A 115,343-nucleotide genomic window follows, 5' to 3' on the forward strand; every position below is an offset into this window, starting at 1 on the left:
TAATGGCATCCAGCCCTAGCGCCACCGTTATATAGACGTTTTCTGGCGCGTAAATTCTGCTAAGTTATGTAAAAAAAGACAAACCTGATTGCCGACGGGCGGCGTGATTCGCAGCTCTAATAGAACGAAAACGGGGGCCGAAGCCCCCGTTAATTCAGTACTGCAGCACACTAATTATTAGTAGCTGAGTACTTTTTCACCGCGCGAAATACCCGAAACACCGGTGCGCACCACTTCCAAAACGGCGCCCTCACCGAGGGACTCTACAAAGGCGTTGAGTTTATCGCTGGTGCCCGCCACCTGAATCACGTACACGGTGGGGGTTACATCGACGATTTGACCGCGAAAAATATCCGCACAACGTTTAATTTCGTCGCGCTGCGAACCGGTCGCTTTTACTTTAATCAGCATCAGCTCGCGCTCAATGTGGGCACCTTCACTGAGATCCACCAGTTTAACCACATCAATCAGCTTATTGAGGTTTTTGGTGATTTGCTCCAACTTGTGCTCGTCACCGTCGGTGGTGAGCGTCAGCCGGGATAACGTTGGGTCTTCCGTGGGCGCAACGGTGAGGGTTTCAATGTTATAGCCACGCTGCGAGAACAAACCCACCACCCGAGACAACGCACCCGGGGCGTTTTCCATTAAGATCGAAATAATTCTACGCATGATTAGGTTCGCTCCGTTTTACTCAACAGCATGTCTCGCATGGAGCCATTGGGGGCTACCAGCATGGGATAGACGTGCTCGGTTGGGTCGACGTAGATGTCCATAAACACAACGCGATCTTTCATGGCAAAACACTCTTCCATTTTGGCCTCAAGCTCGTCACGTTGAGTGACGCGCATGCCGACATGGCCGTAGGACTCCATCAATTTAACGAAATCTGGCAGTGACTCTTCGTACAGGCTCTCGGAGTGGCGACCACCGTATTGCATATCCTGCCACTGCTTAACCATGCCCAGTGCTTGGTTGTTTAGGCAGATAACTTTCACTGGCAAATGGTATTGAGTGAGCGTAGACAGCTCTTGAATACACATTTGGATACTGCCCTCGCCGGTGATACACACAACGCAAGCGTCACGATCGGCCATTTGCACACCCATGGCGGACGGCAAACCAAAGCCCATGGTGCCCAGGCCACCGGAGTTGATCCAGCGGCGTGGCTTATCGAACAGATAATACTGCGCGGCAAACATTTGGTGCTGGCCAACATCAGAGCAGACATAGGCATCACCCTTGGTGACCTTGTGTAGCATCTGCACCACTTCTTGTGGCTTGAGCATATCGCCCGAGGTGTCAAAGCGGTTGGCGGTGTACAAACCGTGGCGCTCACGCCAGACATCGATTTGCGCCCACCAGTCAGCGATGGCGGCGGCATTGGCGCTGGTGTCGGCACCCGAAAGCAGGGTTAACATCTCAGCCAAAACGCTGTCTACCGCACCCACGATGGGGACATCCACGGCGATGGTTTTGGAGATCGACGCCGGGTCGATATCCACATGAATGATCTTGGCGTGCGGGCAGAATTTGCTCGGCGTGTTTGTCACACGGTCATCAAAGCGCGCACCAATGGCCAAAATCACATCGGCGTGGTGCATGGCGGTGTTGGCCTCGAAGGTGCCGTGCATGCCCAACATGCCCAAAAACTGACGATCTGTGCCCGGGTAGGCTCCCAATCCCATTAGCGTGTTAGTCACCGGATAATTCAGTTTTTGCGCCAGGGTGGTCAGCAGTTCGCTGGCATTGCCCTGCACCACGCCACCGCCGGAGTAGATTACCGGGCGCTTGGCTGCCAACAGCAGTTGCACTGCCTTTTTAATTTGGCCGGTGTGACCGCGCTCAGCGGGGTTGTATGAGCGAATCTTCACCGACTCTGGGAAGATGTACTCAAACTTTCCTGCTGGGTCGGTCATATCTTTGGGAATATCCACCACCACCGGGCCGGGTCGGCCGGTAGCCGCCAGATAATAGGCCTTGCGAATAATCGTTGGGATCTCGGCCGGGTCGCTGACCACAAAACTGTGCTTTACGATGGGCCGGGAAACACCAATCATATCGGTTTCCTGGAAGGCATCTTCACCGATTTTACTAGAGATAACCTGAGCTGAAAGCACCACCATCGGGATGGAATCCATCTGGGCGGTGGCGATACCGGTAATAGTATTGGTCGCACCGGGGCCGGAGGTGACCAGCACGGTGCCGACCTTACCGGTGGCCCGGGTGTAGCCATCAGCAGCGTGGGCGGCAGCCTGCTCATGGCGCACGAGAATGTGTTTTACGTCTTGTTGGCGAAAGATCGCATCGTATATATGTAAGGCTGCGCCACCAGGATAGCCAAAGATGTGTTCGACGCCTTGGTCACGCAGTGCACGTACCAGTAGATCTCCACCGGATAGCTTTTCCACTGTTTAATACCCCTTCATCATTCGGGCTGTTGCATTAGTTTTCGCTTGGCACGCGCCATTCGGCCAGGGCCCCTTAGGGTTCAGCCAGTTAACGGAACGCCAAGCTATGAAGAACTCCCCGCGATCACTGGTTTTTGTCCAAACGGTCGCGGAAGGACGAGCTTACTGTCGCAAACTCCGTCGGAGGATGGTAAGGCAGGGTTTTGACCCACCTGGGGTAGATTCAACCGTGGGTGGCTGGACCGAATCTACTCGCCATCTTGGGAACCGGCAATTGTCGTTTATTGACCAACAAAGTCAAGGCCGAAGCCAGAAAAGTCAAACACCGCACAATTCCGAGCACCGATTAATGCGCCACGGCTGGAATGCACTAATATGTATGAGTGGCCACTATTTATTCTTACCTACCTCGTCAGATACTCGGGCAGGGCCGGGCGATGCCACTGATTTTTCATTCCATGTGGAGACAAGGGCTCGTTACATGCTCAGCCAACGCACATTATCCGTCGCTGCCGGGTTAATACTCGTCAGCACCACGCTGGCCAGCCAATCCGCCACCTTGTATAAGTGGGTCGATGCCGACGGCACCACGCACTACTCCCAGCGCCCTCCGGCGGAAACGGCCGAGTTTGAAAAGGTGAATAGCTACCACGCGCCGGGCAACTCAGGTGAAGCCAATGAGGCCCAAGCGGACGCCAGCACCAAAGACGGCATCACGCAACCTAGCCAACAGCCCGAGCCAACCAGCACCGAAGCAACGGCCAGCGCTCCCAAACCGGCATCCGAAGAGCGCTGTGACAAAGCACGCAACAACCTTAAGGCCCTAAATAGCTTTGCCCGCATACGCATCAAAGAAGATGGCGAGCTACGGTTTTTAACCGAAGATGAAATCATCACCCGTCGGCTGGAGGCCCAAGCCCTGCTAGACGACCAGTGCAACTAGCCACTCCAGGCAGGTGTGTGCAGCTTATTGGCGTTCGCGACCACCAACCTACTGTCCAGCTGCTGGCATTTATTGCAAAGCCGGCAGCCAACCACAAAGCACCACTCCCAGGCTAACGAAATTCTGTAGGGGCTCTCAGCGCTTTCACCTAAAGCGCCTTCAATGATGTTCGCCGCTAGGGCGGCTTAAATCCATTGCCTGCAGGGGCTCCCAGCCAACTACCTGGCAGGTACAGCTCGCTCCAAATTCTTCACGCGCCCATTTTTCACACGGCTAGCTCGCCATTCCGCTGCTCTTCATCTGACCCCACGCCACTGATAACTTTTAACTATCACAAAAAATGGAAAAAGTAATAATGATATTAATTATCATTAGTAACACCACTATTATTTATAACGAGTCTGGGAATACATGAAAAAGACGATATCACACGCTTGGGTCGCCCCAACCGCCGCTGCGCTGCTGTGCAGCCAGGCCACATTCGCCAACGACGACACCGAAAGCAGAATCACGGATGAAATCACGGTGACCGCCTCTGGCTTCGAACAGAAAATCCCCGATGCGCCCGCCAGCGTTTCGGTTATTTCCCGCGATGAATTGCTATCTCGCCCCCACGTTAACCTGCTGGATATGCTGAAGTACCAAGAAGGTATCGACGTGGGTACCAGCCGCGATAAAACCGGTCAGGGTTCCGTTAGCATGCGCGGCCTCACCGGTGAATACACCTTGTACTTAATTGATGGTAAGCGGCAGAACAACCACGGCGATATTTACCCCAACAACTTCGGCGGCAATGCCTTTGGCCACATGCCTCCGGCCGAAGCCATTGAGCGCGTAGAAGTAATCCGCGGCCCGGCCTCTACCCTGTACGGCTCCGATGCCCTGGGCGGTGTTATCAACATCATTACCAAAAAAATCACTGACCAGTGGTACGGAAACGCCACCGTCAGCGGTACTGTGCAAGAAAACACACAGTTTGGTGACGACCGACAAGGCGAATTCACCCTTGCCGGGCCACTGATCGCCAACACCCTGGCCATTGGCCTGCGCGGCAGCTACTACGAAAGCGACCCCTCCACACCAGAATTAGCTCCAGCGACAGATCCAAATGGCGTAGTACACTACCTAGATGCTGTTGGATTTGGTAGCGGCGGTCGCACCGTAGACACTGAGTCCACAGCTTACGGCCTGAGCCTCACCTACACCCCCAACGAAAATCATACCCTGCGGTTTGATTTTGATGACTCCCAGCAAGTTTACGACAACACCCCCATCGTCAATGCCGAGACCGGGGAACTAAGCTACCCACTGGGCACCAAGGACAATATCGAGTCCATCTGGCGCGCCAGCGGCGGCGCTGTTAGCCCGCGCGCCGGTTACGCCGCCGACCAGGAGTTTACCCGCCAATCTTGGTCGTTAACGCACAGCGCCGACTGGGGCCCAGCCAATAGCCAAATTTCTTTGGCCTACGTAGATACCAGCAACGAAGGCCGCACCCAGCCACTTACCGTAACTGAGCGCCAACTTTTGCAAGAAATGTACAGTGGCACGGGCATTTACGCTGGCATGTCGGAAGAAGAGCGCAAGGCCTTGGCCGAAAGCACCTTCCTACCGCGCCCGGACCGCCCCCTGGAAAGCAGCCAATACACCCTGGATGCCCAGGTAGATATCCCCTTCAACGCCGCTGGCCGCCACATGCTAGTGGTAGGCGGACAAATGATTGATGGCGAACTGGAAGACGGCGTATTTGGCATGGAGAGCAACAACCCCGGTGCCGTACAAGACCAGGAAATGTACTCCTTATTTGTGGAAGACAGCTGGACCATCACCGATCCACTCACCGTTACCATGGGCGTGCGCTACGACGAACACAAAGTGTTTGGCAGCCAAGTATCGCCTAGGCTTTACGGTGTGTACCGCCTAAGCGACGCCTGGACCGTAAAAGGTGGTGTTAGCACCGGCTACAAAACACCGCAAACCACAGACCTTTACGATGGCATCACCGGCTTTGGTGGCCAAGGTACTTCGCCTTTTGCCGGCAACCCGGATCTACAACCAGAAACCAGTGTTAACAGTGAAATCGCGCTGTATTGGAATAGCCCAGAGGGCCATAACTTTAACATCACCTACTTTGATACCACCTTTGAAGACAAAATCGCGCGTGGAGATACCATCTCTAGCTGTACTGCAACCGGCGGCGTGCGCCCTTGTGTCAACCTAGGTGTGTACAATGAGCTTGGATATTCCACTTACTCGCAGAAAATCAATATCGATGAAGTGGATATAAACGGTGTGGAAGTTGCCGGCCGCTATATGTTGGGCAGCCAGTTTACGTTAAATGCTAACTTCACCTGGACCGACAGCGAACAGAAAAGCGGCGCAGAGGAAGGCCAGCCGCTAACCAATACCGCTAAAAATATGTTCAATGCCAGCCTCGATTGGCACGCCCTGAATAATTTAACCTTCACACTGGAAAGTGAAGTACGCTCGGACCGCTACCGCGGCTGGGATTCAGTGCTCGATAAAGCCCAATACTACGAGAGCTATAGCTTGTGGAATTTAGGTGCACGTTTTGCATTGAACGACAACATCACCCTGCTGGGCCGAGTGAACAATCTGCTGGATGAAGATTTCACTACGTACAAAACAGAGTATGTTGATCTCGACGGCGACGGTAGCTATGCCTACTGTAGTGACCGAGGCTGCGACAATGAAGTCATCACTACAGACGATTACAACATCATGGCAGCCAGCCGTAACTTTTGGCTGAGCATGCAAATCAGCTTCTAAGCCACTGCCAAAACGCAGCCTGCTCCGCTTTGGAGCGGGCTGCCCTTTTACTCCATTTACCGCATTTCACTTTCTCTCTTTTCTATCTCCAGCAATAAACCGGTAACCTCTCGATACAATTGAGGAAAAGTTCGGAAGCCGTCTTCTGCCAAAAAATGGCCCGCTTTGGGCACCTCTACCAGCTCTGCATTTAATCCAATCGCCAATCGCTGGCTGTGCGCAAAGGGCACTATGGTATCGGCCGGAGAGGCATACACGCTTCGGTGAGCGATGCGCCGTGCGAGACCGGCTGTATCAATCGGGGGGGCGGTAAATGCATCCAACTGCGGTAGCTTGGCCAGCGGTTGATCAAACCCGGCTACTAACACCAAGCCCGCCAACGCCCAATCATCGGGTAACGATTGCAGAAACCGCAATGTGGCGATACTGCCAAGGCTATGTGCAACAATTACCGTATGAGAGTTAACCTCACCGATACTGTGCTGCAGTTGCTGTTGCCATGCTTGGGCCGAAGGCGCTTGCGGATTCGGCAAAGTTACCACAGTTACCTCAGCCTTAGATTCAAGCTCAGACTGCAACCAGCGGAACCAGTGATCCTCCGGCGTGGCCATATATCCAGGCACGATGTAAACCTGGGGTTTTTCCGGCGCCACTAAAGGTGAGCCTAGCGCAACCGCAGATACAAACGGCAACACCCAAGCCAAGCCTCGTAGGAAACCAACCGCATTGAAAGTACTCATATTTTATCCCCATGTGAAACACCCATTCAGCGCACAGGCTAAACCCTAACAGCGCTGTTAGGGTCAACACCCTAGGCGACGAAATTATGCGAATCAGTGAAATAGCAAACCGCACCGGTATCAGCCAACGCATGTTGCGCTATTACGAAGACGAAGGTCTGTTAACACCGGCCCGTGATAACGGCGGCTATCGAAATTACACCGCCAACCAGCTCAACCAAGCAAAACATATCCGCACGCTAAGCCAAGCCGGAATAAAAATCAGCAGTATCAAAGTACTCCTACCTTGCCTACGCACTGACGGCGAACAGGAACACTTTGTCGGCTGCCCAGAGGTAAAAAAAACGCTGCACGCAGAGCTGGAAAAATTAAATCAAAAACTGGACGAAATAACCCAATGCAGAAATGCTGTGGACGGTTATTTAAATCACTTAACGGATGACCAGGGGGACTCTTAGCAACCTGTTGCAATGTTAGTGGTGGGTATTAATACTCTCGCTGCTAGTGCAGAAGCGTTCTTGAAACGTGACACAAGTAACGATCATTCATATTTAAAAGTGACATACTCAACGCTATTCATAAGGTCATATTTCAAGGGATTGATGACGAGTACTGCCGCGGACATCACAAGAGAGAATAAGAACCTAATCCAAAATACCAGCGGAATTATTGCATCCGTTGGGTTAAACCAAGTGGGAAAGCGAGTTGCAGGCAATATCGTCACGCCCGCCACCTGGGCGCTGAATTACGCCGCAGATGGATCTACACCAGGCAAAGAAGACCTAATGTTATTTTCTGCGGGCTTTGCCGCACTGTCTGCATCGGTGGTGGTAGGCACCCTCAAAGCTGTAGTCGACGACCGAACTAAAAGACAATTACAGGCTGTTAAACAGAAAGAAAACCCCATTCACAGAAAACACATAAAAGCTTGTGTGTATCTCGATTGGTCTCCAAGCCCGATAACAGCCAGCAAAATTGCCAGCGCCGGTGGCACAGCTTGGCTAGCTACTAATGGCCTTTGGTGTTTTATAACCGATGCCAAAGGGCACCACATCTGCGATTACACACCCAATTCATTTCTTAAACTATACCAACCTTCAATGCCGCTATCTGAAGGAGCCAATGGAGGTTTCCTATGGGAAGTTCGCAAAAACTAAACGTGGCCAGGAGCTTTACTCAAATTGTTATGCTAATACAGCTATCAGCTTGCTCTCCCCAGTCGACTAGCTTTAAAACTGTGTGTAGTAATTTTGATGAGTTGTTGGGTTTAAATAACTATAGCCAGATGACGAGTATCGAGCGAAATACTTGGCTGCTAAACAAGTCCCTAGAAACTTTACCCACTAACGATATGGCCCTACAGGCGTGGAACGCAATTGCCAATGCCACAGCATCAGAGCGCTATGAATTGTATAGGGATGCCGCACTTTCTACTGGTCTTAAAAGTTGGAATTGTGAATCAATGGAACTCGCTGCATATGAAGTTGGCGCGAACTAAGCCGCCTAAATCCAAGCAACGGGTATCGTACAAGCGGCGACTTCATGATTGCTTGCCTCTGCTCTAAGGCTCAGAAAGATGCTATCAACTTCGCGCTCCAGTAAGAGGTCGTTGTTTTTAAATAGTACTGTTAGCTGAGCCCCTCTGTCGCGCCACAACTTCATTAGAACCCATCGTTTCGGTGAATTATCGGCCTTGATCAAACAGGAGGTTTCTGCATTTAGACGATAGCATCGGTGACCTACTTGCGAGTCCCGTTGAGCACCAAGCTGACTTACAGTTGCGCTTACTAAGTCAGTGATGGGCTTTATGTTAGGGTCTATGCAAGTGATTCTAATCTCGGCGGATAATTCCTTAGCTTGGTCGCGCTGCAAAAAGTTGTGACCACTGGGCAAAGCACTCAGCTGCCATCCTGGCGGCAGTTGCAAGGAAAATCGACCCCGACCAACCTCAACTCTATCGCCGACTAGATACAGTGATTCAGCCGGTGGGGGCGAATCGGAATAATAGCCCGCCCATTGGGACAGGTAATTCTTAATAGAGGTATCGAAGATCATGCACCCTGCACTTGCAAGAATAGAAAACGTGATCAGAAACCCTTCCAAAAGAAAGGCATCGCTGTGCCTCAACAATGGAATCGACAAGGAGCTCACAAGCACAACAATAAAAGCATGGATCATGAAGCGCCCCAATGGCGTCATACTTAGCAGATCTAGCACGTAACCAACGTTAGGCAAAACACAAAAAACGTACACCCCTAGAAGAGCCATTAGTATTCTTCGACTGCCTTTTTTACCGCCATCTGCAGTGGAATCGTAATCCTCAAACATAAACAAAGCTCAATCTAGGGGCACTGCTCTTCTAATTTTAGTCAAATTGCCAATATTGGCCTGTAAGCAGATAACATAAAAACACATTAAGTTGCTTGCCCTTTCCGCAACACTCGAAGCACTCGAATAAAAATAAAAACTCCAGGCATGAACCTGGGGTTTTTGTAATACAAGAGCGGATTGTTAACTGCGCTCAAACACCACTTTTTGTTGCCTATCCAACCCTGCGTGTATGGTGTCGCCGGCTTGGAATTGGCCAGCCAATACGGCTTCGGCCAGTGGGTTTTCCAGCATTTGTTGTATGGCCCGTTTTAATGGGCGGGCGCCGTAGACTGGGTCGAAACCGGCTTCACCCAGTTTATCCAACAAGGGCTCAGTTAATTCCATTTTTAACTCGCGCTCCGCTAAGCGATCTCGCAGGCGTTGCAACTGTATGCTGGCAATGCCACGGATTTGATCTTTGCTCAGTGGGTCGAATACCACCACCTCATCAATACGGTTGATAAATTCCGGGCGGAAGTGGGCGTTCACATCTTCCATTACCGCTTCGCGCATAATTTCTGGGTCTGGATCGGTTACCGAACGGGCCGAAACGTTCCTACAATTCGAAGCTATCGCAATCTAGCTTAAACTGGCGAAAAAAATGACTTGTTAGAAATATGTACTACTGCGAAACACAGCATGTACAAAATAAACTTAACACTTCCAACAGATGATTCTGAAAGAACTGATCAACAGAACGTAATTAGCTCAATTCACTAAGAAATATCCTTAATATTACGTCGAGTACTTCTAAATTACACTACAGCGTTTTTGGCAGAGACTACTGTTACCAGCGTTACTCCCGACAAGACCTAGTTCACATCTATAGCGCTTCCATACGTGATAGCATTAATCAGCACTAAATTATCGTAGGGAGACGAAAAATGAGTAGCATCTTCATGTTTCATAGTGGCGTAGAGGGAGAAACTGCCGATTCAGGACACCCTGGTTGGATGGATATCAATTATCTGAAGTGGGGCACAAAACGTCAAATCACGTCACACTCTTCAACCAAGGGTGATCGAGAAAGTTCGAATACCATTATCACCGATTTGATCTTGTTCAAGCGCATGGACAAGGCGACTCCAAAATTGTTCCTACTTGCATGCTGTGGCACGGGAGCTGAAATAAAAATCCACTTTACAAAAACGGGTGCTGGCGATAGCTCTCATATTTTTATGGAGTACGTTCTTAAGAATGCGATGATCAAAGATTACTCCGTAACCTCGAAATCTCAAAGTACTATTCGGCCCCTTGAGAAGATCACCATCAGTTTTACAGCAATGGAGAAAAAGTACACGCCTTACGACGAGAATGGAGTCCAGGCCGCCCCCATGACTGTAGGGTTTGATACCGCGAACAATACAAAAACATAGACAGGAGGTTTACCATGGACAGAAGGATCCCCGAACTCGCCGACTTAGCTTACCACCCGAACAAATTACCCAAAGACATTGCAGGGCAAGTAGAACTGCTTTCGGAAATTATGGGTTTCGACATAGACCTCGCGACTAAAAGAGACGCTTACGTTTTGAACGCCCTGATAGGTGTTATTCTCTACAGGCATCTTGATAGGGTCCAGCAAATGGGCGTTATGGAAATGCTAATTGAGCCTACAGCTCTTGAACACTTTACTAGAGGGGATATTTCTCAGTTAGTTGGTTTCGTTACTGATGTTATTATTCAACCTCGCTGGTGGTTATGGTCGCTTTCAACCTCTGAACTAGAGATTCTGTTTAAAGAACGTGAAGACCTTCAAAAACTAATGTCTCAATATGGAATTGGATTCACTATTACCGGCGGATTATCAGCCTATCGAGCTGGGATGAGCATAAAAAATGGCATACCTGGTTTTGTCTTAGGCTGCACGTTGATGTACATACAGAATCAAAATACTCAGGCGGCCAAAAATGAGTTAGACTTGCGTACATCTAACCCCAAGTCATCTCCCTTCTTTAACCGATGAACTCTTTAAAAGACTGGCTACAGTTTATTAGAAGCTCATACACCAGATGCTTTACAATAATTCTATCCATCCTTTCAACCTGGTATATAGCGCACTTCAACGAAGATGCTAACGCAATATTCATTACCGCCATGTGCATTTTAGGAGTTATTTCCATAAAATTCGTACACGATAAGGAAGTCACAATTTCTAAGTTACAGAAACGACTGGCGGATAATAATATTGAGTACAGAGACATTTTAGATGATAAAGAAAACTAGGTCGCTTACGCAGGCCGTTGTCGTAACAGCCTGTATGACCTCCATGTCAGGCCTCGCTGCAGAGGCTTACGATTTAACTTGCCATCATCAACCCTGCGACCAATATGCAGAAAGAGTAGAACTCTTTCCGCTGGCCGAAGACAAGATTGTTTATCACTACTTGATAGATCTAGCTCTAATGCTACCCCTGCCATCAGGGAGCCTAACTGCTGTCGGCTCTCCTGTTACGTCTTCAAAAAATTCTTTCTCTATGACTTATTATTATCAGGCAGACTATTCTATTAGCTTACATTTTCAGGATCTTGATTTACAATCGAACTTCGAACTCTCAGATGACGGCAAAGAGATCTTTTCTTTCGAGAGAAATGGTATTCGCGGCTATTTTTATGATTCTTCTAGTCGTGAAGACGAAACACCGGAATTTACAGCGGTAATCCTGGTGAAGTATGGTTATTCGGAACGTTTTATCATATACACAACCAGAGGTTTATCTGAACTTAATTTCAGAGGCCTTTTAGGCTCTCTGAAGGAGATCGAGTAGACATCGCGCATGCATTTCTGGATAAAATACAGCTACAACCAGGCCTATTCATCAGCTTAGATAATGAATAGCTATTGCGTGAACACAGCAATTCAACTTGCGGAAAGGTCTTTAGGCAGGCCGCAGTTCCAGCTATAAGTCTAACCCCTTAAAGCTGTCCCTTCTTTCTCAGCCCAAAAGCCGCAGTCCAGCAGAGTTTTAGATTACAGGTCAATCCAATTAATTCGCGATCACGGGCGGGCTCAGGGAACGTTCAACCATAAAGCGACACATGAATCAATCGCTCACAACTTCTTTAAAACAGTGACTATCCAATTACCCGGCAAGCAGAAAATGATGGTGAATACTATGTGGAACTGGGGCTACGGTGGAAAAACTCGGCTTCCAGAACGAAACCTGGAGACCGAGTTAATTGTTTTACAGCTTCAAATGATCAACTTCGATCAAACACCACCTTCTGCTGGCGATCCAATCCCGCGTGTATGGTGTCGCCGGCTTGGAATTTACCAGCCAGTACGGCTTCGGCCAGTGGGTTTTCCAGCATTTGTTGTATGGCCCGTTTTAATGGGCGGGCGCCGTAGACTGGGTCGAAACCGGCTTCGCCCAGTTTATCCAACAAGGGCTCAGTTAATTCCAGTTTTAGCTCACGGTCCAATAAACGTTCACGCAGGCGTTGCAACTGTATGCTGGCTATGCCACGGATTTGATCTTTGCTCAGTGGGTCGAATACCACCACTTCATCAATACGGTTGATAAATTCCGGGCGGAAGTGGGCGTTCACATCTTCCATTACGGCTTCGCGCATAATTTCTGGGTCTGGATCGGTTACCGACCGCGCCAGCTCCTGGATATGTGCAGAGCCTAGGTTGGATGTCATAATCACCACAGTGTTGCGGAAATCCACGGTACGGCCCTGGCCATCGGTAAGGCGGCCATCTTCCAACACTTGCAGCAAAATATTGAATACATCCGGGTGCGCTTTTTCAACTTCATCTAGCAATAATACCGAATAAGGTTTGCGGCGCACAGCCTCGGTTAAGTAACCGCCCTCTTCGTAACCCACGTAGCCAGGAGGCGCACCGATTAAACGGGCCACCGAATGCTTCTCCATAAATTCCGACATATCGATGCGCACCATGGCGTCTTCGGTGTCGAATAAAAATTGCGCCAGGGCCTTACACAATTCGGTTTTACCCACACCGGTTGGGCCAAGGAATAAAAACGAACCGTTAGGGCGGTTAGGATCGGCCAACCCAGCACGGCTGCGGCGCACGGCGTTGGATACCGCCACCACAGCGGCACGCTGGCCAATCACTCGGCTTTGCAGGTTATCTTCCATGCGCAATAATTTATCGCGCTCGCCTTCCAACATTTTAGCCACGGGAATGCCGGTCCACTTGGAAACCACCTCAGCGATTTCTTCGTCGGTGACTTTGTTGCGCAGCAAGGTCATCTCTTGCATTTCGACTTGAGATGCCATGTCGAGCTGTTTGGCTAACTCGGGAATAATACCGTACTGTAGTTCCGACATGCGGCCGAGGTCGCCGGCGCGGTGGGCGGCCTCTAAATCCAAGCGGGCTTGCTCCAGGGTTGACTTGATTTCCTGAGAGCCATGTAGAGCGGCTTTTTCCGCCCGCCACACTTCTTCTAAATCCGCGTACTCGCGTTCTACCTGGTCAATGTCGCTGTCAATTTTAGACAAGCGTTTTTTAGACGCATCGTCTTCGTCTTTGCGCACGGCTTCACGCTCAATTTTTAATTGCACTAAGCGCCGCTCTAACCGATCCATCGATTCTGGCTTGGAATCGATTTCCATGCGAATACGGCTGGCGGCTTCATCGATTAAATCGATGGCTTTATCGGGCAGCTGGCGATCGGTGATGTATCGCTGGGACAGTTTCACCGCCGCTACAATGGCCGGGTCGGTAATGTCCACTCCGTGGTGCACTTCGTAGCGTTCTTTTAAGCCGCGTAAAATCGCAACGGTGTCTTCCTCTGAAGGCTCGTCCACCATCACTTTTTGGAAGCGGCGCTCTAGGGCTGCGTCTTTTTCGATGTATTTGCGGTATTCATCCAACGTTGTGGCACCCACGCAATGGAGTTCGCCTCGAGCTAACGCGGGCTTCAGCATATTACCGGCATCCATGGCGCCGTCGGCTTTACCGGCCCCCACCATGGTGTGAATTTCATCGATAAATAAAATCACCCGGCCTTCTTCCCGGGCCAATTCTTTAAGCACGGCTTTTAACCGTTCTTCGAATTCACCGCGAAACTTGGCGCCGGCCAACAGCGCACCCAAATCCAGTGACAAAAGGCGTTTGTTTTTTAAACCCTCGGGCACTTCGCCGTTGATAATACGCTGCGCCAAACCTTCCACAATGGCGGTTTTACCCACACCGGGTTCACCCATTAACACTGGATTATTTTTGGTGCGGCGCTGTAATACCTGCACGGTGCGACGAATTTCGTCGTCGCGGCCAATCACTGGGTCTAATTTACCGGCCTCGGCACGGGCGGTTAAATCGATGGTGTATTTTTCCAACGCTTGGCGATTACCCTCGGCGTCTGGGTCGTCCACTGTCTCGCCGCCACGGACTTTTTTCACCGCATCTTGCAAGCGTTTAGCGTCACCAGCACTCTTTAACAGCTTGGCCAGGGCGCTATTGCCCTCTTCAATGGTGGCCAATAGTAAGGCTTCACTGGAGATGAATTTATCGCCGACTTTTTGCGATTGCTTGTCAGCTAAATTAAGCAGGCGCACCAGCTCCTGGGACAGCTGAACGTCGCCGGAAGGGTTTTGCACCCGCGCCAGGCCCTCTAGGTTTTTGGCCAAGCCGTTGCGCAAACCGGAAACATCATAGCCGGCTTGGGCTAAAAGCGGGCGCACCGCGCCGCCCTGCTGATCCAGCATGGCCAGCATTACATGGGCGGGTTCAATTTGATTGTGGTCACGGCCGATGGCGAGTGACTGGGCATCCGCCAGGGCGTTTTGTAATTGGTTGGTTAAACGATCTATTCGCATCTCTGACCTCTCTTCCCGCAGCCGGTGGCTACCGGGTTCAATTTCTACTGGCTACTAAGGTTGGGCTAGTGCCCCCAAAAAACAAGCCAAAGGCAGAACGAATACTTGACCTAAAACAAAATCGAAGTGAGCTATCGCGTCACAAAAACGGGCTTATCAGCGCGAGTTTTTACGTTGTTGGCTGTGGCTTTACGCTTGCAGCCAAATTAAGCTGGCCTGACGACCGGTCACCTTTTGCCGCCGATAGGAGAAGAAGCGGGCGTCACCGTAGGTGCAGTGCTCACCCCCATAAACGCTGGTAATGCCTAGGCCGGCTAACTGCACCCGCGCCACGGCGTATAAATCCAGGTAGAAATGCAGGGCTCTGGCTCCGGGCGTTACCGCCTTGGCGACAGCCTGCACCTCTGCATTAGTGGTGGCCAGGGCGAAAACCGCTTCTACTACTTCTATACCCACTTCAAAATGGGCTTGGCTAATGGCAGGGCCTAAAAAAGCGGTTATTTGCGTCGCAGGCACAGCCATGGAGGCCACAGTGTTGGCGATGACACCATCCACCAAGCCTCGCCAACCGGCGTGGGCCGCTGCCACCACGGTACCGCCTTGGTCGCACAGCAGCACCGGCAAGCAGTCCGCAGTCATAACGGCACAGGCCAGGTTAGTATCCCTGGTTACTGCGGCATCGGCTGTACGCACTGCACCATCGGCCGCAGCCGTGGCCACCTTGGTGCCATGCACCTGCTCCAACCACTGCACCTTAACCGTGCCCAGCCGAGTTTGTAAGCGCTCACGATTAGCCGCTACCGTTTGTGCATCATCGCCCACATGCAGTGCTAAATTCAGTCCAACATAGGGGGCAGCGCTGCCGCCGCCACTGCGATCCGTTAACAAGACACCCACATTAGCGGGCACGGGCCAATCTGGCTGCCAAAAGCCGTCACCAACTCTTTCACTGGGCATCAAAAAGGCTCCTCGGGGCTTGGCTCCTGCCTTAGCACCTGCAACAACCCGTCAAAATCCGCCGGTATGGGTGCCTGCCATTGCATGTCTTCGCCGCGAGCGGGGTGCACCAACCCTAACTGCTGCGCGTGAAGGGCTTGGCGTGGGAAAGCCCGTAGGTGTTCGATCAGCGTGTCGCTGCATTGGGGAGGGATTTTAAAGCGACCGGCGTAGGTGGTATCGCCCACCAGTGGGTAGCGGATGTGCGCCATGTGTACGCGAATTTGATGGGTGCGGCCGGTGGCTAACTTCACCCGCACATGGGTATGCTGGCCAAATCGCTCCACCACTCGATAGTGCGTTAACGCCGGCTTACCGGTGTGGACCACGGCCATTTTGGTCCGTTGGGTGGGATGACGGCCAATGGGCTCGTCCACACTGCCACCGCCGGTGGGCGTTCCAATCACAACCGCCTCGTATTCTCGGCTTACGCTGCGCGACTGCAACTGGGCTACTAGGTCATTCACCGCCGGCAGGGTTTTGGCCACCACCATTAGGCCCGTGGTGTCTTTATCCAAGCGGTGCACAATGCCTGCCCGGGGTAGGTTAGCCAGGCTTTTGTCGTGGGCTAGCAAAGCATTCAGTAAGGTGCCGGTGTAGTTGCCAGCCGCCGGGTGTACCACCAAGCCGGATGGCTTATTAACCACCAGTATATGTTCATCTTCATAAACGATATCCAGGGGCATGGCCTCGGCCTGCCAATCGCCCTGGGGGGTAACTTCGGCCAATAAGGCCAGCCGTTCGCCACCAATCAGTTTGTCTTTGGTTTTTACGGATTGCTGGTTTACGGTGAGCTGGCCGCCTTTGATCCACTGTTGAAGCTGAGAGCGCGAGTAATCGGGAAACAATTGCGCGGCTATCTGGTCTACACGCTGGCCTCGCAGCTGCGTAGGCACTATGGCGTCGGCGGTTATTTGATTAGACATGAGTATACGGCTGGCATTAGGTGAACAGTCGGCAACGGCGCCAATTGAGCCGCGGCCACAGCAGCCGCTATTCAATTACAGGATGGGCCGCACATCAAGCCGTTTGGCCCAGTTGCCCGCTGTGATTCACCCGCGAGCTGTGATTAAATAGGCGGCCGCCAAAATGGGCGGTTTTTTAGCCTTCGGCGATAAGCACCGGCGAGTGGTCGCGAACCTCAACTAGTAGTAAGTAGTAGGCGCGGCGCACGCCCCAATACGATAGAGCAATGATTCAGAACACAGTAAAACTAACCCCGGCCGGCCTAGCCCGCGCCCTGCCCAAGTACCTAACGGTTATTGCGGTGTGTATTAGCCTCAGTGGCTGCGCCTTGTTTGGCGACAAAGACAAAGAAGAAGGCTCCGGTAAAGGCCCCGGTGGCATGGGCGCAGACGCCAATGAAAAAATGCTGTACGACGGCGCCCAACGCCAGCTGCGCGGCAGCCAATGGGACGCCGCAGTACAAACCCTGCAGGCATTGGAAGAGCATTTCCCCTTCGGGAACTACGCCGAGCAAGCGCAGCTGGAGCTAATCTACGCCTACTACAAGAATTACGAAACCGAGGCTGCCATCGCCGCTGCGGACCGGTTTATTCGCTTGCACCCCCAGCATCGCCAAGTGGATTACGCCTATTATATGCGCGGCCTGGCGACCTTTACTGAGGGCCGCGGCGCTCTAGAAGCCTTTTTGCCCACAGATATGACCCAGCGCGACCCAGGTATGGCGCGGGAGTCTTTCTCGCACTTTGCCCAACTGCTGGCTCGCTACCCCAACAGCATCTACGCTCCAGACGCCCGCAAGCGCATGATCTACCTGCGCAATGTATTGGCGCGCTACGAAATCCACGTCGCCAACTATTACTTTAAGCGCGGCGCTTACGTGGCCGCCGCCGCCCGTGGCCGTTACGTGGTGGAAAACTTCCAAAAAACCCCCGCCGTGCCGGATGGCCTGGCGGTAATGGTGCAAGCCTACAAGCTACTGGGCAAAGAAGAACTGGCCGAAGATAGCCTGCAAGTACTGCGCGAAAACTTCCCCAACCACCCCGCCCTGCGCCAGGACGGCAGCTTCCGCTATGCCGATGGCTCTCAGAAGGGACAGCGCTCTTGGGTTTCTAAACTGACCTTTGGTTTGTTTGATAAGCCGGTGTCGCCAAGCTTTGATTCCCGCGAGTTGTACAACTCGGTATATAAAGAGGATGGCGCGGCGCCGCAGCCAAATTGATTTTGGGGGGCCGCGCATTAGCGCGGCCTTGTTTCTCAATCAAGGCTGACAAAGAGCAACACTTGCTACCTTTTCTTTTTCCCTAGCCCACTCTACCAAGGGCTGGCCGGCTCAAGCTGTCTTATTTTTGTTTCGCGCAAAAACCGGTCAAACGTCTGCAACCGCGGGCGTCGCAACAAAAACACCAGTAGCACAACTGCCAATTTAATCCCCAATCTTCCAACCATTGGTAATGGGATAGCGCCGGTCGCGGCCAAAACCACGCTCGGTAATGCGCACCCCCACCGGGGCTTGGCGACGTTTATATTCGTTGACGTCTACCAAACGCAATACCCGGCGCACTACGGCGGAATCGAAACCGGCGGCTTCGATTTCTGTGGCGCTTTGGTCGCGCTCTATATAGCGCTCCAATATCTCATCCAACACCGGGTACGGCGGTAGGCTGTCTTCGTCTTTTTGATCCGGAGCCAGCTCGGCCGAAGGTGGCCGCTCGATAACGCTAACCGGGATCACTTCGCCCAGGGTGTTGCGGTAACGCGACAGCTCAAACACGGTGACTTTGGGCACATCTTTAAGCACGTCAAAGCCGCCGGCCATATCACCGTAGAGGGTGGAATAGCCCACGGCCATTTCGCTCTTATTGCCGGTGGTGAGCACCAGGTAGCCTTTCTTGTTGGAGATGGCCATCAACAGCACACCCCGGCAACGGGCTTGTAGGTTTTCTTCGGTGGTATCGCGCTGGGTGCCGGCGAATTCTTCGGCGAGGCCTGCCATAAACGCGTCGTACATCGGCTCAATGCTGATGGATTGGTAGCGCACGCCCAGGCGCTCGGCTTCGTCAGCGGCGTCATTTTTGGACAAATCACTGGTGTAGCGAAACGGCATCATCACCGCTTCCACGCGGTCTTTGCCCAGGGCATCCACCGCCACGGCCAACGTGAGGGCGGAATCGATACCGCCAGAAAGCCCCAGCACCACACCTTTAAAGCCATTTTTGTTCACGTAATCGCGCACACCGATGACCAGGGCTTGGTAGATGGCGGCAAGCTCCGAAGGCAGTTCGGTTTTGGATTGCGTGGGCACGGTTACACTGCCGCTGTCAGCGACATCAATGGTTACCGCATACAAGCCTTCTTCAAAGAAGGGGGCTTGGTATTGAATCTGGCCTTGGTTATCCACCACAAAGGAGCCGCCATCAAACACCAGCTCATCCTGGCCGCCCACCAAATTGGTGTAGACGATGGCCAGGTCGCCCTCTTGGGCGCGGTTGGCCAGCAGGCGGTGGCGCTCGGCCCGTTTGCTGCGCGAAAACGGCGAGGCGTTAAGGTTGAGCATCAGCTTGGCACCGTGGGCTTTAGCCTGGGCGGTGGGCTCTGCCAACCACACATCCTCGCAGATGGTGATGGCGGTGGTTACGCCGTGGATATCCACCACACAGGGCTGACTGCCGGCTTGGAAGTAGCGTTTTTCATCAAACACTTGATAGTTGGGCAAACACTGCTTCGTATATTCCGCCACCAACTGGCCGTTTTGGATCACGCCGGCCATGTTCAGCACGGCACCACCCACGCAACGCGGGTAGCCCATCACCAGGGTGGTGTTGATTTGCGCGTCCATCAGGGTTTGCAGGGCCTGCTCTATGCGCGCCTCTAGGCTTGGCCGCAGCAGCAGATCCTCCGGTGGGTAGCCGGTGAGGGTGAGCTCGGGATAGAGCACCACATCGGCCTGATGCTCTGCCAGGGCCTGTTCGGCACTGGTAATGACTTGTTGGGTGTTGCCGGGGATATCACCCACCAGCAAATTAATCTGGGCCATAACGACAGTAATGCTTGCCACTGCTGACCTCTCCTCTTTTGCGTCTGTCGATTTTGCGGTGTATTGTCCGGCAAAGGTGGCCAATAGGCAAAATTAAACACCACATTGGCCGCTTTTTAGCCTAACTTTCCATCGCGTTAACAAGAACCCAGCCCATTATGACCAACTCCGGCGTCGCACCACGGTACTCCAATAACGATAATTACCGCCTGCTGCGCATCTATACCTACTATCGCACCGCCCTGGGCGGCCTGCTTATGCTGTTGTTTACCGCTGATGTGCTGAGCAAAGTACTGGGCAGCTATGCGCCAAACTGGTTTTTTGCCACCGCAGCTGGGTACACCTTGCTTAACACCACCACCCTGGTGGGGCTGTGGCGCAACCGCAGCGAGCCCAGCTCCGAACAACTGCTGCTGTATTTAATGATCGACATCGCCGCGCTCACCCTGCTGTCAGGCACCAGCGGTGGCATTGCCAGTGGCTTGTCTTATCTGCTGGTGATTACTGTGGCCGCCAGCGCCATCTTTTTAACCCGGCAAATGTCGATTTTCATCGCCGCCCTGGCCTCCATGGCCACCCTCACCGAATCACTGATTACCAATTGGTTATTTGGCATCGACAGCAGCCGATTTTTCACCGCCGGCGCGCTGGGCATTTTGATGTTCGCCACGGCGTTGTTGTTCCAGTACCTAACACAGCGCATCCGTGAAAGCTCCGCCGAGGCCCAGCAAAAAGCCAAGGAAGCGGCCAAGGCCAAAGATATATCGCAAAAAATTATTGAGCGGATGCGCACTGGGGTTTTAGTCACTGACAGCGACGCCCAGGTACAGCTTATTAATAACGCCGCCGCCAAACTATTGGGTTTACATCAGCCCTCACCCAACACCGGCCTAAACCTAGCCAGCCTGCCGGTCATCGAATCGGCTTTTAGTCAATGGCAGGTTAACCCCTCGGCCAAAAAAGCCCCCATCAAAATTCCGCAAACCAACGGTGAAGTCAGGGTGAGCTTTGCCACCCTGGGCGACAATGACAGCCCAGAAACACTGGTGTTTGTGGAGGACCACCGACTGCTGGCCCAGGAAGCGCAAAAATTAAAATTGGGCTCGCTGGGCAAGCTCACCGCCAGTATCGCCCACGAGGTGCGCAACCCGTTGGGCGCTATCTCCCACGCCGCGCAACTGCTCACCGAATCGCCGGAGTTAAGCGCAGACTCCACCAAACTGCTCAATATCATCCTCAACCATTCCCAGCGAGTGAACCAAATCATAGAGAATACGCTGCAGTTATCCCGGCGCAGCGAGAGCCAAGCCCAGGTCATCGACCTGGCACGGTGGCTGGATAAATTTATAGAAGACTACACCCTGGCGTTTTCCGACCCCTACGCCGTGCATATTCATCTGGAAATTGCCCCCCAGACCCAAGCGGAAATTCTCGCCAAAATTGATGTCCATCATCTACAACAAATACTGACCAACCTACTCGATAACGGTTTGCGTTATAGTCACGCTGCCATCGGCGAATACCGCCTATTGCTGCGGTTGGGGTTTAGAGAGCACACTGAGCTGGCACGATTACAAGTGATCGATTACGGCCCGGGGCTGGCTGAGGATATGGAAGAGGCCGTGTTTGAGCCCTTTTTTACCACCGAGAATTCCGGCACGGGGCTGGGCTTGTATATTTGCCGTGAGTTGTGCCAATCCAACCAAGCGTCACTGTCGTTTATCCGTTGGCAAGGCCACAGTTGTTTTCAAATTAATTTTGCCCACGCGCAACAAGTGTTTTAATAACGTTTATTCGCACATTAACCAAATAAGACCATGACCAACCAGGCACTCATCATCGACGACGAGCCAGATATCCTAGAACTCTTGGATATCACCCTCACCCGAATGGGCATCAGCGCAGACCGGGCAGAAAACCTCAGCGTGGCCCGCAAGTTACTGGCTACCAATCGCTATCAATTGTGCCTCACCGATATGCGCCTACCCGATGGCAACGGTATTGAGTTGGTCAAAGAGATTCAGCACCAGCATCCGCAAACGCCGGTGGTGGTGTTTACGGCCCACGGCAATATGGATACCGCCATAGAGGCCATGAAGGCCGGTGCCTACGATTTTATTACCAAACCGGTAGACCTAGAACAACTGCGCCAACTGGTGACCTCAGCTGTGGCGGTTACCACCACCCCCACAGCCGTCAACGTCCAAGAATCGTTAATCAAAGGCCAATCCCCGGCCATCGTTAACTTACGCGAAAAAATCATCAAGCTGGCGCGCTCCCAAGCACCGGTGTTTATTAGCGGCGAGTCCGGCAGCGGCAAGGAGCTGGTGGCGCGCTCCATTCACCTGCAAGGCCCCAGGGCCCAGGCGCCTTTCGTGGCCGTCAACTGCGGGGCTATTCCTGCCGAGTTGGTGGAGAGCGAGTTTTTCGGCCATCGCAAGGGCAGCTTTACCGGTGCCCAAAAGGACAAGCCCGGCCTGTTCCAAGCCGCCCATGGAGGCACGTTGTTTTTGGATGAAGTGGCCGACCTGCCCCTGGACATGCAGGTGAAGCTTTTGCGAGCCATTCAAGAAAAGGCCATTAGGGCCATTGGCGATGCCGAAGAAACCAAAATCGATGTGCGCATTCTCAGCGCCAGTCACAAAGACTTAACCGAAGCCATTGCCAACGGCGAATTCCGCGCTGACCTGTACTACCGGATTAATGTGATCGACGCCCCGGTGCCTCCCCTACGCCAACGCGGCGAAGACATTGTGTTGCTGGCCGAGTATTTCTTAGAACAATTCGCCCAGGATTACAACGACGAAAAAGCCCCACTGACCGAGAACGCTAAAAGCGCGTTGCTTAATTACGATTTCCCCGGCAACGTGCGTGAGCTGCATAATATATTAGAGCGCGCGTATACGCTGTGCGATGGGCACGTTATCGATGCCTTAGATTTACAACTGAATGTTTTACCTAACTCTGCACATTTGGGCGCAGCGCCTGGGCCCGGAGCGCAACCGGAGCCGCGCAGCAACACCGCCACCGGTTACGACGAGTCCATCCCCTTGGATGATTACCTGAGCGATATCGAGCGCGACATATTACTCAACACCCTGGATAAATACCGTTGGAACCGCACGCTGGCGGCCAAGGCCTTGGGCATTACCTTTCGCTCGCTGCGCTATCGTTTAAAAAAACTGGGCCTGGATAACGACGAACAATAAATGTATTAATACTCGTGTTAGATATTGTCTAATTCTACGCATTAAAATAGATATTTAATGAATTAATACTCTGATTTATTTTATTAACCAGGCCACATTTTAAAAACGCCAGCCTAGATTAACCGCCCACCTTCGGCATGCTATTCCCACCTAACGGAGAATAACCATGCCACGGATAAACGGATTTACCCTGGTGCAGTTGCTGATAACCCTGGCTATTGCCAGTGTTTTATCCGGCATAGCACTGCCCAACTTTTCACAACTCTACGCTCAACACCAAGCTACCACTGCGGCCAACGAACTGCTCAGCCAATTGAGGTTCGCCCGCACCCACGCCCTGAGCCAAGGGCGCTATGTCAGCGTTTGTGCCATCGGCGAGCAAGATAAGTGCGGTACCAACTGGGCCCGTGGTTTATACGCGTTCTACGATGACGACAGCGATGGCGAAATCGCCACCGCCGACGACATCATCCGAATATTCCCCCGCAACCAACCCAACGCTGCGCTTAGCCTAAAGAGCTTTCCGGCCAACGCCAACTTTATTAACTACACCCCACTGGGCACCAGCATGCGGAAATACAGTTCAGGTAATTTGGTGTATTGCCCCCGTGCTGGCCAACACACTTTGGGACGGGTGGTGATTTATTCTGCTTCTGGCAGGGCTTATCTGGGTAGGGATAAGAACCATAACGGTATTCCAGAGAACGGCAGCGATAAAGACATAGTGTGTTAGCTGCGAAACCAGCTCAACAATCGTCTTAGTAATAATAGCGACGTCAACGCGTGCGACCGAAGGACGAATTCTCACCTTATACGATCTCAAGATTTCTGACTAAGTAACACCCCAACTATCGTGATGCAGCTGCAATAAAAGTTTAACAATGACACCCAACGCGTCTACTATTAACCCGGTGAGTGTATATATCTGATATAATGCTCGGATGAACAGTAAACCAGACACTCGCACTCTATCATTCGACGCAATAGAAGAAAAACGACGTACGGCGCAAAAGTTGCGCAAGACAGGAATGACTCGAGCAGAAATTTCTGAAATCGTTGGAGCTCACCCCGATACCGTTGGGAGGTGGCTGAAAATTCCTCCCAACAAATTAAAAATCAATAAGCGCGGACCTAAAAAAGGCGAAGGAACACTTCTGTCCAAGGAGCAGAGCGACAGAATTAAAAGCCTGATAACAAATAGGACGCCAGATCAACTGCGGTTGGACTATGCATTGTGGACTCGCCAATCAGTACAGCAGCTAATTCTTCAAGAGTATGGAGTTGAGCTAGCGGTAAGAACGGTTGGCGATTACTTGAAACGCTGGGGAATGACGCCACAAAAGCCTCAGAAGCGCGCTTATGAGCAACGAGCACCAGAAGTAAAGAAGTGGCTTAAAGAAGAATATCCAGACATCAAAGCGCGCGCGAAGTCTGAAAATGCCGAGATATATTGGGGTGACGAAACAGGCTTGCGTAACAATTGCCAGCACGAACGAGGTTACGCCCCGAAGGGAAAGACGCCGGTAATCAAGCTAAACGCAAATTCTGAGTCGATCAACATGATATCTGCAGTCACGAATCAGGGCAAAGTTCGGTTTCGGTTTTTCGAAGGAACCATGAACGGCGACATACTTATCGATTTTATGATGCGCTTAGTTAATTCAGCTGACCGCAAGGTATTTTTAATTTTGGATAACTTACGAGTGCATCATTGCAAGCCGGTCAAAGAATGGCTAGAGGATCACAAAGAGATGATTGAGGTGTTTTATCTACCTGCGTATTCTCCAGAGCTTAATCCTGACGAGTATTTAAACTGTGATCTAAAGAAAGGTGTTCACAGTGGTAAGCCGGCTAGAAATAAAAAGCAATTAAAGTCTAAGGCACAATCTCACATGGCGATGCTGCAAAGAAAGCCAAGTCGGGTCAGGAAATATTTTAACAATGAATATATCAGCTATGCCGCCTAGCAGACGTATATTTCCACCGGGTTAATAGGATGCATAGTAGTTACTACCCTTTATTTCGAAAAAGCATTTGAATTCCACCGACTATCCACCGCCAACCCACCGTTTAATTACTATGAAACTGATTCAATTATTCAAACGCTCCCTCGCCAGACAATTAGTATTGGTGCTAACCATAGGAACCCTACTCACCTTAGCCATCACCCTTGTTTTAGCCTACGCCCAGTTTCAACAAACGCGCAAAGTACAAACCTTGTTGGAGGTCGACACACAAGCCGGCATCGACATCTTGGTCTTGAACACAAATTTTAAGATTCAGGTGCAGGAGTGGAAAAATACACTGTTGCGAGGCAACAACCCAACCGAACGTACGTTCTACTGGCAACGTTTTTTGGATCAGGAGCAGGTCATCAAGAAAACAATTGCGCATTTCCAATGGGTACTAAAAGGCAACACACAGCACGCGGCAACACAACAGTATTTACAACAATTCGTCGATAATTACCCAGCCATGATGACGTCCTACAAAGCGGCGTATCAGGTATTTATAGATAGCGGCAGCGCCAGTGAGGCAGATCAGCGCATCAAAGGTATCGATCGTCAGTCAACCGAGCTGCTGAGCGCTGCGGCAGCACACTACATAGAAGACCTGCGCCGGGATTCTCGCCAGGACGTTGATGCCAATCAAACGATCTTTCAATTGGCCATTCCGTTACTGGTTGCCGGCCAGGTACTGATCCTTATTTTGGTTACCATTGCAATAAAGCACCTTTTTGTACAACCGGTTCAGAACCTGCTTGAGCAACTGCGTCGATTACGCGACAAGGACTATTCAGAACCCGCGGTTTCCGAGCAACACAATGAGCTCGGCGAACTCTCCCGCGCCGCTGATCGAGTCAGACTGACCCTCGTAGAAATGCTGATTGAGCTAGACCAGTCCACTGTAATGATTTCTGACATGGCCAATAACGTCAGCGCCACTTCCGGAGGCATCGCCAGCAGTTGCGCCAATGTTCACGCAAGCATGGACTCAGCTCTGGCTGCGTCTCATCAAATCCATAACAGTATCACCACCATTGCAGACAACTCTCAAAACGCAGTTGGCCTGGCCCAGTCAGTTTTAAGCCAAACCGAGGCAGCCAAAGATACAATCTACCAAACCAGTAAGGCCATGACAGCGCTGGCCCAGGAGATTAAAACATCTTCCCAGGCTGTAATGGAGCTAGAACAAAACGTCGCTGCAGTGGAAAGTGTGCTGGATGTGATCGTTTCCATAACCGAGCAAACCAACTTGTTGGCGCTCAATGCGGCCATCGAAGCCGCCAGAGCCGGTGACCACGGCAGAGGATTTGCGGTTGTGGCAGGAGAGGTTCGAGCACTGGCGCAAAAAACCCAGAGCTCCACCAGCCAGATCCAAGCCATCATCCAGGCGTCACAAGCCAGCACGCACAAAGTCGTACTCTCAATGCAAGGCAGTATGGATAAAGCGGAAAAAGCGGTGCGGCTTAGCAGCCTAGGCACCGTAACCATAGACCAGGCGCAAAACGCGGTGCAAGACATGCACTCACTCAATCGCGCCATAGCGCAGCACACAGACGAGCTGAATCAAGCCTCAGCGGAAATTAACGACAGCCTAGGCAAGGTTAACCAAAGTGTTGATGTCAATGCAGAAGAAGCTACGCTATTGGCGTCAGCCACCGTGGAACTGCACAATACCGTTTCGCTGTTCGATGGCATTGTCCAGCAATACACCTACTCTAGAACCAGTGCCAACCATCGTGAAACAGCTGGCGAGGTAGATTTATTTTAACGCAGCCTCCCCTCCGCCCCGCCTAACCCCTGTTGATTCTGCGCAAGGTTATTCAGAGAGTCTTAACGTTACTCGCCGAACAGCTCCTGCCAAGCCATGCGGCCAGTGCCTGTGGAAGACTCCGGGCATACCCATCGGTAATGAATGGCGCCGTCGATGGTGCTATAAGCTTGGTAAAAACCACTGCCACTGGAGCAAGGCACATTTTGCGCCTCACCAGAGCCAATAAATTTAGAGCCCGCCGGCAAGCCTTTACGACCTGGCGTCTTTTGGCTAACAAAATCGCTATCGTCTGCGTCAATCACGCCATCGTTATTAAAGTCGTAAATGGGCGTGCGCGTGGCGGTGCCCTGGGCACTGATAAAATTCAAATAACCGTAGCCACCGGCGCTGCAGGTGGATTCCTGCGGTACCGAGCTGAAGAAGAAAATCGTGCCCAGCAACAGCGAGGGCTGAATGGTTACTCGCTCGCCGGTATCCGGTAGCGGCATGTACCAACCGTATTGATCTTGATTGGCATCATCGAACCAGGCTATTGGGTCGGAATACGGTGACTGGTCATCAATTTTGCGGCCAATAACCACGCCGTTGGCGTTACTGGCATTCACCAGTTTACGCTGCAACAAAGCGCTGCGGTCTAGGCCACCAACACCACGATCCCAAATACCGTAGAAGGTCTGCTCCTCAGCGCTGCCAATATCGGCCTCTTCAATTAACTGGCCGGTACCGAATAGCACCAACACGTTAGGTTCGTTACCGGCGTAAGCGGTTTGTTCGTTCTTCACTACTAACGGCGCTGAAGTAATGGCTTGAGCCACGCCACTGCTGTTGGTGGCGGTAAATAACGGTGTACTGCCGTGGGCGGCTTTCCATTCGCTTGAATCGGTACTGCTGACATCGAAGCCCCACAACTGGCCGTTTAAATCCCCGGCATAAATGCGATCGACTACTCGGTCGCCATCGAAATCTACCAACGCTGGGGCCGACAAACCATTATTACCGGTAGAGCCCGTGTCTATTTTGATCCAGTCGTCCACGTCCCAAGAGCCATCGGCGCCGGCCTCAATAAAGATGATAAACAGTACAGCACTGCCATTGGTGGAGTTGGCGCCATTACCCACCACCACGGCAAAACGGCCATCGTTCATCATGGTGATTTTAGGCTCACTGAAAATATGGCCCATGTCCGGGTCACCAGTGGCGGGGCTGCTGTCGCGACCGTCGAATTCCCACAACACAATATCTTCGGCGCTGCTTTCACTGAACGAGCTTGGGTCGGTAACATCCAGCGCGTAAAGGCCTTTACCGCCAAGGCCCAGGGCACCCATTAGCACCGTGCGCCAACTTTTGTTGGTACCGCCGGCGGGGTCGATAAACACATCGGAAACACCGATGGCGCCATCAACGTAAAAGCGGTGTTGATAATTTTGGTCCGTTAAATAAAACAAGCCTTCTATTTCCGAGCTACTATCAGCCAACATGCTCGGGACGTAGGCAAACAGTTCTTTGCCGCCGGTACTAACATCGCCATCAAAGGCGTGCAACATGCCGTCGTTAGCACCAACGTAAACTACCGAGGCTCTGTTCTCATTACTTTTGTAAAACGCCGAATAGCTGCTATTGGCATCGCCAAAAGGCAAAGCTGCTTTTGCGCTGTAATCGGGGTAATCGCTTTCCGGTGCGCCGATTTCCGCCGGCGAGGAATTGATGATATCGCCGAGGATTCCTAAACCACCATCCACTCGGTTGCGGTACTCACCAGGAAATTCAGCACCGCGCACATAGTTAACCACTTTACCAAGGGTATCGCTATTGGAGCCGTCGCCGTCTAAATCGCCCTGCAGCTCAGCACTGAAACTGCTGGCATTGTCGGCGGTAAAGGCTATCCCCTTACGCACGCTCGTGCCGTTGCTATCACTAAAACCAGACAGCGTAATAATGTCGCGGTCATCCGCGCCCGGCAAAACGTCTTTTACCCGGGCGGTGAGTTTATCGTTGGCACTCCAGGCGGCGGTGGTGCTGAACAAACTACCAGTGCCGCTTTTGTTGTAGGCAAATGCCTCTACATCCCCCACCCATTGGGTGCCCGCGAAATCGTAGGTAGCCTGGTACAGTGCCGTACTGGAATCGATGGAGCCTGCGTTAAACGAAACCGTAGATCGAGAACCGCTATCGCTATCCACTAAGGCAAAGATTGTACGGAAGGCCTCTTCTAACTCCTCTTGGTTAAGCGCCGGGTAAACAATGCCCTCAGGTGCGCCACCAACCCCGTTACTGGCCGCCCGCGCCAACACTTTGCTATCTTGCAAGGAGGTATCGAATCCACCGACGAAAAACGTGGAGATATTAATAGGTTCGTTACCGCTGAGGTCTGGCCGCAGGTCGATGTCGTACATCGCCATGGTGACATCATCCAGTGAGCCCACGTCCCGGCGAATTAAATTATTCCTGGCAGTGTAACCGTACTCTGCGTAGTTGGAGTCTTTTTTATCGTAGCCAGTAAACGGACCATTGCCACTCCCATTACGCCCGGTAAGGTAGCTACTCACCAAACCGGTTTCGTTGGGCTCGCCATCGGTTAATGCGATTACGTAGTTCTTTTGGCAGGATTCGGTAATGATTGAGTCGTCGTCGGAACCGGGTTTTGCAACACCCGTGGCGTAGGCCGGCTTGGTATCGAAGACCTGCTTAGTAAGGGCCGTGTTTGTGCGACTCGCATCGTTGTTGTATAGCGTGACCCTTTCGTTATCGTGGCCGGTTACGTAGTAACGGGTAATATCCGATAGCGACTCGCCAATGGGTGTAAAACCTTCGGCCATCATGGAATAAATTTGGTCGATAATGGCTTCGCGTTGGGTGTATCCGGTTTTGACTTCGGTGTCGATATCATCGATACCGACCAGTATTTTTGCTCCGCCATTTTCGGGAGTTTCCTGGCCCACGGGCACCTGTTCAAAAGCCGCCAATCCAATACGCTTGTTGGTAAGGCTGTTTATCAGGGTCTCGCCGGCCATTTTAGTAATGTCCATGCGCGTGCCTGAGCCCGCCTTGCGATCGCCGGCCCAATAATCTGGCCCGGTTTGGGTAGCATTGGAAAAGTAATAATTAAGCTGATTACCATCAAAGGTTTGGTAATTGGTCACCCCCACTACAGGGCTTAAATCGTAGCTGGCGCCACTGGCAAAACACGCCACCGGATAGCGCTCACCACCAGTGGTACTGGTGCCCCACTGGAAATCGTAGGTTTCGGTTCCGCCGTTTCTACCTCCGATGCTCTTGGTGTAGGTAAAATACGCTAAGCCGTCGCTATCGACCCTGGCAACAATATCTTGGTAAACGCCGTTATCCGGGTCGCGGCCTGGCGTGAACCGGGACGTTTCTAGGGCTAAGCTAGCCGGGCAATCGGCATAGGAGTAACTGGCGTCGTAATAGCCCAATTCAAAGGTTGCCATGGAACCGGAGTTATCCATAAACAACATAATATTGGGCTCGGTGCCGGCGCTGGATAGAATTGGCTGATCTGGCAATTCCAAGGCATTGCTTCCACCTGCTGCGGTAAGCACACTAAACCCAAGCGCCGCAAATTTAAAATTTGCGCGCTGTTGCGGCTGATTTTTGTAGGAGGTGTTAATGCGAGCCATGTCGTCGTGTTTAATCTTTCTATTTGTTAAGTCGCGCCGCGCTGGTAACAGCACTCGCGAGCAATAAATTCATTAAAAGCTGTAATAACCAGACAACATACGCACCGGCGTACCTTGGCTGCCCTGGGCCCGCACCACAACACGAAATACGTTGGCCATGGGGATTTCATCGGCTTGTTTGTAATTGTTGTTCAGGTCTACACCGATGTTTTGGCCCGGCATGGCCATCTCGCCTAGGTGCTCAATAAAATAGCTGGCACTGTAGCCCGCGGTACTGAGCTGCGCCGCAGCTTTGGTATTGTTTTTGGCCCAAGTGGTTTTGGCCAAATAATCCGAGGGGCCTTTGCCCTCGGCGTACAAACCGTTGGTACCGTTATCGTTAAACGCGGCAACGCCGGCCGCCGCCATTACGCTATTGATATGCGCTTCGGCTTCCAACAACGCTGACTCAGCCACTTGAAACACCACGTTAGATTCTCGTACCGCGTTGGTGGCACGCTCCTGTATCACCACACCCCGGTTGGCAGACAACACCACCATGGTAAGCACGAGCAATAAAATTAAACTCACAATCAGCACTGCACCGCGCTGGCTATCCATGACGGTGGAAGATTGCTTTCTTGCCGATAACTCAAACACGAAATTAGCCCCCCGGTGCCGTGCGATTACGAATATTGGTGGTTGCGGTGTAAGTGCGATTGAGCTGATTACCCTGCACTAACTCCTCACTGGCAACGGTAATGGTGGTTCGAACGGCAATAATTTGCTGCGGGTCCGCCACCGCTGCAGGGGCAACAAATTGCTCTACCGCGAGGTCGTCGTCGTTATCAATGCCGAATTCCACTTGGAAATCTTCAACGTTGGCAATCAACTCAAAACTTTGATCGTTCTCTCGACGAAACAGTGCATTGTTTTGGTTTTGCCCCTGGGCAACAAAATAGGTGAACACCACGGGTTTCATCACTGTGGCGTCTAAGCCATACAATGCTTGGAACTGATCCGAACTATTGCTAATGCTATTGCTGTTTTTGTCGGTAAATGCGGTGCTGTTATCACGCTCAATAGTTTGGTTAGCGCCGCCGGTTTTAATAAAGATTTCGCCCTGGCTGCAGTTGCTTACTAGCAGCACGGCGCCATCATCGATACCGCCCGGGCAGCTACCATTGAGGGTGATGTCGCCGGCCAAGCTGGTTAAGCTGGCGGCCAAATTAAATACCCCTGGGCACACCGGCGCTGCACTAACAATTTGCAACGTGTCCGTATTCGGAATCACATTCTTACTGCCAACCTTAGTGGTGGCGTCTGCGGTGTTGCCGCCGACGGTATCCAAACTGTAGTAGTCGTAAAACGACGGGCTGGGTGCCCCCTGAAGGCCGTTGGTTAACGTGGTGCGATCTCGCAAGCAACCGCTAAAATCCGCGTTGCGAATATCTCGGCTAAGCACTTCCACCGCAACGCGTCCGCCATCCTGCACGCTGGCCATGGCGTTTTGTAATCGCGCACTGTCTCTGCTGCTGCTAAAAATTTGGGTTACGCCAAACAAAAGCGTTACGCCCAAGGCCATAGCCACCAGCAGTTCTACCAGGGTAAAACCCCGTGTCGAAACTATTTTTAAGTGTCCCATGGCTACAGCTGCACTTCCAATTCAAACTGTTGTAACTCGCCGTTAGCATCGGGAAAATCGTCATCGATACGAATGGCCTCACGCCAATTTACATTGATGGTATGAGTGTCGGTGGCGACGTTGTACACGATAGCGCCACCGCCTTGGGGTAGCCCCCCATCGGTTAGCCCACCTTTAATCGCCTGGCTCCACTCAAATGCGTCACGCTGTGCAATTTGCGCCGGCGTACAATTATTGCCGCAGCGCTGCTGGGCCAATTGAGTAAAATCCAAATTATTGTATGCACCGTTGTCCACACCCTCAGCGTTGGAACGCATACGCTCCGCCATATCGTAGGCGTAAATAGTTGCCATGGTGCGAAAGCTACTGCCGGCAATATTTTTGGCACCCATGAGTTGAATGCTGGCCATGCCAAGAAAGCCGATGGACAAAATAATAATGGCCACCAGTATTTCTACCATGGTAACGCCGTGTTGAGCCTGGCCCTTAGCTGGCGCAGAAAACTGATTGTGTTGTTTAATAGGGGCCATCTACTCCCACCCTTGCGTGTCTTTTTGGTACTTTTTTGCAGCGCTGTTGTCGTCTTTCATGCCTCACCTTAGCCAACAGATGCCTCCGCTTTGCCGTCTCAAAGAGCGGCGATTGTGAATCAGTTTAGAGTTATCAACTTCCCTTGGCGGGCAAAGATTGACACTTTAGGTCTCAACTGGTCACTTTACGTCCAAAAAGACAGATTTTTGACTTCGCACAAACATACAACATCCATGGTTTTGCACCTAGAAACTTAACATTAAATGGCGGCTGGATAAGACAAGTGGCGAGTAGGTTGGGATAAACGGCGACAACGATTACAGCGGTTTTTTACGACACCCATAAACGTAAAAACCCCAGCGCGATCGGCTCGCACTGGGGTTGGTAAAGGCAGAGAATTAGCGGTTAATTTAGCGCCTTAAAAGGTCTTGCCAGGACATTCTACCGAGGGTTTTGTTGTGCAACGCGCAGCGTGTTTGATAAGTGATCTCACCGGTTGTATTAGACACCGCTACTTTAACAGGTGTATAACCTTCGGCGCAGCTATTGGTACTTGTCGGGTCGGCAATGGTTGCTGTACCCGCCGGCATACCTCCAATCTCGGTGCCAACATACCCCAGATCGTCCTCATCCACTTGCCCATCGCCATTAATGTCTTCCGTGGGTAAATTGGAAGCCATGCCATCCCAAGCAACACTGATAATCCAGCCCGAACCACCGTTGCCACAAAGCGAAGAGGTGGGCAGAGACGTGGTAAATAACACCGAGCCGCGGCTCACGTTGGGGTTTACGGTGATGCGCTCACCGGCTTCTGGCATGGCCATGCCCCAGCCATGCTTGCCATCGGTGTTGGCATCACTGTACCAAGTAATATCTTCACCGGTGACTTTACGCGTTGGCAGCGTTTGGCCGTTGTCCATGGTTACATTGGCGTCCACCAGCGTTCGGGTTTGCAAATCACTGCTGCTTAAGTTGGCATCTCCACGATCCCACACCGCGTAGAAACCGGTAGCATCGGTGTTATCGTAGTCGTCTTCTTCTAGTATTTTGCCGGTACCAAAATACACCAAAGAATTGTAGCCATTACCCGCCGAGGCGGTGTCTGGGTTCAGAGCCACGGAAGGCTGGGTAGTAATTGGCTGGCTACCGGTATTAAACAAAGGATTGGCGCCATAGGCAGAGCCCCATTCGGATTCGTCGTCACTGGAGACATCGTAGACCCAAAGGTTACCTTGCAGATCACCCACATAAATACGATCGGCAATGCGGTCCGAATTAAAATCCGCCAGCACCGGCGTGCTCATACCGTTTTCGCCCAACAGCGATGTGACCGAAAGTGACCCGGCATCCAGTTTCATCCAATCACCGGTGGTCCAGTTACCATCAGCGCCTTGCTCTATAAACACAATAAACAGTTTTGCTTGGCCGTCATCGCTGTTGTAACCATTGCCGAACACGGCGGCCCATTTGCCGTTGTTCATCATGCTCATTTGTACTTTGCCGTAGATATAACCGACGTCTGAATCTTGCTCTGGGCCGAATTCCCACAGCACCAAATTTTCTATGTTGCTTTCGTCTTTACTGAACGTTGTTGGGTCGGTGACGTCCAGCGCATAAATACCACGGCCTCCGGCACGCAGGCCGCCGGCAATAATGGTGCGCCACGAGGGCGAGTCAGCCCCGGCTGGATCAATAAATACATCTGAAGCGGTTATCCCACCGTCGACAAAAAACCGGTGCTCATAACGCTCATCGGTGAGGTAGTACAAGCCCTCTTCCGTGCTATCTTCGTTATAGAGCAGGCCAGGAATGTAGCCGAATAGTTCCTTGCCGCCGTTATCAGGATCACCATCAAATGCGTGCAACATGCCATCGTTGGCACCCACATAAACCACCGACTGGCGGTATTCTTTCTTTTTGGCAAACTGAGAATATTTCTGCGTAGCAGATCCAAATTGAGTGATTAGCTTGCCATCGGCCGATTTGGAGCCGTAGTCCGGGTAATTGAGTTCCGGCTCACCCACCTCAATTGGTGATGAGTTAACAATATCACCCAGTAACCCCAAACTTTCTATAGAGCCATCGCTATTGTAGGAAGCGCGATCTCGAAAACCATCGTAATGCTTGCCGCGAATATAATTAATTACGGTTTTTGCGTGACTGGAATCGCCATCGCCCTCTAAATCCCCTTTAGCCTCGGCGCTGAAGCCGTTTAAATTTGCTTCGGTAAATTCGATACCATCGCCGTCTGCAGATAGGGTGAATATCAATCGGTCTTCGTGGCCATCGTCGCCAAGATTCAACACTCTATCATTCAACTTTTCCGCCGCGGACCATTTTGCTTTTGTGGCGAATTCTTTAGTACTTTCATTGTATGGGTAGCTGTGTAGGTCACCTGTCCAACGAAAATCTTCTCGATGATAGGTCGCCTGATAGAGCGCAGTGCCCGCCTCAATGGAGCCAGAGTTAAATGCCACCGCGGTTTGCGAGCCAGATTTAGAAATAATCTCTTCGAAAATCTCTTGGAAGCTTTTCACCAACTGATCGCCATCGTCGGCTTGGTACAATTTACCAGTGGTAGCGTTATTCCCGGTTTCGTCCAAGTCGACGCCAACACCCACCCCGTTATCCACCGCGTTGGTGATAACAGTGGATGGGCTAACACCAAAGCCGGCTATTAGATAAGTCGTAATATTATTGCGTACCGCCTCGCCTTCTGCCGTACCATCGGGCTTTCTTAGATCTGGGCGCAGATCCATATCGTAAAGCGCCAGAGCAACATCATCCAGAACGTCGTCAGAACCGTTGGTTGAAGTTTGGTTATGGCTAGAGGCATAACTCGATACGTCCGAGCTGACTTCCGAGTCCCGAGATGGCTGACCATCGGTCATCATCACAACGTAGTTTTTTTGGCACCAGGCTTCAATAACCGGTTCTGTTGGTGCTTTTCCGCCGGTAGCGCCTTCATATTTCGGGTTGGTATTAAAAACAGAAGTGCCTTTCGCAACTTTGCTGGTACCGGTAGATTTTGTGAATTCATCGGCGGGCTCTGGGTGCAGCACCAGGTTTTGATCTTGGGTACCCTCAATAAAATAGCGCCCCATGTCGTACAGGGTTTCACCCAGCGGAGTCGCCCAATAAGCTACGATATTATTGATTTCTTCAATCATTACATCGGCATGGGTTTTATCTGAACTACCATCAACGAACTCATCAACCGAATCTATATGAACCATAACTCGGCCACCGGATTCATGATCGAAACCGCCCAAGCCGATTCGAATATCATCCAAACCACGCACGAGTAGTTTGGCGGCATCCTGAACAATCTCTATTCGTTCGCCCACGCCGAACTTTTGGTCTTCCTCACCCCAGTTATCTGCACCTGTTTGACTATCATTAGAAAAATAGTAATTCCAGAAATTGCCCTTACCCGCCTCTCCGTGATCGAAAAAGTCTCGGTTGTCGTCAATCTGAGAGCCCGGGTTCGAATAGTTATTAAAGTCCGCGGAATACTTAACAAAATACTTATCTTCCTTGTCAAAACACGCTTTGGGCTTACCAGTAACCAAGTCCGTACCCGGTGTATTCCCCCACGCATAAGTTATTCCGTTATGAAAAATAAGTGCATTGCCACTTGCATCGGTTCGAGCCTCAACTTCATGGTAATACGTCCGGGTTCCACCTCTGCGACCACCTGAGTAAGTAGTGTAGGTATTTGGCAACACCATCGTTGAGCTACAATTACTGTAATTTTTAGTAGCGTCGTAATTCCCATAATAGAAATCATCGACCATCGACCCAGAATCATCCAGCACCAACATAACATTGTGTTCAATGTTTGAGGTTAACAATAGCGGCACATCCGGCAATTCCAGAGAATACACAGTATGGCTTACGGATAACGCCAAGCCGCCCGCCAATGCCGGCGCGGCGCTGCGATTAAGATGTTTAAATAATTTATTCACTGGTACCGTCCTTTTCGGCCAACCAAACCCGGGCCGAAATTTTTTGTTACACCATGTTGTAGTAAGCGCTTCAACCTACAGCGCATTAACGCTGTAATATCCCGCTATAATCTGTTCCGTAACGCCGTTAGGCCCCACAGCGCGAACCACCACACGGAAAACATCTGCCATTGGGCTATCGTGTGGGAATGAATAGTCGTTTTGCATGGAGACGTCCTGCATACCGCCGATCATGCTCACCTGGCCCATGCTTTCAATAAAATACCAAGCCTGGTAGTTGTCTACGATGCTTTCCGCTGCGCGCAACTTGTTGCCGGCAGTATCCCAGGTACTGTCGGCCAAGTAGTCGCCTGGACCATCCCCTTCAGAATACAGGCCACCTGTACCCATCGAGTTAAAGTTGGCAAAGCCCGCAGCATCCAATGTGTCGATAAAGTTTTCCGCTTCCACTAAGGCGGATTCTGCCACCTGAAAAACTAGGTTAGTTTCCCGAATGGCAGAGGTCATCCGCTCCTGCATAATCACGTTGCTATTAGCACTCATCACCACCACGGTTAGCACTAATAGAATCACCAAACTTACTGCCAGCACAGCGCCAGATTGACTACTAGGACTGGCAGTATTTAATGTTCTTCTTTTCATACTATTTCTAAACCTTGCAAGCGATTTAATTGCTAGCTTCGGATAACACCAGGCGATTTCGAATGCTTGAGGTGCCCGAATAAGTGCGCGTTAATGGCTGCCCGTTTAATTCGCTGTTGCTGCGAACAGTTAAACTCACGCGAGCGGATACCACCTGAGACATATCGGTTGGGCTAGCGGAGAATACATCCGCTGCTCCGTCGGCTGGGTCACTGGTATCACTGCCGTACATAATTTCAAAACTTTCCACATTAGGTACTAACTCTTGCACATCGCCGTTATCGCGCCGGTAAAGCGATGTTCCGTTACGCGTGTTTGTTGCTAAGAAATATTCACGCACAAAAGGTCGTAGCACCTGCGCTTCTTCGCGATAGGTGGTTTGGAAAATCGCTGAGGAATTGCTAAGCGAACCTACCGGCGAGGTAGTATGCTCGATGGTGGTAGCGGTATCGGCGTTGGTTTTGACAAAAATATCACCAAACTGGCAATTGCTTACTAAAAGGATAGTGCCTTGCGGAATGGCGCAACTGGTACGGAAGGTCAATGGGTCGTCTTCGTCACCGGCGGAGCTGTCTAGGCTGCTGATGCCGTCGCAAGCCGGCTGCGCTCCAACAATTCGAACGGTGCTGGTGCCATCAAGTACTTTTCGGCCACCAATCGTGGCATCCTTGGCGTTAGTAGTACCGGTGATACCGCCGCCATTAAAAAAGCCGGTAAAGTCACCGCCACCGGTTACCAAGTTCTGCACACGAGATTTATCATTCACACAACCGGCAAAATCAGCATTGCGAAAATCACGACTAATAAAATCCATGGCGATACGGCCGGTGTCTTGCACCGATGCCATAGCCTCCTGTACTCGAGTGCCCTCGCGAGAGCTATCAAACACCGTCAAAACCCCAAGCATTAATAAAACGCCCAAGCCCATAGCAACGAGCAGCTCGATCATCGAGAATCCTCGTTGGCCTTTGACTTGGAATTTTGTGGGCGCGAATATCATGCCTTGCTCCGAATTCACTTCGTTTTTATAGCCGTACGGTGAGGACAAGTTCTTGTTCGGTGTCGCTATCGTCTTGTTCGTAACGGCCGGTTTGGACATTTTCATTCCAAGTAATGGTTATTTCGTAGGTTTCTTCATCGGAATCAAATTCAATTTCGCCGGCGCCACCGGGCAAACCACCATCGGTAGGCTTAGCCTCAATCATTTGCTTCCATTGATACACGTCTAGGTCTGCTTGGTCGGCAAAACTGCAGGTTGTACAGTTGGGATCCGTTGCGCTGGATGTTTTGGAGTTGTTGTAGCTGTTGGCGTTGATACCCGCAATATTGGCGCGCATGCGCTCCACCATGTCGTAGGCGTATAGAGTAGCAACGGTGCGGTACTGGCTATTGGTGACATTTTTGGTGCCCATCAGCTGAACGCTGGCCAGGCCCAAAAACCCAATGGAAAGGATAATAACGGTAACTAAAATCTCAATGAGCGTTATACCGCGTTGATGTTGTACCGAGTGCATCATAAAAACCTACTTCTACTCAGCCAGGGTCATCAACGCGGTAATTATTCAGCACTGCTGTGCTGACATGGTTCAGTATTGGTTATGGGCCATTGCAGTCATCTGCATCGCCAATCCAAGCCGAACCGCTAATTAACAAGTTGATGTATCGCCCGGTTTCGTCGTCGCGATTGTCACACAATTTAAATGCCTCTTCGGTGTCCGAAGGCGGCGTTCCAGTACCGTTAGCAGCGGCAAAGCCACGGCTATCAAACTCTATGGCGGTTGCGCCTGCTACGGCAGAAAGAGCGGAGCCACTGGCCAATGCCTGCCACACTCTTATTTCTTCACCGGTGTCCAACATATCGTCGTCATCGGCGTCGAGGTAAACGACTAACCCATTGGGCCAGTTGGTGCCATCGACTGGCGCTAAAAATACCCGCCCACCCTGCCGCAGTGCTTCTGCTCGCGCATACTGTATGGCGGACAAAATCTCATTAGCGTTGGCAACCATGCGGTTACGCTGCATGGTTTCGTTAAAGTTAGGGACGGCCACCACTGCCAAAATTGCGACAATTGCAATCACGATCAGCAATTCAACAAGTGTAAAGCCCTTTTGGTTCACCACTGTGTAACCCCTAAATAGATGAATAAAAGCTTAGTGGACGGCATTTTACATTGCAGCCCGGTGCGGATTAACGGCAATCAACCGCTCACTAGTGGGAACGGCAATTGACGAGGTGCTCTAATTCACGAATGAGCGGAATAGGATGATAACGCTAAGTAAAAACCCGGCGCGAGGGGAGAATAAAAAGAATGTCACACAGCGAAACCAACGGTCTCAACCACAAGTGAAAATACGGGTAAAACGAGGCTGGAGCGGTAACAATCAGCTGTTATTGTCGCTCAGCTGTTTTAACGCTTAGCAGCATAACGCGGTTTACTAATTAGCGTAGACGATAATTTAACCAACGCAAATATTCGAACTCACGAGGTAATGACAAACCCTATGGCAATTGTCTTACGGGCAGGTTTTTTCCCAGCAGGTTTCTTTACTACCAAAGGCGTTATCGTCACCGTTGCGATCCCAACCCCTCTGGCCAGTAGAACGCAGTGCAATGACGCCATCTCCGGCCATGCGGCCGTCGCTTTTCGGCGTGGCAGTAATGGTGTAAGAGGTCGCCGTGGACACGGCGATTTTAAGATCGTACAGCTTTTTGCTGCCGTCCAAGGGGGCTTCAGTGGCAAAGATGGTTGGCGCCGCCGGTGAAGTCACCGCGGCTGTTTTGCCATCCGCCCCAATGTAGCTGCCGTTAGTCGTGTAGAAACGCTCCATGGTTTGAGCGAACACCACCAACGCACCCATGGCGTCTTGCCGATAGCCTTTTTCCACGTGGGAGAAATAACTTGGCATGGCCACGGCGGAGAGTATGGCCACGATGGCCACCACAATAACCAGCTCTATCAGAGTGAACCCGTGCTGTTTGCGCATAGTGAATCCTTGTGAGTATCGTTGCCTTGCCGGCACCACTTTGGCGGCAAAGCGTTGTTCATTCCCTAAACATAGGCCACAAAACTCGATTGCTCAACGCGCATATAAGCTCTGTGTGAGCCGAGCTTCACAAATTAAGCTTGGCGTTCTGGCCGCAACTCTACCGGTAGAGAAAAACGCACGTTTTCTGGCTCGCCGTCGATCTCCATTGGGTTATCGGCACCCAGCTGTCGCAACCGATCGACCACGCCTTGCACCAGCACCTCGGGCGCCGAAGCACCGGCGGTAACACCGATGGTACGTTTGCCATCAAACCAGGATTTTTCTAACGCCTGGGCGTCGTCTACCAAGTAGGCCTGGGCGCCGCAGCGTTCCGCCAACTCGCGCAGGCGATTGGAGTTGGAAGAATTAACCGAACCCACCACCAGCACCACATCGCACTCCAGAGCTAACTGCCGCACGGCATCCTGGCGGTTTTGGGTGGCATAGCAGATATCGTCTTTACGCGGGCCTTTGATGTTGGGGAATACCTTGCGTAAAGCATCAATGACAACCGATGTGTCATCCACCGACAAGGTGGTCTGGGTGACGTAGGCCAAGTTGTCCGGGTCTCGCACATTAGCGGCCAGCACATGCACGTCGTTTTCGTTTTCGACCAAATACATGTCGCCGCCGCGGCTGTGGTCGTACTGACCCATGGTGCCCTCTACCTCGGGGTGGCCGTGGTGGCCGATGAGTACACACTCCTGCCCCTGACGACTAAAACGCAAAACTTCCATATGCACCTTGGTTACCAGCGGGCAGGTAGCGTCAAATACTTTGAGGCTACGCTCTTTGGCTTCTTCTTGTACTGCCTTAGAAACACCGTGGGCGCTGAAGATAACCAGTGCGTCGTCGGGCACTTGATCTAATTCATCGACAAAAATAGCCCCGCGATCACGCAGCGTGTCCACCACAAATTTATTGTGCACCACCTCGTGCCGCACATAAATGGGGGCGCCGAACACGTCCAGCGCTCGGTTTACAATGTCGATAGCGCGATCTACGCCGGCACAAAAGCCCCGTGGGTTGGCTAATTTAATTTGCATCTTGCATCAGTGCGTGGTGACCGGCACCACGTCCAAAATTTCTACCTGAAAATGAATATCACGGCCAGACAGAGGGTGGTTGAAGTCCACAGCCACGGTTTGCTCATCAAAATGAGCGACCACACCGGGCATTTCTGAGTTTTGTGCATCGGCAAATGCCAGCATCAGGCCCTCGGCCATTTCAATGCTGGGGTCGAACTCGGAGCGTGGTATCTCTTGTATGTTCTCTGGGTTGCGCTGGCCAAAACCGTCTTCGGGTTTGATCAGCACAGTCGCTTTGGAGCCACTGCCCATACCAAAAATGGCGCGCTCAAAACCGTCCAATAAATTGCCGTCACCCACTTCAAAGGTGGCGGGCTTACCTTCAAAGGTAGAATCCACCACATCGCCGTTATCTAATTTAAGGGCGAAGTGCAAAGTGACTCGGGTGCCTGGCCCTATGGTTATTTCGCTCATAGTCGTCATCACTATCAATCTAAAGTGTTTACTTATCTAGAGTTTCTACCGCTTCTGCATTAGGCTGCGGCTTGCCGCGCAAGGCATCAGTCAGCAACATAATGGCGCCACCGCTGATCGCCATATCGGCGATATTAAATGCGGGCCAATAATAGGTTTGGTAGTGCACCACAATAAAATCCACCACATAGCCCAAAGTGGCTCGGTCGTATAGGTTGCCAACCGCGCCGCCCAGTACCAAAGCCAAAGCCAGTGGCTCCCAGGTTTTTTGCTTAGGGATACGCGCTAGCCAAATAATCAGACCAACACTCACCACCACTGCCAGCAGGCCTAGAAAGTATCGCTGCCAACCGCCGGCATCGCCTAAAAAGCTAAACGCTGCGCCGTAGTTATGCATTAGCGTAAAGTTAAAAAACGAGGTAAACACCACCGGAGTATGCATCTCCAAACTGCCACTCACCGCCATTTTACTGGCTTGATCTAACATGAAAACCACGATGGCCAGGGCATACCATAGCCATGTTTTACTGTGCAACTTAAGCATGGGCGCGGCTCTCACCTTCACCGGCGACATTGATTTGGCACCGGCCGCAGATCTCTGGGTGCTCGGTGGAGGTGCCCACGTCTTCTAGGACATGGTAGCAGCGCACGCACTTGTTGCCGGCGGCTTTAACAACCGCCACTTTGAGGTTGCTAATATCCGTGCCTACCGCGCTAGCACCAGCTTCGGCCAATGGCGCCACCGCAGCACCGGAGGTAATCAATACAAAGCGCAGCTCATCATCCAGCTGCTGCAGTTTGGCCAGCAAATCGCCGTCGGCATACAGTGTAACCGCTGCCGTCAATCCGCCACCCACAACGCCTTGGTTACGCTGATCTTCCAACACTTTATTAACGGCACTCTTAACGCCGGCCAGTGCTTGCCAGTATTCCATGTCGGCGCTCACAGAAGGCACGTCATAGTAATGGCTTAAAAACACCGATGACTCACGCGGTGCAGCAGGCAATGCCTGCCATATTTCATCGGCGGTAAACGACAGCACCGGGGCGATCCAACGCACCAGCGATTCCACAATAATGTGCATAGCGGTTTGCGCCGAGCGCCGAACCAGGCTGTCCGCCTGTGTTGTGTAGAGGCGATCTTTGATGATATCCAAATAGAAACCACCCAGCTCAACACTGCAAAAATTGTGCAGCTTTTGGTAGAACAGATGGAACTGATAATTATCGCAATCCGAACGCAGTTGTTCTTGTAACTGAGCGGTGCGGGCTACGGCCCAGGCATCCAAGCCCAGCAACTGACCCGCCGCAACACTGTGCTGCACTGGGTCGAAGTCAAATAAATTACCCAGTAAAAAGCGCGCCGTGTTGCGAATACGGCGATAGGAATCGGCACTGCGCTTAAGAATATCTTTGGACGCACTCATCTCACCGCTGAAGTCGGTACCGCAGGCCCACAGACGCAAAATATCGGCGCCCAGCTCGTTGAGGACCTCTTGTGGCGGCACGGCGTTATCACCGGACTTGGACAATTTTTTGCCCTGCTCATCCACCAAGAAGCCGTGGGTTAATACGGTTTTATAGGGCGGCGCGTTACGGATGGCCAAGCTGGTTTTTAAGGAGGACTGGAACCAGCCGCGATGCTGATCAGAGCCCTCTAAATACAAATCCGCGGGCACACTGAGGTTATCGCGCGCTTCTAACACCGCAAAATGCGACACGCCGGAGTCAAACCAAACGTCCAGAGTATCTGTTACTTTCACGTACTGATCTGCATCTTCTGCCAGCAGTGTGGCCGGGACTAAATCGAACCAGGCATCCATACCCTCGGCTTCTACTAGCTGGGCCACCTGCTCGATCAATGCCGGCGTGTTGGGATGCAGATCCTGCGACTCTTTGTGCACGAACAACGCGATGGGGGCACCCCAGGTGCGCTGCCGAGAGATACACCAATCGGGGCTGTTACCGAGCATGGATTCAATGCGAGCTTTACCCCAGCCCGGCACCCACTGCACTTGGTCAACGGACGCCATTACCTTATCTTGCAAACCGCTCTTGGTCAGGCTGATAAACCACTGCGGCGTGGCCCGAAAAATCAACGGTGTTTTTGTGCGCCAGCAATGGGGGTAGCTGTGGGTGATTTTTTCTTCCGCCAACAGCGCATTACGCTCGCGCAATACGGCCAGTATTTTTTCGTCAACTTTGTAAACGTGTTCGCCAGCAAAGAGCGGCACCTGCGCCCGGTATACGCCGGAGTCGTCTAAATAATTCAGCGTCTCTATGCCGTATTTGTTGGACACATTAAAGTCATCCACGCCGTGGTCCGGCGCGGTGTGCACACAACCGGTACCGGCATCGGTGGTAACGTGGTCGCCCAGGATTACCGGCACCTGGCGATCGTAGAACGGATGCTTTAATAGAGTATTTTCCAACTGCGCACCGGCAACGGTGGCCACAACTGCGACGTTTTCATAGCCACCGCGGGCAGCAACCGATGAAGCCAGGGCCTGAGCCACTATCAGATAATCGTCATCGGCCTTAACGAGCGCGTAATCCACGTTGGCATTGAGGCTCACTGCCTGGTTGGCGGGCAGCGTCCAAGGTGTTGTGGTCCAAATAACCACGCTGATGGATTCGGCGGGCTCGTCCGAGCCAAATAATGTTAAGCAGGCGGCGACGTCTACTACCGGAAATTTAACGTCTATGGCAAAGGAAGTTTTATCCTGGTATTCCACTTCGGCCTCGGCCAACGCAGAGCCCCCCACCACCGACCAGTACACGGGCTTGTAACCCTTTTGCAAATGGCCGTTTTCGATGATTTTACCCAGCGCGCGGATGATATCGGCTTCGTACTTTTTATCCATGGTGAGGTAGGGGTTGTCCCACTCACCGAGCACTCCCAAACGAATAAAATCTTTTTTCTGCCCTTCTACCTGCTTGGCGGCGTAGTCACGGCACTTTTGGCGGAAGGTTTTAAAATCCACCTTAACCCCGGCCTTGCCAACCTTCTTTTCCACCCGGTGCTCAATGGGCAAACCGTGGCAATCCCAACCGGGCACGTAGGGTGCATCAAAACCGCTGAGGGTTTTTGATTTAACGATAATGTCTTTTAAGATTTTATTTACCGCATGGCCCAGGTGAATATCGCCGTTGGCGTAGGGCGGGCCATCGTGCAGGATGAAAGTTTTTTGACCGGCACGGGCTTGGCGTATTTGTTGGTACAAATTTTCACTCTGCCATTTTTTCACAAAACCTGGCTCACGCTGGGCTAGGTTTGCCTTCATGGCAAAGCTGGTGGACGGTAAATTAAGAGTCGATTTGTAATCTGTCATAACGTCTGATGGTATCTGTCGGCCGCGACCGAACAATTAAAAAATAAAATGGATTCTTGGGCTGCTCTGGCAAGTTAAACGCTGGCCTTAGACAATGCCCTGGAAGTAATCTCGAGTGCTCTGCACATCCATTTGAATTTGTTGTTTTAGCTCGTCGAGCGAGGCAAATTTTTTCTCGGAGCGCAGTTTGTGGCAAAACTCTACGGTGAGTAACTGGCCATAAATGGTGTCGTTGAAATCCAGCAAGTGAACCTCTAAAACGACCTTATCATTACCATTTACCGTGGGCCGTAAGCCAATGTTGGCCGCACCAACTAGGTTGGGGTAATTGGGCAAACTGGCCCGTACGGCATACACCCCTTGCAAGGGCGAACGGAATCGATGTAGCTTGACGTTGGCCGTAGGCAAGCCCAATTGCCGACCCAGTTGCTTGCCGTATTCAACGTGGCCGGTAATGGTATAGGGCTTACCCAGTAGCTGGCTGGCCAGCGTAAAGTCGCCATCGGCCAAACACTGCCGAATTCGCGTACTGCTGACTCGCTCACCGTTAATTGTAAAGGTATCGGTGCTGCACACCTCAAAGCCACTGGCCCCGCCGTGAGCCAACAACAATTCAAAGTCGCCCTGGCGGTCGCTGCCAAAGCGAAAATCATCACCCACCACTAGGTGCCGCACGCCGAGCTTGTGCACCAACACCTGCTCCACAAACTCATCTGCTGTAAGGCTGGCAAGTGTATGGTTAAAGCGCAGGCAGCATACCCGGTCTATGCCTGCAGCAAACAGAGCCTGTATCTTCTCCCTAAACCGCATCAGCCGAGCCGGGGCTTTGTCTGGTACCAGAAACTCCAGAGGTTGTGGCTCAAAGATCATGGCAACCGACGGTAAATTCAGTGCCGCAGCCTGAGCCTGCACCTGCTGCAATACCTGCTGATGGCCCAAATGCACTCCATCAAAAGAGCCCACAGTGAGCACGCAGCCGTGGTGACGAGCCTTAATATTATGCAGCCCGTAAATTAACTCTTGCTGATTAGGTGAAACCACAGAAATGCCCGGCAAACTCAACTGATGATTAAAAGCGGGCGATTATACCCCAAAGCCCGCCATACTGTGCGCTTTTTGCCAACCAATCCAACAGTGCAAGCCGTTGCATCAGCGCGTATGACAAATAACGCTTTTAATTTTGATAACGCCATAGGCGGCCATTAACTGCTCGGGCGCAGATGACGAGCCCGGAACCCGGTAAGCACCAGGCCTACTAGGTAGCCAGTAAAGCCCAGCCCACACACAGCTACCAACTGCCAAACTCGCTGCCAGGTGCTCTTGATAGACCAATCTCCCCAAAACACCAACATGGCCAGCAGTATCGCGCACATCAGCGCGTTGCTCACCACCTGCTGCACGGCAACCCGCCACCAACCCGACTGGGGAGTATAGATGCCTGCGGAGCGCAACCCTCGCAATAGCAGCCATGCGTTTAAAAACGCCGAGGCGGCCGTAGCCAGGGCCAGCCCCATATGCCCCAGGTTGAACCAAAAATACAGTGGTGCCACAAAAATCACGTTAAGCACCATATTGGCCACCATAGCCACAACACCGATCTTTACCGGTGTTTTGGTGTCCTGGCGGGCGTAGAAACCCGGCGCCAGCACCTTAATCAGCATAAACGCCACTAAGCCTAGAGCGTAAGCACGCAGGCTAAAGCTGGCCATGGCGATATCGTGGGCGGAGGTTTTGCCGTACTGGAACAAGGTCGTCAAAATAGGCTCGGCCACCACTACTAGGGCCAACGCCGCCGGCACCGCGATTAATATGATGGTGCGCAGGGCCCAATCCAAGGTTTGGCTGAACTTCTCTGGCGCTTGCTGGGCATGCAAACGCGAAAGCTTAGGCAGAATCACCGTGCCGATAGCCACCGCAAACACGCCTAAAGGCAGTTCTGACAAGCGATCCGAGTAGTACAACCAGGATACACTGCCGGTGGGCAATAGAGAGGCCAAAACCGTATCCAACAACAGGTTAATTTGGCTAACCGAGACGCCAAAAATGGCCGGCAACATCAATTTGAAAATCTTGCGTACCCCGGGGTGCCGATGATCCAAGCTGGGCTTTGGCAGGAGGCTTAAACGCGCCAGAAACGGCAGCTGAAACACCATTTGCACCACTCCCGCCAAAAATACCCCCCAAGCCAGGGCATACGCCGGCTGGGCCATGGAAGGTGCCACGGCCACAGCCGCGGTAATCAATACCACATTAAGCCAAACAGGCGTTAAGGCCGGCACGGCGAATCGGTCGTAGCTGTTTAGGATGCCACCGGCAAACCCCGTTAAAGATATAAGCAGCAAATACGGAAAGGTGATGCGCAGCAAATCCGCCACCAAGCCAAACTTCACCGGATCGGCCGTATAGCCCGGCGCAAAGACGAAGGCCACCACGGGAGAAAACGCCACCGCTAGCAGCGTAAACGCCAACAAACTCAGGCCCAATACACCAGCCACGTTGTTGATCAACAACTGCACTGCGGCGTGGCTTCCCTGGGACCGATACTCACTTAACACTGGCACAAAGGCCTGGGAGAAGGCGCCCTCGGCAAACAGCCGGCGAAAGAAATTGGGAATCTTAAAAGCGATATAAAAGGCATCCGCCGACGCCTCGGCTCCTAAATAGCGGGCAAAACACACATCCCGCACTAAGCCCAATATGCGAGACATAAACGTCATCACGCCAACCAGCGAACTGGCGCGCAGCAAGCCTCTTTCGCGTTTGGGCCGCTCCTGCTGGCTGTATTTATCCTGTTCCTTCATGCTGCTCTCTCTAGGCCTTTAGTGGAGCTCCATTTGTGCGCGCAAGGTAGCGCTTTCGCAAGCAAACCACAACTGGCACACTCAGCTTTCAGCCAATGCCGCTGCCATCGCCCTTGACCTCCTCAGCAAAACCCAATACTGTACACACATACAGTTTATGAGGAATGACTTATGGCAGTTGTAGCGGTTTGGAAATGCGATAGAGATGGCACTATGTTTGACAACAAAAAAGACGCCGAAGAACACGACAATATGCTTGAGCTCGCGGCTAATATTACCAGCCTGCTGGAACAAGCCGTACCAGAACTCAGCGAAGATCTCGGCGAGGCCGTGGGCTTAGTGTTGGCACAAAAGCGTGATGTATTGGCCAAAGCCTGTAAAGGTAAACCCAGCCTTCTACTAGAAGAAATGGTAGCCCCCAGCGATAGCAACGTTAGCGATATCCAAAAAGCCGGCAACGCTTGACTGAGGCCTACCGACTTTCTCCCCAGGCCAAAAGGGGCAGCCAGCTGCCCCTTACCCTCCACCAACCGTCAAGCCAATAAACTTTATAATCGCTAAAGCCTCATCGACGCCCCCTTTAACCAAGCCAGGCCCTGGCCCGCTACCACCTATTCGCTGCCGCTTCTTGCTACCTCACTTCCAGAGATGGCCACTCCAGGGCCACATGCAAATCCGCGTTGGGCATAAGCGGGGTTAACCTAAAGTTGAATGCCCAATTAACGCCTCATTCAGCTGTAAACCGTTAAAACGTACAACGCTGATAAAGATATACGCGCCGCCGCCGATGCACCGAGTAAGGCCTGAGGCGCCAATCCATGAGCACAAATGAGTGTTCAAAGTTATGTAAATTCCCTAATCGGCGTTCCAAATAGCAACTTTCTCGCTTGAGCTATTCTTTTTCGCTGGTAGAATCTATGAACTGCGTCACGGATGAAATCATACGCACTTCACAATTCTCCCTACATGGAAGAGGAATTACCATGCAAGCGAATTACCAACTCATGTCGAGTTTCCAACAGCAGCAAGGACTCATGGCTAGCTATCGCATTGTATTCAAAGGAGAAATACTCCCCGGCAAGCGTAAAGACATCGTTATGCTGGACTTTGCCGAGCGCTTTAAAGTCCCTACAGGTGATCAGCTTAAGGCGCTGTTTTCTGGCGAGCTCAAAGTGCTAAAGAAAGGCATTGATGAGAACACCGCCATCCGATTCGTCAAAGCGCTGGAGTCCATCGGCGTCAAGGCCAAGCGAGAGATCGAGGTGCCTGAAGTAAGTTCACACCTGGAGCTCACCGATAACTTCTTTGATACCACGCCGGTAGCGGCACCACAGCCGCACACTCTGCCCGAGCACTACCCTCAGCGCCTTAGCGAGAAGCTGGAGCTAGCCCGGGGCAAATCAAAGAAAACCGTATCGCCGGTTAACACCCGTCGCGGCCGGCCTACACCGCCGTTTTCCAAGTAGCCGTTTTCCAAAGCGTTGGTTTCCGAGCACCCAGTTGCAAGGGGTGCAGGCTACTAGTTCAGGCTACTAGTTAAAGCCACGCCAAAGTAAGCCCTGACAAAGTAAAGCGAAGTCAGGGCCAACAGCGATCAGAGTCAACATCGAGAAGAGACAAACACATTAATAGAGCCACGGCTCACTCGTTGTGTTTTTTTCATTCGATTGTTGACATGGCGATAAAAACACGCATAATGCTGCGTCCTTAAACTTGAGCCCATATAAAGGAGCAACACGGTGGCAAACTCACCCCAAGCGAGAAAGCGCGCCCGTCAAAACGACAAAGCTCGCCATCACAACGCCAGCCTGCGCTCAATGGTCCGTACTTACATCAAAAAAGTGAATGCAGCCATTGCCGCCGGTGACGTCGAATCAGCCAAAGCAGCCTATACTGCGGCAGTGCCCGTAATTGATCGAATAGCCGACAAAGGCATTATTCACAAGAACAAAGCCGCACGCCACAAGAGCCGCTTAAACGCCCAAATCAAAGCGCTTGCCGCTTAATTTGAGCTTCGGCTAAGAAACCGCGCACTGCGCGGTTTTTTTATGCCTGCCCAAATCCGGAAGCGGCTCATCTAGCGCTACACGCCGCCGACAGCTATCCCCAGACGTCCTCGCCCACATCAGCCACATCTCCGCCCTCACTAGCCCTAGCGGCAAGCAGGCCTTAGCACGCGCGCGCCACAACGAAAACCAGGCAACACCGGCTGGAAGCCCAGGCGAAAAAAAGCCGGCACAAGGCCGGCTAAGCGAGACACACGAATACAAATGATGCACTGCTAATTAAGCTGCTGCTTTAAGCACCCTGGCAATTACCGGTAGGGCTTTATAATTTCCAACCTATAATTTGCCTGTACTCAATATTTACACAGCCAGCGCACTTAAGCCCTATTTAATGGGAGCATGGCTACGGGCCTTAGCTTTTACCTGCAATTCCTGAGTGGCCTGCCGAGATTTGCGCAACTCCCTGTACGCCTGCTGCTTGCCGGATAGGTACTGTGGCTCCCAGGCTTGATCATCCTCTACGCCATAACTGGCGGCGCTTTGACGAGTAAAGTACGGATTCCAAAGATGCGGCCTACCCACGGCCACCAAATCAGCACGACGTGTGTGTAGAATCGTGTTTATCTGTGCCGCATCCGTGACGTTGCCTACAGTCATGGTGGCAATTTTGGGCACGTTGCGTATGGCTTCAGAAAACTGCACCTGAAACATACGCCCATAGATCGGCTTTTGGCCCGGGTCTGTCTGCCCAGCGGATACATCGATCAAATCACAGCCGGCAGATTGGAAAGCCTCTGCAATGGCAAAGGTATCCTCTTCTGTTATCCCCTGCTCCATCCAATCACAGGCAGATATCCTAACGGACATAGGTTTGTGCTCCGGCCAGCAACGTCGCATTGCCTCAAATACGGCTAAGGGAAAGCGCAGGCGATTTTCGATTGCGCCTCCGTATTGGTCCGACCTCTGGTTTGTAATGGGCGACAAAAACGAGCCGAATAGATAGCCGTGCGCACAGTGCAGTTCCAACATATCAAAACCGACACTTTCGGCCCGCTCAGCGGCGGCAGCAAATTCATCAATAATGCGCTGCATACCCTGTTCATCCAGCTCTGTAGGCACCTGGGAAATGCCATCGAACCAAGGTAGAGGGGAAGCGGACACCAACGGCCAATTCTGCTGTGCATCGGCGATTGGGTAATCTGCTTTTTGCCAGCCTTTCTGTGTAGAACCTTTGCGGCCAGCATGGCCAAGCTGGAGGCAGATTTTAGTATCTGTGTATTGGTGAACAAAATCTACGATGCGCTGCCATTGCTGGGCATGGTCATGGGTCCAAAAACCCGGGCAACCCTGGGTAATTCGAGCATCGGGGGAAGGACAAGTCATTTCAGTTACCACCATTCCCATTCCACCTTTAGCATGGCCGGCGTAATGCACATAATGCCACTCACTGAGGTTGCCGTTGTCATCCGCGGCATACTGAGCCATGGGCGACATTACCACGCGGTTACGCAATTCCAGATCACGCAATTTGAAACGGGTGAACATTGGCGTGGGCCGGGAGTCTCGGTAGTCGTAACCGGTTTGCTCGAAATAACGCTGGTACCAAGCAGTATCTGCGGCGTCTACAAAACTCGGATCTCGCAACATTAGATTGTCGTAGGTAACGGACTTGGCTCGGCACATAACGACCATGGCAAATTGCATGGCGTCCATATCCCACGACCGTTCCATATGTTCAAACCAAGCTAAAGACACATCGGCGTTGTGTTGAACAATTTGCACCGGCGCCCTACGCGCCGCATCATAGGCTTCAAAAGCCTTGTCGACACTGCGCTCGCCATGGGCCACCACGGCATCGTGAAAACTAATAGCGCACTCCATCGCCAACTTGGTACCCGAGCCAATAGAAAAATGCGCCGAGGCCTTAGCATCACCTAAAATAGCGATGTTTTTATAGAACCATTGGTTACAGAAAATCCGCGGGAATTGTCGCCACATGGAACGATTTAAAATCAATCCGTGCCCTTGTAACTCATCTGCAAAAATGACTTCTAATTTGGATTTAGAGCCTGCCTCATCCTGAACTTCAAAGCCATGCTTTTGCCAGCAGTCGTCGGACATTTCAAATACCCAGGTCGACTTATCAGCCTCGTACTGGTAAGTGTGCGCACAAATCAGACCATGCTCTGTCTCTTTAAAGAAATAGGTGAAATCTGCCAACGGACGAGTGGAGCCCATCCAACAGAAACGGTTAGATTTATGCTCAGTGGTCGGCTGAAAATGATCTGCGTAGTGGTCGCGGATAGCCGAGCCAATGCCATCGGCTGACAATATAATGTCAGAGTCGGCGAATCGGGTTTCTAAAACTTCTGGCTCAATACGCTGATCAAAGTGAAGCCCGACACCAAGGTCATGACAGCGGTCCTGCAGTAATTGCAACAATCGAATCCGAGAAATGCCACAAAATCCATTACCACTGCAACGGACATCCTGATCTTTACGATGAATTACAATATCGTCCCAGTAAGAAAATTGTTGAGTTAAATGTTGATAGGACTCGGGGTCTCGAGACAGAAACTCTTGCAGAGTTTCGTCCGAAAAAACTACGCCAAAACCAAAGGTATCGTCGGCCTTGTTTTGCTCGTAGACATCTATCTGCCACGAGGGCTTGGCCTTTTTGGTTAACAATGCGAAGTATAATCCTCCCGGACCACCACCAATGATCGTAATTTTCATAAGTAACCTGTTAAGCGATTAATACCGCACCCACGGTGCTGTATGAGTGAGGCGCAAAAACTGAAGACAAGGGGCGAGCGCCAAAGAAACGCGCCACCATACAAACACCGTACAATATTTTATATTACACGTAAACTATTAATCTGTAATTTATTGCAGCTTTTCGAAGAGATCTATTCTGCTCTGCTTTGAAGTTGGCTTATAATGCGCGTCACAAAAGCCCAAGGACCTAAAAATAATGGCCAGCAACCAGCCCCCAAAAAACCCAGCACTCGACCAAGCGGCTCAATCGTCCTACCTAAAGCTTTGGTTAGAACTGGCAAGAACCTCGAAAACCATCGAGCAGCAAATGGAAGAGCGACTACAAACGGAGTTTAACCAAAGCTTTGCCCGGTTCGACGTACTATCTCAACTTGAAAGGTTTGATCCCGAGCGGCTACCCATGGGCGTTTTGGCAGGCAATCTGTTAGCGAGCAAAGGCAACATAACTCGCCTGATAGACAGAATGATTAAAGATGAATTGATCGACCGCAAACCGTCACCGCAAGACCGACGGATAATACAAGTGGGCTTTACCAACCAAGGCCGTCAGCTTTTTAAAAAAATGGCACAGGCCCATGCCCAGTGGTCATCGGAGATTCTCGGCGGCATCACCAAGAAAGACGCGGACCGAATGTTGAAAATGCTGAGAACCTTGCAGGCAACCTCGGATATAGATTAAGCCCACCTCGTCCGCGATCCCCAACCGCTGGGTTGATCTACATTATTTCGCCACCCGCTACCACAATAGCCTGCCCTGTCATGGACTCGGCACCGGACCATAACCATGCGACGGTGTCCGCCACTTCCTCAGGTTGAATCAAACGCTTTTGCGGCGACCACTTGGCCAGTTCGGCCAGCGCTTGATCTTCGGTTCTACCGGTTTTTTTCACGATATTGTCAATTGCCTGTCGCGTCAGTTCTGTATCGGCAAAGCCTGGGCAAACCGCATTAACGGTAATGCCAGTAAGGGCCAACTCTAGAGCCAACGATTTGGTCATGCCCACAACGCCATGCTTAGCTGCAGTATAAGCTGCCACGTATTCGTAACCCTTAAGCCCAGAAGTACTGGCGATAGTGATAATTCTGCCCCAGCCCAATGATTTCATATCGGCCAGCGATTCTCTGGTACAAAAAAAAGGGCCGTTTAGATTTACCGCCAACATTTGCTGCCACAGCTCATCGGTGGTTTTACCAAAAGTAGCGGTCTTAGCCTGCCCGGCGTTATTGACCAACCCTGAAATTAAACCAAAATTTTCACGCGCAGTTGCGAAGGCTCGCTGCACGCTATCGCTGTCAGTTACATCCGCAGTTACGGCCCGAGCCCGCGGTAATTCCTCAGCCAGCGCCTCTAAGGGCGCGAGTGTCCGGCCCATTAAACTTAAACTGACACCCTCTTTTGCCAGGCGCCGGGCGATGGCAGCACCAATACCTCGGCCAGCACCAGTAATTACTATGTGTTTCTCAGTCATATTTGCCTCAAATTAAGCCATTGCATCGCTGCGGGCGTAGCACGAACATTACCAATACTCTGCCTCGCAACATTTATATTACACGTAAACTATTTGCCTGTCACAGGTTAATCCATTACAGTGATAGCCATCATTTTTATATCGCTAAATAAGGATTCTTCATGCACGCCTGCGGACCAGGAATAAATGCGGCCACGTATAAACCTACTCATTTCCTTTGGGGCTTTGAAAATCATACGGCTACTATTACGCTGAACCAACCTAGCCGAAAAAACCCCCTAACCTTCGAAAGCTACGCTGAACTTAGAGACTGTTTTCGCGCCCTAGCTTACACACCAGAGGTTATGGCCGTTGTATTGGCAGGCGCCGGAGATAATTTTTGTTCCGGTGGAGATGTGCACGACATAATAGGCCCCCTAACCAAAATGTCCATGCCACAACTATTGGACTTTACCCGCATGACCGGAGACCTGGTAAAGGCGATTCGCCACTGCCCTCAGCCCATAATAGCCGCAGTTACTGGCGTATGCGCCGGGGCCGGGGCCATACTTGCTATGGCCGCGGATTATCGTATCTCCGCGACTGACAGTAAAACAGGGTTTTTATTTACCCGAGTAGGACTCGCCGGTTGCGATATGGGCGCTTGCGCCATGCTACCTAGAATTATCGGCCAAGGCCGCGCCAGTGATCTTTTATTCACAGGCCGAATGATGTCTGCAGAAGAAGGCTTGCAGTGGGGATTTTATAATGAGCTTGGCAGCGCCACTGAGGTTATGGACAAGGCAAAAGCCTACGCCACAAAGCTGGTATCCGGGCCAACTTTTGCCCACGGTTTAACAAAAATGATGCTGCATCAAGAGTGGAATATGAGCATTGACCAAGCCATTGAGTCAGAAGCTCAGGCACAGGCCATTTGCATGAAAACGGAAGACTTTAATCGCGCTTACCAGGCATTTACCCAACGAGAAAAACCGGACTTCAAAGGCAATTAATTGCCAAACAGCAGGATATCACTATGCAATTTTTACAACCAGAAAACTGGCCGAAACCGAAAGGCTACAGCAATGGAATCGTGGCACAAGGTAAAACCATTTTTATCGGTGGGCAAATAGGCTGGGATGAAAACGAAGAGTTCCAAAGCGATGACTTTGTCGAACAGGTGCGTCAAACATTAACGAACACGCTTTCGGTTCTTGCCACTGCAGACGCAAGGCCGGAGCATATCACACGCATGACATGGTACATCACAGACAAACAAGAGTATTTGCAGTCGCTCAAGGCATTGGGACAAGTATACCGAGAGCTTGTAGGACGCCATTATCCAGTAATGGCCATGGTGCAGGTGGTCGCTTTAATGGAGGACCGGGCCAAGGTCGAAATTGAAACTACTGCGGTTTTACCAGACGAAAATTAAAACCAGGAACCGGCCCAATGCCTTTGGGCCCGCTCCTTCAATCTGTATCAAGCCACGCGCACCTGGTCACTATCCGCCTCGGCCAAACCCATCTCCACCGTTTTAACAACCGCCGCAAAGGTTTTATCTGACTCTGCATCTCGTGCAGTTCGCAACAAGGATTCTACCGTCACCCGGCCTATGCCAGGATGACGCTCAACCAATTCTATGATTGTACGATACCTATTGCTGCCTCGCTCGTGGCTATCCCCATAACCTTTAATCAAATTTGGAAGCTTTGCTAAAACCAAGGCTAAATTCGGATTTTCTGTAGCTTTAACTGCAACTAGCTGCATCCAATGCTCTATGTTGTCCTCTTCCCGCTGAAAACGAACACTTAAGGGGCGCAACCAAGTTAAACTCGCTATCCCCCAGAGGAAGCAGTATCCCATAACCGTTCCACTGTGCACTTTTTTCCCCTGGCAAAAGCGGTTATCAATAAACTTACGCAACCAACTGGTTTTGGCGACAACACGCGCGAATGAAGGTGGCAGGGTATCGCAAATCTCTTCAATTCTTGGGTGAAGGTATTCCACCGGATAAACGAGCTGCCCTGCCTGTGCCTTAACCTCGGTTCGAATATCATTGAAATGACGCTTACCGATTTTTTGCCTAGCGACTTGGATCGTATCTTGAAAACACATCCAAAGGGCCAGCTGCTTAGCACAACTCGAAAGCAATTCAGCGCCCGCATATTCGCTTTCGCTAATTCGTAAAGATAGTAAGCGGTCAAGATATTTGTTGGCGTACGCGACGTCTTGATAATCTGCTACCTGTTTAACGCCTTCCCACACCCAAGGCTGGCTGGCTTCAGGGAAGTCCGATTTTATACGATCCAGCAGTTTTTGCCCGGCAACGCTATTAATTTGGCTCGGTAGATGTGGCGCCACAGCTACGCCATCATGCGGATAATCACATTCTTTACGTGAGGCACGCTCATAGGCAACCGAGAAAGCTAACAAGTTTGTGTCTACGGCCACCCCCTGAGCTTTAATTGCCGCCTCAAATGCCTCCCTGGTAAAGGGTAGGCAGCCACTGCCGGCAACAGCCCCTAGCAGTACTGAACTGATAACCGACCGACACTCCTTTGCGATACTTTCCATATCAAAGGCGATACACCTTTTAGCTCTAGAATGACAGGCTTCAATCAAGCCGGCACTATCAACCCGACCATTACCCGGAGCACTTTTTTCTATAACCGTGTATGAGCGATGGGTAGTGGCGATTAACGTGGTTTTATCTTCGCTAACAAAACCTCTTTGAATGGATCGCCCGGCCTCCACCAGCTCTGCCGCGATCAGCACATCAATGTTACCCGGTGTTGGGGACAAGCCTAAGACTGGCGGCCTGTCAGCACTGGCAATATCGGACTTAGCAAATATCTCCAGGTAGTAAATGGTCGCACCTGTGCGTTGTGCAACACCCGGCACAGAGGTTGACTGGGCAACGTAACCGTTATGCTCGGCCACGTATCGCAGCCAATTAGATAACACCCCACCACCTTGACCACCCATAGCCGATATAGCGATTGTGATCGGTTGAATAGACGATTTACTTTGCATTAAAAACTCTTGGTCATTTGATTCGCAGATTCCATTCAGAGCTGCGCTATTTCGTAGAAAATTATCTGTAAATTATCGCCAGCTACCAACACTATACTGACTAGAACATACGACAGCGGCTATAACTCACCAAAAACAAGGCTACGTTCGTGGCGATTTTGCAGAAAGCCAATCACCTTTTGGCGTAAACCAGCGAGCCATTGATCCCAGCGTGTTGGGTTACTAACGATGACCGTTTTAGTAAACGAGGGGCATAACACTGCGGTATGAGCATTTTCGCCACAAAGACCACAACCGACACAATCGTTGTCAACGTAAGCAACAGGGTCTTCTTTTAACGGATTGGGATTATCGGTAATGGTTAAAGATGGGCAGCCGGATAGCCGAACGCACGCATGATCACCAGTACAGGTATGCCCGTCGACATAAAAACGCTCTCGCTCAACACGCTGGCCGAGCTTAAGTTTTTGTTTGGTGGCAGCTTTTTCCCGGCGCTGCTTATTGAGCATACACTCGTTACGCGCGACGATCACCTTAGGCCCTGGCTTATCCGTGGTCATTGCCTCGGCGAGAGTGCGTTTAACGGTACCCACGTCGTAGGTGTCTACCGTTTTAACCCAGTCTACGCCTACACCTTTAACCGCTGACTCGATTGCGTGGTTGGTGGAGCGGTGTTCTAGCTCTGCGTGGGACGATAAAATATCCTGCCCACCAGTGGCGGCAGAATAATTGTTATCAACAATAATGACGACCTCATCACTGCGATTAAACACAGCGTTTGCGATGCCACTGGTTAGGCCATTGTGCCAAAACCCACCATCTCCCAACACCGAAATACTGCGCTTGTGACCCGAGACATTAAAGGCCGAGCCACCGGCAGCGCCTAAGCCGTAGCCCATGGTAGAGTTGCCAATATTAAAGGGCGGTAATATCGAAAATAAATGGCAGCCGATATCACAACTTACATGTAAATCACCCAGCTCTTTCTGAACTTGCTTCATCGCACTGAAAATTGGCCGCTCCGGGCACCCCACGCAAAAACCAGCGGGCCGAGGTGGTACGTCTACCGGTAATTGTTTCACCGGGATTAATTGAGCTCCAGCTTCGGCGCCATTGCCTGCAGGCGCGTAGTCAGTAGCAGGATTAAATACCCCTACTGCGGAGGTACTATTGCCTTGATCGCCGGGTAAACCACGCCATGGATCTATCGCGTTACTCTCTTGTGCACTTACTCCCGGCTGCGCCTCGACGGCGGCCAGAAATTTCTCTAGCCCAGCCTTAATAGCGCCGCTGTCGTATTCACCAAACGAGGGTAGAACATTCTTGCCGTAAACCGGTGTTTGCACGTCCGCCGTACGCAAAATATAGCCAACCGCCTGCTCAATATAATTAGGCTGGCCTTCCTCAATCATGAGAACTGCGGTTTTACCCACACAGAACTCGATTATCTCGTCATCTATATAGGGATAGGCAACGTTCATAACATAGATCGGGAAGCGACAATCACCGAATGCATTGGCTAACCCAAGTATGTTTAAAGCTCTAATCGTCGAGTTGTACAACCCGCCCGGAACAATCAGGCCGATACTACTATCTTCACCTGCGAAAAATTCGTTCAGCTTATGTTCTTTAATGAAGGCTTGCGCCTTAGGTAATCGACGCTCAACCTTTTCTTTTTCGTGTAGAAAGTTTGCCGGCGGCAATACAATCCTATCCGTATCGCGTACCGGGTTTTCTTTTGCTTGCCCCACCGTCATTACGGGCCGCACATTGTCTTTGGTGACGAATGAGCCATGAACATGGCATGCTCGAATTCTTAACTGCAGCATTACCGGTGTATTACTGGCCTCGGATAGCTCAAAACCGTGTGACACCGCATCGGTGATGGAAGGCAGGTTCGGCCTTGGGTCCAACAGCCACATTTGAGATTTCATGGCAAACGCATGGGAGCGCTCTTGCATGATACTTGAGCCCTCACCGTAGTCTTCTCCCACCACTATCAAGGCTCCGCCAGTCACGCCACCGGACGCTAAATTTGCCAATGCATCGGAGGCGACATTGGTACCAACGGTCGACTTCCAAGCAACAGCGCCGCGTAGCGGATAATTAACGGAAGCGGCTAACATAGCGGCTGCGGTGGCTTCACTACCGTTAGATTCAAAATGGACACCCAATTCCTCCAGCAGATCTCGGGCGTCGTTTAGCACGTCCATTAGATGGGAAATGGGTGAACCTTGGTAACCACCTACATAGGCCACACCGGATTGCAACAGGGCCTTAGTAACACCCAAAATACCCTCGACGTGAAGTTCATGGCCTGCGGGCTTGCGAAGCAGCTCAACTTCCTTTTTAAACGACCTTTCAGCCATGTGCTATTACCTACTGTGTGTATATCTTAGCCCGGCGAGACGCCGCAGCGTTTGAGACTGAATTGCGATTGAAGACACAAAGCCATGAGCGGCAACGTCTACTCGCTTGGCATTATTCCACTAGAATGTTGCCCTTCTTAGGTTGTTGGAACCAACGCCAAAACCCGTAACGGACTTCCAGATCCCTCTTTTATCTTCAGGGGGGCAGCAATGATTAGAGCGCCGGTTGCGGGCAACTGATCTAAATTACAAAGACTGGCAAGGCCGCATTTATTTGCGCCATGCATAACATTGTGGCAGGGGAACATAGGGTCTTGCATGGGAGCTTGGCCGGCATCTGTGCCCACGGTTTCAACGCCCACACCAATGACATCGCGCTCACTGACTAGAAATTTTACCGCTCCTGGAGACCAACCTGGGGTATGACCGCCATCATCGCTCACGTTTAGATACTCTTTTTCGCTTTCCTTCTTCGACCAGTCTGTACGATATAAAACCCAAGCGCGGCTGGGGATGGGGCCGTTAGCCACTTCCCAGCGTTTTAAAAAATCAACATCAACCAAAAAGTCCGCGTTAGCCTTAGACTCCTCTACCGCATCGATGACAACGCAGGGAGCAATAAATTGTTCCACTGGCAAAGTATCTGTAGTGTTGTTGCCGTAATCTTTGCCCGTCACCCAGTGAACTGGCGCATCGAAATGCGTACCGGTGTGCTCGCCGCATTCAAAGTTGTTCCAATACCAAAAAGGGCCCAATTCGTTGTAGCGGGATATCTCTTCTTTCTGGAAAGGCTTGGACTTACCCCACCCCATCTCCTCGGGTAACTGTAGGATTGGAGTGTCGGCGTCTAAAGTGCGCGTTAAATCCACTACTTTTATGCCACCCGTCGACATAAAACTCGCCAGCTGCGACAAGACTTGTGTTGCAGACATAAAACTACTCCTTGAAGGCTTATTTACGGTATGTTTCAAAGATCATCAGAAGTACTGCGCGTGGCAGTGGGCCAATCTATGCCACCACCTATGCCACTACCCTTCTAAATAAGGTTTCATTTTTTCTCGATACGATTCGGGAAAAGGCCGGCTTACCAGCGCCTCCGCACTAAGCTCGGTTAACACCAATATATTTTTCGTATCAAAAACCGGTCTATCTTGGCACTGAGCTACAATATGAACGGTACACGAAGAATTACCCAGGTGGGCCAAAGTAAGCGAGAAATCGATGGTATCACCGATGCGGCATGCGGATTGAAATTGACATTCAATACTCACTGTGGGCACGCCTAACTTGTGCTCCAAATGCATTTCTTGAAACGACCAATTTAGAGCCTCGGAGAACCAATCCTCAACAACCCCGACCACCATTTCGTAGTATCTCGGATAGAAAACGATCCCTGCCGGGTCACAGTGGGAAAATCCAATTTTTTGCTGTTTCTTAAACGTGCATCTCACTACGCCGCCACCATTACATAACTAATAATATGTTTACGTGTAATATATTACACGTAAAATTTAGAAGATCAACAAAACCACGCGCTTACAGTGATCAGCCAGCCTATTTAATTTTCGAATTCATTAATACCGCCGATTGATTAACCCTCCTCCTACAATAAATTGGCCTTATCTTGCCTCACCGCGTAATCCACCGCTCTCGCGGTCATGGCCATATAGGTGAGCGAGGGGCTATGGCAGGTTGAAGAAGCCATTGCGGCTCCATCTGTGACGAACAGATTCGGAACATCATGACACTGGTTAAAACCATTGAGTACCGATGTTTTGGCATCTAACCCCATTCGGGCAGTACCCATTTCGTGAATGGCAGTGCCCGGCGTGGTATCCCACTCGACGGGTTTAACATCTTCCAGGCCCGACTTCACTAACATATCCACGGCGTTACTGATAATAGACTCCCGCATTTTGGATTCATTGTCGCTCCAGCTCACGTTTATCTTCACTAGCGGTAAGCCATAGGGGTCCCGCCGCTCTTCATCTAACGTGATACAGTTATCATAACGGGGTAACATTTCTCCAAAGCCAATGATGGTGAATTTCCATGGGCCGGGGTCGTGGAGTTTTTTCTTTAGGTCGACACCAATACCTGGGGTAGCTTTTTGCCCCCCCCAATTGGATCTAGAAGCTGCCCCCTGGTAGCCAAAGCCACGAAGATAATCCTGATTGTTATCCCCCATATTCACAAACCGGGGAATATAAATACCGTTGGCTCGTCTACCGGTATAGTATTGGTCCTCGTACCCGGGCAATACGCCGGTGGCCCCGCCAACCATTAAGTGGTCTGTAAGGTAATGACCAACAACACCACTGGAATTGGCCAATCCGTTGGGAAAGGCCGTTGATTTCGAATTAAGCAAAATTTGCGCACTGCCAATTGTAGATGCGCAAAGAAAAATAATACGGGCTCTATATTCCCGTTCTTGCAGTGTCTCACTGTCGATAACTCTAACACCGCTTGCACGACCGGTTTCTGTATCGTAAAGAATTTCTTTGACAATACTGTTATGAGCCATGGAGAGATTACCGGTACGTTTTGCTGCAGGAAGCGTTGCAGTCAAGCTACTAAAATAAGCACCAAAAGAGCATCCCCTACTACACTGGTTTCGAAATTGGCATGGCCCGCGCCCCAGTTCGATATGATGCGGCTTGGGCTTGGTTAGATTAGCTATTCGACCAATGATCAGCTTTCTGTCTGCGTACTGCTTTTCAAGCCGTTGCTTAATGGCTTTCTCAGCGCAATTCATTTCCATAGGCGGCAAGAAAACACCGTCCGGCAAATGTTCTATATGTTCGGTACTACCACTAACACCGACAAAGTCTTCGACGTAGTCGTACCATTGAGACAAATCCTCGTAACGAATAGGCCAGTCCGTGCCATGCCCATCTCTTTTATTCGCCTCAAAATCCAAATTACTTAGACGGTAGGACTGCCTACCCCACATAACAGAGCGACCGCCGGTGTGATAGCCTCGTATCCAGTTAAAAGGCTTTTCTTCGATATAAGGATTTAGCCGGTCGTTAACGAAATGACTACGATTGTATTCGTTCATTCCGAAACAGCGACGCTGCACAAAGTAGTCTCGTTCGAGCAACTTCTCATCCATGATACCTCGGTGTTCGAGATCCCATGGATTAGAAAAATCGTGGGGATAATCTTTTCCGTGAACCGTTTCCGGGCCTCGCTCAATAACCAGGGTTTTAAAGTTCTTTTCGGTTAGCTCTTTCGCAGCCCAGCCGCCTGACATGCCCGATCCAATTACAATGGCATCGTATACAGGAATATCCAAAATTCCATCTCCAAATTTTATATTTACGACAAAGCCGCCCGATTGCCAGCAACCCTAGGCCACTGGCTATTCGACAGACTTATCTAGCGCGTTGCCCAAGCACTACCGACACTGTCATAAGGTACACAGCCGCGATAGGCGCCAGGAACCGCCTCGTATTTGAGCTCCTTTGTGGCGCCAGGCTCGGAGGTGTAATAGCCAACCAGTATCAGTGACTTCAATTCTCTATAGGTTGAGTGAATTGGATCCGTTAGGCCTTCCACTAACGCTTCCCTATCTAAGGTTTCCAAGGCTGCAACGTCTATCAAGTCAGGTAAAGCGCCGGCTTTTGCAAAGCTGCTATTTTTTATACGGCTTTCAATGAATGTTAAACCTAGTAAGAATCTATCTTGATGTACTGGCTTAAATTGGTTGCTGATAACACTGATGATGAAGTCAGGGACACCCACATCAACCGCTCCAGGCGTATCGGTACGAGGCAAAATTACGTCACACATGTCTACCAGTAATTTGCAAGCCGCGGGCGATAAACTTCGTTCCGCCGTGTTAGTCGCCGCAGGCTTTGCCAGAACAGCAGCCACAAGCGTGGGCGTAATCATGGCACTTCCGAGCACCGTGGCGGCTGCCTTAAGTGCGTTGCGCCGATTTATTAATAAAAGATCCTTACTAGACATTACTGGGTATACTCATTTTTAATACAACGGGAATGTTGCCATCTTTCAGAACTATTAACTTGTCAGAGCTTTTTGCGCCGCATCCAAACAGTAGGCAGACATTTTTTTCAATTCTGTAATGGAATCTGATCCTGCATATTCATATTCGTACATCATTGGTATGGGATACCGATTTTTAACGATGGTTTGCACTATTTCAGCAATAGGCGTATCCCCTTTACCGAAAGGCATGTTCTTACCAAAATCGTTTTTGCGATCCTTTAGGTGGACATTTAGAATTCGATTGTGGTGTTTCTTCAAAAATGCAACGCTGTCGAAGCCAGCGGCATGGAAGTGGCCAACATCAAAATTCATGCCGTAAAGCGGGGATAATTCTAAGGCGCGCTCAAAACTTTCAGGGCGCGCAAATTGATTAGGATCGTGCAAATTTGAATGACCATGCAAGCCCACAAGCACACCGAAGTGCTCCATCATGGCCACACTGCGTTCGGCCATTTCAACCGTTGTCGACGTTGTCATAATGGACGTGCCCAGCGCTTTGGTGATCAAAAAGCCTTTTTCAGCTTCTTCATCTGTACAGTCCATCTTTAGGCTAAAGTTAAACGCCTGCACTTGAATGCCAGCCCGCCTAAATCGATCTCCGATTTCGTAAAAATAGTCCAATGGTGTTGCTAATCGCCATTGACGAATCTTCTCTCGGATAATTTGTGTATCTTTTGGTGGAGGCCCTTCCGGAGGCTTTCCGTAAACCGACGCCCTCGTAGGTTTACCATCAATAAACGCCCAAGGCGCGTTAGCTGAGAACTCCGGTGGCTGAATACTGGGTTCAAACAATTCCACCGCGTGTATGCCCAAGGCACGACAACCGGCGATCATTTTATCGACGGTATCCCCCTCCGCTGGCAGCATGTCTCGGAAGCTGTATGTTTGAACGCCGAATACAGGGCCGCGATATTGGAAATCGGTGCCGGCGTACAATTTGGCCATTGGTGTAAGCAGTAAAGCCGAGGCAAAGCCTTTAGTCGTGGAAGCCAACAGCGTTCTTCTATTTAGTTGCATATAAATCTCTTAATTTACTAAGGCTCTATTTAATCTGTGCTGTTGCCTCAATCTCAATGAGCAATTCTGGTAACGCTAATGCTTGCACACCAATCAGCGTATTCGCCGCCGGAGGTGCTCCCTCATAGAACTCCAAGATCGCACCACATACGGGCTCAAGCAGCGCTGGAGAGTGGCCCACGATATAGGTGCGTATACGTACAACGTCGGCGGGCGTTGCGCCGGCAGTTTTAAGAACTTCTTTTAAATTGGCCAGTGCTTGCTTAGCCTGCGCAGCTACATCCCCAGCACCAACAAGCTCTCCCTCTTTATTCCATGCCACTTGCCCAGCGCAATGGATGGTGCGAACGTCACTGGATTCAGTGGCATGAGAGAATCCAAAGTGTAAGCTTGGATACATTGTCTCCGGGTTGATTACTTCTCGACTCATTCAAATTCTCCATAAAAAATTAAAACACCAAAAATATGTTGCTGTTTGAAAGCTGCAAATTTCTGACAGCAAACAATCGAATCACTAACATCACAGATATTCGACCAGCTCCAACTGATGCCCAAACGGATCCAAAACATACCACGAGTTGCTATCTGGGCAGGGACCTCCCACAGAAGCAATAGGCCCAGCCATCAGTTCACAACCCAGATTTTTTAGATGTGATAAGGCACTCTCCAGGTCCAACACTTTGATACAAATATGGCTAGCTCCAGTATCACAATTGGCGGGCACCGCTCTGTTGGCATCACTCGGCTGGTCATACTGAAATAACTCCACCTTCAGATTTGCGAACAGCTGTACCATGGCGATGTGCAACTTCGCGGCGGACACATTGACATGAGCCTCTGTCCAATCGCGGCCATCTTCTTGCCGCGGGATCTCAGCAGCATCGAATGGCCCCATCTGATAGATGACGGCAGCGCCGAAGGCCTTTTGGTAGAACTCCAGAGATTTCTCTATAGATGTAACGGTTATGGAAATGTGATCTGCGCCGGCATAAAGGTCTGAGACATTAATATCAGGCATTGGAATCTCCCCACAGATTTTAAAATTTAGAGCGCGCCGAGTTAGACTGTTAAGCGCAAGTTAAAATAAATTGATTAGAAATACACTAGCGACCGCAATCGGCACTAAATAGCGTACTAACGAGTACCAAATGCCAAACCATGTATCGCTTACGGTGTTTAGCTGTGCTCTTACTTGATCTCTAGTCATCGCCCACCCAGCGAGCACTGCCACCAAAATCCCGCCAGCCGGCATTAAAATATTTGATACCAGATAATCTATTAGCCCAAACAAAGTTTTATCAGCAAAAAGCGGGAACATAGACAAAGGTTTAAAGTCGGCCCAAACATTGAATGAAAACACTGTCGCCAAACCAAGGATGAAGATAGCCAAAGCAGACAGCGCCGCCAATACAGGCCGAGCGAGAGAAGTCGTTTCTTCAAGCCAAGCTACCAAGGTTTCCATGATGGTAATGGACGATGTCAGCGCGGCCATGGCTAACAACAAGAAGAATATTGGACCAAAAATTTCACCACCTGGCATTTGCCCAAAAGCGACGGGCAGTGTTTGAAAGATAAGACCAGGCCCACCGGCAGGTGAGAGATCGAATGCAAATACAATTGGAAAGATCGCGATACCCGACAATATGGCAACACCGCCGTCGGCCGCAGCAACAACCAAAGCCGCTCGCACCAGGGAAAATTCTTGCTTCATGTATGCGCCAATGGTCATCAATACGCCCAGGCCCACACCCAAAGAGAAAAATGCCTGGCCAACCGCCATCAAAATAACATTGGCGGAGAACTGCTCCAGGTTTGGCACAAACATAAATTTTAACGCCGAGACCAAGTCACCAGCGATAACGGCATACAGGACCAAAAGCAATAGAATGATAAACAACCCCGGTGTAAGCCACCTGAGCACACGCTCCAAACCAGACTTAACACCCAGCGCAACCACCAAAGCGGTCAGTACTAGAAATACTGCCTGAGAAGCCATTAACCGCACGGGGCTGGTCATTAGGTTTGCAAACAGCGAATTGGATTTGTCGGCATTCACCTCCTGTAACCCACCACTAACTGACTGAACAAAATAGTCCAGTGTCCAACCCGCTATAACGCAGTAAAAGCTAAGCGCTAAAAATACTCCCAGCGCCGCCATAAATCCGTAGTAACGCCAGTACTTGCTAATCCCCTGGTCACGCTTAAGCACGGCCATGGTGCCAACCACGCTTTTACCGCCAGATCTGCCAATCAGCAGTTCGGCAATCAATGCAGGAATCGAGATGACAATCAATGCAATTACATAGACAGCGATAAATAATCCACCACCATTTTCTCCGGCCACATAGGTAAACTTCCAAATATTGGATATTCCTACGGCGCTGCCGATCGCTGCGGCAAGAAACGCAAATTGTGAAGACCACTTTGTTGGGGATTGTGTAACTGTCATAAAGAGTTTTAGCTCGAAAAATCGTGTAACAACCAGGTAAAAACACTGGCCACACCCTTCTAGCAGAGTGCGGCCTGGTTTTTAGTAGAATGATTTTTTAAATGATAGGATTAAGGTTCTTGGGTTATTGAATAAGTAGCCATCGGGATATACACCCGGTATTGTACGGAATACATCCGTCACCGTATCGTCGTTGAAAACATTGTTGACCGATAACGATGCCGACCAACTATCATCCTCCACTCCAGCTCGAAGATTCGCTAACGCATAGCTATCAAGCTCTAGGTAGGTAGAGGAATCTGGGCGTAGTTCAGTTTGACGTTCACCAACGTAGGCTAGGTCGCCACCGACAAACCCCAACATGGTAGAGGTTCCCACCGCCCACTCGTAGCGGCCACTGAGCGAAAAGGTAGTCTCTGGCGTATAGGGTATTTTGTCGCCATCCACGCCGGAGCTTGGAATGGGATTATCTTCCGATAGCTCCGCTTGCAGAAGACTACCGCTAAAAGTTAGCGACAACCCATCCATTGGGTAGGCAGTAGCATCAAATTCGAAGCCGTAGATTTCCGCCGCGCCACCGTTACCACGATAAGGGAAAGACAATACCCCGTCCGTCGCCTGGTCTTGGATCTGAATATCAGACCAATCGATGTAGTACACCGCTGTATTTAAAACTAACGCACCATTTAGAAAGGTATCCTTAAAACCGACTTCGAAATTATTAAGTGAGTCAGAGCCGTACCCTGCGGGTATTGTGACACCAGCCAGTTGTGCTGCGGTTTGATCGTTAGCACCACCGGACCGAAACCCTTGTGCCCACTGAAAGTAAGCCATATGGTCTTCGTTTATTTGGTAAGAGAGATTAAATTTTCCGATGATATCGTCTTCTTCGAAGCTCAATACGGGCCCTGGACCTGAACCAGCACCTCCGGACGCACCTTGTAGCGAAATACCTTGCTCATCATATTCGTAGTCAAACCAGCGCGCCCCTGCTGTCACAGTAATCTTATCGGTTAAGTCATAGCTTAGTTCAGCGAAAAGCGCAGACTCTTCCACTTCAGTCGCTACCGTGCGATCAAGAGAATAATAGCCGTCAGACATCATTACACCGCTAGCATTAGCCTGAACAATCGAACTGCGGAAAAAGCGTTCTTCCGATTGCTTAAAGCCACCCACTAAAACCTGGAATGGGTCACTAAAATCGGATGCAAATCTAAGCTCGTAGGAGTCGACTTCTCGCGCCTTCGGCTGAGTAATCACACTCCGGCCTTCGGTTAAATAATCCCAGCCAAAAACGTAGTCTAAATAAAACGAGGTATCTCGGCTAAAACGTGTGTCTCTTTTTAATTTAGATGTAGTTGCGGTAATCGTACCGACGTCAAGGTCATAATCAGCAGTTAAGTTGTACAAGCTCATGTCATCTTCAAAACCATTTTTGGTCAAATCGGCTTGTGCATACTCTCTCAGCGCATTACCTAAATAGTCGTTTTCGTGATAGTAGGAAGGTCCGCCTGTTTCGGAATCCTGATTCATGGCCATGGCGTAAATGGAAAGGCGATCTGTAGGCGTGTACAACAACGAGACTCGACCGGCCGATGTATCTTCATCGTTAACGTCGTCTGCTATTTGATTATCGATAAAACCTTCTCGCGCAAGTTTGTATCCAGCCACGCGCACAGCCAAAACGTCATCAATCAATGGCAAGTTGCCGGCGACTTCTATCTCATGGCCAAGGTCCGCGCCATCAGTGCTGCGCAAACCGAATGTAACATCGGCAGACGGACCTTCGAAATCTGGCTTTTTAGTGATGTAACGGATTGTCCCGGAAAGAGAACTGGAACCAAAGGTAGTCCCCTGCGGGCCTTTAAGAACCTCAACGCGATCTATATCAAACAGTTTTAAATCGGGCTGGCGACCACCACCGTCTTGCGCATTCTCACCTGTAATAATAACCTCATCCATATACAGGCCGACTGTACCGGCACCTGTAGAATTCACACCACGGATAATATAACGCTTGTCCCCGGGGCCTTGGTCGAATACCGCTAGGCCTGGCACCATACGAAAGAAATCACCAAAATCGGCAGCCCCCATACTTTCAAGAGCTTCACCGCCCAACGCCTGCACAGCGAATGGAATATCTTGAATACCGGCATCGCCTCGCTTAGTGGCAGTAAGAATAACCTCTTCCATCTGCCCTGAAGTCTCCGCGGCCACAGCAGAAGAACCCGCCATAAAAACTGTCGCTAATAACCAGGGCAATTGCTTTTGCTTCAAATTAATATGCATCACCACAAACTCTCCATTCCTAAAGTATTAGTATCAATGTCGCTAATCTCGTCGAGGCTTAAAAAACTGATCAAGTTTTTAGCACCTCGCCTGTTGTCATCTACATTAACACCGGGGTAAAACTCATCAATAGCACAACATATCGATAATCTTTGCACTGAGCGCAAATTAAGGCGCAGTTTTGGATGCTCACAAAAAAATTTCATTAAATAATTACAAAACTGAGTTGCGGGGAGGGGATTTAAATTGGCGATCACCAAGAAAAGACATTGAGTTATCGGAAATCTAGCAAATCAAAAGCGTGACGAAATAACCTAAAAATAGTTTTTAGGAAAAAAGCAATCGCTTACCGGTTCAAAGAATGGTATTCACGACTGAAAACATCATTTAATCTCACTGTGCACGGCTCGAATCAACCGTAAACACCTTCAAAATTAAAAGCGGCTCACAAAAAGCAGCGCTAATATCAGCCCAAACAAATCTTATTTCTAATCTGGGGATTATTTCATTGTAACTTGCCAGCCATTGCACCACTTGCGTGCACGCAATCTTAGGAGGGGGACGTTCTTGTGCATCAAAATTTCCTACACATTCATTCAACATAAGATATAAGGCCGAAGTTGAATACGCTGTACCCATAACTTCACTATCGCCGCGGTTCGGTAATTGATACAGCAAGATTTGTGCAAAAATGATTGGAATAGATGTTATTTGCGCATTAATAACTTTGAGAGGCTGGCCCACACAGTTTGTTGGGATGGTAGTCGCGTTATTTGGGAGAGCGAGTGAACCTAGTAATTACTTTCGACTGCCTTCAGCCTGTAACAGCACCGCAACGAGACTCAGTAGTTTGCTGCAGCTGGAATGCGGGAACTCGATCACTGAAGATACATCACGACACACTGATACTGAAAAATGGGCGGGCTATCGGCAAATACTTGGGGCCTTCGGCTATTGCGCCCTAAAAAGGACAATTAATTACTGCTCTAAAAATGCTTCGATAGAAATTGGCTTAGCAGGAAATTGAGCACTAAAATCACCGGTACTGGCCTCCGACCGATCATAACGTTCAGCTAATATCCTTTTTACTATCCGGTGGCAGTAACGCCCTTGGCACATTCCCATACCAGCACGAGAAAGTAATTTAAGAGAATTCACTGAAGTTGCCTGTGGGTTATCTTCCACAATTTGCAAAAATTCAGAAACCGAGACATTTTCACATTTACAGATTAGAGTATCGACTTGTTCGAGCTGATCGTAGGATTCTCCACTTCGAGCAATCGCTTTAAGTACATTCGCAAACTCTAATTGCTTAGCTAGGTTTTTACGCACCTTTTTAGCTCGTCTACCAATTTCCTTGGCTAGGGTTCCCTCTGGACCTTCGCTCATTACTATCCCTAGCGCCGCCAGCGTACCTTCATCCATCGCTGCATCTGCGCCAGCCATCATCGTGATTTCACCGGCAACAAATAGCCCTTTTTTTGAGCTTTCCTGCCATTCGTTATGCTTAACTAGATAACCGCCATTCTCCCGAGACCAAACGGTTTGCGCTCCCGCCTGTTTTGCCAATTCACTAGATACCGAGAAATTGAAACAAAGCGCCAGACGATTAGCTGCAATTGTCTTCGTTATAAAAGGCGGAGCGTCCCCGGTACCATCTGACATATCTGCTCGCGCCGATCCCACCTGCCGTTTAAAGTCAACTTGCTCCAGCTCGTCGGCGCCTATAGCGCGTGTGACGATGGTCGAATGCCATATCGGAACTTTTGCGCGCATTAATACAAGTAGGCATTTAAATATATAGAGCAGCTTTTTAGGATAACGTAATACGGCCAAAGGAGACTTAAAAGCTGTTCCTAGAGCACGCCAGGATTGGGCAAAGGCCACTACCCCGACGCTGCCGCCAGCCTCAACAATTTGACTGGCAACAACTATCTGTAGAGGGTGCGTACCAGAGAACACAAAGCGATCACCAGGCACAATAGATTGGCTCTTTATAAAAGCTTGCATACCACCAGCCATCATCACTCCGGGTGTATTCCAGCCAGGAAAAGCGATAGGCGCCTCATGACAACCGGTGGCAAGCAAAACTTTTCGGCAAAGCTGTTCATGTATCCCGCGGCTCTTAGGGTCGGCAAGGTTTTGGTAAATTACAGTGAAAATATCACTGCCATCGGAGTCCTTTCCGGTTACTACCCCTTGAACTGTGACCCCCAGTCGCCATTGCAAAGATGCGTTTTTTTCTGCCCTGTGGACCAGGTCTCGCCCCGCTTTATAAAGTGATTCCTTGAGCCAGTTTTTGTTTTTGAAGCCACGTGGGGGTTGTCGGAAAATCTGGCCCCCGGCCGTAAGTTGTTCGTCGAATATGACCACCGAGAAGCCGTACTGTGCCAGTGTTTCCGCCGCTGCTAAACCCGCAGGCCCGGCACCTATAATGCCAACATCCCTCGCTTGCAATTCCGTCACGATTCACCAGCTACAGGTTTTACGTTCACGTTCGGTTTGATCTCCCTACCGGCCTTAATGTCCATACCTGCGGCCACGGGCGTCAAACACGACCGGACTGCACTATAATTTTCCTCTCCGGGGTAGCGCACTTGCACTAAACATTCGTAGCAGGTTCCCATGTTGCAAAGTGGGGCACGCGGCTGGCCGAAGCGATTGATTTGGCTAATCAACTGATCGCAAATTAACAGAACGGCTGCTATAGACTCGTTTTCATGTGCGGTGACTGTGTCGCCATTCAGCGTTACTTGGATTTCAGGAGTACGTGTTATATTGGTCGTGATACGCCAACTCATAGTTGCTATGCACCCATAAACATATTGATGTGTGAAAACCGATTAGGTGAGTAAGGCGCAATCAGCTCCGGCTCACGGCCGGTTAAAATCGATTCACTCAGTAATTTCGCGTAGATAGGCCCATAAGTGAAACCGGAGCCTCCCGCAGCAACATGCATACCCGGTGCCGCTTTAATGCCCCCAACCAATGGTAATTGATCCGCGGTGACGCCAGTAATCCCGGTCCAGGTCCGCAGCAAATTTAATTTCTTGAGAGCTGGAATGGTATTACTGGCCACCCGCAAATTGGCTTTGAGTTGTGATAATTCTATATCAGCCTCACGCGCTACCGTTTTAGCGATACCATCACCTTTTAATCGAGAAGACCAACCGCCACCAATAAGTACGTTACCATCGGCTACCTGTTTCAACGAGAGCTTTTGTCCCACATGTTGAATTAGGTAATTTAAAAATTTCGGAGTTGACTCGGTGACACTCATCATCAGAGGGACTGGAAAAATCGGGAGATGCACATTGGCCTTCAAGCCAAACTCGTGAGCCCAGGCTCCCGCCGCGTTTACGACATGCTCCACCACAACTGTTGAAGTGGTATTTTCTTTCTGCACCTGAAGATGCCATTTCCCAGAGCGTCTATCCACTCGCTGCACTAGTGACTCTACGCTAAAATCAACCCCAAGCTCTGCAGCCGCACGAGAAAAAGCTGGCGTTAACAACCGCGGGTTACAGTGGCCTTCAAACTCGCAAAAAAGCGCTGCGTTTATACTGTCACTTAAATAGGGCGCCTTTGCTAAAGTCTGATTTTTGTCCAGTAACGTTACCGCCAAACCGTATTTATTTTCTACTTCCGCTTTCCGCTCCAAGATAGAAACCTGCTGTGACGTTTCGGCTAGCATCATCCCACCCGACATACCCAAGCCAATGTCAGCACCCAGCTCTTTATCCAGTGATTTCCATTGCTCGATGGCCGCCAGAGTTAATGGGATAAGATGTGGCAGTTGAGTATGCAGAGCCTCCTGATTTTGAATGAGTCGGTATTCGAGCTGAAAATGCAAAGAACCTGCGTTTCTACCTGAGGCGCCGCTGTTGATCTGATCACGGTCAATAACCACAACTGATAGACCAGCCCGAGCGAGATAGTAAGCACAAGCACACCCTATTATGCCCGCACCTACAATCGCTACATCTGCCTTCTGCATTCTACAACCTGCCTAATTCCTCGAGCGTTGCACGTACAATCGCTACGCCATCGTCTTTTAAATCGAGTAACGGTTTGCGCACATGCCCTCCGGGTAGCCCCTGAAGGTTCAACGCAGCTTTAAATATAGCCTGGGCGGAGCCAAACTTTCCGGTATAATCTGCGTGAAAAAAAGCATTCATCAAATAGTTGTCTTTACGGCTCAGTTCTAGAGCGTCCCGATAACGACCATTCCATATATGGTTGAAAAAGTCGGGCTGATCTTTTCCCAACACTCCACCGGCCCCCATCATGCCATCGGCATTCGGTTGTTGCATCAGTGCTAGACCCAATTCGCTAATGGGAATTCCAAATACCTTTACTTTATGACGGAGCTTGGAAAAGACATTTATGAAATGATGTAGATTGGGCGTCGAGTTTTTTATTGCAACAACTTTGTCTAAGTCTGCCAGTTTGTCTAAAAGCTCAAAAGACATATCAACGTTGGTGCCCGGGGGCCAGTTGTAAACGCACACTGGTAAATTTACACGCTCACTAACAGCTTTGTAGAACTCGTAAATCTCCCTTTCCGTTGGTTTCATGTAAGGCGGGGCAGATAATAACATCCCATCAAAGCCTAACTCTTCTGCCGCAGCCGCGTTGCGCACTACGCCATCCACTGAAAAATCGTTACAACCAGCAATAATCGTACACTTGCCCTTCATTTCCTCACTGACAACCGACATTACTTCATATTTTTCTTCGTAACGCATATTGAACCACTCACCTTGAGTACCCAACGTCACCACGCCATGCATCCCCTCTTGCAGGTACCAACGCAACAGTTCGCGCATACCACCTGCATCTAATTCACCTTGCTCATCGAAAGTCGTGGTTATAGCCGGAATGTAGCCTTTCCAACTCACTGAATTTCTATCCATCGTGGTAACGCCTCTCTGTTTTCTTGCTTTGCCCAGTAGACCAGGGCAGTCCATAGCCACGCGTTTAGTTGGTTCAACGTTAAGCGCGAGGCTAGAGCTACGTTATGTTCCAGCCGCGCTTTCATCAATAGCAACAATGCTTTAACTTTATTGCCTTTAACGCAATCTAGCCGTATAGTCGAAATCAGTGCCCCTCTTGCTAGATGATTCATTCTCGCCAAATAGGAGAAGTAATTTTTGGACTCCAAAGTTAATATCACTCGGCTTAAATATCTGTACGAAGCAAACAGACACGGAACAATGAATGCGGCAAGTGAAGCCATGGAAGTCGCGGCTTCTTCTGTTACCCGCCAAATTGCAACCCTGGAGCAAGAGTTAGGTATTGACCTGATAGAGAAAGGTCGGCGGGGGGTCAAACTAACCCAGGCAGGCCAGTTGGCTATAGATCACTTTATTGCAATCTGCGCACAAGAAGAGGTGTTTTTCAGCCACTTAGATAGCTTTAAAAGCTTGCAAAAGGGCGTTGTCAAGATCGCAATCGGCGAAGGTTTCATGTCGCCAGAGTTCAATCAGCGTATCAATCGTTTTATTGCCAAATACAGCGGCATTGACGTGGACGTTTTACTCGCCAAGTCGAATCACATTATCGAGCTAGTAAAGCAAGACGAAATTCATTTCGGGCTTATCTTCGACGTTCCGAGAGATCCTGCCATTCGCGAGAAATTAGTACTCGATCAGCCAATCAAAGTATTGCTTCCGAAGAATCATAGGCTAGCCGACGAGCCCATCATAAAACTCAGCGATTTAACCAATGAGAATATCGCTCTGCCCAATCGTTCCTATCGAATCCGACAAGTCATCGATATCGCGGAACGACTTATAAGTCCAACCGTAACTACCAATTCCATTCATCTAATGAAAGATTTCGTCATCTCCGGGGGTGGGATTAGTTTTTTGCCAGATATCGCAGCAATGAGTGACATTCTTGGCGACCGATTGATAAGCAGAAAAACCGATAACGAATTATTTAACTCCACAAAAATCAGTCTTGTAACACGGCTTGGCCGTCAATTACCCGAGATAGCGGATTTACTCTCCCGCCGAATTCAGGCTCACCTCAATGACACGGTTAAAGCCCTGAAAGACCTGGAAATTACCTAGCTAAATATCACACCAAAACCTATGCCATATTTGGCCACAATTTAACTCAGTTAATCCGCATTTGCGCCCCAGCCCTGCCCCATCCTCAGCGTTAAATGGTAATCACACGGCAACGAGCCGCAAGTCATACCAAACGCGAGGAATATCCCATGAAAAAGACCGTACTGTGCAGTGCCCTTTCCGTAACTTTATTGATCGCTGGCAGCGGCGCCCAGGCGAGCACTAGCGAGGCTAAACAAGGCGCCATATTCACTGGCGGCGCCGTACTCGGCGCTATCGCCGGCGGGCCATTTGGCTTAATCGCCGGGGCCACCGTAGGCGCCTTGATTGGCGAAGACATTAAACACGGTGACCAAGCCAAACAAGAAAACGAGGAATCAATCAAAACCATCGCCAGCCTGGAGAACACCCTAGCTATGAACGAAGCACTGATGGAAGCTCAGAATAAGCACCAGCGAGACTTGGAACTGAAATTTACCGATATCTTGTCCAATTTACCGGGCGAGGTATTTTTCGAATCCAATTCGGATCAGCTCACCCAGGATGGCCTGGCCATTATCGAAGTGCTGGCTGAGGTAATCAACTACGACCCAGATACCGTGGTAGAACTCATTGGCCACACCGATCCCCGTGGTACCGACGAATACAACAACGTGCTTTCACAATACCGGGCTAAGGCGGTTGCCGATCAGTTGATTGAGTTAGGCGTGGCCGAAGGTCGTATCGCCAGCCGTGGCGAGGGGTCTAACCTTTCCACCGCCGTCAAAGGCGACAGCGAAGGTTACGCCTTTGAGCGACGAGTGGATATTGTCATTCGCTCACAAGACACCGTTGCACTGCACCCATAGCCTTCACGGTGCCCTTTTGGGCACCGTTCGGCTACTAGCCGCCCTTGCTACTGCCCCATCTACGTCCACCCTATACAGCCCAAAACCGGCTGTTGACGCTGTTTAGCTCAACAGGCATGATCAATATCGATATTAAGACAGCTTAAGCTGCACCAGAACGATTGAAGAGCAACCACGCATTCGCTTTTCCCAAACGGCGCCCGTACGCCCAGAACATGCCTAAAGAAGACCCCTATGCCTAAATTCCTCCGCCCAGTCGCCACAATCCTAGCCGTTATTGCTTTACACGGCTGCGGCAGCGATAGCGCCAAGTCAACTCGCCCCTCAGTGCCTGGGCAGGGGCAATCTGTGCCCCAGGTAGGCGTCATTACGGTTCAACAAGAACCCATCAAAGTGCCATTTGAGCTACCCGGCCGCGTTAGCGCCTATGCCACAGCAGAGATCCGCCCACAGGTGGATGGCATCATCGAGGCAATACTGTTTAAGGAAGGCACCACCATAAAGAAAGGTGATGCCCTATTTCAGTTGGACAACCAGCGTTACCAGGCCGCCAAAGATGCCGCTGTTGCCAATGTGGAGCGGGCCGCAGCCAGTGTGGCACAAATGCAAGCCACTCTTAGCCGACGGGAAAAACTGGCCAAATCCCAAGCCATCACAGCCGAAGACCTAGATGAAGCGCGTACCAACGTACGGGTGGCGCAGGCTGAATTGGCAGTAGCCAAAGCCGAGCTGAAAACGACAGAGCTCAACCTCAATTACGCGACTGTGAAATCGCCCATCAGCGGTATTATCGGGCGCCGATCGGTGGATGTTGGCGCCTTGGTGACCGCCAACCAAGCCGACACCCTGGCCACCGTGCGGCAAATGGACCCTATCTACGTAGACCTAGTAGACACTAGCGCCCACTGGTTGCGAATCCGCCAACAGGAGCCCACCGCCAGCTTCAATGCCGATAACGCCAATTCACCGGAGCTATTTATTAACCTAGAGGATGGCTCCCAATACCCACAGACTGGCCGCCTATCATTGGCCGATACCGTGGTTAGCGAAACCACCAGCACCTTTACCATTCGCTCAGAATTCCCCAACCCCAATTTGCTGTTACTGCCTGGCATGTTTGTGCGGGTGAATGCCGAAGTCTCCGGCCGTGACGATCTCTATCTGCTACCTCAGCGAGCGGTGCAAAGAGACGCCCAGGGCCAAGCCACGGCATTATTTGTGAATGCCGAAAACGTAGTTGAACAGAGGGACATTACCACCGGCAGTACTTTAGACAATTACTGGATTGTGTCCAACGGCGTACAGGTAGGCGATAGGGTGATTATTGATGGCCTGCAAAAGATAAAGGTCGGTGCCACCGTTACCGCTACCGAAGTGGAAATTAACTCCAACGGAGTGGTTAACCAATCACTACCCGCGAACGGTGCTGGGGATGCGAAATAACCATGAGCCAATCTGCCAACGATTCATTTCGCCATAACAAACTGGCCGATTATTTTATTGCGCGGCCGGTATTTGCCATCGTCCTTGCCATAGCCACTTCATTGGCCGGAATTCTCGGTATAAGTACACTGTCGGTATCCCAATACCCAGACATCGCACCCACCACCATTAATGTGCGCTCCACCTACCCTGGAGCCACAGCCGCCGCCATTGAAAACACCGTCACCGATAAAATTGAAGGCGCCATGACCGGCCTAACCGGCCTGCTGTACATGGAATCCACTTCCAATGATGGCTCTGCCACCACCACGCTTACTTTCGATAACAGCGTCACCCCTCAAATGGCCCAGGTTGAGGTGCAAAATAAACTGTCCAACGTTGAGGCACAACTACCGGCCATTGTTCGCCAACAGGGCGTCAATGTCTTTAGAGCCGGCTCCGGTATTCTGCTGATTGGCGCATTGGTTTCGCCCAATGGAGATTTCAGCGGCGCTGAGCTGGCCGATATGATGGCCACTCGCGTGCAAGATAAAGTAGAACGCGTGGAAGGCGTCGGTGGTTTACACGTCTTTGGCTCCAGCTACGCCATGCGCATTTGGCTAAACCCCAACGCCCTACTGCAATACCAACTAGTACCCCAGGATGTTATCAGCGCTATCAGCACCCAAAACACTCAGGTTACAGCGGGCTCATTGGGTGCAAGCCCTGCAGTTGAGGGGCAGCAGTTACGCGCCAAAATTGTCGCCCAGTCGCAATTGGGCAACGTGCGCGAATTTGAAAATATTATTTTAAAACAAGACGTGGATGGCTCCACCGTCCGCCTAGCAGACGTAGCGCGGGTAGAGCTAGGGCAAGAAAATTACACCTTCAATACTCGCTTTAATGGCTGGAATTCTTCCGGTTTTGCCGTGCAGTTAGCCAGCGGAGCCAATGCGCTAACCACCTCCCAAGGGGTGCACGACGTGTTGGACAACCTAGCCGGCACTCTGCCCCCTGGTGTGCAGGTGGAATACGCATTTGAAACCACACCATTTGTAGAAACGTCTATTGCCCGGGTTTTAGAAACCATCGTTGTTGCCATCGGGCTAGTGTTTTCGGTACTGCTGTTGTTTTTGCAAAACCTACGCGCCACATTGATTCCTGTGGTTGCCATTCCAGTGGTGCTGTTCGGTACCTTAGGCGTGCTGGCGGTGCTCGGTTACTCCATCAATATGCTTACCCTGTTCGCTCTGGTGCTTGCCATTGGCCTGCTAGTAGACGACGCCATCGTTGTGGTGGAAAACGTGCAGCGATTAATGGATGAAGAACGCCTGCCGGCCAGAGCCGCCACACAAAAATCCATGGGGCAAATTACCGGCGCATTGATTGGCACCTCTGTAGTATTGGTTACCGTGGTCACACCCATGGCTCTGTTTCCTGGCTCGGTGGGTATTATTTATCGTCAATTCTCCATCACCATCGCCGTTGCCATAGTATTCTCCACACTAGTTGCCATTTTGCTTACTCCCGCCATGTGCGCCAATCTATTAAAGCGCCAAAGCCGCAGCCGCCCATCCCGGTGGTTTGGCTGGTTTAACCGCTCAATTCTCGCATTAACTAACCGTTACACACCCTGCGTGGGCTGGCTGCTGGTACGGCCATTGAGAGTATGTGTGGTATTTATTATTTTAATTATCGGCACTACTGCGCTGTTTAAAACCATTCCCACAAGCTTTGTTCCCCAGGAAGATCAAGGCGCAATCATGACCATGATTTCGCTGCCCGAAGGCGCCAGCAGTGCGCGCACCTCTGAGGTTGTGTCTTACATCGAAGAGTATTTTCTTACCCAAGAAAAGGACACCGTAGAAAACCTCTTTGCCGTGCTCGGCTTTAGCTTCCAAGCCAACGGCGAAAACGCCGCCATGGCCTTTGCCAAGCTGAAAGATTTTTCTGAGCGCGAACAAGAACACCAAAGCGCTGACGCCGTTGCGGCGAGAGCACAAGCGCATTTTAGCCAGATCAGAGATGCCAATGTGTTTGTCGCCCAACCACCGGCTATCCAGGGCTTAGGTAATTCTGGCGGCATTTCTTTTTATTTGGACGACATCACCGGCGCAGGCCAAGAAGCCATCGTTTCCGCCAGCCAACAATTGGCCGGCATGGCTTTTAGCAGCCCGGCTTTTGCCTATCTGCGATCAGACACGCAAAACCTAGTAAGCCAGTTTGAAATCAACATAGACCAAGAAAAAACCGGCGCGCTGGGCATCGACCTATCTGCGTTAAATGCGCTGATCAGCACGGTGTTTGCTGGCAGCTACGTAAACGACTTTGATCTAAACGGCGAGATCAAGCCCGTGTACGTGCAGGGCGATGTACCTTATCGTATGCAACCGGACAACCTCAACGATTGGTATGCACGTAACACTGGTGGAGAGATGGTGCCACTAACGGCGATATCCAACTCCCAGTGGAGCTTAGGCGCCCCCTCGCTCAGCAGAATCAACGGTACACGAGCCATCAAACTGGACGGCGTTACCGCCCCGGGCGTTGGCTCTGGTGATGCCATGCAGGCCATGGAATCTATGGTTGCCCAATTACCGCAAACCTACAATATCACCTGGATAGGACAATCTTTCCAAGAGCGAATCGCAGGTGACCAATCGGCCTACTTGTATGCGATTTCTTTGGTGTTCGTGTTTTTGTGCTTGGCTGCATTATACGAGAGCTGGTCTATTCCCTTTGCGGTAATGTTGGTAGTCCCTGTTGGGGTCTTTGGCGCTACCTTAGCAGCCTGGCTATTCAACCAATTTAACGATGTTTATTTTAAAGTTGGCTTATTAATTACCATGGGGCTGGCCTCTCGCAATGCTATTTTAATCGTTGAATTCGCCAAAGAACTCTACCTGGAGGGCATAGAACTTAAAGCGGCCATTTTAGAGGCTTGCCGATTGCGCTTACGGCCGATACTGATGACAGCACTCACCTTCATTCTGGGTGTCCTGCCACTGGCTCTGGCCAGTGGCGCTAGTGCCAATTCTCAGAATTCCGTGGGTATCGGCATTCTGGGTGGCATGCTTGCCTCGACCATTTTGGGAATACTTTTCGCACCGGTATTTTTTATTGTGGTAGCCAAGTTTTTTCCACCTAAACCACTGCAACAATAGCGGCGACTTACTACTAAACCTTAGTTTCAGATTCACTTTGCGGTTGCGGCAACCCTGCCCAACCGCGCAGAAAAATTAAGTGGTAAATACAGTGCTTTTAAAACCGTATTACCTCGGATTACCCGCTCCAATAACAAAGGCCCAGCAATACCCAACAGAAAAGTACCAACGACAACTAGAGCATGCACCAGTGGCTTATGCTTCAAATCCGGCAACAACCAACGGTAGAGATCACCCACAAAAAAGCTATGGAAGACCAGGATAATCAACCCCGACTGCCCAACCTTTACAAAAGCCTGCCGCACATTTTGGAACCTGCCAATAAAAGACGAAAACACCAGCACGCTATAAATACCCATAACAGCGCAAGGTAAAATCAACCAAGGTTGTTTTAGGATTCGGCCGTTAAAGTCCAAATACGGATCGGCCACTACATTAATAAAAAGAAACAGTAACCCAAACAGTATGGCGACCCGGTAATCCGGCTTCAGTGATTTGACCTTCTCCCGCAAAAGATAGCCCGCCAAGAAAAACGCCAGAGTCATTGGCAGAACATCTAACGAAAACGGCCAGCCCACCCTCGCGTCTTCGTGATTACGCACCTGAATGGCGGACCAATCTAACAAGCCAATTAGACCTGCCCCAAGAGCAAAACCAATCACCAACACATAAACAGCGCCCTTTGGCTGAGCAAGGTAAGAACCGTATTTCGTAATAATGCAGTAGGCAGTCGAATGGACTAAAAACAAATGAGGTAGAAACCACAGAGGCATTAACGAGATAGTCATACCGCTGGCGTAGACCACGCCAGGGAAATCAAATCCGGAGGCGTAGCCTATTAAGAAGTCCAGCCCTAACATGGCAACAAGGGTTACAAAAAACGGCTTAAGTAGAGCATCCGCTTTGCGGATGACAAACTCTACCGGTGACCATTTAAGACTAAAAAAGATGCCGGATAAAAAGAAAAACAAAGGCAAACGTAAGGATGACGTCGCATTGAAAAAGTCCGGCGCGGTAGCGCGTAACGCGGAGTGGTTGGCCACCACCAAGATAATCGATATTCCCTTTGCCACATCAACATGATGCAAACGCTCCATTTTACACCCCAGGCTATTATGTTCTTTATTGTATAGACGTACAAAACCACCGTTTAAGTAAACATTATGTGGGAGCTAAAAGCTATATGATGAGATTAATGGTGTCAGGATCAATCAATGGGGTCAGAGCAGTTTGATATTCACCCACGAGTAGTCGAAGTCCATACACTGAGTATGCGAAGTTCTTGTGCCCCCCACAAATAAAGAGCGGGCTTTATAAACAGGACGTTTGGTATGCCGCGGGCGCATGGGTGCGCAGGAGCGGTGCCCATGCGAGTAGGCCATCGTCAAGACAGCTGAACGTTTGCGGGCCACACAAAGAAAAAGACCGGCGGGCCGCGTAGGTACCATTGCTGATTCGGGGTTTTAGGATAGAAGCTTGATTGATCGGCATGAGCCGATCAAGACAACCGAAGGTTGCCCGTAGGAGGACAGACATGGATGTCTGTCATCACCATGACCTAATCCGAAGGATTGGTCATCGGCAAGCTGAAATGAAAAAAGCCCAGCCAAATTTACTTGAGATTGATCCTGATGCTGGCGTGTGACCGAGGGGAGATTACTCAAGATACCGTTTATAGGCGTTTTCGTTCTGGCTATTTGCCAAGCAGCCGTCCATGGAGCTTGGTGCCGGCCAGGCCATCCTTGGCCTGGCGTTCAAACCTTCAAAAGCACGCTTTTGATCGCGGAGCGACCGGCTTGAACCCTACTACCACATGCACGATGGTCGCTTCGCGACTCTGTTTATACCCCCATGTGAGAGCAGATCATCGTCTTTCGCGCATAAAAAAACGCCGTGCTAACGAATTAGCACGGCGTTTTGATTTAAGAGCTTGACGATGACCTACTCTCACATGGGGAAACCCCACACTACCATCGGCGATGTCACGTTTCACTACTGAGTTCGGGATGGGATCAGGTGGTTCCAAGACTCTATGGTCGTCAAGCAATTCTGTAGGAGGCACTGCGCTGGGCAATGTCTCGCAATAGGGTGTGGTCGATAAAGTAGATTGATATCGCTTTCAAAGTACCTTGTCTTGGTGTTGGTTTATAACCAACTCTGTCCAGGACATTGGTGTTACTGATCTGTGGCGCTTAAACAGCAGATTCAGTTATATGGTCAAGCCGCACGGGCAATTAGTACTGGTTAGCTCAACGCCTCACAACGCTTACACACCCAGCCTATCAACGTCTTAGTCTTAAACGGCCCTTTAGGGGAATCAAGTTCCCAGGGAAAGCTTATCTTGAAGGAGGCTTCCCGCTTAGATGCTTTCAGCGGTTATCCCGTCCGAACGTAGCTACCGGGCAATGCCATTGGCATGACAACCCGAACACCAGCGGTTCGTTCACTCCGGTCCTCTCGTACTAGGAGCAACTCTTCTCAACTTTCCAACGCCCACGGCAGATAGGGACCGAACTGTCTCACGACGTTCTAAACCCAGCTCGCGTACCACTTTAAATGGCGAACAGCCATACCCTTGGGACCGGCTTCAGCCCCAGGATGTGATGAGCCGACATCGAGGTGCCAAACACCGCCGTCGATGTGAACTCTTGGGCGGTATCAGCCTGTTATCCCCGGAGTACCTTTTATCCGTTGAGCGATGGCCCTTCCATACAGAACCACCGGATCACTATGACCTACTTTCGTACCTGCTCGACTTGTCAGTCTCGCAGTCAAGCTGGCTTGTGCCATTACACTAACCTCATGATTTCCGACCATGATTAGCCAACCTTCGTGCTCCTCCGTTACTCTTTGGGAGGAGACCGCCCCAGTCAAACTACCCACCAGACACTGTCCGCAATCCAGATAATGGACCAGCGTTAGAACCCCAAACATACCAGGCTGGTATTTCAAGATTGGCTCCACGACAACTAGCGTCATCGCTTCAAAGCCTCCCAGCTATCCTACACAAGTAGGCTCAGAGTTCAGTGTCAAGCTATAGTAAAGGTTCACGGGGTCTTTCCGTCTAGCCGCGGGAACGCAGCATCTTAACTGCGAATTCAATTTCACTGAGTCTCGGGTGGAGACAGCGTGGCCATCATTACGCCATTCGTGCAGGTCGGAACTTACCCGACAAGGAATTTCGCTACCTTAGGACCGTTATAGTTACGGCCGCCGTTTACCGGGGCTTCGATCAAGAGCTTCGCACAAGTGCTAACCCCATCAATTAACCTTCCGGCACCGGGCAGGCGTCACACCCTATACGTCCACTTACGTGTTTGCAGAGTGCTATGTTTTTAATAAACAGTTGCAGCCACCTGGTCACTTCGACTGCCAACAGCTCAACTCCGATTGGATCACCGTCAGCAGCGTACCTTCTCCCGAAGTTACGGTACCATTTTGCCTAGTTCCTTCACCCGAGTTCTCTCAAGCGCCTTGGTATTCTCTACCTGACCACCTGTGTCGGTTTAGAGTACGGTTCTGTGTTATCTATGCTTAGAAGCTTTTCCTGGAAGCAGGGCATCAACCACTTCATCCTCAAAGAGGACTCGTCGTCACCTCTCGGCCTTAAGATCCCGGATTTACCTAAAATCTCAGCCTACTAGCTTAAACGTGGACAACCAACGCCACGCTGGCCTAGCCTTCTCCGTCCCTCCATCGCAATAACACAAAGTACGGGAATATTAACCCGTTTCCCATCGACTACGCCTTTCAGCCTCGCCTTAGGGGCCGACTAACCCTGTCCCGATTAGCGTTGGACAGGAACCCTTGGTCTTCCGGCGAGGGGGTTTTTCACCCCCTTTATCGTTACTCATGTCAGCATTCGCACTTCTGATACCTCCAGCAAACTTCACAGTTCACCTTCAGCGGCTTACAGAACGCTCCCCTACCATATTCGAAAATATCCGCAGCTTCGGTTCTCAGTTTGAGCCCCGGTAAATCTTCCGCGCAGGCCGACTCGACTAGTGAGCTATTACGCTTTCTTTAAAGGGTGGCTGCTTCTAAGCCAACCTCCTAGCTGTCTAAGCCTTCCCACATCGTTTCCCACTTAACTGAGATTGGGGACCTTAGCTGGCGGTCTGGGTTGTTGCCCTTTCGACGACGGACGTTAGCACCCGCCGTCTGTCTGCCATGATTGCACTCCTCGGTATTCGGAGTTTGCATGGGGTTGGTAAGTCGGGATGACCCCCTAGCCCAAACAGTGCTCTACCCCCGAGGGTGAGACATGACGCACTACCTAAATAGTTTTCGGGGAGAACCAGCTATCTCCCGGCTTGATTAGCCTTTCACTCCGACCCACAGCTCATCCGAATCTTTTTCAACAGATGGCGGTTCGGTCCTCCAGTGCCTGTTACGGCACCTTCAACCTGGCCATGGGTAGATCGCCGGGTTTCGGGTCTATTGCCTGCAACTATGCGCCCTATTAAGACTCGGTTTCCCTACGGCTCCCCTAAATGGTTAACCTTGCTACAGACAATAAGTCGCTGACCCATTATACAAAAGGTACGCAGTCACAGAATAAATCTGCTCCTACTGCTTGTATGCACACGATTTCAGGTTCTATTTCACTCCCCTCTCCGGGGTTCTTTTCGCCTTTCCCTCACGGTACTGGTTCACTATCGGTCAGTTAGGAGTATTTAGCCTTGGAGGATGGTCCCCCCATCTTCAGTCAAGATAACACGTGTCCCGACCTACTTAATATGTCATTACTGCGTTTTCGTGTACGGGGCTATCACCCTGTATCGCCCAACTTTCCAGATGGTTCCACTAACACAATAACAATCGGCTACTCCCCGTTCGCTCGCCGCTACTTAGGGAATCTCGGTTGATTTCTTTTCCTCCGGGTACTTAGATGTTTCAGTTCCCCGGGTTCGCCTCTTACACCTATGTATTCAGTGCAAGATACCTGTAAACAGGTGGGTTGCCCCATTCGGAAATGTGAGGATCAAAGCATGTTTGCCGGCTCCCCTCACCTTATCGCAGGCTCCTACGTCCTTCATCGCCTCTAACTGCCAAGGCATCCGCCGTGTGCACTTAGTCGCTTGACCATATAACTCAAGCTACTGTTTTGGCGCCTTTCACGCCATTGCGACTTACAATGTTTGATAGTGCTCATCTGTTTTAAACCTCAACTTAAACTGCAAGCTAAAACCAAAACAAACAAACGTTCTCTTTGATTGCAATCTTGTAACGATAATATCACCGGACAGAGTTTTGTTTTTAAACACAATAATTTTAAACTTCAAAATTACGGCACTTAAACTCGGTCACTTTGAAAGTGTTAATTTTAATATCACGCTTACACGCAAACTCAAAACTAACGACTCAGCAATATCAATACTATTACTTTATCTTCCACTTTTTTAAAGAACTCAAACCCGCTCGGAGTTTGATTTTTAAAACACTTAAGACTTTCGCCTTACCTTAAGGCTTTGTAACAAAAGCATTAAGGTAAAAAGAAAATATTCTGGCCATCAAAAATGGTGGAGCTATCACTCCGCGTGCCGGCGGTATCGAACGGGGTGGCATTCCGTCGCAGACCTCGTCCGCGATGACCAACTCATATACCTACTAGCACTGCCACTTACATTTCCAAAATGGTGGAGCTATGCGGGATCGAACCGCAGACCTCTTGGATGCAAACCAAGCGCTCTCCCAGCTGAGCTATAGCCCCATTTTAGAATCTCGCTTTCGCGATTTTACCGTTAAAATCCCGGCAAAATTGGTAGGCCTGGGCAGACTTGAACTGCCGACCTCACCCTTATCAGGGGTGCGCTCTAACCAGCTGAGCTACAGGCCTATAAGTCTTTACCCCACTACACTTTGTCGACAGTATCACTGCCAACCTCGCCCGCGCTTCACCGCTCATGGCTGTGGGGTACTAACCAGCTGAGCTACAGGCCTATAATTTTCAACCCACAGTTCCAGAAAGCTATACAACCAGAAAATACCGGCGAAAAAAAAATCGCACAAGCTAAGCTTCAGAGCGATTTTACGCTTTCCAGAATTATTGTGGTTGCTTTAACAAGAAACAAGCAATGCGTGTGGAAACTTACGAAGATGTCAGCTTTCGTTTAAGGAGGTGATCCAGCCCCAGGTTCCCCTAGGGCTACCTTGTTACGACTTCACCCCAGTCATGAATCACACCGTGGAGACCGTCCTCCGAAGTTAGACTAGCCTCTTCTGGTGCAACCCACTCCCATGGTGTGACGGGCGGTGTGTACAAGGCCCGGGAACGTATTCACCGTAACATTCTGATTTACGATTACTAGCGATTCCGACTTCATGGAGTCGAGTTGCAGACTCCAATCCGGACTACGAACAGTTTTATGAGATTAGCTCCACCTCGCGGCTTCGCAACCCTTTGTACTGCCCATTGTAGCACGTGTGTAGCCCTACTCGTAAGGGCCATGATGACTTGACGTCGTCCCCACCTTCCTCCGGTTTGTCACCGGCAGTCTCCTTAGAGTTCCCAGCCGAACTGATGGCAACTAAGGATAAGGGTTGCGCTCGTTACGGGACTTAACCCAACATCTCACGACACGAGCTGACGACAGCCATGCAGCACCTGTCTCAGAATTCCCGAAGGCACTCCCGTATCTCTACAGGATTCTCTGGATGTCAAGAGTAGGTAAGGTTCTTCGCGTTGCTTCGAATTAAACCACATGCTCCACCGCTTGTGCGGGCCCCCGTCAATTCATTTGAGTTTTAATCTTGCGACCGTACTCCCCAGGCGGTCTACTTATCGCGTTAGCTGCGCCACTAAAATCTTAAAGATCCCAACGGCTAGTAGACATCGTTTACGGCGTGGACTACCAGGGTATCTAATCCTGTTTGCTACCCACGCTTTCGCACCTCAGCGTCAATGTCAGCCCAGACAGTCGCCTTCGCCACTGATGTTCCTTCAGATCTCTACGCATTTCACCGCTACACCTGAAATTCCACTATCCTCTGCTGCATTCTAGTTACCCAGTTCCAAATGCAGTTCCCAGGTTGAGCCCGGGGATTTCACATCTGGCTTAAATAACCGCCTACGCGCGCTTTACGCCCAGTAATTCCGATTAACGCTTGCACCCCTCGTATTACCGCGGCTGCTGGCACGAAGTTAGCCGGTGCTTCTTCTGTTGTTAACGTCAATGATCCTAGGTGTTAACTAGAACCCCTTCCTCACAACTGAAAGTGCTTTACAACCCGAAGGCCTTCTTCACACACGCGGCATGGCTGGATCAGGGTTGCCCCCATTGTCCAATATTCCCCACTGCTGCCTCCCGTAGGAGTCTGGGCCGTGTCTCAGTCCCAGTGTGGCTGATCATCCTCTCAGACCAGCTACAGATCGTCGCCTTGGTAGGCCTTTACCCCACCAACTAGCTAATCTGACGCGGGCTCATCGAATAGCAAGAGGTCCGAAGATCCCCCTCTTTCCCCCGTAGGGCGTATGCGGTATTAGCTTAAGTTTCCCTAAGTTGTCCCCCACTACTCGGTAGATTCCCACGCGTTACTCACCCGTCCGCCGCTCGACGCCTCCTAGCAAGCTAGGTTCGTTTCCGCTCGACTTGCATGTGTTAGGCCTGCCGCCAGCGTTCAATCTGAGCCATGATCAAACTCTTCAGTTTAATTTCTTTGAATTACTCTAAATACTGCTTGATGCGAACATCAAATCTAGGTAACTCCAAACTTGGCTCAACGCTTAATCGTCATTCTTAACTGGTTATGCCCACCCCAAGATAACTTGAGATAAACAGAACGTTTGAATTGTCGGACTTGCGTTGATAAATCATATGGCTGATTCATCTCCGCAAGTTCCCACACGCATTGCTTGTTTAACTTGTTAAAGTGCTAACACCGCGCAAAGGCGATGCCATTTCCACAAATCTGGATACGCTGACTGGGCTTTTACAGTCTTGAGTGATTCACTCTCAACCACCCTGCTCAACGTCGGGATGCGCATTATACGCATGCACCTGAGTTTGACAAGCATTTGTTTTAACAATCTTCATTTTGATTGTGAGCTTTCTAGCCCCAAATACACTACCGCTTTAATGCCAGCGGCCTCAGTGCTCCCTCTTGCTTTCGGGTTACCCCCCAAGCGAGGGCGCGAACTATAAGTGAGGCCGCAGGGATTGGCAAGGCTTTTTTTTCATAAAATTTAGTAGTTTACTGAAAACAAGTGATTTTTCTTTTTGCCCAGCTTTACTAAGAAGAAACGACCATAACGGGCACCCGCCTGGCTAAAGCTTTCTGTGGTGGACATATTGTCGCCAGCACCTTTGGCCAGGCCATTGATCCAAACCGCGTTTCGACCCAGCGCATCTTTCACCTCTCGCCCGGCCTTCACCATACCGCAGTCAGCCAGCACACTGGTCAGCGGCTGATCCTTCAAAGCTTCATAGCTAACATTGGTGGAAGGCAAACCATCCAGCGCTAATTGCTCCAAATCGCTTTCACCCAACTCGCTCGCGTCGCCACTAAAGAGCGCTTCGGTGATGCGTTTGGCAGCAGCCAAGCCGGTTTCACCGTGAACCAGACGCGTTACCTCTTCGGCTAGGACCGACTGGGCTTGAGGCCGACCCTCAGCATGGGCATCTTGCTGTTCGATATCGTCAATCTGAGACACCGGTAAAAATGTGAAGTATTTAAGAAACTTGTATACGTCGGCGTCGGCAGTGTTTAACCAAAACTGATAAAACATGTAGGGTGAGGTCTTGTTTGCGGACAACCAAATAGTGCCCGATTCTGTTTTACCGAATTTAGTCCCATCGGATTTGGTAACCAGCGGTAACGTCAGGCCAAACACCTGACCGCCATACATTTTACGCGCCAGATCCACGCCACCGACAATATTGCCCCATTGATCTGAACCACCAATTTGCAAGGTGCACTGGGACCGGTTGTAGAGTTCAGCAAAGTCGTAGCTCTGCAGCAACATGTAGGTAAATTCAGTGTAGGAGATACCAGCGCCTTCGCGATCCAGCCGCTGCTTCACCGATTCCTTATTGATCATGTTATTGACAGAAAAGTGCTTGCCAACATCGCGCAGGAACTCGATAAGATTAAGCTGACCTACCCAATCTAGATTGTTAACCACCTCGGCCCTATCGTTTTCGAAGTCGACAAACTGCGACACCTGGGCGCGTATTTTATCCGCCCAGCCTGCCACCACATCCGCTGTATTGAGCTTGCGCTCTTGCGCCTTAAAGCTCGGATCGCCAATTAAACCTGTAGCGCCACCCACCAGCGCCACCGGCTTGTGGCCAGCCAACTGAAAACGCCGCAGTGCCAGCAGAGGCACCAAACTGCCAATGTGCAAACTGTCCGCCGTAGGATCGAAGCCACAATAGAGTGTACGAACCCCACCACTAAGGTGCTCCGCAAGCTGATCTTCACCGGTCATTTGGTTGATCAATCCGCGCGCCTGCAAATCACCGATTACATCCCATTCGTTACTCATTAGCTTGATATCTCGCTTTTAGTGGTTGCTCCACTACACGTTAGAGCGGTTCGTCATTAATGTGGGCGCAAGATACCGAATTACGTCACAAAAACAAACACTGTGCTTTCCTGTAAATTTCGATAAATTGGTAGTCTTTTTGATGCTAGGCTATATTTTTTCTGTTATAAACAAAGATGTACGTCTATCAATTTAACAATGCAATTAACCACACCTCTTAACCGTTTGTTTCTGCAATGAAAAGCTTGTTCGACACCTGCTGGGCTCACTTTCCCAAAAGCCACCTCGTAGTCACTAGTGGGCTCACGGTCTGCCTAACGGCAACACTCTCCCTTTGGCCCAGTAAAGATGCCGAAGCGATTCGTCACGACCCTGAAACGCTGAAAGCCGTTCAACAAGGCCGCACCACGCATACCAACAGTGATGAACAAACACTGGACAGCAATCTAGAAACAAGTTCGGAGCAATCATTAGCCCCACCTGATTTAACACCGTTGGATGCAAACTTCTTCACTGAAACCGACCCATTCCCGGAGCACCAACTGCCGGATGAACTGGCCATTGAGTGGAATCAGGTAGAGGTCAAATCCGGTGAGAACCTAAGCCGTATTTTCTTTAAGGTGGGCCTAAGCGCCACGGATTTGTTCCGCCTAATCAACAGCCAAAAAGAAGCCAAAGAGCTAACCAAGCTAAAGCCGGGTGAAAAACTGGATTTCCACATCAGCGAAGACAGCAAACTGCAGGCCCTGCGCTACCGCCCTAACGAGCTGGAAACCCATGTTTTCGTGCGCAACGACGATACCTTTGACTTCACCAAAGACACACTCACGCCAGAAGTGCGAATGACCTACCGCACCGCGACTATTGATTCCTCCCTGTTTGTTGCCGCCAACGAAGCCGGCATGGATGACAATATCACCATGGCGCTGGCGGACATCTTTGGCTGGGACGTCGATTTCGCCCTGGACATTCGCCGTGGCGATGACTTTAAAGTGCTCTACGAAGAGCAGTTCATCGGCGATAAAAAACTCGGCAACGGTAATATCATGGCGGCGGAATTCACCAACCGCGGCAAAACGTTCCGCGCCGTGCGCTACACCAACCCAGAAGGGGTGAGCCAATACTTCACACCGGACGGCCAATCCATGCGCAAAGAGTTTCTGCGCAGTCCGGTGGATTTCGCTCGTATTAGCTCGCACTTTAATTTGAAGCGTAAACACCCTGTGCTTAACACCATCCGTGCTCACAAGGGCACCGACTACGCAGCCCCCACCGGCACCCCCATTCGTGCCGTCGGCGATGGCCGAGTCACCTTTGCTGGCCGAAACGGCGGCTATGGCAACGTGGTTAAGATTCAACACGGCCAAACCTATCAAACCCGCTATGCCCATCTGCACAAGTTCAGAAAAGGCGTGAGAGCGAACTCCTGGGTTAAGCAGGGCGATATCATTGGCTATGTGGGTAGCACAGGCTTGGCCACGGGGCCTCATTTGCACTTTGAATTTTACGTCAATGGCGCGGTGCGCAACCCGGTAACCGTAAAGTTGCCTAAAGCCAAATCGGTACCCAACAACGATATGCTGCGCTTTGCTCAGCAAACCCAGCCCCTGCTATCGCAGCTAGGCTACGCCGGCAACTCTCAACTGGCTTTGAAAGACGACGAAGAACAAAAAGAGCAATGACAGAGCTGTATATTGGCCTGATGTCGGGCACCAGCATCGATAGTATCGATGCTGCCCTCATCAGCGTAAATAGCGAGCAAATCACCCTACTCGACAGCCACAGCCACACATTTCCGCCCGCCCTCAAACAACACATCCATCATCTTTGCCACGCCGACCAAGCTAGCCTGGATCTTATCGGCGCCTGCGACAGAGAGATCGCCGAGCATTTTGCGAAGGCAACGTTAGCGCTGTTGGCGAAGTCCAACCTTACAGCCAGCGACATCACCGCCATTGGCAGCCACGGGCAAACCATTCGCCATCGCCCCAGCCAAGAACACCAAGGCCCTTTTACTTGGCAACTGGGGGACCCCAACATCATTGCGTTTAAAACCGGCATTACTACGGTGGCGGATTTTAGACGCATGGACATGGCAGCCGGAGGCCAAGCGGCGCCATTGGCGCCCATCTTCCATCAGGCATTATTCGGCAGTGGTGACGTCAATCGCAGCCTGTGCAATGTCGGCGGCATCAGCAACGTCACCTGGCTGCCTGCATCCGGTGAGATTAAAGGCTTTGATCTCGGCCCTGGCAATGCATTAATGGATTGTTGGATTAACCACCACAGGCAGCAGCCCTTTGACGCCAACGGCCAGTGGGCTGCCGGGGGCACTGTGCTACCGGAGTTACTAGCCCGTTTTTTACAACACCCATTTTTGCTGTTGCCGCCACCAAAGAGCACTGGGCGAGAAGAGTTTCATTTGCACTGGGTGAATGAGCTTGTCAGCCAACTGAGCCATGAGCCCAGCCCGCAGGATGTACAAGCCACCCTGCTAGAATTCACGGCGCAAAGCATCGTTACCGGCATTACCCAGCATTGCCCCAGCGCCGAGCTCTATATTTGTGGTGGTGGCGCGCACAACGGCGCCTTGATGACGAGGCTGAACCAGCTTCTGCCAGGGGTGGCCGTGGGCACCACGGACGAGATAGGTATTGCCGCCGACTGGGTAGAGGCCTGCGGCTTCGCATGGCTGGCCCACCAGCGCATGCATCGCCTGCCTGGCAGCCATACTGCCGTAACTGGCGCCGCTAAAGCCTGTGTGTTGGGTGGGATCTACGTCGCTGGCGTTTAAAAATGCAGGTATCCCGCGCCAGTTAAGCGTTCAATCTCAGCCGGCCCATAGGGCACAGTACCAATAAAAGGCACCAGAGCATCCACGGCACCGCCGAGAACATCCAGCCGAGTTTCACACACCCTAATATCCACCACGTTAAACGCGCTCAAGCGTGCCGCTCGATCCACGATATGTTTGAACTGGTGGTAGTTTTGACGCTGAAACACCGCTACTTCCGGACCATGGAGAACAATGACCACCGGCTCATAGTCGCCGCCAGCGCTTTCGACCATGAACAGCTGTTCTATGCGGTCCAATGCACGGCCCAACTCTTCCGGGTCATTTTGGCCGATACGGGCTAGGTAATTTGCGCCTTGTTCCAGCGCAATGGGTGAAGTGACCACGCCGTACTGGGCGTGAAGGGGCAAAACGCATAGTAAGAAGAGGAGCCCGCAGACGAAGACTGAGCAGTTGCGAGCCATAGGAGAGCTTAGATAGAGAAAGAGGCACCGCAACCACAGGTGCTGGAGGCATTGGGATTGGTTACAGTGAACCGGGAGCCAGACAAGCCGTGTTCGTAATCAACGGTCGCGCCGCTGAGGAATGGATAGCTCAGAGCATCGACCACCACGGTGACGCCATCGACCTCCACCAAGCTGTCGTCGTCAGCGGTTTTCTCATCGAAGGTAAACCCGTATTGGAAGCCGGAGCAGCCTCCGCCGGTGACGTACACCCGAAGTTTTAGGTCATCGTTACCTTCGTCATCCACCAACTCACGCACCTTAGCTACGGCGTTACTGGTTACATGCAACAATTGATTGCTGCCGATATCTTGAAACTGCACACCTGATGACATGCTTACCTCATTGATTAATTAGCGGCGAGCACATCGCCGACGGACGTTACTATCTGCGTCTGCCACCGCGAGATTTCAACCCACCGGAGGCATTATTGTTCGCTTTGTTATCTTCGCTGACCGCAACTAGATTACTGTCGTCGCTGGCTTCTGGATCTTGTACGGCCTTGGCGTCTTCGTTGATTGCCACCACAGAGCTACCGGAGTCTGGTTCTGATTCGGGCTCTTTACTACCATACACCAAATTGCCGTTGACCTGGGCACCCTTCACCATTTCGATGAGCTTGTAATGCACATTGCCATCAACCACCGCCTGAGCCGCCAACTCAACATGCTCCGAGGCATACACATCACCCTGAACACGGCCGTTGATCACCACGGAAGGCACTCGAATCTCACCGCACACCACACCGCTGTCGAACAACTGCAGCCGTGCGTCTGATCCCTCTTGGCTGACTATATTACCGGTTACGGTGCCTTCCACAACCAGGCTGCCACTGAACTTTAAATCGCCGGTGATTTCGGTGCTTTTAGAGATCAGTGTCGTGCCGGTAACGCCGCCGCGGGGCGAAGCCGGTTTACTGGACTGAGCCGGTGCTCCAGCGCCTTTTTTACTTCCAAACATAATTTACCTCCGTCGTTTGCCATGCCAGCTTGCCGCTATCGTTGGACGTCTTACCTGAGACGGTTGCCTTCAATTGCCACTCTAGCCAATCAGGCTGAAAGCCCTCTGGCAAACTGATTTCACCCTCTAGGGTTTGAAAATATTTAAACTTGAGTTTAATCGTGTCTTGCTCGGCCTGCTGGGAAACTTGCGAAAGCGACAGGCGGCTCTCTTTACCTTCAGCCCTACCAACAACGGACAGTTCTATTGCGCCTGAAACGCGATTGTGATTGGCCGCCACCTGCTGCACCACAACACTGTAGCGGTAGCGCAACGGGTCCGTGGTGGCAAACAACTGCACACTGCCCACATCAACACCCTTACGCTTGCTGTTTGGGTCCATCAGCCCTCGGTAAAAGCCGATCTCGGCTTGCAACTGCGCAATGGTGGCTTGCAACGCGACGATGTCTTCGCGGTTTTTGGAGGCTGCAACGCGATCTATATTTGTGGCGGCCTTTTGAGTCTCTAACTGTAGCAGTGCTTGTTCGGCGTGCAGCCTAGCCTGCTGAGCATCCGCCACCACCCGCTGGTTCTCATGGGCCAATTCACGGTTAAGATCCCGCGCCTGCTTACTGAGCAAAACCGCACTCAAGGTTGCGGCGACCACAATAGACACACACCAAGCACCAGCAACAGCCGGCACCAACCATGGCCGCCGTTCTACCACAACCAATTCCGGCGCACTTATTGATTTCCCTGACACGAGACGCCCTAGCTACTGTCTATGCGATCATTAAGGCAACAAAGCTGCGGCCTGGAGCCCGGCGGATTCATCGAAGCCAAACATGATATTCATGTTTTGCACCGCCTGCCCGGAGGCCCCTTTGGTGAGGTTATCGATGACAGACATCACCACCACCGTGTCTCTGCCCTGGGGCTGAACCACAGAAATGCGACACATATTAGAGCTCTTTACGCTGCGCGTTTCGGGGTGAGAGCCCGCTGGCAACACATCCACGAAGGGTTCACTTTTGTAGCGCTCGGCGAACAACGCGGTTAAATCCTGGGGCTCGCCCAGCAAGGTGGCGTAGGCAGTCACGTGAATGCCACGGATCATGGGCAGCAAATGCGGCACAAAGGTAAGCTCGGCGGGCGCTTGGCCCTCGCTCTGAGCATCTCTAAGGCCCTGTTCTATTTCTGGCAAATGACGATGGCCGGCAGAGGCGTAGGCTTTGAAACTGTCGGCCACCTCAGCAAACAAATTGGCTACCTTGGCCTGCTTACCGGCACCACTGACACCGGAAGCAGCATTGGCGATTAAATGACTGGGGTCGACCAGGTTATTTTCCAACAAAGGCAACAACGCCAACTGGGTTGCCGTGGGATAACAGCCCGGGCAAGCCACTAATTGCGCTTCAGCAATTGCAGCGCGGTTGCGCTCAGGCAGGCCGTAGACGGCTTGGCCAATTAATTCCGGGCAACCGTGGGGTTGGCCGTACCATTGAGCCCACAATGCGGCGTCGCGAATTCGAAAGTCGGCGGAGAGGTCCACCACTCGAACACCGCGTTCAATCAAAGCCGGCATTTGGCTTTGAGCTACACCATGGGGCGTGGCAAAAAAGACCACATCGCACTGGGCCAGGGCGTCTGGGTCTGGCTCGGTAAAGTTAATGCCAAGGATGCCGCGTAAACTTGGGAACATATCCGCTACGGGAATACCAGCGTCGGAGCGCGAAGTGACTTGGGCAACCTCTACTTCTGGATGGCTAACCAGCAGACGCAATAACTCTACTCCGGTGTATCCGGTGCCACCTACAATGCCTGCTTTAATCATAATGTCGCCCTCTCAACTTAGTACTGCAATTAGGGCAGTTATGATAGTGCCCTAAGCAGCAAAGCTAAAGCTAATCACCGCCCCGCAGGCGTGCATTTGGGTAAAATTAGATTAATTTGTCTAAAACTCTCGTCGGGATTCCACTGAGCCGCCATTGGTAACCATTGTTGGCCACTGAAGCATGGCGGCGTGCCAGCTCACAGCAATGCCTATATACTTTGCAGTTGATGATCAAACGACAGCAATCTGGCCGCCATCGTAGTAAGGACACCACTTGGACAAGACACTTAGCGCCAGACTGCGGCGCCGATTAAGCGACCTGCGGCGTCAGCTGTCTTATTTAAATGCTCTCCCGCAATTAACCATTCTTGGCACCTTGGCCGGCATCGCCGCCGCTTGTGTGATCATCGCCTTCCGCTTCGCCATGGACGCCCCACTGATTGCTTGGCTAGGCAGCGCCGATGGATTCGAATCTTTGAGCCAATTAGAGCGCTTCTTGCTACCCGCCGCCGGCGCCCTGGTGATTGGCGTGGGCTTGCAATTGCTGCCCGATCGCATTTTGAAAGTGGGGGTTGGCCACGTGCTCGACCGCATCCACAACCATCAGGGGCATCTACCCTGGCCCAATTTTTTGGTGCAATTTGTGGCTGGCGTTACCTTGTTGATGTCGGGCCAGTCCGTAGGCCGAGAAGGCCCGGCCGTGCATTTGGGCGCAGGTGCCGGCAGCTTGCTGGGCCAAGCGCTAAAAATCCCCAATAACAGCATGCGCGTAGTGGTAGCCGCCGGCGTAGGAGCGGCCATTTCCGCGGCGTTTAACACTCCCTTGGCCGGCGTGGTGTTCGCCATGGAAGTGGTGTTGATGGAATACTCCATCGCCGGGTTTATTCCCATTATCATGGCCTCCTTCGCCGGCTCTTTATTATCGCAGGTTGCCTTCGGCACGGCGCCGGTGTTTACCGTGCACACGGTGAGCCTGGCCGCGCTTTCAGAGCTGCCCTATTTAATGTTGGCCGGTGTTGCCATAGGCCTGGTGGCGATCACCTATTCCTATTTGCTCACCCTGGGCCACCGGGTAAGCCAAGTGCCGGTCAGCGTAAGAGTCACGCTGGCCGGTATTTTTACCGGTGGCGTAGCGGTATTTGTGCCGCAGGTGCTGGGCATGGGCTACGACACCTTGGCACAAGCCATGGAAGGCAACATCGCCATTAAACTGTTGTTGGTAATTCTTGTCTGCAAGTTGCTCACCACCGGGGTAAGTATCAGCGCTGGCATGCCCGGTGGGCTAATAGGCCCCACGATTTTCATTGGCGGCTTGGTGGGCGCAGCCCTGGGCGTGGGCAGTGCGTGGATTCACGACGGCGATGCCTCAGACCCCGGCTTTTACGTGCTACTTGGCATGGCCGCCACGCTTGGCTCGGTACTTAACGCGCCACTAACCGCACTGATCACCATTCTGGAGTTAACCGCCAACCCCAATATTATTTTCCCCAGCATGTTGGTGGTTGTGATCTCTTGCCTGTGTACTCGTATTTTTATGGGCGACAAAGGCATATTTTTGATCATGCTTAAACAGCAAGGGCGCCGAATTAAATCCTCTGGCTTAACCTCTGAACTAAGCAGGGTTGGGGTATTCCAGGTAGCCACCACCAGCTTTGTGCGCAGCCGAGGCAAACTGGATTACGACCAGGCCCGCGCACTGCTAGAAGACAAACCCACCTGGATAGTACTGGCAGAGTTGGATAAACCAAAACGGCTGATCAAAGCCGCAGATTTAGCCAAGTTTTTGGAATCGGCACCGGAAAAAATACTGACGCTGGAAGAAGAAATAGACCTGCAAGAACTGCCCGGCGATCAAACCCTGCTGCCCCCCATCCACGAGCAAGCCACACTGCTGGAAGCACACTTGTTGATGAAAACCGAATCCACTGATGCAGTGTATGTTCAAAACCCCAGGCCATTCGCACTGGAAACAGAAGTCATGGGTATTGTGACTCGGGAAGCGGTTACCAATTATTACTCGGTTTAAGCGCTGCGTCAGAGCGATTAGAAAGATTCGTGTTTAACGTAATCCAGCTCTAAAAACACATCGATTTCTTGCTTCCAAATATTCTCCACAAATGCCACGTGTTCTGGATGATTAGAGTAGGCGTCGTAGTCGGCTTGATTGGTAAACTCCATGGAAAAGCCGAAGTCGTACTCATTTTTCTGCCCCACTTGGCGGTAACATTGAAAATTGTTAACCATTGGCAACTTGGCAAGAACCACACCGGCCGTTAAAAAGGCCTGCTCTTGTGGGGAGCCGGCCGGGTGTTTGGTTTTAAATGCGACTGTGTGAATAATCATAACGTTGCTCTAGAAAAAACAAAAACCCTTTCAAATTCAATCTATGTGGGTACCGAATCTATGTTAAAAGCCTCAGCCAACTTTGGCCACCACCTTTCAGTGATTTTAGCCGCGTTGGTGATTGGCATTGCACTGCTACCCGGCTGCGCACAACTGCCCTCCTCTTGGCAGACGCAAAAAGAAAAGCCGCCGGTAACCTATTCCACCCGCAGCAGCCCGCTGCCGGCACTGCCTGAATTTAAAGCTGAGGTAACGGTGCAGGCGCCAATGGCCAAGGTGAAAAACGTCCTAATGGATTTTGCTCGCCACCCCCAGTGGGTATTTGGCTGCCAGCGTAGCGAAATCATCTCACTGGATAACTACACCGATGCCACCGTATACCAAGTGACCCAACTGCCCATTGTGCGTAACCGCGATGTGATTATGGCGGCCAAGGCCCGCGATGGCGAAAATAACCACGACCAACCCACCTTTACCGTGACCCTAGAGGCCGCACCGGATTTCTGCCAAGACAATACCAGTGCCGGCTGCCAGCGAGTGAATCAATCCAAGTTGGTGCGGGTGCGCCAAGCGCAGGGCTCTTTTACCTTAACCGAGCTGGCGCCGGAGCAAACCCACGTCTCTTGGCAGCAATATCTCGACCCAGCCGGCAGCCTGCCGGCCTGGTTATACCGCGCCAACCTTGCCCAAGTGCCCATTAAAACCCTGCGCAATTTAAAGCAGTTGGTAGAATCGGAAGTGGACGGCGGGCAGTAGTTGCTCTTTATAGGGGTTACTATTTATAGAAGTTACTCTTTGTAGGAATTATCCAACCGGTCGATTTTTCGAAGCAGGGCGTTAAATTCCAACACACCCGGTGCCACCGGCCCGGTTTGCAGTTTGAGTAGCTGTGCGGTTTTTTCGGCAATGCTTTGGTCGATAGGAATCAATGGCTGGCCGGAGGCATCTGCCGACACTTGGATTTCACAGGCACGCTGCAATAACCAAAGGCGCATAAACATATCCTCTATGGAATTACCGCAGGCCAGCAGGCCGTGGTTGCGCAAGATTAGTAAGGATTTATCACCCAGGCTAGCAACTAAGCGCTCTTGTTCACCGGGCATCACGGTAATGCCTTCAAAGTCGTGGTAAGCCACCTGGCCGTGCAGCAGTACCGAATAGAAATTATCGTGTCGCAACCCGTTTTGTTGGCAGGCCACCACGGAACCAGCATCGGTGTGCAGGTGGCCGATGCACACGGCATCTTCTCGAGCAGAGTGAATGGCGGTGTGGATAATCATACCGGCGGGGTTGGGCTGGTGCGGGCTATGGCCTAGCTTTTCGCCTTTAACATTCACCTTGAGCAGGTTAGAGGCGGTGACTTCGCTGTAGTGTAAACCGTAGGGGTTAATCAGAAATTGGCCTTGGCTGCCTGGGATTTTTACGGTGATGTGGTTGTAGATAAGCTCATCCCACCCCAGGTGGGCAAATATTCGATAACAGGCAGCCAGCTTGACTCGTAATTTGCTTTCTTCTTCGGTCATTTTAGTTCTCTTTTTATCGTTATTTTATGGTCGATTTGTGCTTGTTTTGTAATGTTACGAGATTAGCGGTACTGCACACTGGGGCTTTGCTGTAGCAGCCCGCACCGAGACCTTTGCATAACCCGGCTCACTTCCGCAAGTTCTTGAACGCAAATTTTAGGCAAAAAAAACCGCAGACTAGGCTGCGGTTTTCTCGGCCAGTTACAAGCTTACTTGTAAACCGGGAACTCCTTACACAAAGCCAGTACCTGGGCTTTAGTGGATTCGATAACGGCATCGGAGTTGCCTGCTTCTAGGCTATCCAATACGTCGCAAATCCAGTTGGTTAGCTGCACGCACTGCTCTTCTTTAAAGCCACGGGTGGTGATGGCGGGGGTGCCCACACGTAAGCCCGAAGTAACAAACGGTGAACGCGGGTCGTTTGGCACGGCGTTTTTGTTCACAGTGATGTTGGCTTTGCCCAGAGCGGCATCGGCGTCTTTACCGCTGTATTCTTTGCCAATCAAATCCACCAACATTAAGTGGTTTTCGGTACCGCCAGAAACAATCTTGATACCGCGCTCGATGAACGTAGCCGCCATAGCCTTGGCGTTTTTAACCACCTGCTCTTGGTAGGTTTTAAAAGAAGGCTCTAATGCTTCTTTAAAGCTCACCGCTTTAGCTGCGATAACGTGCATCAACGGGCCACCTTGGCCACCGGGGAATACGGCAGAATTGAGTTTCTTTTCAATCTCTTCGTTGGCGCGGGCCAAAATAATACCACCGCGTGGGCCACGCAGGGTTTTATGGGTGGTAGAGGTGGTGACATCGGCGATTTGAATGGGGCTTGGGTATACGCCTGCGGCAACCAAACCGGCAACGTGGGCCATATCCACCATCAGGTAGGCGCCAACGCTGTCAGCGATATCGCGGAAACGTTGCCAATCCATCACCATGGAGTAAGCAGAGAAACCCGCCACGATCATTTTAGGCTTATGCTTTTGAGCCAAGCGCTCTACTTCGTCATAGTCGACCTCGCCAGTTTCTAGGTTTAGGCCGTACTGCACTGCGTTGTACATTTTGCCGGAGAAGTTAACCTTGGCACCGTGGGTCAGGTGGCCACCGTGGGCCAAACTAAAGCCCAAAACGGTATCGCCCGGGGCACACAGCGCTTGGTAAACCGCGGCGTTGGCCTGGGAGCCGGAGTGCGGCTGGACGTTGGCGTAGTCGGCACCAAACAGCTCTTTGGCGCGCTCGATAGCCAATTGCTCGGCTTTATCCACGTATTCACAACCGCCGTAGTAACGCTTGCCAGGGTAGCCTTCGGCGTACTTGTTGGTCATTTTGGTGCCTTGGGCAGCCATAACCTGCGGGCTAGTGTAGTTTTCGGAGGCAATCAGCTCGATATGCTCTTCCTGGCGGCGGTCTTCATCGACGATGGCGGCCCAAATATCTGGGTCGTAGGATGATAAAGGCTTGTCTGAATCGAACATGGGCTACCCCTCTACACTTGGCTCATGAAAATTGAGGCGCGGATTGTACACTATTTGTTGGCTAGGTAACGAGCCACAAATGGGTTAAATGTTAGCCGAGGTACGCCAGCTTTGAATTACGTTAACACTGGCTAATACAGGGCCGCTTGACGCTTATTTTATACCGGTGCTGGGAGACTCCGGATTAACATTAACAGAGCCTGGAGAAAGCCTTATTTTGGCTTATGTTTTTGCGTTAGGGGCCTCTGTAGGTTTGCATATTTAAAGTTGTACTTTAAATATGCAAACCTTAAAAGCACCTCTGAAATAAGCGTTCTAAGCGGCCTAGTCGGTAATTTGCAGATCCAAATACACCAAACGGTGGTCCGACGAGGCCTTACGGCTGGCGACTAGGCGATATTCTGCGGAGCCTTGGGTAGGCCAAAACACGCCGCCATCGACAATGCGCCAGCCTTGTTTAGAAGGCAGAACGTAATCCGCCCGGCTCTTCCAGGCGGCAGTGTGTTCGGCCGCGCCAGCCACACCCGGTGCGTTTTGGTGGGCACCTTTGCTGGTTGGGGTGAAGCTGGCATTGATAGCAGAGTGGTCAAACAGCTGATCCAGGGTACCCGGCAGGGTATCTTTGCTGTAAACGCTGGCGTTTAAGTCACCCAAAATCACAAACCGTTGGCCGCTAAACGGCGCCTTGCTGCCGTTATCGTCGTAAATATACCCGGCCTGGGAGAGGTAATCGGCCAACAGGCGAATCTCATCGTGGTTGCGGCGGCCGTTGCGATCTTCCGGGCCATCGAACACCGGCGGCGTGGGGTGGGATGCCAGCACATGCAGGGTTTGGCCGGCCACCGTGATGGGCAAATCCCACAGCGATTTGGACGATAAGCGCAGCTCGGGCCAGGCCTCAGCGCTGTACCACGATTGCCCCGTTTCTGGGTCCACCGGTTTTAAGGCACCGGGCATGTCCGCCCATTTGAACTTTTGAAAGCTGCGTACCTGATCTGCTGCGATGGGGTAGCGAGACAGCACCACCATGCCGTACTGCCCGGGATAAAAGCCAAACCCCCAGGCATCGGCGCCCTTGCCGGTGGCCTTGCCATCGCCGCTTAGGTCGAAGGGGCTGGGCTCGCCAGTGTTGACCGGCGCAATATAGGCGTAGGGGTAATCCACGGGTTGCAAACCGCTGTGTTGTGGCACGGCTAAATAACGCTTTTTAAATTGATCGATCCCCTTGGCTTGCTGCGGGATGTAGTCAAACTCGTTAAGCAATAGGATATCCGGCCGCACGCGCTGGATGATTTCAGCAATGTTGCGAATTTGCGGATGGCTACCAGAGGCTAAAGCGTCTTCGAGCAGCGCTAGGCTGGCCTCTTCATTCTGGTCGGTTTGATAGTTGGTGGCTTCCATACTGACATTAAAGGTGGCGATTCTTAGCTGGGTTGGAGTAAGCGCACTTGACTCAGCCGTGGCCTGCGCCTCGGTAATTTTCTCCATACTGTTAACCCACTGACTAACGCACAGCAAAAGTGCACAAACCACCCCAAAAAGTGGCATTTTTCGGCCATTGTCCTGCATATAACCTGCTCCATCTGCAATTTGGCTGAATAACTTAGCTACCCGCCGCCGGTTTTAGTTACGACGTTTAACTGGTTCAACACTTGCCTGTAACGAATTTGTAATAAATTGCTTCGACAATTGCCGGTATTGGCCTACTTAACCGTCTAAGTAGCCAGATATTACACGTTACTCACCACCAGAGCAGAGCTCATTTTAGACCTTTTAGGGAAAACATTATGAAACCTTTCTTAAAACAGCGCTTAGCTGCGGCCGTGATATTGGCCGCAACGGCAGGAGGCGTTAGCGCTCAGGAAACAACTTCGGCCATCCGCGGTAAGGTGCTAACACCTGGCGGCAGCCCAATGGCCAACGCAGAAGTATTGGTTATTGATACTCGCACCGGTTCGCAACGCGCCTACAACACCAACGCATCGGGCTCCTTCTTTGCCCCCAACTTGGCCGTTGGTGGCCCCTACCGTGTGGTTATCGACGGTAAAGAAACCATGGTTGAGTCCATCAGCCTCGGTGATGTGTACAACCTAACCGTGGGCGGTTCTCAGTCCAGCATGGAAGAAGTCACCGTGGTGGCCGATGCCGGCGCTCTGAACAGCATGGCGGTGGGCCCGTCCGCCAGCTTTGGCCAATATGAACTGGATACTGCGGTAACCATCAGCCGCGACCTAACTGAAATGATCGCAGTGGACCCACGCATTAACCTGGACCCAGGCGGCGGCATCAACTGCGCGGGTAAACACCCACGATTTAACAGCACCACTTTGGACGGCGTTAGCCAAAACGACCGCTTCGGTTTGAACAGCAACGGTTACTCCACCGCCACCGGTATGCCCTTCCCTCTGGCAGCCATTGGCCAGGTATCGGTCGAACTGGCCCCCTTCGACGTAAACTACGGCGGCTTTAGCGCGTGTACCATCAACGCCGTAACCAAAACCGGCTCCAACGAATTCCACGGCGGCGTATTCTATCAATACACCGACGACAGCCTGCGCGGCGATTCTCTGGATTTTGGCGGCGGCGACTTTAACCAGTATGACAGCGACGACTACGACGAATACCGTCGCGGTTTTGACCTGGGCGGTTACATCATCCCAGACAAATTATTCTTTTACGTTGCCTACGAAGAATCCCAAGAGCCTGAATTTATTGCCCAGGGCGTTGCCGGCACCAACAACGGTGAAGTACGCGACTGGTTAAGCCAGGACGATTTCGACCGCATTTCCAACATTGCCCAAACCGTTTACAACTATACCCCCGGAGGCATGCCAGGCAATGGCGTACAAGAGGAAGAAAAGTACTCAGCGCGCTTAGATTGGAACATCACTGACCTGCAAACCTTGACGTTGATCTACAACAAGTACGAAGGCTTCGAAAATCGCGCCTCGGACAGCGACGACAACGAGTTTGAATTTGCCAACCACTTCTACACCAAAGGCGCCGAATCCGAGACCTTAACGGCCAAGTGGGCTGCCCAGTGGACCGATACCTTCTCCACCGAAGTGTTCTACAGCCAGAACGAGATGAACGACTCCCAGGTCAACGTGGCCGACGTAGGCTTTGCAGAAATGCAGATCTCCATTGGCGACAACACCGTTTACATGGGTACCGACGATTCACGTCAATCCAACGCCCTGGATACCGAAGCGGACTACTTTAAACTTAACGCTCAATACCTTGCTGGCGACCACGTATTAACCTTTGGTTACGAGCAAGAGGCGCTGTCTGTATTCAACCTGTTTGTGCAGCACTCCGACGGCGGTGAAATTCGCTTTGACAGCATCGACGATTTTGAAGCTGGCCTAGCCGCTCGTTACTATTACGGCAGCGGTGGCGGCACCAACAACTCCGACGATGCCGCGGCTTCCTATGAAAACACCTTGCACACCTTTTACGTGCAGGATGAATGGTACATTGCCGATGCCAACCTAACCCTGGTTTACGGCTTGCGTTACGAGAAATTTACCAGCGATGACGCACCCAACTACAACCCAGCGTGGGAAGATGAGTTTGGCTTCTCTAATGCTAACGGCATCGACGGTGTTGATTTGTTAATGCCACGCTTTGGTTTCACCTGGGATGCCAGCGACACCACCACCTTCCGCGGCGGTATTGGCTTGTTTTCTGGTGGTAACCCGAACGTGTGGTTATCCAACGCTTGGAGTAACGATGGCTTTACCAACGTTCAAATTCGTGAAGACGACGTATCCTTGTTTACCTCACCGCTTGCCAATGGCGGCCGACCTGGCTACGCCCCCCTGCAATCGCTTTACGATACGGTAGCGGCCACAACCGCGAACGACGCTACAGTCAGCCGAACGGCGGTAATTGACCCAGACTACGAGCAGCCTGGTGAGTGGAAAATATCCTTAGGCACCACCCACGAGTTTGGCAACGGCGTGATCATGGATTTAGACCTGATCTACTCGCGCTTGGAAAACGCCGCCTACTACCAGGACATTAGCCAAACCATCGTCGGCTACACCACCACAGGCACACCCATTTACGACTTCTCTGGTGATGTCGCTGACGTACATATGCTGACTAACTCCAGCTACGACGCCGAAGGTTTTATCGCGTCTATTGGTTTAACCAAAGCGTTTGAAAACGGCTTAACGATTAGCGCGGGTTACGCCTTGGTGGAATCGGAAGATATCAGCCCAATGACCTCTTCCACGGCGGGCTCAAACTTCGAAAGCACTGCCTTGCGTGATGTTAACAACCCGCGCCCTGGCACCTCGAATTACGAAGTTCCACACCGTTTCAGCATGAACCTGAACTACAGCAAAGAGTTTATTCCAGGCCTGGAAACCAACATCACCCTAACCGCCGTGCGAGCCCAGGGCCAGGGCGGCAACTTTGTGATGGATGGCCAATCGCTGGAAGGCGACGGCTTCTTCGGCCGCCACCTGCTGTACGTACCTACCGGCGCGGATGACCCCAACGTGGTGTTTGCCGACACCTTCGACCAGGACGCTTTCTTCTCCTGGGCGGATAAAAACGGGCTGGGTTCTGGCTACGTAGGCCGCAACGAAGTGAACTCCAACTGGAGCACCAAAATCAACCTGGCCGTGCGCCAAGAGATTCCAAGCTTCTCGGACGACACCCACGCGTCTGTTTACCTACTGGTTAACAACCTGGGCAACTTGCTAAACGACCGCTGGGGCCACCAGTACGACGCCCAGTTCTTTAGCCAAGAAGTGGTAGACGTTGAAGTCAACGACGCCGGCCAATACGTATTCACCAATTTTAAAGGTGGCAACGTGGACAGCCTGGAAGACAACCTATCCCTGTGGGAAGCACAGATTGGTATCGATTTCCGATTCTAATCTGGGCGTAGCCCTACTTGCATAAGGATGTGCAGGGATAAAACGCAGTACGAGAGCCGGCCATTGCGCCGGCTTTTTTGTGGCCATTTTAATCTACGCCTGCCATTCCCAAGCCCGCCCTATTGATCTACCCTAAACCATCGGTTACCGTGCCCGGCACATTTTCTGTGAGGATACTGGCCACATGGCTCAATACGTTTACAGCATGAATCGCGTTGGCAAAATCGTGCCACCGAAACGCGAAATTCTAAAAGATATTTCCCTGTCGTTTTTTCCTGGCGCCAAAATCGGCGTTCTGGGGTTAAACGGATCGGGTAAATCAACACTGCTAAAAATCATGGCCGGGGTTGATCAAGACTACAACGGCGAAGCCCGCCCAATGCCCGGTATTAGCGTTGGCTATCTGTCCCAGGAACCACAGCTAGACCCAGCAAAAGATGTGCGCGGCAACGTTGAAGAAGGCGTACAAGAAGCCGTGGATGCACTGGCTGAATTAGACCAGGTGTACGCCGCCTACGCCGAAGAGGGTGCCGACTTCGACGCCCTGGCCAAACGCCAGGCCAAGCTGGAAGACATCATTCAGGCCTGGGATGCGCACAATCTTAACAACAAACTTGAACAAGCCGCCGACGCCCTGCGCCTGCCGGCCTGGGACGCCGACGTAACCAAATTATCCGGTGGTGAACGCCGCCGTGTGGCCCTGTGCCGTTTGTTACTGTCGCGCCCGGATATGCTGCTTTTGGACGAACCCACCAACCACCTGGATGCCGAATCGGTATTTTGGCTAGAACGCTTTTTAGTGGACTTCCCCGGCACCGTGGTGGCCATTACCCACGATCGCTATTTCTTAGATAACGCCGCCGGCTGGATTTTAGAACTCGACCGTGGCCGTGGCATTCCCTATGAAGGCAATTACTCCACCTGGTTAGAAGCCAAAGAGCAACGCCTGGAGCAAGAACAAAAAACCGAGGCTTCACACCAAAAAGCCATTAAAGCCGAACTGGAATGGGTGCGCCAAAATCCCAAGGGCCGCCACGCTAAAAACAAAGCGCGTTTGGCTCGGTTTGAGGAAATGCAGTCACAGGAATTCCAAAAGCGCAACGAAACCAACGAAATCTACATCCCCCCTGGTGAGCGATTGGGCGACAAGGTCATTGAATTTAATGGCGTGAGTAAAAGCTTTGGCGACCGCGTATTAATTAACGATTTAACCTTTAGCATTCCTAAGGGCGCTATTGTGGGCATCGTCGGAGGCAACGGTGCGGGTAAATCTACCCTATTCCGTATGATTGCCGGCGAGGAACAGCCCGATGCCGGCAACATTGAAAAAGGCGATACCGTTGACGTTGCCTTTGTAGAGCAAACCCGAGAAGGCCTGGATGACAACCAAACCGTTTGGGAAGCCATCTCCGGCGGAGCCGATATTTTGCAAATCAATAACTACGAAGTCAGTTCGCGCTCCTACGTTGGCCGCTTTAATTTTAAAGGCAGCGACCAACAAAAACGCGTGGGCGAGTTATCCGGCGGTGAGCGCGGCCGCTTGCATTTGGCCAACACGCTGAAGCAAGGCGCCAACGTTTTGCTGCTGGATGAACCCTCCAACGACCTGGACGTAGAAACTCTACGCGCCTTGGAAGAAGCGCTGCTGAACTTCCCCGGTTGCGCCCTGGTTATTTCCCACGACCGCTGGTTCCTTGACCGGGTGGCCACTCATATTTTGGCCTACGAAGGCGACAGTGAAGTGGTGTTCTTTGAGGGCAACTACACGGAGTACCATGAAGACTTTGTTCAGCGCAAGGGCGAGAATGCCGAGCCCAAGCGCATGAAATACAAGCCTATCCAGGCCTAGTTCTTGACGAAGCAAACTAAGCGAAATAAAACAGCCTGTTTTTTTATTTCGACTGCGCGAAACGGCAGGGATGCCGTTTCAAGCTACCGGTCAACTAGCGGCACCTAAAACAACACCAAGCTAATACACAATACTAATCGGTTTGAATCATTTACCTGCGTGAATCTCGCCCTCCGACAGCCGCTACCCGATCATCATTAAGCTAAACCGCTCTCGGTAATAGAAAGTCAGCTTTTTTATTCCTGATCTACGCCATAATTAGTCAGCTTTTTATCTTGCTTTGATTTAAATTCCCTTTTAAGCGCCTTTTTGTCCTTTTAGCCAAAAAAAGCGTGCGCCTTTTTTGCCATTGGCGTTAAGATCTCGGCTATGGCGTAAAAGTTTTAATTCATCGGCCCAGGCCGATCACTTACCGCTCTGTATAATATTGTGCCGATGGATTGGCCTACGCTGAAACCACTTTTACTAACCGCAGTCGCGTGGTGTTAGGCATGCATATTGATACGCAGTTGCTAGAGCCGGATCAGATTATTGAATCCGATGTTTGTATTATTGGTGCGGGCCCCGCAGGCACTACTTCCGCTCAAGAATTTTTGGACAGCGATTTACGAGTAACCCTACTGGAAAGCGGCGGCTTAGAATATAACCCCCGTGCACAACAACTCAGCTCTGGCGAAATCAGCGGCGACCTTTACGAACCCATGGAAGACACCCACCTACGACAAGTAGGCGGCACCGCCAATCATTGGATTATAAAAATGGCCGACAAAGAATTCGGCTACCGCTATGCGCCTTTAAATGACGTTGACTTTAAACCCCGCGCCGCCGTGCCTAATTCTGGCTGGCCAATTACCCGCAAAGAATTAGAACCCTACTACCAGCGCGCGCATACAGCCTGTGAGATCGGGCCTTTCCGCTACCAAGCTGGCAGCTGGGACAAGCAAGGCTTTGAAACCCTCGACGTCGAAGAAAAAGGCTTGGTTAATAATTATTTTGCTTTTGGCCCTACCCGAGTATTTACTAAAACCATCCCCGAAAAAATCGCAGGGTCGAAAAACGTTAATCTCTACTACAACGCCACCGTGGTGGAGCTGCTGTGCCACGCCGACAGCGATAAAGTAAGTTGCGCGAAGGTGCGCACTTTTGATGGCAAAGAAACTTTATTCAAAGCCCAGTATTTTATTTTAGCCGGTGGCGGCTACCAAACAGCTCGCTTACTGTTAGCCTCAAACCGACAAAAATCCAATGGTCTAGGTAACGAACACGATGTGGTCGGCCGCTATTATATGGACCACAGTCTGTCACCCAGCGGCAACTTCTACCCACACGATTTGAAATTAATCAATCGCCTTGGCGTATACGACATGCGTTTGATTGATGGCGCCTCTATATTAGGCAAGCTTGGCTTCACCGAAAAAACGTTGGAAGAACAGCAACTATTGAATTTCACCGCCACGGTGTTTCCTATGCCTAAAGCGCGAGATGTCGACGCTTTGAAAGCCTTGCGCAGCATAGCCATCGACCTGAAAGGCCGCCGTTTCCCCAAACATCTACTGCGCAATGCCTACAAAGGTTTATTGGGCGGCAAACATTTAATGCATGTGCTGTTTCAATTATTAATCCACGGCGCTCCCATTATGCCGGGTTTTGGCCAGGGCGGCTGGTCCAAAACCCACGATAATCACAAAAAATTTGAGCGGTTGGAATTACTGGCGTTTGTTGAACAATCACCGATGCCGGATAACCGGGTGACCCTATCGAACGAAAAAGACGAGCTGGGCATGCCGAAATTAAAAGCGCACTATAAATGGCGAGAACAAGATTTAAAAAGCATTAGCAAAGCCGGCAAACTTATGGGCCAAGCATTAAGTGCAACCAACCTAGGCCGTTTTGTGCCCGCCGGAGATGGCAACAACCCCGTTATAGGCTCTTTGGGACTGCACCATATTATGGGCACCACGCGCATGGGCAATGACCCCGCCACCAGCGTGGTGGATAAACACTGTAAAGTCCACTCCCTGGATAATCTATACATTGCCTCCAGTTCGGTGTTTACCACCGGAGGTTATGCCAACCCTACACTGACCATTTTGGCCCTAGCCCTACGCGTGACCGACACAGTAAAAACGCGTGTCACTGCCGGTGAGGTGTCCTTCCAGAATCAACAAGAAGTGCTTGAAGCCGTAACCTGATTTGCTCGTACCCACGTTTGCTTGTATTGTGCAGTGCAATAATAAGAATCACCCGCTCAACGGAAGGCGGGCTTGCACAGTCTGGATAACAATAACTGGGCGGAAACGTTAGGCTTAACTGCAATCCACGTGGGACTTTGCACGCGGTAAACGCACTTTAGCTTCTCACACCGTCAAAGAACGACTTGCGTACCCCTATGAGTATTCACAAAGAGCGTCGCAATTTTCCTCGCATACAGTTACGTGCCAACGCGGAATTAGAAACTGCGGCCGGTCGCTGGCCCGTGCAATTGGTGGATTTATCCTTCAGCGGCGCCTTGGTGGCTTGCTCGCTGCCATTTCCGCCCTCACGCAGTGAAACCGTCACCCTGCACATAAACCTAAACCAAGATCACCCCATTCTAATGCGCGGCCATTTGGTGCACAGCAACGGCTCCTATCTAGGGCTGGAGTGCTCGCCCACCGGAGTGGATCAACGCGCCAGCCTAAGAAAATTATTCAGCCACAAAAATAACGCCACCTTGGGTTAATCCGCTAAGGCCTCTATGGCATCCGCCAGTTTTTTCACGGGTACCAGTTCCATGCCTTCAACCCCCTGCTTGGGACAATTGGCCGCTGGCACAATCGCCTTTTTAAAGCCGTGTTTGCGCGCCTCACGCACGCGCTCCTGGCCATTGGGCACCGGCCGAATCTCACCGGACAAACCCACCTCGCCGAACGCTATTAGTCCCTCTGGCAGAGGGTGATCGCGAAAGCTAGACACCACCGCCAACAACAGAGCTAAATCGGAGCTGGTTTCCACCACCTTAACGCCGCCGACGACGTTCACAAATACATCCTGATCGCCCAGGTGCAGTCCGCCATGGCGGTGCATAACCGCCAGCAACATGGCCATGCGGTTTTGCTCCAACCCCACTGCCACCCGGCGCGGGCTACCAAAGTGACTGTCGTCTACCAGAGCTTGGATTTCTACCAGCAACGGACGAGTGCCCTCCCACACCACCATCACCACAGAGCCCGAGGCGATATCCTCAGCGCGCTGCAAAAAAATAGCTGAGGGGTTGGAAACTTCACGTAAGCCTTGCTCCGTCATGGCAAACACCCCCAGCTCATTCACCGCGCCAAAGCGGTTTTTATGGCTGCGTAGGGTGCGAAAGCGGCTGTCTTGATCGCCATCCAACAAGGTGGAACAGTCGATCATATGCTCCAGTACCTTGGGCCCGGCTAAACTGCCATCCTTAGTAACGTGGCCAACCAATATCAATACCGTGCCGCTGGTTTTGGCAAAGCGGGTTAAAAACGCCGCGCACTCTCGCACCTGGGACACACTGCCCGGCGCCGATTGGATATCCGGCATATGCACCACTTGTATGGAATCCACCACCAGAATTTTAGGCTGCAACTGACTGGCCGCATGAACAATGGACTCGACGTTGGTTTCGGCCAAAAGGTTTAACTGTTCAGTGGGTAGATTTAACCGTGCCGCACGCATGGCTACCTGCTGTAGGGACTCCTCACCGGTGACATACAACGCTGGCATTTTTTCAGCCAAGCTGCAAAGTGTTTGCAGCAGCAAGGTCGATTTACCCGCACCCGGGTTGCCACCAATCAGCACTACGGAGCCGGGCACCAAACCACCCCCCAGCACTCGGTCCAACTCGCCCACCCCGGTACTCAACCGGGGCAGATCTTCCAAGCTGATATCCTTAAGCTTTTGCACCTTGGCACTGGTGGCCCCGGCGTAACCCTCAAACCGCTGGCTGCCACTTTTTTTGCCAGCCGGTGCCAGACGCACCTCGCTTAGGCTGTTCCAGGCCCCACAGTCGTTGCACTGCCCCTGCCATTTGCTGTAATCCGAACCACACTCGTTGCACACATATGCGGTTTTGCTCTTCGCCACCGGCAATCACCTTAATCGATACAAATACTGAATAAATATATAGGTATGTAGATTACCACAAACCAGAAAAAATCAATGGGGTAAAATCTATGGGGTCAGAGCCGTTTGATTTTGGCAAACGAATCCAAGTACCCTAACCGGCCCAGTATTTTCGAAGCACTAAGGCCAGCACAATGCCAAAAAATATCCCCCACCTCGCCCTACTTTCCGGCCTATTATGCGACGGCAGCGTTTGGGATGGCGTTATCGACGCTCTGGGAGATGCCGCCAAGCCAGTCGCCATTAGCTTTGCCGGCTGCACTACCATTCGGCAAATGGCGGAGAAAGTTCTAGCCAGCATGCCAGGAACATTCGCCCTAGCAGGCCATTCCATGGGCGGCCGCGTAGCGCTAGAGGTTTATCGTATGGCTCCGCAACAGATAGAGCGATTGGCGCTACTAAATACGGGCGTGCGCCCACGCACAGAAAAGGAAGTACCAGGCCGCCAGCGATTACTTGATTTAGCCGATGTAGAAGGCATGGCATCAGTGGCCCGAAGCTGGTTACCACCCATGATGTCTGAGGCCGCGCGAGGCGACTCAGGATTGATGGCACAGCTAAATACGATGATTGAGCGCCACTCCCCGGCCGAATTCCACGGGCAAATTCACGCCCTACTCGATCGGCCCGATGCCGAGCAAGTACTGGCAACCGTAACGGTACCTACGCTTCTACTCAGTGGCGACCAAGACCAATGGAGCCCGGTGGCCCAGCACCAAGCCATGCAGCAAATATTACCCCACGCCACGCTGGTGGCTTTGGCGGGCGTCGGCCATATGTCCACCGTAGAAGCGCCGGTTCAAATTGCCAATGCTTTGGAACAATGGCTTACGGGCTAAAGCCCAACTAAGACAACAGTCAAAACCATTACCCAATTAAAATAAGTGCTTCTATAAGATTACTACCCGTGATCTTAGTATCGGTATTTTTAAGCTTGATGGGCTGCGATCGCTACCAGAACTTAGTTGAGTCACTGGCGTTCCCACAATCCTCATTGGAAAAATTCGGCGCCACAAAATAAAATACAACGCCGTTCAATATAATAATAAAACAGAGTTCGTAGTTTTTTTCACGTTAGCTGGTATTTTCCTAGGGCCTGTTGACACTAATTCGGAGCCTCTGTTGAGTCAGGAAATAGTCCAATCTAGGCGCGAACCGCGAAGTTTGGTGGGCCCAAATAAGCGGTGAGCAACAACGAGTGGGCTATTTCCTGGCTCAACCCGTAGGGCTGGAGCCAGCTTCCCGCTCAACGTTGTTGCCAATCGCTCATGTAGGCCCACTACATTTCACGCTTGGCGCCTAGTTGAACGGAAAGCTGGTCTCCAGCAGTGGTGCCAAATTAGTGTCAACAGGCCCTAGCACCTCGGAGCTCTTACGGCAGCCTTGGCAATTCGCAGTAGCGTTTATTTGTGAAACATTTGCTTAATGCAATAGACTAACGCCCCCCTGCAACACCAACGCCGCTTACACAGGCTTTAAGCTTGCACCATTTAACGACAGACGAGAACGCTTATGTACGGCAAGGGCTACCTATTCGGCATTGGTTTAGCCGTGATACTTTGGTTATTAATACGGCAAGTTGACAAACGCTACTACCAAAGAAAGCACGCATTAATCCAGCAACGGCTTAATACGAAAAGACTGCAAAAAAAGCCGGCATTTAAGACACCCAAAGAGCCCAATTGAACGTTAACGGTGGTGCTTTAGGATTAATTGAGGCGCCCCTGCACTCAACGCACTATCAATCTTAGCTGACATTGTGAGCGATAATTTCGCCAAAGCCTCTATGTAAATGTACGGCAAGAATCGCTCAGCGTTATTGCGACATAATAGCCGGGAGAGACACGATCAACGCACGCTTGGAGGACAATGACGTCAACAATGGTTCACTTTTCATTGAGCAAGCTTCCTACCCTAATGCTTACGCATTTTTTAATCTCATGCTCAGCGCAGCTAGAAACCAATCGCAACCCCGAACCTGCCATTTACACAAATGGCCACACACTGACCTATATTGGCGAAATTACCAAACGCAAAATAAAACACTGTTTCGGGCATTCAATGACTACAGAGGGCCAAAAACTCTCACGATAAATAGCTTGGGGGGAGATGTTATGGCCGGGATAGAGCTAGGCAACTGGGTATTGGAAAACAACTTGGATGTGGAGATTGTAAATACATGCGCCTCATCCTGCGCAAACCATGTTTTCCCAGCCGGTAAAAGAAAAATACTAAATAGCGACGCTGTGTTGCTATGGCACGGCAGCTCGTTTCAGCCTGATATCGATGCCTTAGTTCAATCGGGTGATCAGTTCGCCCAAGAGTGGAGAGAGACCGAAACAACTTTTTGGAAAAGAATCGGCCTAAGCCCTAACATTGCCACCTGTGGTTTATCACAGGCGCCGGCGTTTGGCAGGCTTCTACACTTGCTTAGAATCACCTCGCTCAAGGGCTTTGATTACTCGATCAAAGATATGCACAGGTTCGGCCTCACAGGTGTAGACGTATCAGGTGGGCAGTGGTCGGGAACGACTAGCGGCAAATTCCGCGGTGCGTTTAGAGCAAAGTTCTG

At 51.1% G+C, this 115,343-nt stretch carries 88 protein-coding genes, 2 tRNA genes, 3 rRNA genes and 1 pseudogene (1 of these 94 only partly in view); 34 read left to right on the forward strand and 60 right to left on the reverse strand.

Annotated elements, in window-relative coordinates; translation table 11 throughout:
- Positions 1-177: 177 nt before the first annotated feature.
- Complete coding sequence (gene ilvN, locus ACGHM3_RS20900; protein ID WP_345426910.1) at positions 178-669, reverse strand: acetolactate synthase small subunit; 492 nt, start codon at positions 667-669, stop codon at positions 178-180.
- Between the two features lie 2 nt (positions 670-671).
- The gene (locus tag ACGHM3_RS20905; RefSeq protein WP_345426908.1) at positions 672-2,408 is read right to left on the reverse strand and encodes an acetolactate synthase 3 large subunit; all 1,737 of its coding nucleotides are present in this window, start codon (positions 2,406-2,408) and stop codon (positions 672-674) included.
- 379 nt (positions 2,409-2,787) lie between these two features.
- Between ACGHM3_RS20905 and ACGHM3_RS20910 the strand changes: the two genes are divergently transcribed.
- Entirely contained in the window at positions 2,788-3,351 is a 564-nt protein-coding gene (locus ACGHM3_RS20910) for a DUF4124 domain-containing protein (protein ID WP_390517550.1), read from the forward strand.
- 411 nt (positions 3,352-3,762) lie between these two features.
- Positions 3,763-6,141 carry a TonB-dependent receptor domain-containing protein gene (locus tag ACGHM3_RS20915; RefSeq protein ID WP_345426904.1) on the forward strand — a complete coding sequence of 793 codons (2,379 nt, stop codon included), beginning with the start codon at positions 3,763-3,765 and terminating at the stop codon, positions 6,139-6,141.
- A 56-nt stretch (positions 6,142-6,197) separates the two neighbouring features.
- Here the strand turns inward: ACGHM3_RS20915 and ACGHM3_RS20920 are convergent, their stop codons facing one another.
- Positions 6,198-6,881, reverse strand: a complete 684-nt coding sequence (locus ACGHM3_RS20920) for an alpha/beta hydrolase (RefSeq protein WP_345426902.1) — start codon at positions 6,879-6,881, stop codon at positions 6,198-6,200.
- An 86-nt stretch (positions 6,882-6,967) separates the two neighbouring features.
- On the opposite strand from ACGHM3_RS20920, the gene ACGHM3_RS20925 reads away from it, so the two are divergent.
- Genes ACGHM3_RS20925 through ACGHM3_RS20935 form a run of 3 tightly spaced genes read left to right on the forward strand, consistent with a single transcriptional unit; the run spans position 6,968 to position 8,379 of the window.
- On the forward strand, positions 6,968-7,339 hold the full coding sequence (locus tag ACGHM3_RS20925; protein ID WP_345426900.1) for a MerR family transcriptional regulator: 372 nt from the start codon (positions 6,968-6,970) through the stop codon (positions 7,337-7,339).
- A 60-nt stretch (positions 7,340-7,399) separates the two neighbouring features.
- Positions 7,400-8,038 carry a hypothetical protein gene (locus ACGHM3_RS20930; protein ID WP_390517553.1) on the forward strand — a complete coding sequence of 213 codons (639 nt, stop codon included), beginning with the start codon at positions 7,400-7,402 and terminating at the stop codon, positions 8,036-8,038.
- On the forward strand, positions 8,017-8,379 hold the full coding sequence (locus tag ACGHM3_RS20935; protein WP_345426896.1) for a hypothetical protein: 363 nt from the start codon (positions 8,017-8,019) through the stop codon (positions 8,377-8,379). The genes ACGHM3_RS20930 and ACGHM3_RS20935 overlap by 22 nt, the downstream gene beginning before the upstream one ends.
- 5 nt (positions 8,380-8,384) lie before the next feature.
- Here ACGHM3_RS20935 and ACGHM3_RS20940 read toward each other — a convergent pair whose 3' ends face one another.
- Both ACGHM3_RS20940 and ACGHM3_RS20945 read right to left on the reverse strand, forming a co-directional pair.
- Positions 8,385-9,209, reverse strand: a complete 825-nt coding sequence (locus tag ACGHM3_RS20940) for a hypothetical protein (RefSeq protein ID WP_345426894.1) — start codon at positions 9,207-9,209, stop codon at positions 8,385-8,387.
- Positions 9,210-9,392: 183 nt separating this feature from the next.
- On the reverse strand, positions 9,393-9,764 hold the full coding sequence (locus ACGHM3_RS20945; RefSeq protein WP_390517555.1) for a hypothetical protein: 372 nt from the start codon (positions 9,762-9,764) through the stop codon (positions 9,393-9,395).
- A 371-nt stretch (positions 9,765-10,135) separates the two neighbouring features.
- Here ACGHM3_RS20945 and ACGHM3_RS20950 point away from each other — a divergent pair, with 371 nt between their 5' ends.
- From ACGHM3_RS20950 to ACGHM3_RS20960, 3 genes are all read left to right on the forward strand, one after another.
- Positions 10,136-10,627: a type VI secretion system tube protein Hcp gene (locus ACGHM3_RS20950; protein WP_345426892.1), complete on the forward strand. Its 492-nt coding sequence runs from the start codon at positions 10,136-10,138 to the stop codon at positions 10,625-10,627.
- 14 nt (positions 10,628-10,641) lie between these two features.
- On the forward strand, positions 10,642-11,217 hold the full coding sequence (locus ACGHM3_RS20955) for a hypothetical protein (protein ID WP_345426890.1): 576 nt from the start codon (positions 10,642-10,644) through the stop codon (positions 11,215-11,217).
- Between the two features lie 243 nt (positions 11,218-11,460).
- Complete coding sequence (locus tag ACGHM3_RS20960; protein WP_345426888.1) at positions 11,461-12,018, forward strand: hypothetical protein; 558 nt, start codon at positions 11,461-11,463, stop codon at positions 12,016-12,018.
- 433 nt (positions 12,019-12,451) lie between these two features.
- Here ACGHM3_RS20960 and clpB read toward each other — a convergent pair whose 3' ends face one another.
- From clpB to rluD, 3 genes are all read right to left on the reverse strand, one after another.
- Positions 12,452-15,040, reverse strand: a complete 2,589-nt coding sequence (gene clpB / locus ACGHM3_RS20965; protein WP_345426886.1) for an ATP-dependent chaperone ClpB — start codon at positions 15,038-15,040, stop codon at positions 12,452-12,454.
- Positions 15,041-15,229: 189 nt separating this feature from the next.
- A complete protein-coding gene (pgeF, locus tag ACGHM3_RS20970) occupies positions 15,230-15,997 on the reverse strand; it encodes a peptidoglycan editing factor PgeF (RefSeq protein ID WP_345426884.1) in 768 nt (255 codons plus the stop codon).
- Complete coding sequence (gene rluD, locus ACGHM3_RS20975; RefSeq protein WP_345426882.1) at positions 15,997-16,962, reverse strand: 23S rRNA pseudouridine(1911/1915/1917) synthase RluD; 966 nt, start codon at positions 16,960-16,962, stop codon at positions 15,997-15,999. The genes pgeF and rluD overlap by 1 nt, the downstream gene beginning before the upstream one ends.
- 266 nt (positions 16,963-17,228) lie before the next feature.
- On the opposite strand from rluD, the gene ACGHM3_RS20980 reads away from it, so the two are divergent.
- On the forward strand, positions 17,229-18,221 hold the full coding sequence (locus ACGHM3_RS20980; protein ID WP_345426880.1) for an outer membrane protein assembly factor BamD: 993 nt from the start codon (positions 17,229-17,231) through the stop codon (positions 18,219-18,221).
- A 204-nt stretch (positions 18,222-18,425) separates the two neighbouring features.
- Here the strand turns inward: ACGHM3_RS20980 and ACGHM3_RS20985 are convergent, their stop codons facing one another.
- Positions 18,426-20,057, reverse strand: coding sequence for an NAD+ synthase (locus ACGHM3_RS20985; protein WP_345426878.1), 1,632 nt, complete (start codon positions 20,055-20,057; stop codon positions 18,426-18,428).
- Positions 20,058-20,194: 137 nt separating this feature from the next.
- Here ACGHM3_RS20985 and ACGHM3_RS20990 point away from each other — a divergent pair, with 137 nt between their 5' ends.
- From ACGHM3_RS20990 to ACGHM3_RS21010, 5 genes are all read left to right on the forward strand, one after another.
- Positions 20,195-21,820 (forward strand): ATP-binding protein, encoded by a 1,626-nt coding sequence (locus tag ACGHM3_RS20990; RefSeq protein ID WP_345426876.1) that lies wholly within the window; start codon positions 20,195-20,197, stop codon positions 21,818-21,820.
- Between the two features lie 33 nt (positions 21,821-21,853).
- Positions 21,854-23,245, forward strand: coding sequence for a sigma-54 dependent transcriptional regulator (locus ACGHM3_RS20995; RefSeq protein WP_345426874.1), 1,392 nt, complete (start codon positions 21,854-21,856; stop codon positions 23,243-23,245).
- A 166-nt stretch (positions 23,246-23,411) separates the two neighbouring features.
- Positions 23,412-23,978 carry a GspH/FimT family pseudopilin gene (locus ACGHM3_RS21000; protein WP_345426872.1) on the forward strand — a complete coding sequence of 189 codons (567 nt, stop codon included), beginning with the start codon at positions 23,412-23,414 and terminating at the stop codon, positions 23,976-23,978.
- Between the two features lie 208 nt (positions 23,979-24,186).
- Positions 24,187-25,212, forward strand: coding sequence for an IS630 family transposase (locus ACGHM3_RS21005; RefSeq protein WP_390517130.1), 1,026 nt, complete (start codon positions 24,187-24,189; stop codon positions 25,210-25,212).
- Positions 25,213-25,324: 112 nt separating this feature from the next.
- Positions 25,325-27,019 carry a methyl-accepting chemotaxis protein gene (locus ACGHM3_RS21010; protein ID WP_345417019.1) on the forward strand — a complete coding sequence of 565 codons (1,695 nt, stop codon included), beginning with the start codon at positions 25,325-25,327 and terminating at the stop codon, positions 27,017-27,019.
- Between the two features lie 68 nt (positions 27,020-27,087).
- Here ACGHM3_RS21010 and ACGHM3_RS21015 read toward each other — a convergent pair whose 3' ends face one another.
- From ACGHM3_RS21015 to murJ, 16 genes are all read right to left on the reverse strand, one after another.
- Positions 27,088-30,660, reverse strand: a complete 3,573-nt coding sequence (locus ACGHM3_RS21015; protein ID WP_345417023.1) for a PilC/PilY family type IV pilus protein — start codon at positions 30,658-30,660, stop codon at positions 27,088-27,090.
- 72 nt (positions 30,661-30,732) lie between these two features.
- The gene (locus ACGHM3_RS21020) at positions 30,733-31,299 is read right to left on the reverse strand and encodes a PilX N-terminal domain-containing pilus assembly protein (RefSeq protein WP_345417026.1); all 567 of its coding nucleotides are present in this window, start codon (positions 31,297-31,299) and stop codon (positions 30,733-30,735) included.
- A 4-nt stretch (positions 31,300-31,303) separates the two neighbouring features.
- A complete protein-coding gene (locus ACGHM3_RS21025; RefSeq protein WP_345417029.1) occupies positions 31,304-32,284 on the reverse strand; it encodes a PilW family protein in 981 nt (326 codons plus the stop codon).
- Positions 32,285-32,286: 2 nt separating this feature from the next.
- Positions 32,287-32,814 (reverse strand): type IV pilus modification protein PilV, encoded by a 528-nt coding sequence (pilV, locus tag ACGHM3_RS21030; RefSeq protein WP_345417032.1) that lies wholly within the window; start codon positions 32,812-32,814, stop codon positions 32,287-32,289.
- A gap of 411 nt (positions 32,815-33,225) precedes the next feature.
- A complete protein-coding gene (locus ACGHM3_RS21035) occupies positions 33,226-36,783 on the reverse strand; it encodes a PilC/PilY family type IV pilus protein (RefSeq protein WP_345417035.1) in 3,558 nt (1,185 codons plus the stop codon).
- A 75-nt stretch (positions 36,784-36,858) separates the two neighbouring features.
- Positions 36,859-37,425 (reverse strand): PilX N-terminal domain-containing pilus assembly protein, encoded by a 567-nt coding sequence (locus ACGHM3_RS21040; RefSeq protein WP_345417038.1) that lies wholly within the window; start codon positions 37,423-37,425, stop codon positions 36,859-36,861.
- A 25-nt stretch (positions 37,426-37,450) separates the two neighbouring features.
- Positions 37,451-38,530: a PilW family protein gene (locus tag ACGHM3_RS21045; RefSeq protein ID WP_345417041.1), complete on the reverse strand. Its 1,080-nt coding sequence runs from the start codon at positions 38,528-38,530 to the stop codon at positions 37,451-37,453.
- Positions 38,451-38,942 carry a type IV pilus modification protein PilV gene (pilV, locus tag ACGHM3_RS21050; RefSeq protein WP_345417044.1) on the reverse strand — a complete coding sequence of 164 codons (492 nt, stop codon included), beginning with the start codon at positions 38,940-38,942 and terminating at the stop codon, positions 38,451-38,453. The genes ACGHM3_RS21045 and pilV (ACGHM3_RS21050) overlap by 80 nt, the downstream gene beginning before the upstream one ends.
- Positions 38,943-39,021: 79 nt before the next feature.
- A complete protein-coding gene (locus tag ACGHM3_RS21055; protein ID WP_345417046.1) occupies positions 39,022-39,546 on the reverse strand; it encodes a GspH/FimT family pseudopilin in 525 nt (174 codons plus the stop codon).
- 393 nt (positions 39,547-39,939) lie between these two features.
- Positions 39,940-40,410, reverse strand: coding sequence for a type IV pilin protein (locus tag ACGHM3_RS21060; RefSeq protein ID WP_345417049.1), 471 nt, complete (start codon positions 40,408-40,410; stop codon positions 39,940-39,942).
- 134 nt (positions 40,411-40,544) lie between these two features.
- The gene (gene ispH, locus ACGHM3_RS21065; protein ID WP_345417051.1) at positions 40,545-41,498 is read right to left on the reverse strand and encodes a 4-hydroxy-3-methylbut-2-enyl diphosphate reductase; all 954 of its coding nucleotides are present in this window, start codon (positions 41,496-41,498) and stop codon (positions 40,545-40,547) included.
- Positions 41,499-41,504: 6 nt separating this feature from the next.
- The gene (locus tag ACGHM3_RS21070) at positions 41,505-41,954 is read right to left on the reverse strand and encodes a peptidylprolyl isomerase (protein ID WP_345417054.1); all 450 of its coding nucleotides are present in this window, start codon (positions 41,952-41,954) and stop codon (positions 41,505-41,507) included.
- A gap of 28 nt (positions 41,955-41,982) precedes the next feature.
- Positions 41,983-42,498: a signal peptidase II gene (lspA, locus tag ACGHM3_RS21075; protein ID WP_345417057.1), complete on the reverse strand. Its 516-nt coding sequence runs from the start codon at positions 42,496-42,498 to the stop codon at positions 41,983-41,985.
- Positions 42,491-45,286, reverse strand: coding sequence for an isoleucine--tRNA ligase (gene ileS / locus ACGHM3_RS21080; protein WP_345417060.1), 2,796 nt, complete (start codon positions 45,284-45,286; stop codon positions 42,491-42,493). Before ileS ends, lspA begins: the two co-directional genes overlap by 8 nt.
- An 87-nt stretch (positions 45,287-45,373) precedes the next feature.
- Complete coding sequence (ribF, locus tag ACGHM3_RS21085; RefSeq protein WP_345417063.1) at positions 45,374-46,327, reverse strand: bifunctional riboflavin kinase/FAD synthetase; 954 nt, start codon at positions 46,325-46,327, stop codon at positions 45,374-45,376.
- A 161-nt stretch (positions 46,328-46,488) separates the two neighbouring features.
- Complete coding sequence (gene murJ / locus ACGHM3_RS21090) at positions 46,489-48,087, reverse strand: murein biosynthesis integral membrane protein MurJ (RefSeq protein WP_345417067.1); 1,599 nt, start codon at positions 48,085-48,087, stop codon at positions 46,489-46,491.
- A 171-nt stretch (positions 48,088-48,258) separates the two neighbouring features.
- Here murJ and ACGHM3_RS21095 point away from each other — a divergent pair, with 171 nt between their 5' ends.
- The 3 genes from ACGHM3_RS21095 (at position 48,259) to rpsT (ending at position 50,093) form a co-directional block, all read left to right on the forward strand.
- Entirely contained in the window at positions 48,259-48,552 is a 294-nt protein-coding gene (locus ACGHM3_RS21095; protein ID WP_345417070.1) for a YebG family protein, read from the forward strand.
- A 518-nt stretch (positions 48,553-49,070) separates the two neighbouring features.
- Positions 49,071-49,553, forward strand: coding sequence for a hypothetical protein (locus ACGHM3_RS21100; protein WP_345417073.1), 483 nt, complete (start codon positions 49,071-49,073; stop codon positions 49,551-49,553).
- A gap of 273 nt (positions 49,554-49,826) precedes the next feature.
- Entirely contained in the window at positions 49,827-50,093 is a 267-nt protein-coding gene (gene rpsT / locus ACGHM3_RS21105) for a 30S ribosomal protein S20 (RefSeq protein WP_345417076.1), read from the forward strand.
- A gap of 384 nt (positions 50,094-50,477) precedes the next feature.
- Here rpsT and ACGHM3_RS21110 read toward each other — a convergent pair whose 3' ends face one another.
- On the reverse strand, positions 50,478-52,829 hold the full coding sequence (locus ACGHM3_RS21110) for a hypothetical protein (protein ID WP_345417079.1): 2,352 nt from the start codon (positions 52,827-52,829) through the stop codon (positions 50,478-50,480).
- 238 nt (positions 52,830-53,067) lie between these two features.
- Between ACGHM3_RS21110 and ACGHM3_RS21115 the strand changes: the two genes are divergently transcribed.
- Positions 53,068-53,550, forward strand: coding sequence for a MarR family transcriptional regulator (locus ACGHM3_RS21115; RefSeq protein ID WP_345417082.1), 483 nt, complete (start codon positions 53,068-53,070; stop codon positions 53,548-53,550).
- Positions 53,551-53,587: 37 nt separating this feature from the next.
- On the opposite strand, the gene ACGHM3_RS21120 is transcribed toward ACGHM3_RS21115, so the two are convergent.
- Positions 53,588-54,340 carry an SDR family NAD(P)-dependent oxidoreductase gene (locus ACGHM3_RS21120; protein WP_345417085.1) on the reverse strand — a complete coding sequence of 251 codons (753 nt, stop codon included), beginning with the start codon at positions 54,338-54,340 and terminating at the stop codon, positions 53,588-53,590.
- A 161-nt stretch (positions 54,341-54,501) separates the two neighbouring features.
- Between ACGHM3_RS21120 and ACGHM3_RS21125 the strand changes: the two genes are divergently transcribed.
- Both ACGHM3_RS21125 and ACGHM3_RS21130 read left to right on the forward strand, forming a co-directional pair.
- Positions 54,502-55,332 carry an enoyl-CoA hydratase family protein gene (locus ACGHM3_RS21125; RefSeq protein WP_345417088.1) on the forward strand — a complete coding sequence of 277 codons (831 nt, stop codon included), beginning with the start codon at positions 54,502-54,504 and terminating at the stop codon, positions 55,330-55,332.
- A 23-nt stretch (positions 55,333-55,355) separates the two neighbouring features.
- Positions 55,356-55,754 (forward strand): RidA family protein, encoded by a 399-nt coding sequence (locus tag ACGHM3_RS21130; RefSeq protein WP_345417091.1) that lies wholly within the window; start codon positions 55,356-55,358, stop codon positions 55,752-55,754.
- A 47-nt stretch (positions 55,755-55,801) separates the two neighbouring features.
- Here the strand turns inward: ACGHM3_RS21130 and ACGHM3_RS21135 are convergent, their stop codons facing one another.
- From ACGHM3_RS21135 to ACGHM3_RS21210, 16 genes are all read right to left on the reverse strand, one after another.
- Complete coding sequence (locus ACGHM3_RS21135; RefSeq protein ID WP_345417094.1) at positions 55,802-57,355, reverse strand: indolepyruvate oxidoreductase subunit beta family protein; 1,554 nt, start codon at positions 57,353-57,355, stop codon at positions 55,802-55,804.
- Between the two features lie 119 nt (positions 57,356-57,474).
- Positions 57,475-59,724: an indolepyruvate ferredoxin oxidoreductase subunit alpha gene (locus ACGHM3_RS21140; protein ID WP_345417097.1), complete on the reverse strand. Its 2,250-nt coding sequence runs from the start codon at positions 59,722-59,724 to the stop codon at positions 57,475-57,477.
- Positions 59,725-59,861: 137 nt separating this feature from the next.
- Positions 59,862-60,656 (reverse strand): cyclase family protein, encoded by a 795-nt coding sequence (locus tag ACGHM3_RS21145; protein ID WP_345417100.1) that lies wholly within the window; start codon positions 60,654-60,656, stop codon positions 59,862-59,864.
- A gap of 96 nt (positions 60,657-60,752) precedes the next feature.
- Positions 60,753-61,175, reverse strand: coding sequence for an acyl-CoA thioesterase (locus ACGHM3_RS21150; protein WP_390517574.1), 423 nt, complete (start codon positions 61,173-61,175; stop codon positions 60,753-60,755).
- A 152-nt stretch (positions 61,176-61,327) separates the two neighbouring features.
- A complete protein-coding gene (locus ACGHM3_RS21155) occupies positions 61,328-62,980 on the reverse strand; it encodes a GMC family oxidoreductase (protein ID WP_345417146.1) in 1,653 nt (550 codons plus the stop codon).
- 125 nt (positions 62,981-63,105) lie between these two features.
- Positions 63,106-63,696: a gluconate 2-dehydrogenase subunit 3 family protein gene (locus ACGHM3_RS21160; protein ID WP_345417103.1), complete on the reverse strand. Its 591-nt coding sequence runs from the start codon at positions 63,694-63,696 to the stop codon at positions 63,106-63,108.
- Between the two features lie 54 nt (positions 63,697-63,750).
- On the reverse strand, positions 63,751-64,755 hold the full coding sequence (locus ACGHM3_RS21165; protein WP_345417106.1) for a TIM barrel protein: 1,005 nt from the start codon (positions 64,753-64,755) through the stop codon (positions 63,751-63,753).
- A gap of 25 nt (positions 64,756-64,780) precedes the next feature.
- The gene (locus ACGHM3_RS21170) at positions 64,781-65,185 is read right to left on the reverse strand and encodes a RidA family protein (RefSeq protein WP_345417109.1); all 405 of its coding nucleotides are present in this window, start codon (positions 65,183-65,185) and stop codon (positions 64,781-64,783) included.
- A 90-nt stretch (positions 65,186-65,275) separates the two neighbouring features.
- On the reverse strand, positions 65,276-65,773 hold the full coding sequence (locus tag ACGHM3_RS21175; protein WP_345417112.1) for a VOC family protein: 498 nt from the start codon (positions 65,771-65,773) through the stop codon (positions 65,276-65,278).
- 60 nt (positions 65,774-65,833) lie between these two features.
- Positions 65,834-67,204, reverse strand: a complete 1,371-nt coding sequence (locus ACGHM3_RS21180; protein ID WP_345417115.1) for a sodium-dependent transporter — start codon at positions 67,202-67,204, stop codon at positions 65,834-65,836.
- Positions 67,205-67,285: 81 nt separating this feature from the next.
- Positions 67,286-69,493, reverse strand: a complete 2,208-nt coding sequence (locus tag ACGHM3_RS21185; protein WP_345417118.1) for a TonB-dependent receptor — start codon at positions 69,491-69,493, stop codon at positions 67,286-67,288.
- A gap of 393 nt (positions 69,494-69,886) precedes the next feature.
- Positions 69,887-70,237: a hypothetical protein gene (locus tag ACGHM3_RS21190; protein WP_345417121.1), complete on the reverse strand. Its 351-nt coding sequence runs from the start codon at positions 70,235-70,237 to the stop codon at positions 69,887-69,889.
- A gap of 234 nt (positions 70,238-70,471) precedes the next feature.
- Positions 70,472-71,959, reverse strand: coding sequence for an NAD(P)/FAD-dependent oxidoreductase (locus ACGHM3_RS21195; protein WP_345417124.1), 1,488 nt, complete (start codon positions 71,957-71,959; stop codon positions 70,472-70,474).
- A complete protein-coding gene (locus ACGHM3_RS21200; RefSeq protein WP_390517579.1) occupies positions 71,956-72,294 on the reverse strand; it encodes a (2Fe-2S)-binding protein in 339 nt (112 codons plus the stop codon). Before ACGHM3_RS21200 ends, ACGHM3_RS21195 begins: the two co-directional genes overlap by 4 nt.
- 5 nt (positions 72,295-72,299) lie before the next feature.
- Positions 72,300-73,490 (reverse strand): FAD-dependent oxidoreductase, encoded by a 1,191-nt coding sequence (locus ACGHM3_RS21205; protein ID WP_345417127.1) that lies wholly within the window; start codon positions 73,488-73,490, stop codon positions 72,300-72,302.
- Between the two features lies 1 nt (position 73,491).
- Positions 73,492-74,409, reverse strand: a complete 918-nt coding sequence (locus tag ACGHM3_RS21210; RefSeq protein ID WP_345417129.1) for a dihydrodipicolinate synthase family protein — start codon at positions 74,407-74,409, stop codon at positions 73,492-73,494.
- A gap of 237 nt (positions 74,410-74,646) precedes the next feature.
- Between ACGHM3_RS21210 and ACGHM3_RS21215 the strand changes: the two genes are divergently transcribed.
- The 4 genes from ACGHM3_RS21215 (at position 74,647) to ACGHM3_RS21230 (ending at position 81,004) form a co-directional block, all read left to right on the forward strand.
- Complete coding sequence (locus tag ACGHM3_RS21215; protein ID WP_345417131.1) at positions 74,647-75,570, forward strand: LysR family transcriptional regulator; 924 nt, start codon at positions 74,647-74,649, stop codon at positions 75,568-75,570.
- Between the two features lie 149 nt (positions 75,571-75,719).
- Positions 75,720-76,418 carry an OmpA family protein gene (locus ACGHM3_RS21220; RefSeq protein ID WP_345417134.1) on the forward strand — a complete coding sequence of 233 codons (699 nt, stop codon included), beginning with the start codon at positions 75,720-75,722 and terminating at the stop codon, positions 76,416-76,418.
- Between the two features lie 234 nt (positions 76,419-76,652).
- A complete protein-coding gene (locus tag ACGHM3_RS21225) occupies positions 76,653-77,861 on the forward strand; it encodes an efflux RND transporter periplasmic adaptor subunit (protein ID WP_345417137.1) in 1,209 nt (402 codons plus the stop codon).
- A 2-nt stretch (positions 77,862-77,863) separates the two neighbouring features.
- Positions 77,864-81,004, forward strand: a complete 3,141-nt coding sequence (locus tag ACGHM3_RS21230; protein WP_345417140.1) for an efflux RND transporter permease subunit — start codon at positions 77,864-77,866, stop codon at positions 81,002-81,004.
- Between the two features lie 32 nt (positions 81,005-81,036).
- Here ACGHM3_RS21230 and ACGHM3_RS21235 read toward each other — a convergent pair whose 3' ends face one another.
- The 7 genes from ACGHM3_RS21235 to tyrS all read right to left on the reverse strand — a co-directional run bounded on the left by ACGHM3_RS21235 (position 81,037) and on the right by tyrS (position 90,491).
- Positions 81,037-82,101 (reverse strand): acyltransferase family protein, encoded by a 1,065-nt coding sequence (locus ACGHM3_RS21235; RefSeq protein WP_345417143.1) that lies wholly within the window; start codon positions 82,099-82,101, stop codon positions 81,037-81,039.
- 831 nt (positions 82,102-82,932) lie between these two features.
- Positions 82,933-83,048: ribosomal RNA gene (gene rrf / locus ACGHM3_RS21240) — 5S ribosomal RNA — on the reverse strand.
- Between the two features lie 169 nt (positions 83,049-83,217).
- Positions 83,218-86,091: ribosomal RNA gene (locus ACGHM3_RS21245) — 23S ribosomal RNA — on the reverse strand.
- A 550-nt stretch (positions 86,092-86,641) separates the two neighbouring features.
- Positions 86,642-86,717, reverse strand: a tRNA-Ala gene (locus tag ACGHM3_RS21250).
- A 49-nt stretch (positions 86,718-86,766) separates the two neighbouring features.
- Positions 86,767-86,843, reverse strand: a tRNA-Ile gene (locus ACGHM3_RS21255).
- A gap of 275 nt (positions 86,844-87,118) precedes the next feature.
- A 16S ribosomal RNA gene (locus ACGHM3_RS21260) occupies positions 87,119-88,656 on the reverse strand.
- Together the 16S, 23S and 5S rRNA genes with 2 tRNA genes alongside form the textbook arrangement of a ribosomal RNA operon.
- 533 nt (positions 88,657-89,189) lie before the next feature.
- Entirely contained in the window at positions 89,190-90,491 is a 1,302-nt protein-coding gene (gene tyrS, locus ACGHM3_RS21265) for a tyrosine--tRNA ligase (RefSeq protein ID WP_345421123.1), read from the reverse strand.
- A 236-nt stretch (positions 90,492-90,727) separates the two neighbouring features.
- Between tyrS and ACGHM3_RS21270 the strand changes: the two genes are divergently transcribed.
- Positions 90,728-92,173, forward strand: a complete 1,446-nt coding sequence (locus ACGHM3_RS21270) for a peptidoglycan DD-metalloendopeptidase family protein (RefSeq protein WP_345421120.1) — start codon at positions 90,728-90,730, stop codon at positions 92,171-92,173.
- Positions 92,170-93,285, forward strand: a complete 1,116-nt coding sequence (locus ACGHM3_RS21275; protein WP_345421117.1) for an anhydro-N-acetylmuramic acid kinase — start codon at positions 92,170-92,172, stop codon at positions 93,283-93,285. Before ACGHM3_RS21270 ends, ACGHM3_RS21275 begins: the two co-directional genes overlap by 4 nt.
- On the opposite strand, the gene ACGHM3_RS21280 is transcribed toward ACGHM3_RS21275, so the two are convergent.
- The 5 genes from ACGHM3_RS21280 to argC form a co-directional block, all read right to left on the reverse strand.
- Complete coding sequence (locus ACGHM3_RS21280; RefSeq protein ID WP_345421114.1) at positions 93,282-93,695, reverse strand: acyl-CoA transferase; 414 nt, start codon at positions 93,693-93,695, stop codon at positions 93,282-93,284. The genes ACGHM3_RS21275 and ACGHM3_RS21280 overlap by 4 nt on opposite strands.
- Before the next feature lie 62 nt (positions 93,696-93,757).
- A complete protein-coding gene (erpA, locus tag ACGHM3_RS21285; protein ID WP_345421111.1) occupies positions 93,758-94,123 on the reverse strand; it encodes an iron-sulfur cluster insertion protein ErpA in 366 nt (121 codons plus the stop codon).
- A 49-nt stretch (positions 94,124-94,172) separates the two neighbouring features.
- Complete coding sequence (locus tag ACGHM3_RS21290; protein WP_345421108.1) at positions 94,173-94,748, reverse strand: polymer-forming cytoskeletal protein; 576 nt, start codon at positions 94,746-94,748, stop codon at positions 94,173-94,175.
- Positions 94,735-95,490 (reverse strand): DUF6776 family protein, encoded by a 756-nt coding sequence (locus ACGHM3_RS21295; protein WP_345421105.1) that lies wholly within the window; start codon positions 95,488-95,490, stop codon positions 94,735-94,737. The genes ACGHM3_RS21290 and ACGHM3_RS21295 overlap by 14 nt, the downstream gene beginning before the upstream one ends.
- Before the next feature lie 30 nt (positions 95,491-95,520).
- Entirely contained in the window at positions 95,521-96,561 is a 1,041-nt protein-coding gene (gene argC / locus ACGHM3_RS21300; RefSeq protein WP_345421102.1) for an N-acetyl-gamma-glutamyl-phosphate reductase, read from the reverse strand.
- 274 nt (positions 96,562-96,835) lie between these two features.
- Between argC and ACGHM3_RS21305 the strand changes: the two genes are divergently transcribed.
- Positions 96,836-98,587: a chloride channel protein gene (locus tag ACGHM3_RS21305; protein WP_345421099.1), complete on the forward strand. Its 1,752-nt coding sequence runs from the start codon at positions 96,836-96,838 to the stop codon at positions 98,585-98,587.
- Between the two features lie 17 nt (positions 98,588-98,604).
- On the opposite strand, the gene ACGHM3_RS21310 is transcribed toward ACGHM3_RS21305, so the two are convergent.
- Positions 98,605-98,904, reverse strand: a complete 300-nt coding sequence (locus ACGHM3_RS21310) for a Dabb family protein (RefSeq protein ID WP_345421096.1) — start codon at positions 98,902-98,904, stop codon at positions 98,605-98,607.
- A 60-nt stretch (positions 98,905-98,964) separates the two neighbouring features.
- On the opposite strand from ACGHM3_RS21310, the gene ACGHM3_RS21315 reads away from it, so the two are divergent.
- On the forward strand, positions 98,965-99,660 hold the full coding sequence (locus ACGHM3_RS21315; RefSeq protein WP_345421093.1) for an START domain-containing protein: 696 nt from the start codon (positions 98,965-98,967) through the stop codon (positions 99,658-99,660).
- 32 nt (positions 99,661-99,692) lie between these two features.
- Here the strand turns inward: ACGHM3_RS21315 and ACGHM3_RS21320 are convergent.
- From ACGHM3_RS21320 to ACGHM3_RS21330, 3 genes and pseudogenes are all read right to left on the reverse strand, one after another.
- A pseudogene (locus tag ACGHM3_RS21320) lies at positions 99,693-100,430 on the reverse strand (class II aldolase/adducin family protein); the annotation flags it as partial.
- A 206-nt stretch (positions 100,431-100,636) separates the two neighbouring features.
- Entirely contained in the window at positions 100,637-101,899 is a 1,263-nt protein-coding gene (gene glyA / locus ACGHM3_RS21325) for a serine hydroxymethyltransferase (protein WP_345421090.1), read from the reverse strand.
- A 324-nt stretch (positions 101,900-102,223) separates the two neighbouring features.
- Positions 102,224-103,468, reverse strand: coding sequence for an endonuclease/exonuclease/phosphatase family protein (locus ACGHM3_RS21330; RefSeq protein ID WP_345421087.1), 1,245 nt, complete (start codon positions 103,466-103,468; stop codon positions 102,224-102,226).
- 218 nt (positions 103,469-103,686) lie between these two features.
- Between ACGHM3_RS21330 and ACGHM3_RS21335 the strand changes: the two genes are divergently transcribed.
- The 4 genes from ACGHM3_RS21335 (at position 103,687) to ACGHM3_RS21350 (ending at position 111,362) form a co-directional block, all read left to right on the forward strand.
- Positions 103,687-106,791: a TonB-dependent receptor gene (locus ACGHM3_RS21335; RefSeq protein ID WP_345421084.1), complete on the forward strand. Its 3,105-nt coding sequence runs from the start codon at positions 103,687-103,689 to the stop codon at positions 106,789-106,791.
- A gap of 184 nt (positions 106,792-106,975) precedes the next feature.
- Positions 106,976-108,640 (forward strand): energy-dependent translational throttle protein EttA, encoded by a 1,665-nt coding sequence (ettA, locus tag ACGHM3_RS21340; protein ID WP_345421081.1) that lies wholly within the window; start codon positions 106,976-106,978, stop codon positions 108,638-108,640.
- Positions 108,641-109,131: 491 nt separating this feature from the next.
- Positions 109,132-110,832, forward strand: coding sequence for a GMC family oxidoreductase (locus ACGHM3_RS21345; protein ID WP_345421078.1), 1,701 nt, complete (start codon positions 109,132-109,134; stop codon positions 110,830-110,832).
- Between the two features lie 197 nt (positions 110,833-111,029).
- The gene (locus ACGHM3_RS21350) at positions 111,030-111,362 is read left to right on the forward strand and encodes a PilZ domain-containing protein (RefSeq protein WP_345421075.1); all 333 of its coding nucleotides are present in this window, start codon (positions 111,030-111,032) and stop codon (positions 111,360-111,362) included.
- Here the strand turns inward: ACGHM3_RS21350 and radA are convergent.
- Positions 111,359-112,732 carry a DNA repair protein RadA gene (gene radA, locus ACGHM3_RS21355; protein ID WP_345421072.1) on the reverse strand — a complete coding sequence of 458 codons (1,374 nt, stop codon included), beginning with the start codon at positions 112,730-112,732 and terminating at the stop codon, positions 111,359-111,361. The two genes, ACGHM3_RS21350 and radA, sit on opposite strands and share 4 nt — an antisense overlap.
- A gap of 173 nt (positions 112,733-112,905) precedes the next feature.
- Between radA and ACGHM3_RS21360 the strand changes: the two genes are divergently transcribed.
- Both ACGHM3_RS21360 and ACGHM3_RS21365 read left to right on the forward strand, forming a co-directional pair.
- Entirely contained in the window at positions 112,906-113,610 is a 705-nt protein-coding gene (locus ACGHM3_RS21360) for an alpha/beta hydrolase (protein WP_345421069.1), read from the forward strand.
- Positions 113,611-114,915: 1,305 nt separating this feature from the next.
- On the forward strand, positions 114,916-115,343 hold the 5' portion of the coding sequence (locus ACGHM3_RS21365; RefSeq protein ID WP_345421066.1) for a hypothetical protein. 10 nt of this gene lie beyond the right edge of the window; only the first 428 of its 438 coding nucleotides appear in the window; it begins with the start codon at positions 114,916-114,918; its stop codon lies beyond the right edge, outside the window.

The organism is Halioxenophilus aromaticivorans (genome assembly GCF_042850945.1).
Taxonomy (GTDB): domain Bacteria; phylum Pseudomonadota; class Gammaproteobacteria; order Pseudomonadales; family Cellvibrionaceae; genus Halioxenophilus; species Halioxenophilus aromaticivorans.

Bases quoted from the DNA above. Each gene is read 5' to 3' on its own strand.
- ilvN (WP_345426910.1), bottom strand. From the start codon at position 669: ATGCGTAGAATTATTTCGATCTTAATGGAAAACGCCCCGGGTGCGTTG.
- ACGHM3_RS20910 (WP_390517550.1), top strand. From the start codon at position 2,788: ATGAGTGGCCACTATTTATTCTTACCTACCTCGTCAGATACTCGGGCA.
- ACGHM3_RS20915 (WP_345426904.1), top strand. From the start codon at position 3,763: ATGAAAAAGACGATATCACACGCTTGGGTCGCCCCAACCGCCGCTGCG.
- ACGHM3_RS20920 (WP_345426902.1), bottom strand. From the start codon at position 6,881: ATGAGTACTTTCAATGCGGTTGGTTTCCTACGAGGCTTGGCTTGGGTG.
- ACGHM3_RS20925 (WP_345426900.1), top strand. From the start codon at position 6,968: ATGCGAATCAGTGAAATAGCAAACCGCACCGGTATCAGCCAACGCATG.
- ACGHM3_RS20935 (WP_345426896.1), top strand. From the start codon at position 8,017: ATGGGAAGTTCGCAAAAACTAAACGTGGCCAGGAGCTTTACTCAAATT.
- ACGHM3_RS20940 (WP_345426894.1), bottom strand. From the start codon at position 9,209: ATGTTTGAGGATTACGATTCCACTGCAGATGGCGGTAAAAAAGGCAGT.
- ACGHM3_RS20945 (WP_390517555.1), bottom strand. From the start codon at position 9,764: ATGCGCGAAGCGGTAATGGAAGATGTGAACGCCCACTTCCGCCCGGAA.
- ACGHM3_RS20950 (WP_345426892.1), top strand. From the start codon at position 10,136: ATGAGTAGCATCTTCATGTTTCATAGTGGCGTAGAGGGAGAAACTGCC.
- ACGHM3_RS20955 (WP_345426890.1), top strand. From the start codon at position 10,642: ATGGACAGAAGGATCCCCGAACTCGCCGACTTAGCTTACCACCCGAAC.
- ACGHM3_RS20960 (WP_345426888.1), top strand. From the start codon at position 11,461: ATGATAAAGAAAACTAGGTCGCTTACGCAGGCCGTTGTCGTAACAGCC.
- clpB (WP_345426886.1), bottom strand. From the start codon at position 15,040: ATGCGAATAGATCGTTTAACCAACCAATTACAAAACGCCCTGGCGGAT.
- pgeF (WP_345426884.1), bottom strand. From the start codon at position 15,997: ATGCCCAGTGAAAGAGTTGGTGACGGCTTTTGGCAGCCAGATTGGCCC.
- rluD (WP_345426882.1), bottom strand. From the start codon at position 16,962: ATGTCTAATCAAATAACCGCCGACGCCATAGTGCCTACGCAGCTGCGA.
- ACGHM3_RS20980 (WP_345426880.1), top strand. From the start codon at position 17,229: ATGATTCAGAACACAGTAAAACTAACCCCGGCCGGCCTAGCCCGCGCC.
- ACGHM3_RS20990 (WP_345426876.1), top strand. From the start codon at position 20,195: ATGACCAACTCCGGCGTCGCACCACGGTACTCCAATAACGATAATTAC.
- ACGHM3_RS20995 (WP_345426874.1), top strand. From the start codon at position 21,854: ATGACCAACCAGGCACTCATCATCGACGACGAGCCAGATATCCTAGAA.
- ACGHM3_RS21000 (WP_345426872.1), top strand. From the start codon at position 23,412: ATGCCACGGATAAACGGATTTACCCTGGTGCAGTTGCTGATAACCCTG.
- ACGHM3_RS21005 (WP_390517130.1), top strand. From the start codon at position 24,187: ATGAACAGTAAACCAGACACTCGCACTCTATCATTCGACGCAATAGAA.
- ACGHM3_RS21010 (WP_345417019.1), top strand. From the start codon at position 25,325: ATGAAACTGATTCAATTATTCAAACGCTCCCTCGCCAGACAATTAGTA.
- ACGHM3_RS21015 (WP_345417023.1), bottom strand. From the start codon at position 30,660: ATGGCTCGCATTAACACCTCCTACAAAAATCAGCCGCAACAGCGCGCA.
- ACGHM3_RS21025 (WP_345417029.1), bottom strand. From the start codon at position 32,284: ATGGGACACTTAAAAATAGTTTCGACACGGGGTTTTACCCTGGTAGAA.
- pilV (WP_345417032.1), bottom strand. From the start codon at position 32,814: ATGGCCCCTATTAAACAACACAATCAGTTTTCTGCGCCAGCTAAGGGC.
- ACGHM3_RS21040 (WP_345417038.1), bottom strand. From the start codon at position 37,425: ATGAAAAGAAGAACATTAAATACTGCCAGTCCTAGTAGTCAATCTGGC.
- ACGHM3_RS21045 (WP_345417041.1), bottom strand. From the start codon at position 38,530: ATGAAAATGTCCAAACCGGCCGTTACGAACAAGACGATAGCGACACCG.
- pilV (WP_345417044.1), bottom strand. From the start codon at position 38,942: ATGATGCACTCGGTACAACATCAACGCGGTATAACGCTCATTGAGATT.
- ACGHM3_RS21060 (WP_345417049.1), bottom strand. From the start codon at position 40,410: ATGCGCAAACAGCACGGGTTCACTCTGATAGAGCTGGTTATTGTGGTG.
- ispH (WP_345417051.1), bottom strand. From the start codon at position 41,498: ATGCAAATTAAATTAGCCAACCCACGGGGCTTTTGTGCCGGCGTAGAT.
- ACGHM3_RS21070 (WP_345417054.1), bottom strand. From the start codon at position 41,954: ATGAGCGAAATAACCATAGGGCCAGGCACCCGAGTCACTTTGCACTTC.
- lspA (WP_345417057.1), bottom strand. From the start codon at position 42,498: ATGCTTAAGTTGCACAGTAAAACATGGCTATGGTATGCCCTGGCCATC.
- ileS (WP_345417060.1), bottom strand. From the start codon at position 45,286: ATGACAGATTACAAATCGACTCTTAATTTACCGTCCACCAGCTTTGCC.
- murJ (WP_345417067.1), bottom strand. From the start codon at position 48,087: ATGAAGGAACAGGATAAATACAGCCAGCAGGAGCGGCCCAAACGCGAA.
- ACGHM3_RS21095 (WP_345417070.1), top strand. From the start codon at position 48,259: ATGGCAGTTGTAGCGGTTTGGAAATGCGATAGAGATGGCACTATGTTT.
- ACGHM3_RS21100 (WP_345417073.1), top strand. From the start codon at position 49,071: ATGCAAGCGAATTACCAACTCATGTCGAGTTTCCAACAGCAGCAAGGA.
- ACGHM3_RS21110 (WP_345417079.1), bottom strand. From the start codon at position 52,829: ATGAAAATTACGATCATTGGTGGTGGTCCGGGAGGATTATACTTCGCA.
- ACGHM3_RS21115 (WP_345417082.1), top strand. From the start codon at position 53,068: ATGGCCAGCAACCAGCCCCCAAAAAACCCAGCACTCGACCAAGCGGCT.
- ACGHM3_RS21120 (WP_345417085.1), bottom strand. From the start codon at position 54,340: ATGACTGAGAAACACATAGTAATTACTGGTGCTGGCCGAGGTATTGGT.
- ACGHM3_RS21125 (WP_345417088.1), top strand. From the start codon at position 54,502: ATGCACGCCTGCGGACCAGGAATAAATGCGGCCACGTATAAACCTACT.
- ACGHM3_RS21130 (WP_345417091.1), top strand. From the start codon at position 55,356: ATGCAATTTTTACAACCAGAAAACTGGCCGAAACCGAAAGGCTACAGC.
- ACGHM3_RS21135 (WP_345417094.1), bottom strand. From the start codon at position 57,355: ATGCAAAGTAAATCGTCTATTCAACCGATCACAATCGCTATATCGGCT.
- ACGHM3_RS21140 (WP_345417097.1), bottom strand. From the start codon at position 59,724: ATGGCTGAAAGGTCGTTTAAAAAGGAAGTTGAGCTGCTTCGCAAGCCC.
- ACGHM3_RS21145 (WP_345417100.1), bottom strand. From the start codon at position 60,656: ATGTCTGCAACACAAGTCTTGTCGCAGCTGGCGAGTTTTATGTCGACG.
- ACGHM3_RS21155 (WP_345417146.1), bottom strand. From the start codon at position 62,980: ATGTCAGGCGGCTGGGCTGCGAAAGAGCTAACCGAAAAGAACTTTAAA.
- ACGHM3_RS21160 (WP_345417103.1), bottom strand. From the start codon at position 63,696: ATGTCTAGTAAGGATCTTTTATTAATAAATCGGCGCAACGCACTTAAG.
- ACGHM3_RS21165 (WP_345417106.1), bottom strand. From the start codon at position 64,755: ATGCAACTAAATAGAAGAACGCTGTTGGCTTCCACGACTAAAGGCTTT.
- ACGHM3_RS21170 (WP_345417109.1), bottom strand. From the start codon at position 65,185: ATGAGTCGAGAAGTAATCAACCCGGAGACAATGTATCCAAGCTTACAC.
- ACGHM3_RS21175 (WP_345417112.1), bottom strand. From the start codon at position 65,773: ATGCCTGATATTAATGTCTCAGACCTTTATGCCGGCGCAGATCACATT.
- ACGHM3_RS21180 (WP_345417115.1), bottom strand. From the start codon at position 67,204: ATGACAGTTACACAATCCCCAACAAAGTGGTCTTCACAATTTGCGTTT.
- ACGHM3_RS21185 (WP_345417118.1), bottom strand. From the start codon at position 69,493: ATGCATATTAATTTGAAGCAAAAGCAATTGCCCTGGTTATTAGCGACA.
- ACGHM3_RS21200 (WP_390517579.1), bottom strand. From the start codon at position 72,294: ATGAGTTGGCGTATCACGACCAATATAACACGTACTCCTGAAATCCAA.
- ACGHM3_RS21205 (WP_345417127.1), bottom strand. From the start codon at position 73,490: ATGCAGAAGGCAGATGTAGCGATTGTAGGTGCGGGCATAATAGGGTGT.
- ACGHM3_RS21210 (WP_345417129.1), bottom strand. From the start codon at position 74,409: ATGGATAGAAATTCAGTGAGTTGGAAAGGCTACATTCCGGCTATAACC.
- ACGHM3_RS21220 (WP_345417134.1), top strand. From the start codon at position 75,720: ATGAAAAAGACCGTACTGTGCAGTGCCCTTTCCGTAACTTTATTGATC.
- ACGHM3_RS21225 (WP_345417137.1), top strand. From the start codon at position 76,653: ATGCCTAAATTCCTCCGCCCAGTCGCCACAATCCTAGCCGTTATTGCT.
- ACGHM3_RS21230 (WP_345417140.1), top strand. From the start codon at position 77,864: ATGAGCCAATCTGCCAACGATTCATTTCGCCATAACAAACTGGCCGAT.
- ACGHM3_RS21235 (WP_345417143.1), bottom strand. From the start codon at position 82,101: ATGGAGCGTTTGCATCATGTTGATGTGGCAAAGGGAATATCGATTATC.
- tyrS (WP_345421123.1), bottom strand. From the start codon at position 90,491: ATGAGTAACGAATGGGATGTAATCGGTGATTTGCAGGCGCGCGGATTG.
- ACGHM3_RS21270 (WP_345421120.1), top strand. From the start codon at position 90,728: ATGAAAAGCTTGTTCGACACCTGCTGGGCTCACTTTCCCAAAAGCCAC.
- ACGHM3_RS21275 (WP_345421117.1), top strand. From the start codon at position 92,170: ATGACAGAGCTGTATATTGGCCTGATGTCGGGCACCAGCATCGATAGT.
- erpA (WP_345421111.1), bottom strand. From the start codon at position 94,123: ATGTCATCAGGTGTGCAGTTTCAAGATATCGGCAGCAATCAATTGTTG.
- ACGHM3_RS21290 (WP_345421108.1), bottom strand. From the start codon at position 94,748: ATGTTTGGAAGTAAAAAAGGCGCTGGAGCACCGGCTCAGTCCAGTAAA.
- argC (WP_345421102.1), bottom strand. From the start codon at position 96,561: ATGATTAAAGCAGGCATTGTAGGTGGCACCGGATACACCGGAGTAGAG.
- ACGHM3_RS21310 (WP_345421096.1), bottom strand. From the start codon at position 98,904: ATGATTATTCACACAGTCGCATTTAAAACCAAACACCCGGCCGGCTCC.
- ACGHM3_RS21315 (WP_345421093.1), top strand. From the start codon at position 98,965: ATGTTAAAAGCCTCAGCCAACTTTGGCCACCACCTTTCAGTGATTTTA.
- glyA (WP_345421090.1), bottom strand. From the start codon at position 101,899: ATGTTCGATTCAGACAAGCCTTTATCATCCTACGACCCAGATATTTGG.
- ACGHM3_RS21330 (WP_345421087.1), bottom strand. From the start codon at position 103,468: ATGCAGGACAATGGCCGAAAAATGCCACTTTTTGGGGTGGTTTGTGCA.
- ACGHM3_RS21335 (WP_345421084.1), top strand. From the start codon at position 103,687: ATGAAACCTTTCTTAAAACAGCGCTTAGCTGCGGCCGTGATATTGGCC.
- ettA (WP_345421081.1), top strand. From the start codon at position 106,976: ATGGCTCAATACGTTTACAGCATGAATCGCGTTGGCAAAATCGTGCCA.
- ACGHM3_RS21345 (WP_345421078.1), top strand. From the start codon at position 109,132: ATGCATATTGATACGCAGTTGCTAGAGCCGGATCAGATTATTGAATCC.
- ACGHM3_RS21350 (WP_345421075.1), top strand. From the start codon at position 111,030: ATGAGTATTCACAAAGAGCGTCGCAATTTTCCTCGCATACAGTTACGT.
- ACGHM3_RS21360 (WP_345421069.1), top strand. From the start codon at position 112,906: ATGCCAAAAAATATCCCCCACCTCGCCCTACTTTCCGGCCTATTATGC.